General features: G+C 71.1%; 101 protein-coding genes and 4 tRNA genes (1 of these 105 cut by a window edge). 45 read left to right on the top strand and 60 right to left on the bottom strand.

Annotated features, from left to right (window positions below):
* Window positions 1-6 precede the first annotated feature (6 nt).
* From rplK to EAE32_RS04105, 4 genes are all read right to left on the bottom strand, one after another.
* Complete coding sequence (rplK, locus tag EAE32_RS04120; RefSeq protein WP_068468054.1) at window positions 7-438, bottom strand: 50S ribosomal protein L11; 432 nt, start codon at window positions 436-438, stop codon at window positions 7-9.
* A gap of 135 nt (window positions 439-573) precedes the next feature.
* The gene (gene nusG, locus EAE32_RS04115) at window positions 574-1,461 is read right to left on the bottom strand and encodes a transcription termination/antitermination protein NusG (protein ID WP_121845638.1); all 888 of its coding nucleotides are present in this window, start codon (window positions 1,459-1,461) and stop codon (window positions 574-576) included.
* A gap of 45 nt (window positions 1,462-1,506) precedes the next feature.
* The gene (gene secE, locus EAE32_RS04110; RefSeq protein WP_121845639.1) at window positions 1,507-1,773 is read right to left on the bottom strand and encodes a preprotein translocase subunit SecE; all 267 of its coding nucleotides are present in this window, start codon (window positions 1,771-1,773) and stop codon (window positions 1,507-1,509) included.
* Window positions 1,774-1,836: 63 nt separating this feature from the next.
* Window positions 1,837-1,909: transfer RNA gene (locus tag EAE32_RS04105), tRNA-Trp, on the bottom strand.
* 255 nt (window positions 1,910-2,164) lie between these two features.
* Between EAE32_RS04105 and EAE32_RS04100 the strand changes: the two genes are divergently transcribed.
* On the top strand, window positions 2,165-3,376 hold the full coding sequence (locus tag EAE32_RS04100; RefSeq protein WP_121864265.1) for a pyridoxal phosphate-dependent aminotransferase: 1,212 nt from the start codon (window positions 2,165-2,167) through the stop codon (window positions 3,374-3,376).
* 1 nt (window position 3,377) lies between these two features.
* A complete protein-coding gene (locus tag EAE32_RS04095) occupies window positions 3,378-3,740 on the top strand; it encodes a hypothetical protein (RefSeq protein ID WP_121864264.1) in 363 nt (120 codons plus the stop codon).
* A 299-nt stretch (window positions 3,741-4,039) separates the two neighbouring features.
* On the opposite strand, the gene EAE32_RS04090 is transcribed toward EAE32_RS04095, so the two are convergent.
* From EAE32_RS04090 to ppk2, 3 genes are all read right to left on the bottom strand, one after another.
* Window positions 4,040-5,533: a PepSY-associated TM helix domain-containing protein gene (locus EAE32_RS04090; protein ID WP_121864263.1), complete on the bottom strand. Its 1,494-nt coding sequence runs from the start codon at window positions 5,531-5,533 to the stop codon at window positions 4,040-4,042.
* A 72-nt stretch (window positions 5,534-5,605) separates the two neighbouring features.
* On the bottom strand, window positions 5,606-6,301 hold the full coding sequence (locus tag EAE32_RS04085) for a hypothetical protein (RefSeq protein WP_121864782.1): 696 nt from the start codon (window positions 6,299-6,301) through the stop codon (window positions 5,606-5,608).
* Window positions 6,302-6,380: 79 nt separating this feature from the next.
* The gene (gene ppk2, locus EAE32_RS04080; RefSeq protein ID WP_121845643.1) at window positions 6,381-7,292 is read right to left on the bottom strand and encodes a polyphosphate kinase 2; all 912 of its coding nucleotides are present in this window, start codon (window positions 7,290-7,292) and stop codon (window positions 6,381-6,383) included.
* A gap of 203 nt (window positions 7,293-7,495) precedes the next feature.
* Here ppk2 and EAE32_RS04075 point away from each other — a divergent pair, with 203 nt between their 5' ends.
* Window positions 7,496-8,527: a 6-phosphofructokinase gene (locus EAE32_RS04075; RefSeq protein WP_121864262.1), complete on the top strand. Its 1,032-nt coding sequence runs from the start codon at window positions 7,496-7,498 to the stop codon at window positions 8,525-8,527.
* 120 nt (window positions 8,528-8,647) lie between these two features.
* Here EAE32_RS04075 and ygfZ read toward each other — a convergent pair whose 3' ends face one another.
* From ygfZ to EAE32_RS04060, 3 genes are all read right to left on the bottom strand, one after another.
* Entirely contained in the window at window positions 8,648-9,850 is a 1,203-nt protein-coding gene (gene ygfZ, locus EAE32_RS04070) for a CAF17-like 4Fe-4S cluster assembly/insertion protein YgfZ (RefSeq protein WP_121864261.1), read from the bottom strand.
* Window positions 9,847-10,464: a nitrobindin family protein gene (locus EAE32_RS04065; protein ID WP_121845646.1), complete on the bottom strand. Its 618-nt coding sequence runs from the start codon at window positions 10,462-10,464 to the stop codon at window positions 9,847-9,849. The genes ygfZ and EAE32_RS04065 overlap by 4 nt, the downstream gene beginning before the upstream one ends.
* A 115-nt stretch (window positions 10,465-10,579) precedes the next feature.
* Window positions 10,580-11,188 (bottom strand): hypothetical protein, encoded by a 609-nt coding sequence (locus EAE32_RS04060; protein ID WP_121864260.1) that lies wholly within the window; start codon window positions 11,186-11,188, stop codon window positions 10,580-10,582.
* Window positions 11,189-11,364: 176 nt separating this feature from the next.
* Between EAE32_RS04060 and EAE32_RS04055 the strand changes: the two genes are divergently transcribed.
* The 7 genes from EAE32_RS04055 to asd all read left to right on the top strand — a co-directional run bounded on the left by EAE32_RS04055 (window position 11,365) and on the right by asd (window position 17,083).
* Window positions 11,365-12,054 carry a response regulator transcription factor gene (locus EAE32_RS04055; RefSeq protein ID WP_121864259.1) on the top strand — a complete coding sequence of 230 codons (690 nt, stop codon included), beginning with the start codon at window positions 11,365-11,367 and terminating at the stop codon, window positions 12,052-12,054.
* A gap of 34 nt (window positions 12,055-12,088) precedes the next feature.
* Window positions 12,089-13,000 carry a mycothiol synthase gene (gene mshD / locus EAE32_RS04050; RefSeq protein ID WP_121864258.1) on the top strand — a complete coding sequence of 304 codons (912 nt, stop codon included), beginning with the start codon at window positions 12,089-12,091 and terminating at the stop codon, window positions 12,998-13,000.
* Between the two features lie 78 nt (window positions 13,001-13,078).
* On the top strand, window positions 13,079-14,029 hold the full coding sequence (locus tag EAE32_RS04045) for an NUDIX hydrolase (RefSeq protein ID WP_121864257.1): 951 nt from the start codon (window positions 13,079-13,081) through the stop codon (window positions 14,027-14,029).
* Window positions 14,030-14,060: 31 nt separating this feature from the next.
* Window positions 14,061-14,882 carry a thymidylate synthase gene (locus EAE32_RS04040; RefSeq protein WP_121845651.1) on the top strand — a complete coding sequence of 274 codons (822 nt, stop codon included), beginning with the start codon at window positions 14,061-14,063 and terminating at the stop codon, window positions 14,880-14,882.
* Window positions 14,879-15,451: a dihydrofolate reductase gene (locus EAE32_RS04035; protein WP_240625050.1), complete on the top strand. Its 573-nt coding sequence runs from the start codon at window positions 14,879-14,881 to the stop codon at window positions 15,449-15,451. Before EAE32_RS04040 ends, EAE32_RS04035 begins: the two co-directional genes overlap by 4 nt.
* A 37-nt stretch (window positions 15,452-15,488) precedes the next feature.
* Window positions 15,489-15,833 carry a GNAT family N-acetyltransferase gene (locus tag EAE32_RS04030; protein WP_121845652.1) on the top strand — a complete coding sequence of 115 codons (345 nt, stop codon included), beginning with the start codon at window positions 15,489-15,491 and terminating at the stop codon, window positions 15,831-15,833.
* A gap of 113 nt (window positions 15,834-15,946) precedes the next feature.
* The gene (asd, locus tag EAE32_RS04025) at window positions 15,947-17,083 is read left to right on the top strand and encodes an aspartate-semialdehyde dehydrogenase (RefSeq protein ID WP_121864256.1); all 1,137 of its coding nucleotides are present in this window, start codon (window positions 15,947-15,949) and stop codon (window positions 17,081-17,083) included.
* 164 nt (window positions 17,084-17,247) lie between these two features.
* On the opposite strand, the gene EAE32_RS04020 is transcribed toward asd, so the two are convergent.
* The 8 genes from EAE32_RS04020 to EAE32_RS03985 form a co-directional block, all read right to left on the bottom strand.
* Entirely contained in the window at window positions 17,248-17,655 is a 408-nt protein-coding gene (locus EAE32_RS04020; protein WP_121845654.1) for a PGPGW domain-containing protein, read from the bottom strand.
* A 52-nt stretch (window positions 17,656-17,707) separates the two neighbouring features.
* A complete protein-coding gene (locus EAE32_RS04015; protein WP_121864255.1) occupies window positions 17,708-18,826 on the bottom strand; it encodes a UDP-N-acetylmuramate dehydrogenase in 1,119 nt (372 codons plus the stop codon).
* 11 nt (window positions 18,827-18,837) lie between these two features.
* On the bottom strand, window positions 18,838-19,320 hold the full coding sequence (locus EAE32_RS04010; protein ID WP_121864254.1) for a MaoC family dehydratase: 483 nt from the start codon (window positions 19,318-19,320) through the stop codon (window positions 18,838-18,840).
* Entirely contained in the window at window positions 19,317-19,766 is a 450-nt protein-coding gene (locus EAE32_RS04005; protein ID WP_121864253.1) for an FAS1-like dehydratase domain-containing protein, read from the bottom strand. Before EAE32_RS04005 ends, EAE32_RS04010 begins: the two co-directional genes overlap by 4 nt.
* Before the next feature lie 152 nt (window positions 19,767-19,918).
* Window positions 19,919-19,992 (bottom strand) — tRNA-Met (locus EAE32_RS04000).
* Between the two features lie 52 nt (window positions 19,993-20,044).
* Window positions 20,045-20,116: transfer RNA gene (locus EAE32_RS03995), tRNA-Thr, on the bottom strand.
* A gap of 370 nt (window positions 20,117-20,486) precedes the next feature.
* Window positions 20,487-22,559, bottom strand: a complete 2,073-nt coding sequence (locus tag EAE32_RS03990; RefSeq protein ID WP_121864252.1) for a DEAD/DEAH box helicase — start codon at window positions 22,557-22,559, stop codon at window positions 20,487-20,489.
* 134 nt (window positions 22,560-22,693) lie between these two features.
* A complete protein-coding gene (locus EAE32_RS03985; RefSeq protein WP_121864251.1) occupies window positions 22,694-24,319 on the bottom strand; it encodes a DUF2079 domain-containing protein in 1,626 nt (541 codons plus the stop codon).
* Window positions 24,320-24,493: 174 nt separating this feature from the next.
* On the opposite strand from EAE32_RS03985, the gene EAE32_RS03980 reads away from it, so the two are divergent.
* Both EAE32_RS03980 and EAE32_RS03975 read left to right on the top strand, forming a co-directional pair.
* Complete coding sequence (locus EAE32_RS03980; protein ID WP_243635567.1) at window positions 24,494-25,531, top strand: DNA-3-methyladenine glycosylase family protein; 1,038 nt, start codon at window positions 24,494-24,496, stop codon at window positions 25,529-25,531.
* 87 nt (window positions 25,532-25,618) lie between these two features.
* Entirely contained in the window at window positions 25,619-26,332 is a 714-nt protein-coding gene (locus EAE32_RS03975) for a VIT1/CCC1 transporter family protein (protein ID WP_121846482.1), read from the top strand.
* Between the two features lie 183 nt (window positions 26,333-26,515).
* On the opposite strand, the gene EAE32_RS03970 is transcribed toward EAE32_RS03975, so the two are convergent.
* Together EAE32_RS03970 and EAE32_RS03965 are read right to left on the bottom strand one after the other, a co-directional pair.
* The gene (locus EAE32_RS03970) at window positions 26,516-26,917 is read right to left on the bottom strand and encodes a thioredoxin family protein (protein WP_121846483.1); all 402 of its coding nucleotides are present in this window, start codon (window positions 26,915-26,917) and stop codon (window positions 26,516-26,518) included.
* Window positions 26,918-27,203: 286 nt separating this feature from the next.
* Window positions 27,204-27,285, bottom strand: a tRNA-Tyr gene (locus EAE32_RS03965).
* Between the two features lie 166 nt (window positions 27,286-27,451).
* On the opposite strand from EAE32_RS03965, the gene EAE32_RS03960 reads away from it, so the two are divergent.
* Together EAE32_RS03960 and EAE32_RS03955 are read left to right on the top strand one after the other, a co-directional pair.
* A complete protein-coding gene (locus EAE32_RS03960; protein WP_121864250.1) occupies window positions 27,452-28,411 on the top strand; it encodes a patatin-like phospholipase family protein in 960 nt (319 codons plus the stop codon).
* A 55-nt stretch (window positions 28,412-28,466) separates the two neighbouring features.
* Window positions 28,467-28,958, top strand: a complete 492-nt coding sequence (locus tag EAE32_RS03955; protein ID WP_121864249.1) for a YajQ family cyclic di-GMP-binding protein — start codon at window positions 28,467-28,469, stop codon at window positions 28,956-28,958.
* 121 nt (window positions 28,959-29,079) lie between these two features.
* Here EAE32_RS03955 and htpX read toward each other — a convergent pair whose 3' ends face one another.
* On the bottom strand, window positions 29,080-29,982 hold the full coding sequence (htpX, locus tag EAE32_RS03950; RefSeq protein WP_121846486.1) for a zinc metalloprotease HtpX: 903 nt from the start codon (window positions 29,980-29,982) through the stop codon (window positions 29,080-29,082).
* Between the two features lie 85 nt (window positions 29,983-30,067).
* Entirely contained in the window at window positions 30,068-31,732 is a 1,665-nt protein-coding gene (locus EAE32_RS03945) for a sigma-70 family RNA polymerase sigma factor (protein ID WP_165860442.1), read from the bottom strand.
* 624 nt (window positions 31,733-32,356) lie between these two features.
* On the opposite strand from EAE32_RS03945, the gene EAE32_RS03940 reads away from it, so the two are divergent.
* Complete coding sequence (locus EAE32_RS03940) at window positions 32,357-32,833, top strand: Fur family transcriptional regulator (RefSeq protein ID WP_121846639.1); 477 nt, start codon at window positions 32,357-32,359, stop codon at window positions 32,831-32,833.
* A gap of 43 nt (window positions 32,834-32,876) precedes the next feature.
* Window positions 32,877-34,400 (top strand): catalase, encoded by a 1,524-nt coding sequence (locus EAE32_RS03935; protein ID WP_121864247.1) that lies wholly within the window; start codon window positions 32,877-32,879, stop codon window positions 34,398-34,400.
* Between the two features lie 176 nt (window positions 34,401-34,576).
* Here the strand turns inward: EAE32_RS03935 and EAE32_RS03930 are convergent, their stop codons facing one another.
* Window positions 34,577-35,983, bottom strand: a complete 1,407-nt coding sequence (locus tag EAE32_RS03930) for an SseB family protein (RefSeq protein ID WP_121864246.1) — start codon at window positions 35,981-35,983, stop codon at window positions 34,577-34,579.
* A gap of 258 nt (window positions 35,984-36,241) precedes the next feature.
* On the opposite strand from EAE32_RS03930, the gene EAE32_RS03925 reads away from it, so the two are divergent.
* Window positions 36,242-37,675: a DUF6882 domain-containing protein gene (locus EAE32_RS03925; RefSeq protein WP_121864245.1), complete on the top strand. Its 1,434-nt coding sequence runs from the start codon at window positions 36,242-36,244 to the stop codon at window positions 37,673-37,675.
* A gap of 61 nt (window positions 37,676-37,736) precedes the next feature.
* Window positions 37,737-38,675 carry an EamA family transporter RarD gene (gene rarD / locus EAE32_RS03920; RefSeq protein WP_121864244.1) on the top strand — a complete coding sequence of 313 codons (939 nt, stop codon included), beginning with the start codon at window positions 37,737-37,739 and terminating at the stop codon, window positions 38,673-38,675.
* Between the two features lie 174 nt (window positions 38,676-38,849).
* Here the strand turns inward: rarD and EAE32_RS03915 are convergent, their stop codons facing one another.
* From EAE32_RS03915 to EAE32_RS03900, 4 genes are all read right to left on the bottom strand, one after another.
* A complete protein-coding gene (locus tag EAE32_RS03915; RefSeq protein WP_121846758.1) occupies window positions 38,850-39,050 on the bottom strand; it encodes a methionine/alanine import family NSS transporter small subunit in 201 nt (66 codons plus the stop codon).
* Entirely contained in the window at window positions 39,047-40,813 is a 1,767-nt protein-coding gene (locus EAE32_RS03910) for a sodium-dependent transporter (RefSeq protein ID WP_121846757.1), read from the bottom strand. The genes EAE32_RS03915 and EAE32_RS03910 overlap by 4 nt, the downstream gene beginning before the upstream one ends.
* Before the next feature lie 95 nt (window positions 40,814-40,908).
* Entirely contained in the window at window positions 40,909-41,871 is a 963-nt protein-coding gene (locus tag EAE32_RS03905) for a polyprenyl synthetase family protein (RefSeq protein ID WP_121846759.1), read from the bottom strand.
* A 109-nt stretch (window positions 41,872-41,980) separates the two neighbouring features.
* A complete protein-coding gene (locus tag EAE32_RS03900; protein ID WP_121846756.1) occupies window positions 41,981-43,252 on the bottom strand; it encodes a geranylgeranyl reductase family protein in 1,272 nt (423 codons plus the stop codon).
* A 173-nt stretch (window positions 43,253-43,425) separates the two neighbouring features.
* On the opposite strand from EAE32_RS03900, the gene EAE32_RS03895 reads away from it, so the two are divergent.
* Together EAE32_RS03895 and EAE32_RS03890 are read left to right on the top strand one after the other, a co-directional pair.
* Window positions 43,426-44,838, top strand: a complete 1,413-nt coding sequence (locus tag EAE32_RS03895) for an isochorismate synthase (protein WP_121864243.1) — start codon at window positions 43,426-43,428, stop codon at window positions 44,836-44,838.
* 87 nt (window positions 44,839-44,925) lie between these two features.
* Window positions 44,926-45,696 (top strand): ABC transporter substrate-binding protein, encoded by a 771-nt coding sequence (locus EAE32_RS03890; protein ID WP_121864242.1) that lies wholly within the window; start codon window positions 44,926-44,928, stop codon window positions 45,694-45,696.
* 127 nt (window positions 45,697-45,823) lie between these two features.
* On the opposite strand, the gene EAE32_RS03885 is transcribed toward EAE32_RS03890, so the two are convergent.
* From EAE32_RS03885 to EAE32_RS03850, 8 genes are all read right to left on the bottom strand, one after another.
* Window positions 45,824-46,561, bottom strand: coding sequence for an SDR family oxidoreductase (locus tag EAE32_RS03885; RefSeq protein WP_121864241.1), 738 nt, complete (start codon window positions 46,559-46,561; stop codon window positions 45,824-45,826).
* A gap of 80 nt (window positions 46,562-46,641) precedes the next feature.
* Complete coding sequence (gene menD, locus EAE32_RS03880; protein ID WP_121864240.1) at window positions 46,642-48,591, bottom strand: 2-succinyl-5-enolpyruvyl-6-hydroxy-3-cyclohexene-1-carboxylate synthase; 1,950 nt, start codon at window positions 48,589-48,591, stop codon at window positions 46,642-46,644.
* Window positions 48,592-48,691: 100 nt separating this feature from the next.
* Window positions 48,692-50,032, bottom strand: a complete 1,341-nt coding sequence (locus EAE32_RS03875; RefSeq protein ID WP_121864239.1) for a sulfate adenylyltransferase subunit 1 — start codon at window positions 50,030-50,032, stop codon at window positions 48,692-48,694.
* A 2-nt stretch (window positions 50,033-50,034) separates the two neighbouring features.
* A complete protein-coding gene (gene cysD, locus EAE32_RS03870; protein WP_121864238.1) occupies window positions 50,035-50,970 on the bottom strand; it encodes a sulfate adenylyltransferase subunit CysD in 936 nt (311 codons plus the stop codon).
* On the bottom strand, window positions 50,952-51,689 hold the full coding sequence (locus tag EAE32_RS03865; RefSeq protein ID WP_121846468.1) for a phosphoadenylyl-sulfate reductase: 738 nt from the start codon (window positions 51,687-51,689) through the stop codon (window positions 50,952-50,954). Before EAE32_RS03865 ends, cysD begins: the two co-directional genes overlap by 19 nt.
* Window positions 51,686-53,398: a nitrite/sulfite reductase gene (locus EAE32_RS03860; protein ID WP_121864237.1), complete on the bottom strand. Its 1,713-nt coding sequence runs from the start codon at window positions 53,396-53,398 to the stop codon at window positions 51,686-51,688. Before EAE32_RS03860 ends, EAE32_RS03865 begins: the two co-directional genes overlap by 4 nt.
* A gap of 419 nt (window positions 53,399-53,817) precedes the next feature.
* Window positions 53,818-56,043 (bottom strand): PhoX family protein, encoded by a 2,226-nt coding sequence (locus tag EAE32_RS03855; protein WP_121864236.1) that lies wholly within the window; start codon window positions 56,041-56,043, stop codon window positions 53,818-53,820.
* Window positions 56,044-56,223: 180 nt separating this feature from the next.
* Window positions 56,224-57,231 carry an o-succinylbenzoate synthase gene (locus EAE32_RS03850; RefSeq protein WP_121864235.1) on the bottom strand — a complete coding sequence of 336 codons (1,008 nt, stop codon included), beginning with the start codon at window positions 57,229-57,231 and terminating at the stop codon, window positions 56,224-56,226.
* 208 nt (window positions 57,232-57,439) lie between these two features.
* On the opposite strand from EAE32_RS03850, the gene EAE32_RS03845 reads away from it, so the two are divergent.
* Window positions 57,440-58,393 carry an Abi family protein gene (locus EAE32_RS03845; RefSeq protein WP_243635566.1) on the top strand — a complete coding sequence of 318 codons (954 nt, stop codon included), beginning with the start codon at window positions 57,440-57,442 and terminating at the stop codon, window positions 58,391-58,393.
* 59 nt (window positions 58,394-58,452) lie between these two features.
* Here the strand turns inward: EAE32_RS03845 and EAE32_RS03840 are convergent, their stop codons facing one another.
* The gene (locus tag EAE32_RS03840; RefSeq protein ID WP_124035156.1) at window positions 58,453-59,442 is read right to left on the bottom strand and encodes a phospholipase D-like domain-containing protein; all 990 of its coding nucleotides are present in this window, start codon (window positions 59,440-59,442) and stop codon (window positions 58,453-58,455) included.
* Window positions 59,443-59,665: 223 nt separating this feature from the next.
* On the opposite strand from EAE32_RS03840, the gene EAE32_RS11975 reads away from it, so the two are divergent.
* The 11 genes from EAE32_RS11975 to EAE32_RS03795 all read left to right on the top strand — a co-directional run bounded on the left by EAE32_RS11975 (window position 59,666) and on the right by EAE32_RS03795 (window position 73,069).
* Window positions 59,666-59,917 carry a type I restriction-modification system subunit M N-terminal domain-containing protein gene (locus EAE32_RS11975; RefSeq protein ID WP_243635565.1) on the top strand — a complete coding sequence of 84 codons (252 nt, stop codon included), beginning with the start codon at window positions 59,666-59,668 and terminating at the stop codon, window positions 59,915-59,917.
* Complete coding sequence (locus EAE32_RS03835) at window positions 59,857-61,638, top strand: HsdM family class I SAM-dependent methyltransferase (RefSeq protein WP_243635564.1); 1,782 nt, start codon at window positions 59,857-59,859, stop codon at window positions 61,636-61,638. The genes EAE32_RS11975 and EAE32_RS03835 overlap by 61 nt, the downstream gene beginning before the upstream one ends.
* Window positions 61,635-62,936: a restriction endonuclease subunit S gene (locus EAE32_RS11675; RefSeq protein WP_124035155.1), complete on the top strand. Its 1,302-nt coding sequence runs from the start codon at window positions 61,635-61,637 to the stop codon at window positions 62,934-62,936. Before EAE32_RS03835 ends, EAE32_RS11675 begins: the two co-directional genes overlap by 4 nt.
* A gap of 9 nt (window positions 62,937-62,945) precedes the next feature.
* The gene (locus EAE32_RS03830) at window positions 62,946-66,152 is read left to right on the top strand and encodes a type I restriction endonuclease subunit R (protein WP_121864232.1); all 3,207 of its coding nucleotides are present in this window, start codon (window positions 62,946-62,948) and stop codon (window positions 66,150-66,152) included.
* Window positions 66,153-66,274: 122 nt separating this feature from the next.
* Window positions 66,275-66,520, top strand: coding sequence for a hypothetical protein (locus EAE32_RS03825; protein ID WP_121864231.1), 246 nt, complete (start codon window positions 66,275-66,277; stop codon window positions 66,518-66,520).
* Between the two features lie 133 nt (window positions 66,521-66,653).
* Window positions 66,654-67,109: a prevent-host-death protein gene (locus EAE32_RS03820; RefSeq protein WP_121864230.1), complete on the top strand. Its 456-nt coding sequence runs from the start codon at window positions 66,654-66,656 to the stop codon at window positions 67,107-67,109.
* A gap of 3 nt (window positions 67,110-67,112) precedes the next feature.
* Complete coding sequence (locus tag EAE32_RS03815) at window positions 67,113-67,457, top strand: hypothetical protein (protein WP_121864229.1); 345 nt, start codon at window positions 67,113-67,115, stop codon at window positions 67,455-67,457.
* Window positions 67,458-67,826: 369 nt separating this feature from the next.
* Entirely contained in the window at window positions 67,827-69,035 is a 1,209-nt protein-coding gene (locus tag EAE32_RS03810; protein WP_121864228.1) for a TAXI family TRAP transporter solute-binding subunit, read from the top strand.
* Window positions 69,032-71,221 carry a TRAP transporter permease gene (locus EAE32_RS03805; RefSeq protein WP_121864227.1) on the top strand — a complete coding sequence of 730 codons (2,190 nt, stop codon included), beginning with the start codon at window positions 69,032-69,034 and terminating at the stop codon, window positions 71,219-71,221. Before EAE32_RS03810 ends, EAE32_RS03805 begins: the two co-directional genes overlap by 4 nt.
* A 169-nt stretch (window positions 71,222-71,390) precedes the next feature.
* Window positions 71,391-72,197: an enoyl-CoA hydratase/isomerase family protein gene (locus tag EAE32_RS03800; protein ID WP_121864226.1), complete on the top strand. Its 807-nt coding sequence runs from the start codon at window positions 71,391-71,393 to the stop codon at window positions 72,195-72,197.
* A complete protein-coding gene (locus EAE32_RS03795; protein WP_121864225.1) occupies window positions 72,194-73,069 on the top strand; it encodes a 3-hydroxyacyl-CoA dehydrogenase family protein in 876 nt (291 codons plus the stop codon). The genes EAE32_RS03800 and EAE32_RS03795 overlap by 4 nt, the downstream gene beginning before the upstream one ends.
* Window positions 73,070-73,081: 12 nt before the next feature.
* Here EAE32_RS03795 and EAE32_RS03790 read toward each other — a convergent pair whose 3' ends face one another.
* A complete protein-coding gene (locus tag EAE32_RS03790) occupies window positions 73,082-74,008 on the bottom strand; it encodes a LysR family transcriptional regulator (protein ID WP_121864224.1) in 927 nt (308 codons plus the stop codon).
* A gap of 117 nt (window positions 74,009-74,125) precedes the next feature.
* On the opposite strand from EAE32_RS03790, the gene EAE32_RS03785 reads away from it, so the two are divergent.
* From EAE32_RS03785 to EAE32_RS03775, 3 genes are all read left to right on the top strand, one after another.
* Complete coding sequence (locus EAE32_RS03785; RefSeq protein WP_121864223.1) at window positions 74,126-75,304, top strand: CaiB/BaiF CoA transferase family protein; 1,179 nt, start codon at window positions 74,126-74,128, stop codon at window positions 75,302-75,304.
* Window positions 75,301-76,503 carry an acyl-CoA dehydrogenase family protein gene (locus tag EAE32_RS03780; RefSeq protein WP_121864222.1) on the top strand — a complete coding sequence of 401 codons (1,203 nt, stop codon included), beginning with the start codon at window positions 75,301-75,303 and terminating at the stop codon, window positions 76,501-76,503. Before EAE32_RS03785 ends, EAE32_RS03780 begins: the two co-directional genes overlap by 4 nt.
* A 295-nt stretch (window positions 76,504-76,798) precedes the next feature.
* Window positions 76,799-78,049: a phosphatase PAP2 family protein gene (locus EAE32_RS03775; protein ID WP_243635563.1), complete on the top strand. Its 1,251-nt coding sequence runs from the start codon at window positions 76,799-76,801 to the stop codon at window positions 78,047-78,049.
* On the opposite strand, the gene EAE32_RS03770 is transcribed toward EAE32_RS03775, so the two are convergent.
* Entirely contained in the window at window positions 77,958-78,857 is a 900-nt protein-coding gene (locus tag EAE32_RS03770) for an MBL fold metallo-hydrolase (protein WP_121846144.1), read from the bottom strand. The genes EAE32_RS03775 and EAE32_RS03770 overlap by 92 nt on opposite strands.
* 165 nt (window positions 78,858-79,022) lie before the next feature.
* On the opposite strand from EAE32_RS03770, the gene gluQRS reads away from it, so the two are divergent.
* Both gluQRS and putP read left to right on the top strand, forming a co-directional pair.
* Complete coding sequence (gluQRS, locus tag EAE32_RS03765; protein WP_121864779.1) at window positions 79,023-79,952, top strand: tRNA glutamyl-Q(34) synthetase GluQRS; 930 nt, start codon at window positions 79,023-79,025, stop codon at window positions 79,950-79,952.
* Between the two features lie 120 nt (window positions 79,953-80,072).
* Window positions 80,073-81,611, top strand: a complete 1,539-nt coding sequence (gene putP, locus EAE32_RS03760) for a sodium/proline symporter PutP (protein ID WP_121864221.1) — start codon at window positions 80,073-80,075, stop codon at window positions 81,609-81,611.
* 88 nt (window positions 81,612-81,699) lie between these two features.
* Here putP and EAE32_RS03755 read toward each other — a convergent pair whose 3' ends face one another.
* Together EAE32_RS03755 and hrpB are read right to left on the bottom strand one after the other, a co-directional pair.
* Window positions 81,700-82,635, bottom strand: a complete 936-nt coding sequence (locus EAE32_RS03755) for an HpcH/HpaI aldolase/citrate lyase family protein (protein ID WP_207803851.1) — start codon at window positions 82,633-82,635, stop codon at window positions 81,700-81,702.
* 346 nt (window positions 82,636-82,981) lie between these two features.
* Window positions 82,982-85,606, bottom strand: a complete 2,625-nt coding sequence (hrpB, locus tag EAE32_RS03750) for an ATP-dependent helicase HrpB (RefSeq protein WP_121864219.1) — start codon at window positions 85,604-85,606, stop codon at window positions 82,982-82,984.
* A gap of 646 nt (window positions 85,607-86,252) precedes the next feature.
* Here hrpB and EAE32_RS03745 point away from each other — a divergent pair.
* Window positions 86,253-86,786, top strand: coding sequence for a P-loop nucleotide/nucleoside kinase family protein (locus EAE32_RS03745; protein ID WP_121846140.1), 534 nt, complete (start codon window positions 86,253-86,255; stop codon window positions 86,784-86,786).
* Window positions 86,787-86,901: 115 nt separating this feature from the next.
* Here the strand turns inward: EAE32_RS03745 and EAE32_RS03740 are convergent, their stop codons facing one another.
* Window positions 86,902-87,477, bottom strand: coding sequence for a maleylpyruvate isomerase N-terminal domain-containing protein (locus tag EAE32_RS03740; RefSeq protein ID WP_243635642.1), 576 nt, complete (start codon window positions 87,475-87,477; stop codon window positions 86,902-86,904).
* Window positions 87,478-87,509: 32 nt separating this feature from the next.
* The gene (locus tag EAE32_RS03735; protein ID WP_121846138.1) at window positions 87,510-88,277 is read right to left on the bottom strand and encodes a sulfite exporter TauE/SafE family protein; all 768 of its coding nucleotides are present in this window, start codon (window positions 88,275-88,277) and stop codon (window positions 87,510-87,512) included.
* A 225-nt stretch (window positions 88,278-88,502) separates the two neighbouring features.
* Between EAE32_RS03735 and EAE32_RS03730 the strand changes: the two genes are divergently transcribed.
* The 4 genes from EAE32_RS03730 (at window position 88,503) to EAE32_RS03715 (ending at window position 92,383) form a co-directional block, all read left to right on the top strand.
* On the top strand, window positions 88,503-89,459 hold the full coding sequence (locus EAE32_RS03730; RefSeq protein ID WP_121846137.1) for a 1,4-dihydroxy-2-naphthoyl-CoA synthase: 957 nt from the start codon (window positions 88,503-88,505) through the stop codon (window positions 89,457-89,459).
* A gap of 236 nt (window positions 89,460-89,695) precedes the next feature.
* Entirely contained in the window at window positions 89,696-90,856 is a 1,161-nt protein-coding gene (locus EAE32_RS03725) for an AMP-binding protein (RefSeq protein ID WP_240625130.1), read from the top strand.
* A gap of 43 nt (window positions 90,857-90,899) precedes the next feature.
* Entirely contained in the window at window positions 90,900-91,403 is a 504-nt protein-coding gene (locus EAE32_RS03720; RefSeq protein ID WP_121864217.1) for a 2'-5' RNA ligase family protein, read from the top strand.
* Between the two features lie 95 nt (window positions 91,404-91,498).
* Window positions 91,499-92,383, top strand: coding sequence for a 1,4-dihydroxy-2-naphthoate polyprenyltransferase (locus EAE32_RS03715; RefSeq protein ID WP_121864216.1), 885 nt, complete (start codon window positions 91,499-91,501; stop codon window positions 92,381-92,383).
* A gap of 21 nt (window positions 92,384-92,404) precedes the next feature.
* Here the strand turns inward: EAE32_RS03715 and EAE32_RS03710 are convergent, their stop codons facing one another.
* Window positions 92,405-92,683, bottom strand: coding sequence for a DUF4229 domain-containing protein (locus EAE32_RS03710; protein WP_121846133.1), 279 nt, complete (start codon window positions 92,681-92,683; stop codon window positions 92,405-92,407).
* A 139-nt stretch (window positions 92,684-92,822) separates the two neighbouring features.
* Between EAE32_RS03710 and EAE32_RS11970 the strand changes: the two genes are divergently transcribed.
* Window positions 92,823-93,350 carry a PLDc N-terminal domain-containing protein gene (locus tag EAE32_RS11970; RefSeq protein ID WP_243635562.1) on the top strand — a complete coding sequence of 176 codons (528 nt, stop codon included), beginning with the start codon at window positions 92,823-92,825 and terminating at the stop codon, window positions 93,348-93,350.
* A 163-nt stretch (window positions 93,351-93,513) separates the two neighbouring features.
* Here the strand turns inward: EAE32_RS11970 and ccsB are convergent, their stop codons facing one another.
* The 11 genes from ccsB to EAE32_RS03650 all read right to left on the bottom strand — a co-directional run bounded on the left by ccsB (window position 93,514) and on the right by EAE32_RS03650 (window position 103,993).
* Complete coding sequence (ccsB, locus tag EAE32_RS03700; RefSeq protein ID WP_240625194.1) at window positions 93,514-94,638, bottom strand: c-type cytochrome biogenesis protein CcsB; 1,125 nt, start codon at window positions 94,636-94,638, stop codon at window positions 93,514-93,516.
* 4 nt (window positions 94,639-94,642) lie between these two features.
* Window positions 94,643-96,322: a cytochrome c biogenesis protein ResB gene (gene resB, locus EAE32_RS03695; RefSeq protein WP_121864215.1), complete on the bottom strand. Its 1,680-nt coding sequence runs from the start codon at window positions 96,320-96,322 to the stop codon at window positions 94,643-94,645.
* Window positions 96,319-97,077 (bottom strand): cytochrome c biogenesis CcdA family protein, encoded by a 759-nt coding sequence (locus EAE32_RS03690; RefSeq protein ID WP_121846514.1) that lies wholly within the window; start codon window positions 97,075-97,077, stop codon window positions 96,319-96,321. The genes resB and EAE32_RS03690 overlap by 4 nt, the downstream gene beginning before the upstream one ends.
* A complete protein-coding gene (locus EAE32_RS03685) occupies window positions 97,074-97,703 on the bottom strand; it encodes a TlpA family protein disulfide reductase (protein WP_165860441.1) in 630 nt (209 codons plus the stop codon). Before EAE32_RS03685 ends, EAE32_RS03690 begins: the two co-directional genes overlap by 4 nt.
* Window positions 97,704-97,745: 42 nt before the next feature.
* Window positions 97,746-98,417, bottom strand: coding sequence for a histidine phosphatase family protein (locus EAE32_RS03680; RefSeq protein WP_121864213.1), 672 nt, complete (start codon window positions 98,415-98,417; stop codon window positions 97,746-97,748).
* Between the two features lie 178 nt (window positions 98,418-98,595).
* Entirely contained in the window at window positions 98,596-98,910 is a 315-nt protein-coding gene (locus EAE32_RS03675; RefSeq protein ID WP_121864778.1) for a glutaredoxin family protein, read from the bottom strand.
* A gap of 68 nt (window positions 98,911-98,978) precedes the next feature.
* Window positions 98,979-99,077, bottom strand: a complete 99-nt coding sequence (locus EAE32_RS03670) for a 30S ribosomal protein bS22 (protein WP_005504750.1) — start codon at window positions 99,075-99,077, stop codon at window positions 98,979-98,981.
* A 162-nt stretch (window positions 99,078-99,239) separates the two neighbouring features.
* The gene (locus EAE32_RS03665) at window positions 99,240-100,070 is read right to left on the bottom strand and encodes a FadR/GntR family transcriptional regulator (RefSeq protein WP_240625193.1); all 831 of its coding nucleotides are present in this window, start codon (window positions 100,068-100,070) and stop codon (window positions 99,240-99,242) included.
* 86 nt (window positions 100,071-100,156) lie between these two features.
* A complete protein-coding gene (gene gdhA, locus EAE32_RS03660; RefSeq protein WP_121864212.1) occupies window positions 100,157-101,497 on the bottom strand; it encodes an NADP-specific glutamate dehydrogenase in 1,341 nt (446 codons plus the stop codon).
* A 39-nt stretch (window positions 101,498-101,536) separates the two neighbouring features.
* Window positions 101,537-102,673: an ArsR/SmtB family transcription factor gene (locus tag EAE32_RS03655; protein WP_121864211.1), complete on the bottom strand. Its 1,137-nt coding sequence runs from the start codon at window positions 102,671-102,673 to the stop codon at window positions 101,537-101,539.
* Between the two features lie 108 nt (window positions 102,674-102,781).
* Window positions 102,782-103,993, bottom strand: a complete 1,212-nt coding sequence (locus EAE32_RS03650; protein ID WP_121846755.1) for an acetoin utilization protein AcuC — start codon at window positions 103,991-103,993, stop codon at window positions 102,782-102,784.
* A 143-nt stretch (window positions 103,994-104,136) separates the two neighbouring features.
* On the opposite strand from EAE32_RS03650, the gene EAE32_RS03645 reads away from it, so the two are divergent.
* A complete protein-coding gene (locus EAE32_RS03645; RefSeq protein WP_121846754.1) occupies window positions 104,137-105,582 on the top strand; it encodes a TrkH family potassium uptake protein in 1,446 nt (481 codons plus the stop codon).
* A complete protein-coding gene (locus tag EAE32_RS03640) occupies window positions 105,575-106,243 on the top strand; it encodes a potassium channel family protein (RefSeq protein ID WP_121846753.1) in 669 nt (222 codons plus the stop codon). Before EAE32_RS03645 ends, EAE32_RS03640 begins: the two co-directional genes overlap by 8 nt.
* A 120-nt stretch (window positions 106,244-106,363) precedes the next feature.
* On the opposite strand, the gene EAE32_RS03635 is transcribed toward EAE32_RS03640, so the two are convergent.
* The 6 genes from EAE32_RS03635 to EAE32_RS03610 form a co-directional block, all read right to left on the bottom strand.
* The gene (locus EAE32_RS03635) at window positions 106,364-107,455 is read right to left on the bottom strand and encodes a carboxylate-amine ligase (RefSeq protein WP_121864210.1); all 1,092 of its coding nucleotides are present in this window, start codon (window positions 107,453-107,455) and stop codon (window positions 106,364-106,366) included.
* Between the two features lie 49 nt (window positions 107,456-107,504).
* Window positions 107,505-108,344, bottom strand: a complete 840-nt coding sequence (gene proC, locus EAE32_RS03630) for a pyrroline-5-carboxylate reductase (RefSeq protein WP_121845463.1) — start codon at window positions 108,342-108,344, stop codon at window positions 107,505-107,507.
* A 179-nt stretch (window positions 108,345-108,523) separates the two neighbouring features.
* Window positions 108,524-109,324, bottom strand: a complete 801-nt coding sequence (locus EAE32_RS03625; protein WP_121864209.1) for a sugar phosphate isomerase/epimerase family protein — start codon at window positions 109,322-109,324, stop codon at window positions 108,524-108,526.
* The gene (locus tag EAE32_RS03620) at window positions 109,321-110,301 is read right to left on the bottom strand and encodes a Ppx/GppA family phosphatase (RefSeq protein ID WP_121864208.1); all 981 of its coding nucleotides are present in this window, start codon (window positions 110,299-110,301) and stop codon (window positions 109,321-109,323) included. The genes EAE32_RS03625 and EAE32_RS03620 overlap by 4 nt, the downstream gene beginning before the upstream one ends.
* Before the next feature lie 87 nt (window positions 110,302-110,388).
* Window positions 110,389-113,346 (bottom strand): type I DNA topoisomerase, encoded by a 2,958-nt coding sequence (topA, locus tag EAE32_RS03615; RefSeq protein WP_121864207.1) that lies wholly within the window; start codon window positions 113,344-113,346, stop codon window positions 110,389-110,391.
* A gap of 229 nt (window positions 113,347-113,575) precedes the next feature.
* Window positions 113,576-114,397, bottom strand: partial view of a DUF7059 domain-containing protein gene (locus tag EAE32_RS03610; protein ID WP_243635561.1) — the 3' end only. Its footprint extends 879 nt past the window's final position; the window shows 822 of its 1,701 coding nt (coding positions 880-1,701); the start codon falls outside the window, past its right edge — the gene reads right to left on this strand; it ends in the stop codon at window positions 113,576-113,578.

Raw genomic sequence — 114,397 nt, 5'->3', positions numbered from 1 at the left:
GAGGACTCAGTTGACCTCGATGCCCATGGAGCGGGCGGTGCCGGCGATGATCTTCGCGGCGGCGTCGATGTCGTTGGCGTTGAGGTCTTCCTTCTTGGTCTCGGCGATCTCACGGACCTGGTCCATGGTGATCTTCCCCACCTTGTTGGTGTGGGGGACGCCCGAGCCCTTGGGCACGCCCGCGGCCTTCTTGATCAGCTGCGCGGCGGGAGGGGTCTTGGTGACGAACGAGAACGAGCGGTCCTCGTACACGGTGATCTCCACCGGGACGATGTTGCCGCGCTGGGATTCCGTGGCCGCGTTGTAGGCCTTGCAGAACTCCATGATGTTGACGCCGTGCTGACCCAGCGCCGGACCCACGGGAGGAGCCGGGTTGGCGGCGCCTGCCTGGATCTGCAGCTTGATCAGGCCTGCGACCTTCTTCTTCTTGGGAGCCATGTGATGGTCCTCTTTCTGGCTGTGCGTACCGCCGCACAGGAGCGTACGACGGCGGGTGGTCGCCGTGGCGCGGCGACCGGACGGAAACGCCCCGGACCAAAGCGCATCCGGGGGCTTTCCGAAACTTGTGCGGGACTAGATCTTCGTGACCTGGTCGAACCCGAGGGTCACGGGGGTCTCGCGCTCGAAGATGGAGACCAGCACCACGAGCTGCTGGGATTCCACCTTGATCTCCGAGATGGTGGCGGGGAGCGTCTCGAACGGACCCTCCTTCACGATCACGGACTCGCCCACCTCGAAGTCCACGGTGACCTGCTGGGCCGCGCCGCCCTGCGCGGGGGCACCCGAACCGGCGGTCTCGCCCAGGCCCTTGGCCTTCTCGGGGGTCTCGAACGTGGGGGCCAGCATGTCGAAGACCTCGTCCAGCCGCAGCGGGGCGGGGTTGTAGGCGTCCTGGCCCACGAACCCGGTGACACCCGGCGTGTGGCGCACCGCACCCCAGGAGGCGTCCGTGAGGTTCATGCGCACCAGCACGTAGCCGGGAATGCGCACGCGGCGCACCGTCTTGCGCTGGGAGTTCTTGATCTCCACGACCTCTTCCATGGGCACCTCGATCTGGAAGATGTCCTCTTCCATGTTGAGGGACTGGATACGGGTCTCGAGGTTGGTCTTCACGCGGTTCTCGTAGCCCGCGTAGGTGTGGATGACGAACCAGTCGCCCTCCTGGCGCCGCAGCTTGGCCTTGAACTCGGCCACAGGGTCGACGTCCTCCTCGGCCGCGTCCTCGGAGACCTGGACCTCCACGAGCGGGACGGGGACGGCGTCGCCGTTGCCGGCCGCGGCCTCGATGTCCGCGTCCTGCACGGACTGCTCGTCCGTGACCTCCTGCGGCGCGTCCGAGACCTCGACGGCCCCGACAGTGTCAGCCACGCCCTCCGCCGACTCCTCGCGCGCGGCGTCACCCTGGGGGGCGTCGGCCGGCGCGGACTGGGTGTCGTCGTTCTCGAGCTCGTGATCGGTCACTGGGTTTCCTGCTTTCTGTGGGCGCCTGGACGGACGTGCGGGTGCTTACTGGGGCTGGTCGCCGTTGCCGAACAGCCAGATGGCCAGCTGCCCGAACCCCAGGTCCAGCAAGGAGATCAGGACCATCATGAACGCCACGAACACCACGACGACCAGGACGTAGTTCACGAGTTCCCGGCGGGACGGAGCAACGACTTTCTTGAGCTCTCCCACGACCTGACGGATGAACAGCCAGATGCGCCCGAAGATCCCGCGCCTGCGGTCCGAGTCAGCGGGTCGACCCGGGGTCTGTCCTGTGACGGTGTGCGACATCGGCTCTCCCCTGCGTGAAGCAACGTCTCGGCGGTGGTGTGCGTGCCGTGGTGGGTCGTGAAGCAGGGCAGACAGGACTCGAACCTGCAACCTGCGGTTTTGGAGACCGCTGCGCTACCAATTGCGCCACTGCCCTTCAGTCCCGTCTCGCGGGAGACCCGCGACGTGAACACGGTGCCCGAGCCTATCAGCGGCTCGATCCGGCGCATCGCCTCTCGCGGCATGGCGAGAGAGAAACCGGTGGCGGCACCAGCATGTCATGGTACGCGGCGGCATGGCTGCGCGCAAAGCCGGCCCCGTGCACGCCCCGCCCGTGCCACCTAAGCTGGAAGCTCCACGTCCGGCTGTCCCAGCACGGGCACCCGTCAGCCAGCCCAGGAGAGATGATCACATGTCACCAGCGCAGCAGCGCATCTCGCACCGGATCGGGGCCATCGCGGAGTCCGCGACCCTCGCGGTGGATGCCAAGGCCAAGGCCCTCAAGGCCGAGGGCCGCCCCGTGATCGGGTTCGGGGCGGGCGAGCCGGACTTCGCCACCCCGGAGCACATCGTGGCCGCGGCGGCCGAGGCTCTCCAGGACCCCGCGAACTTCCGCTACTCCCCCGCCGCCGGCCGCCCCGCACTGCGCGAGGCGATCGCGCGCGCCACCGGGCGTGACAGCGGCTGGGACGTGGACAGCTCCCAGGTGCTGGTGACCAACGGCGGCAAACAGGCCGTGTACCAGGCCTTCCAGACGGTCGTGGACGACGGCGACGACGTCCTGCTCCCCGCTCCCTACTGGACCACCTACCCCGAGGCCATCCGGCTCGCGGGGGGCAACCCCGTGGAGGTGTTCGCTGGGGCGGAGAACGAGTACAAGGTCACCCCGGAGCAGCTCGAGGCGGCGTTCACGCCCGCCACCAAGGCCCTGCTCTTCTGCTCGCCCTCCAACCCCACCGGTTCGGTCTACAGCGCCGAGGAGACCCGTGCGATCGGCGAGTGGGCCGCGGCCAAGGGCATCTTCGTGATCAGCGACGAGATCTACCAGCACCTCACCTACGACGACGTGGAGTTCGTGTCCATGGCCCAGGCGGTGCCGGCCCTGCACGAGAACCTGATCCTGCTCAACGGCGTGGCCAAGACCTACGCGATGACCGGCTGGCGCGTGGGCTGGATGGTCGGGCCGAAGGACGTGGTCAAGGCCGCCACCAACCTCCAGTCCCACCTGAGTTCCAACGTGAACAACGTGGCGCAGGCCGCGGCGCTGGCCGCCCTGGAGGGCCCCATGGACAGGGTGCGCGAGATGCGCGAGGCGTTCGACCGGCGTCGTCGGGCCATCGTGGCGGGGCTCAACGAGATCGACGGCGTGCACTGCCCCGTGCCCACGGGCGCGTTCTACGCGTACCCGGACGTCACCGGTCTGGTGGGCCGCGAGTTCGACGGCGTGACGCCGCAGACCTCCGCCGAGCTCGCGGAGCTGATCCTCGAGAAGGCCGAGGTGGCGGTGGTCCCCGGAGAGGCGTTCGGCCCGTCCGGGTACCTGCGGCTGTCCTACGCGCTCGGCGACGACGACCTCGCCGAGGGTCTCTCCCGCCTGCAGGCGTTCCTGGGACGGGGGAACTGAGATGAGCGAGCTCCTCGAGACCGCGCGCGCCCGCGTGCCCTCCCCCGTGGCCGTTCCCAGCGCCGCACTGGTGGGAGCGGGTCTGGTCGGCGGCTACGGCGTGGCCCGGGCCACCGGGGTCCGCTCCCTCGGCGGCGTGGTGCTCGCCGTGTGCGGTGCCGCGGCGGGCCGCACGTGGCTCGCCTCCGGCGGTCCCGCGACCGCCACGAACCTCGGCATCCTCTACGGGGCGAGCTTCGGGCTCTCCCACCCGCTCGCCAAGAAGCTCGGCGCGTGGCCCTCCGTGCTCACGGTGGCCGCGGTCAACGCCGCCGCCTCGTGGGCCGCGGTGGACCGCTTCAACTTCCGGCCCGACGACGCCTGAGCCCGTTCCCGGCACCCCGCGCCTCGCGCGCCACCCGGCACTGCGCTGACGTGCACCACGGCCGTGGGCCCCACCGGACGGTGGGGCCCACGGCCGTTCTCACTGCGTGCCGGGCTGCGGGGACGGGCCGGTGCAGGGCGGCAGGAACGGCCCCCGGGCCAGGCTCCGGCACCGGGCCCGCCGCCCACCCTGGGTGCGCGGTCCGCGGAGCACGGGGGACGGCCGTGTCTGCGCCTGCGACGCTGCCGTCTCAGCGCGTGTGCCGCTGCCGTGTCAGGGCCTGCGGCGCTCCCGCGCGGTCACTCCTGCGGGGTGACCCGGGACGCGGTGCCGTCCGAGCGGCCTCGTGCCCGGAGCCCCAGCAGCAGGTCCACCGCCAGGAAGCCCAGCAGCGGGACGAACAGCCCCACGGCAACCGTTCCCAGCCCCAGGACGAGCCACCCCCACACCGGGGTGGCGCGCAGGGCGCCACGCGGTGGCAGCGGTCCGAACTGCACGCCCTCGGCCCGGGTGGGGCGGCGGCGCCACCACATGGTGTACCCGCTCACCGCCAGCACCACGATGGCCGCGGCGAGCGCGAGCAGCACGAGCTGGTTGGGCAGCCCGAACAGCAGCCCCATGTGTGCGGCGATGGCCCACTGGGTGAGCTTCGCGGGAAGGCCCCATTCGGCGAAGCGCACGTGGTCGGTGACCTGCAGCCGGTGCGGGTCCACCGCCACGCTGTCCACCTGGGTGGGCCAGGAGCGCTCGTTCTCGGAGACCGTCCACGCCGTCCCGTCCGTGGCGGGCGGCTTGATCTCCACGATCCGCGAGTCCAGCCCCGCCTCCCGCGCGGTGGCCAGCACCGCGTCGAAGGAGCCCGGGGACCCGGCGGCGTCGTGGCCGTGGTGGCCCGAGTGGTCCTGGTGACCGTCGTGACCCTGATGGCCGGAGTGGCCGTGGTGCTCGGCGTGCTCGTCCCCGGCTGCGCCGCCGGAGCCCCCGCCGAGGCCCGTGGAGACCTTCGGCGTGGTCCAGTTCAGCGCGGTGCGAAGCTGGGACACGTTCTCCCCCGCGTACGCGGACCACGTGAGGCCCGAGGCGGCGAGGAACAGGAAGCCCACGGCGAGCCACACGCCGGTGGCCGTGTGCCACGAACGGGTGCGCCGGTAGGCGTTCGCCTCCCCCGGCCGGGGCACCAGGCTGACGCGGGCCCGCCGCCCCGCGGTCACGCGGCGCCGGTGGAGCACCACGAGCACCACGCCGCTCAGGGCGAGGACCCACAGCCAGGAGGCCGCGAGCTCGCTGTAGAGCCGCCCCGGTTCGCCGAGCAGCAGGTCCCGGTGCAGCCGGTCGATGGTGGTGCGCAGCGGCAGGGCGCCACTCGTGCCGTACACGGTCATCTCACCCGTGACGCGCCCCGTGCCGGGGTCCACGAAGACCGCGCGGGACTCGCCGCGCTCGAGGGCGGGGTCCGCGAACATGACGCGCGTGGTCCCGCCGTCGGACGCGGGGCGGACGTTCACGGGCGGCTCGGTGGTGCCGACCGCCCGGCGTGCCACGCGGACCTGCTCGTCCACGCTCAGCGGCTGGGCGGCCGTGGTGCCGGTGAGGGCGTCCGCGTAGACCACCCGCTCCAGCTGCGGAGTGAACACGTACAGGGCCCCGGTGACCGCGGCGACCACCAGGAAGGGGCCCACGAAGAGCCCCGCGTAGAAGTGCAGCCGGCGCAGCAGCGGCAGCAGCCACGCGGACGAGGAGTGCGAACCCGTGCGGGCCCGCTCGGACGACGATGCATCCAGTGCTGTGGACATGGTGAAGTACCTCTCGATGAAAGACAGGCCGAGGCCACCCCGGGCGTGCCGGGGTGTTCGGTGGTGGACTGCTCAGATCGAGAGGAGAGGCGGGCCGCGCCGTGAGATGACGCGCACGGGCGACCACGTGCGCGGCGGCAGGAGGTAGGCCAGCGGGACGGGCCGCAGCCCGTGGCACGGCACGAGGACCGGTCGTAGCAGCCGCAGCGCCGTGAAGAGCACGCGCACGGCGGCGTCGAGGAAGCGCCACCAGCAGTTCTCCACGTGGCGCAGCAGCACGAAGGTCGCGGCGGCCGCCACGAGGTGGGCCCAGACCATGGGGCCGTGGCCCGCCGTGAGGAGGTCGGCCAGGCCTCCCGCGTGGCCCGCCGCGGCGTCGTGGGACCGTGCTGCGGCACCGGCCAGGTCACCGCCGCCGTGGCCGGGCGGGAACGGGGGCACCGTTGCAGCATGGTGCGCGTGGCGCAGCGCCGAGACCTCCGGGGCAGACGCGGCGACGGGCGAGGAGGCCGGGGGCGGCGAGTGGCCGCCGCCCGAGAAGATCAGGTGGAACGGCACCTGGCTCAGCAGCACGGCGCACCCGGTGCGCAGGGGGCCCATGCGCCGCCCGGCCAGCAGCACGCACACCAGGGCGGCCAGTGCGAACGCCACCGCGAGCAGCAGCACGCTGGGCGGGCGGGGGTCGACCGCGTAGTGGGAGGTGGCCGCGCAGAGGATGGAGACACCGGCGGCCGCCCAGCCGCGGCAGAACCGGGCGGGGCGGCTCACGGGCTCGCTGTGATCCATCGGGTGGCCTCGACTGGGTGGGGCAGGTGGTGCGGGTGGTGCGGGTGGTGCGGAGCGCGGCTCAGTCGTCCACGGCGTCCCGGCCGCGGCGCACGATCAGCGGGTCCGGCGGGTACACCACGGAGGTGTCCTTGTCGTCGTAGTCGAACTGGTTGAGGAAGAAGCGCATGGCGTTCAGGCGCGCCCGCTTCTTGTCGTTGGACTTGATGGTGATCCACGGTGCGTGGTCCGTGTCCGTACGACGGAAGGTCTCCTCCTTGGCGACCGTGTAGTCCTCCCAGCGGTCCAGCGAGGCCAGGTCCATGGGCGAGAGCTTCCAGCGGCGCACCGGGTCGATCTGGCGGATCGCGAAGCGCGTGCGCTGCTCGTGCTGCGTCACGGAGAACCAGAACTTGGTCAGGTGGATCCCGGCGTCCACGAGCATCTTCTCGAACACGGGGGCCTGGAGCATGAAGGACTCGTACTGCTCGTCCGTGCAGAAGCCCATCACCCGCTCCACGTTGCCGCGGTTGTACCAGGAACGGTCGAAGAGCACGATCTCCCCGTTGGTGGGCAGGTGCTGGATGTAGCGCTGGAAGTACCACTGCCCCTGCTCGCGGTCCGAGGGCTTGTTCAGGGCGACGACGCGCGCGGCACGCGGGTTCAGGTGCTCGGTGAAGCGCTTGATGGTGCCGCCCTTGCCCGCGGCGTCGCGGCCCTCGAAGACGATCACGTGCTTGAGGTCGTTGTCCTGGCCCCAGTACTGGAACTTCAGCAGCTCGATCTGCAGCTGGTACTTCTCCAGCTCGTAGTCCTCGCGGGACATGCGCTCGTCGTACGGGTAGCCCTCGCGCCAGGTCTCCACCGCGCTTCCCCCCGGGTCGATCAGGTCCGGGTCCGGAGACTGCCCGTCCCGCACCGTGTAGCCCTGGTCCACGAGCTTGTCGATGAACTCGCGCAGATTCTCACGGGCCGGTTCTTGCTGGGCGGTCATGGTGTCCTCCTGGTGGCCTGGCGCTGCGAACGCACCTGTTCACACGTCCTCCCCGATCCTAGTTGCCGCACCCGGTCGGTGTGGCCGGAACCCGCCCGGCGCCGCCCGGGCAGTTCCGCGCGCTCCCGCCGACCCCTGGGACACACCCGTCACTAGGATGGAAGTGCCAGCTACCACGCGACCACAGAGGAGCACTGAAGCACATGCGAATCGGGCTTATGACCAGCGGCGGGGACTGCCCCGGACTCAACGCGGTGATCCGCGGCGCGGTGCTGCACGGCATCAAATCCTTCGGCCACGAGTTCGTGGGCTTCCGGGACGGCTGGCGCGGCGTCGTGGAGGGGGACGTCATGGAGCTGCCCCGCCAGAGCGTGCGCGGGCTCGCGCGCCAGGGCGGAACCATCCTGGGCACGTCCCGGACCAACCCGTTCGACGGCCCCCAGGGCGGGCCCGAGAACATCGCGAAGGTCCTGGAGCACCACGAGATCGACGCCGTGATCGCGATCGGCGGCGAGGGCACCCTGGCCGGGGCCAAGCGGCTCGCGGACGCCGGTCTCCCCGTGGTGGGCGTTCCCAAGACCATCGACAACGACCTGCAGGCCACGGACTACACGTTCGGCTTCGACACCGCGGTCTCGATCGCCACGGACGCCATGGACCGGCTGCGCACCACGGGCGAGTCCCACCACCGCTGCATGGTCGCGGAGGTCATGGGCCGGCACGTGGGCTGGATCGCGCTGCACTCCGGCATGGCGGCCGGTGCCCACGCCATCCTCATCCCCGAGTTCCGGGAGTCCATGGAACAGGTCTCCGAGTGGGTGCGCGAGGTCCACGACCGCGGCCGCTCTCCCCTGGTGGTCGTGGCCGAGGGCTTCATCCCGGACCATCGGGACGAGGCCATTGCGGGCAAGGGCGTGGAGGCCTCGGGCCGCCCGCGGCTGGGCGGCATCGGGGAGTACATCACCCAGGAGATCGAGCAGATCACGGGCATCGAGACCCGCAACACCATCCTGGGCCACATCCAGCGCGGTGGCGCCCCCACGGGTTTCGACCGGGTGCTCGCCACCCGGCTGGGCATCGCGGCCGTGGCCATGGCCCACGAGAAGCAGTGGGGCAAGATGTGCGCCCTGCGCGGCACCGACGTGGTGCGCGTGGACTTCTCCGCGGCGCTGGACGGCCTCAAGGCCGTTCCGCGCGAACGCTACGACGAGGCCAAGGAGCTCTTCGGCCGCTGAGTGCCGCGCCCCTCGGCACGACCGCGCGCGGACCGGTCCTCCTCGGAAGGACCGGTCCGCGCGTGCATTCCGGTGTCGACGCCGCCGCCCCGGCGGTGTGCCGCTGGCCGCGACGGGCGCTCAGCCCGAGCGGCCGCCCCGGGGGCCGCGCAAGAGGCCTTGCGCGCGCCCCACCACGGAACCTGCCTCCGGGGGGACCACAACGGACTGGGCCGCGGCCCACTGCTCCGGCACGGCCGGCTCCTCGATGCCGTCCCCGCCCTGCGGGGCGTCCCGCACGACGTCGCGCACGGTGAGGTCGGCGGCCGGGTCCACGGAGCGCTTGAGCACGGCCAGGGCCACGGGCCCGGCCTCGTGGTGCAGTTGAGCTGCGGTGATCCGACCCACGGTCCTGCCACCGAGCTCCACCGCCGCGCCCGCCTCGGGCAGGGTGTGCTGGGAGCCGTCCAGATCAAGGAACGTGAGTCGGCGCGGCGGGTGCCCGAGGTTGTGCACGCGTGCCACGGTCTCCTGGCCCTTGTAGCACCCCTTGGCCAGGTGCACCGCGGTGCGCATCCAGTCGAGTTCGTGCGGAATGGTCTTCTCGTCGGTCTCCACGCCCCAGCGGGGCCGCCAGGCCTCGATCCGCAGGGCTTCCGCGGCCCACGCGCCGGCCAGGACGAGGCCCTCGCTCTCCAGGGCTGCCACGGCGGTCTCCAGCTCGTGGAGCGGCACGAGGTGCTCGTACCACGGGCGGTCCGCGCCGGGATGTTCGTGTGTGGTGGCGTAGGCGTGTCCGCCGGCGGTCACCTCCGGCCAGGGATCGCGCCACACCAGGACCCGCCCGACACCGCCGTCCCCGGCGAGCGCGGCGTCCAGGGGCTCCGTGAGGTCTCGGGTGGCGGCGAGCGCGGCCCAGTGCGCGCTGACGTCCTCCACCTCGACCCGCAGGGCGAAGCGCATGGACTCGAGCCAGGCGGTGAGAGCAGGAGCTTCGGCGGCCTCGGTGAGCAGCCAGGTGGTGGTGCCGTCGTCCAGCACGTGCGGAGCGAACTCCACACGTCCCTGGACGCTCAGGAAGAGGGTCTCCGAGCTCTGACCGGGCTGCAACCCCGTCAGCACCTGGGAGGAGAGGGTGGTGAGCCAGCTCAGCCGGTCCGCACCGCTCACGGTCACGACGCCGCGCTGGGACTGGTCCACGACGGCACGGCCGCGCGCGAGGGCGCGCTGCTCGGGCACGGGGTCCCCGTAGTGGGCGGCCACGCCCGTGTCCTGCCCGCCCGCCGGGACGGCACCGTGACGCTGGAGCAGCACGGAGGAGTACGAGGGAGTGGGATCGGTCACGGCTGGGGGTCGGCCTTCTCCACCTTCGTGAGCTCGGCGGACGCGTGCGTGCTCAGCTCGCGGCCCTCCGCGGCCATGTCCCAGGCCCACATGAGGTGGTTGTTGACCAGGCCGTAGAGTCGGGTTCCGGACTGGTACTCCTTGGCCCCCCGGGCGCGGATCACGGCGTCCGTGCGCAGATCCACGCGCGGGCCCTTGATCTCCCCGAGGTACAGCTCAGCAACACCACCGGGCTGGGCAATGGTCACGGAGATGTCGAAGCCGCCGTTCGCGTTGCGCAGCTGCTCCACGTCCTCGGCGGACTTGAGCACGGGAAGGGGGTCCGGGGGCAGCATGCCGGGACCCGCGTCCCCGTCCTCACGCGGCCGGGCGAGCTCCCAGAAACCCTGCTCGTACGTGGCCTCGCGCTGCGGCTCGCCCTCTTCGTCGAGGAGCGTGGTCTGCGCGCGGTAGATCACGAACGGGAGGCCGGTCTGCTCGAACGTGACGCGCTGCCGGAAGGCACGCTGCTCGGCGTCGCCGTACCCCATGAAGCCGTTGCCCTCCCACGTGCCCAGGAGCCAGGCGAAGGGGACGAGTTCGGGGGTGAGGTCGGTGGGGATCTCGATGGGCACGAGCTACATCTGCCCCTTGAACAGGCTGAACACGACCTTCAGGGCGATCAGACCGATGGCGACGGTGGAGAGTCCCAGCAGGGTCAGGTAGAAGATTTCGAGTGCAAGCATGGTGTCACGCTACCACGGCGGCCAGCACCTGACTGGCGAAAACCGCGACCATTCCGAGCAGCGCCACGGGCGTCACACCGAGCGTGATCATGCCCCGGCGCGGCAGCCTCTCGGGAGCCGCGGAGATCACGCGTGCACCCGCGACGGCGAGGATCACGGCGAGGGGTGCGCCCACTCCGGCCACGGTCAGCCAGCCGCTCAGCCCCTGCTCGTGGGCCACGGTGGAGAACGCGATCCACCCCGAGGACGCCACGGCCGCGAGCACCCCGGTGACCGAGGCCAGCACGGACTCGAGCCGGTGCTCGGCGCCCTCCCCGCGCACGAGCTCCGCCACGCACGCGGCCATGAACGCCACCCCGATGATCGCGGGCAGCCACACGAGCCGCTGGGAGGGCACGAGCTGCACCAGCAGGCACGCGAGCGTGCCGGCCACGGCGATCAGTGCGTTGTGGCGGCGCCGGGCGTGGATGCCGGCGGCTGCGGGCCATCCCACCCCGATGGTCACGGCCATGGCGACGGAGACCACCAGCGGGGCCCAGGAGCCGACGACGCCCGCGGCGAGCGCGAGCACCAGCGCCACGACGGTGGCCAGGACGATGCGCGCGTACTTCATGGCGGGTTCCTTCGGGTGCAGCGGTGGAGGAGACGTGATCCGTCCCCGGTGCCAGGGTAGCCGCCCAACCCGCCGGGCCGGGCGAGGGCGGGCCACGGACCCGCCCCGCCTATACTGGCCCGGTCATCGGCCGTGCCCGTGCGGCACCGGCCCCTCGCGTCCGAGCGGATCCCACCGTGACCCACATCGCCCTGCTCAGCCCTGGTGCACGCTCCGCGGGGGCGGTGCTGCCTGCACTGGAGCTGCTGCACCACACCGTGGTGGGGCACGCGTGGGACCGGGTCCCGGCGCTGACCGGACCGGGGCGCCCGGACCTCGTGGTCCTGGACGGCACGGGAGACCTCGTGGGGGCGCGCAACACGGCCCAGTCCCTCTCCGCGGCGCAGCGGCCCCTCCCGGTCCTGCTCGTGGTGACCGAGGGCGGCATGGCGGCAGTGGCGGCGTCGTGGTGCGTGAGCGACGTCGTCCTGGAGACCGCCGGACCCGCCGAGGTGGAGGCGCGGGTGCGGCTCGCGAGCGCCCCCGCCGGCCCGGGCGCCCCCGAGCCGGAGGAGAACGTGCTGCGCGCGGGCTCCGTGAGCATCGACGAGGACTCCTACACCGTGAAGCTCGCGGGGCGGCCGCTCAACCTCACCTTCAAGGAGTTCGAGCTGCTGAAGTTCCTGGTGCAGCACGTGGGCCGCGTGTTCACGCGCCACCAGCTGCTGTCCGAGGTGTGGGGCTACGACTACTACGGCGGCACGCGCACTGTGGACGTGCACATCCGCCGGCTGCGGGCCAAACTCGGCTCGGACCACGAGCACCTCATCACGACTGTGCGTAACGTGGGGTACAGCTTCACCGCGGGCAGGGAGCCAGCAGCCTGACCGTCGGCCGTTCCAGCACCGAGGAGGCACCACCGTGTCCGTCACCGTGACCCCGTACGACAGCATCCCCTTCCCCGAGGACCTCGCCTCGCTCGGCGAGCGCTCCCGCGCCGCGGACGGCGAACCCCCGTTCTCGGACCAGACCCTCGTGGACCTCCGCTCCGGCCGCGAGGGCGTCACGTGCGTGGCGGCCACCGACGGCGACGACCTCGTGGGGGCGGCCGTCGTCGTGCCGCAGCAGGACGCGGCCTCCACGTTCACCGTGGAGCTGACCGTGGACCCCGCGCACCGCAACCGGGGGATTGCCACGGCCATCGCGGGGCAGCTGCGCGCCGCGGTGGACGGCACCGTGGAGGCGTGGGCGCACGGCAACCAGCCCGCGGCGCAGCGGCTCGCGGAGCTCTACAGCCTCACACCGGTGCGGGACCTGCTGCAGCTCAGGCGCACCGTGGCAGACGCCTCCGACGTCCCCCTGGAGGTCTCGCTGCCGGACGGCGTGGAGATCCGTCCGTTCGAGGTGGGCCGGGACGAGCAGGCGTGGCTGCGCGTCAACGCGGCGGCCTTCGCCGAGCACCCCGAGCAGGGGCGGATCACACTCGCGGACCTGCAGGAGCGCGAGGGCGAGCCCTGGTTCGACGCGCGCGGGTTCCTGCTGGCCGTGGAGTCGCAGGAACCGGACGGCGTCCTCGGCTTCCACTGGACCAAGGTGCACCCCGCCTCCGGTGACTCCCCGGCACTGGGTGAGGTCTATGCCGTCGGCGTGGACCCGTCCCGGCAGGGCGGCGGTCTGGGCCGGGCACTGACCGCGGCGGGGATCAACCACCTCGCGGAGCAGGGCCTGCGGGACGTGATGCTCTACGTGGACGCGGACAACTCCGCCGCGGTGGCCCTGTACGAGTCCCTGGGATTCGAGCACTGGCACGTGGACGTCATGTACCGCAGCTGAGCACCACTACCATCGTTACGTATCCCCCGCCCCCTCCACCCGGGTGGGGCATGAGCTTCTGAGCACGGAGAGCAGACCATGGCGAAGAACACCACCCTGGGCACGTACGACATCCTCGCCGGCGGGTGTCTCTGCTGGCGGGTGGTGGACGGCGAGCTCCAGGTGCTGGTCATCCACCGTCCCCGCTACGACGACTGGTCCTGGCCCAAGGGCAAGCAGGACGACGGCGAGACCCTCCCGGAGACCGCGGTGCGCGAGCTGCGCGAGGAGACCGGGCTGCGCGTGACCCTGGGGGTGCACCTGGGCGACTCCGAGTACAAGGTGCGCGGCCACGACAAGCTCGTGCGCTACTGGGCCGCGGAGGTGGCGCCGAACGTGCGGGCCGTGCCCGAGGACGACGAGGTGGACCGCATGGAGTGGGTGACCGTGGAGCGGGCCCGGGAGATGCTCACCAACACCGACGACCGGGCGCCCCTGGAAGAACTCGCGAGGCTGCACTCCCGCGCGTGCCTGGCCACCCGCCCCGTGATCGTGATCCGCCACGCCAAGGCCAAGCCCCGCTCCTCGTGGCAGCGCGCCGAGGGCGACCGCCCCCTCGCGGCCACGGGCAAGCGCCAGGCACTCGCCGTGACGCGCCTGCTCGCCGCGTGGGGACCCGAGCGCGTGGTCACCTCCCCGTGGCTGCGCTGCATGTCCACGGTGGTCCCCTACGCCCAGAAGCACGGCGTCAAGGTCAAGGAGCGCCCGCAGCTCACGGAGGCCACGCACAAGCGCCACCCCAAGCGGGCCGCCCAGGTCACCGAGCAGCTCTTCGACACCGAGCGGCCCGTGGTGCTGTGCACCCACCGTCCGGTGCTGCCCACGGTGCTCAAGGTGCTCGCCAAGCACATGCCCTCGGACCTGGCCGGACAGCTGCCGGATTCCGACCCCTACCTGAGCCCCGGGCAGATGATCGTGCTGCACATGCCCCGCGGGGCACAGCGTTCGCAGACCGTGGCCTTCGAGATCATCTCGCCCTTCGACGACTGACTCCGCCCAGCGGCGTCGAGAGAGGAAGCCCATGCCCGGCATCCCCACCCCCTACGAGGACCTCCTGCGGGACGTCCTGGAGCACGGCACCCGCAAGACGGACCGCACCGGCACCGGCACCCTGTCCGTGTTCGGGCGCCAGATCCGCTACGACCTGGGCGAGTCCTTCCCCCTGCTGACCACCAAGCGCGTGCACTTCCGCTCCGTGGCGCTCGAGCTGCTGTGGTTCCTCTCCGGCTCCTCGAACGTGCGGTGGCTGCAGGAGCGCGGTGTGAGCATCTGGGACGAGTGGGCGGACGAGAACGGGGACCTGGGGCCCGTGTACGGCGTCCAGTGGCGCAGCTGGCCCGCAGGCCACGGGGAGACGATCGACCAGATCGCGCGGGTGGTGGACTCCCTGCGCACCACCCCTGACTCCCGCCGGCACCTGGTGAGCGCGTGGAACCCCGCCGAGGTGGACCGGATGGCGCTGCCGCCGTGCCACGCCCTGTTCCAGTTCTACGTGCAGCCCCGTGAGGACGGCCCCGACGCCCTGAGCTGCCAGCTCTACCAGCGCTCCGCGGACCTCTTCCTGGGTGTCCCGTTCAACATCGCCTCCTACGCCCTGCTCACCGTGATGGTGGCCCAGCAGTGCGACATGGTCCCGGGCGAGTTCGTGTGGACCGGCGGCGACTGCCACATCTACGCCAACCACCTGGAGCAGGTGCGCACGCAGCTGGCCCGCGAACCCTACCCCTATCCCCGGCTGCGCCTGCTCCGGCGCCCGGACAGCATCTTCGACTACGCGTTCGAGGACTTCGCGGTGGAGGGCTACCGGCACCACCCCGGCATCAAGGCACCGGTGGCGGTGTGAGCACGGGCGACGTGGTGGTGGGCGCCATCTGGGCGCAGACGCCGGACGGTGTGATCGGGGTGGACGGCGGGCTGCCCTGGCACCTCTCCGAGGACCTGAAGTTCTTCGCGCGCATCACGATCGGGCACCCCGTGGTCATGGGCCGGCGCACGTGGGACTCGTTCCCGGAGCGGGTGCGGCCGCTGCCCGGGCGGCAGAACATCGTGATCACCTCCCGCCCGGAGTCCGTGCCCGCTGACGGGGAGCGCGTGTGGGCCGTGGGGTCCTACGCCGAGGCCGTGGACGTGGCACTCGGAGTGCTCGCCACGGAGCCCGCGGCCGGTCCGGAGACCGCGCCCCGGGAGATCTGGGTGCTCGGCGGGCCCAGCGTGTGGCGCGACGCCGCCGCGCACGCCGCGCTGCCGCTCACCCGGGTCCTGGTGACCACCGTGGACCTGGACGTCCCCGGGGACACCCACGCCCCGGGTCTCGACGCCGCGTGGTCCCGCACCGAGGTCCAGGACTGGACCGTGGCGGGCAACGGCACCCGGTTCCGGATCGACGAGTGGACGCGCACCCCCGTGCGATAGCGTGATCCTCCACACACCCCGAGCAGGAGGCCCCACCGTGACGAGCGCATCCACACCGAGCACCGACACCGATCCCGCGCTGCGGATCGTCCCCAACCACGACGAGTCCCGGTACGAGCTGTGGCGCGACGAGCAGTACATCGGGTTCCTGGGCGTGGAGGTGCTGCCGGACGGCACGGTGGACCTGCAGCACACCATCATCTCCGAGGCCTTCGGCGGCAGGGGCTACGCCCGCACCCTGGTGACCCGTGTGCTGGACGGGTACCGCGAGCGCGGTGTGCGGGTCCGCGCCACGTGCAGCTACGTGCAGGACTACATGGACCGCTTCCCCGCCTACCGCGACCTGCTCGCCGACACCCCTGGCCCGCGCGGTCAGGGCTGAGGCGGTCCACGGGCTCCCCACCCGGACCCGTGCGCGGGCTCGGCTCGGGGACCGCGGCGGCGGCGCGCCCCGGGCCCGCAGCCGTGGCCCAGTCCCTCGGTAGAGTGGAGGCCATGACTTCACACCCCGCAGCCGTAGGTTTCATCGGTTGGCGCGGCATGGTGGGTTCCGTACTCATGGACCGCATGCGCGCCGAGGACGACTTCACGGGACTGGACCCCGTGTTCTTCTCCACCTCCAACGCCGGGGGTGCGGCACCGGAGATTGCCGGACTCGGGGACACCGGAACGCTGCAGGACGCCCACGACCTCGATGCGCTGGCCACGCTGCCCGTGCTGGTGACCACGCAGGGCGGGGACTACACGAAGGCCGTCCACGGGGCCCTGCGGAGCCGGGGCTGGGACGGCATCTGGATCGACGCCGCCTCCACCCTGCGCATGCAGGACGACGCCGTGATCGTGCTGGACCCCGTGAACCGGGACGTGATCGACGCCGCCCTGGACCGCGGGGTCAAGGACTTCGTGGGGGGCAACTGCACGGTGTCCTGCATGCTCATGGGCCTGGGCGGACTGTTCCGCAACGACCTCGTGGAGTGGGCCACGTCCATGACCTACCAGGCGGCCTCCGGGGGCGGCGCCCGCCACATGCGCGAGGTGCTGCAGCAGTTCGGCGATCTGCACGCACACGTGGCGGACCAGCTCGCGGACCCGGCCTCGGCCATCCTCGAGATCGACCGCGCGGTGCTCGCCGCCCAGCGCGGCGGGGACCTGGACACCACGCAGTTCGGAGTGCCGCTGTCCGGCTCCCTGATTCCGTGGATCGACGCGGACCTGGGCAACGGCCAGTCCCGCGAGGAGTGGAAGGCCCAGGCGGAGACCAACAAGATCCTCGGCCGCTCCGGGGAGACCGCCGTTCCCGTGGACGGGCTGTGCGTGCGGATCGCGGCCATGCGCTCCCACTCCCAGGCCCTGACCCTCAAGCTGCGGGAGGAGATCCCGGTGACGGAGGTCGAGCGGATCCTGGACGCGGACAACGAGTGGGCCACCGTGGTGCCCAACACCAAGGAGGACTCGGTGCGGGACCTCACGCCCGTGGCCGCCTCCGGCTCCCTGCAGATCCCCGTGGGGCGCATCCGGCCCCTGAGCATGGGTCCGCGGTACATCTCCGCGTTCACCGTGGGGGACCAGCTGCTGTGGGGCGCCGCCGAACCCGTGCGCCGCATGCTGAAGATCGCCCTCGGGACGCTCTGAGCCGCGACCCCCGCGCCACCCGGACCTCGCGGCCCGGGTGGGGTGCCGCTCCTCGGCGGTCACCGTGGCTCCGTCCTCCGGCCCCGGTGCGGCGCGGCCCCCGCGCCGTCCGCGGAGCCGCGCGGCGGCGTCGCCGGGCCGGGGGTGGCTGCCCGCTCAGCGCCTCAGTGGGCGTCCTCGGGCGGCTCGGCGCGCAGGTGGCGCGGGCCCGGCGCCAGGCGTGGCGGCTTGGCCAGTGCGCGCCGGTGGCGACGCTCGGCCATCAGGTTGGACCACCACCGCCACACCCGCAGGGCCACGCGCTTGATGCGAAGGTTCAGCCGGTGCGCCCACTCGAACTCGGTGCTCCACACCCCGAGCCCCAGGAAGATGAACAACCAGCCGGGGCCGGGCGTCACGAGCATCACGAGGCCCGCCAGCCCGAGGATGCCGCCGAGCACGATCACGATGCCCTTGTGGAGGATCCGCAGCGCGGGGTGCCGCTCCGACCACGCGCGCAGCCGCAGGACGGCCCGGTGGACCCTGCCACCCTGCTCGCCGCGCTCGACCTCCTCGTGGAACTCGGAGCTCATGCCGGACGCGTCCTCGCCGCGGAGCGGGGCCCGGCCGCGGCGCGGGGCCCGTTCACAGGGTGAGCCCCAGCAGGACGGGCTCGGGTTCCAGGTGAACGCCGAAGACCTCGGCGACGCCGCGCTGCACCGTGCGTGCCACGGCTGCGACGTCCTCACCGGAGGCCTGCCCCCTGTTCGTCATGGCCAGGGTGTGCTTGGTGGACAGCGAGGCCCTGCCCCCCGCGACCAGTTCGCCGTCCAGCTCCAGCAGCACGTTGCGGGTGCCCGGCAGGCCGAAGCCCTTGCCGAAGCCCGAGTGGTCGATGAGCCACGCCGCGGAGAACTTCACGGCGCCCTCCACGGTGTGACCCCGGGCGTCGAGCACCGGGTAGCGCGGGGCGTCCGCGGGGATGCGGTCGGTGAGCTCGTGCTCGGGGACCACGGGGTTGGTGAAGAAGGAGCCGGTGCTGAAGGTGTCCCGGTCCTGGGGATCGACCACCATGCCCTTGCGTCCACGCAGGCGCAGGACGGTCTCCCGCACGCTCGCCAGGGGGGCGCGCTCGCCCACCTCCACCCCGAGGGCCGTGGCGAGCTGGGCGTAGCGGATGGGGATGGAGTCCTCGCGGGGCTCCAGCCGGAAGGCCACGGACAGCACAACGTAGCGCGGTGAGCCGTGGGAAATGCTGCGCTTGAACACCGAGTCCCGGTAGGAGAACTGCAGCTCCTCGAACGCGAAGCAGCGCCGGGTGCGCTCCACGCGGTCCCAGGTCTCCACGCCCACGATGCTCTGGGACACCTCCGCGCCGTAGGCCCCCACGTTCTGCACGGGTGTGGCACCGGTGGTGCCCGGGATGCCCGACAGCGTCTCCAACCCGGACAGCCCGCGCTCCACGGTCTCGCGCACGAGCTCGTCCCACGGGTGGCCGGCGGCGACCCGCACCAGGACGCCGACGCCGTCGGCGTCCTCGGAGACCGAGAACCCGCGAGTGGCCACGTGCACCACCGTGCCGTCGAACGGGTGCTCGGAGGCCAGGATGTTGGAGCCCCCGCCCACCACCAGCACGCGCTCCCCCGCGCGGTCCGCGGCGGCAACGGCGTCCACGACCTCGGTCTCGGTGGTGGCGGCCACGTACCGCGTGGCGGGGCCGCCCACGGCCGTGGTCGTGAGCTCGGAGAGGCGGGGTGCGTTCATGGTGCCCGAGTCTAGTGGGGGAATCTCACAACGGCCTGGGCCTTGACGAGGACCTTGAGGGGCGTCGCCGCGGCAGGATCCGCCTCGGGCCCGGAGAGGTCCGGAGCGGTGACCGTGAGGTCCACCCGCGCGGTGCGCGCCTCGGGGTCGACCGCGCCGACCGTTCCGGTCACCGTGAGCCGGGTGCTGGGCTCCACGGCTGTGCCGAAGGCGTTCGGGACCACCACCGGCTTGGTGAAGCGGGTCTGGTAGTCCACCACGGCACCCGGGTCCCCGGCCCACTCGGTCACCAGCGCCACTGCAGCGCCCATGGTGAACATGCCGTGGGCGATCACGTCCGGCAGCCCCACCGAACGCGCGAACTCCGGGTTCCAGTGGATGGGGTTGAAGTCCCCGGACGCCCCTGCGTACCGCACGAGGTCCGCGCGGGACACCTCCACCGTGCGCTCACCGATCTGCTGGCCCTTCTCCAGGGTCCCGAAGTCCACGCTCACTGGTCCTCCCCCCGCACGAGCAGCGACGACACGGTGGTCGCCACGGGCTCTCCGTCCGTGGTGGTGATCTCCACCCGCGAGGTCACCATGGCACCGGAGCCCAGGGGCCGCACGGCGTCCACGGTGACCGCTGCGGTCAGCTCGTCCCCGGCCACGATCGGCCGGTGGTGCGTGAAGCGCTGGTCCGCGTGGACCACCCGCGAGAAGTCGATGCCCGCCGCGGGATCGTTGACCAGGGCGGCGTCGGCCCGCTGGGAGACGACGATGGCGAAGGTGGGGGGCGCCACGATGTCCGTGTACCCGGCGGCCTGCGCCGCGGCGACGTCGTGGTGGGCGGGGTCCTGGGCCTTGACGGCGGTGGCGAACTCGCGGATCTTCTCGCGGCCCACCCGGTACGGGGCGATGGACGGGTAGGTGGTGCCCACCACGTCAGCGGAAACGGCCATGCTCTCCTCGTTTCGACGAACGGTCTGCGCCCAGCCTAGCGGCCCCTCCCCCGGGCGCGGGCGTGGCGGCGGCACCCAGGGACGACCTCCGTGACGCGGAGGGTGGGCACGAGAAAGGCGCCGCTCCCCGGTGGGGAACGGCGCCTGAACGGTAGCGGTGGACGGGCTCGATCCGTCGACCTCACGATTATGAGTCGTGCGCTCTAACCAGCTGAGCTACACCGCCACATCATGGATGAAACCTGCGCATCACAGGGACCGCAGGCTGTCATCATGAGAGCCCCGACCGGGAATCGATCCCGGGACCTCCATCTTACCAAGATGGCGCTCTACCACTGAGCTATCGGGGCAACGCGGAATACTCTAACAGGATGCCCGCGCGATGCACAAAACGGGCTGCGGCCACTGAATCCGGGGCCCGGCAGGCCCGCGACACCCGGTCAGGCCGCGCCCGGCCGCACCACCCCTGCCGCACCCCCACGGCCTCTCCCCCCGGGGCGTCCGGCGCTCCCCTTTCACGCTGCGAGGTGGAGCAGGTGCAGAAAACGGCCCGGGAAGCTGCACTGGCGGAGCAGATGCAGGGGGTAGGGCAGGAGAGGACCAGGAGAGGACCCGGGGGCCGGGGAAGGGAGGATCCGGGAAGCCGAGCTTCCCCTCCCCCGACGTGCGAGCGGCCCCTCGCTCCGCGGGGAGTGAGGGGCCGCTCGCACGGGGTCCGGGTCAGCGCCCGGAGTAGCCACCGTTGAACTTGTCGTAGCTCTTCTTGCGGGGGCGGTCCTGGTAGGACGTGCCGCCGCCGCGGGGCCGACCACCGCCGCGGTCACCGCGGTAGCCACCACGGTCGTTGCGGGGCCCGCGGTCGCCGCCCTTGAATCGAGCACCGCCACGGGCGCCGCCGCCACCGGGGCCGCGGTCCTCCTGGATCCGAATGGGGGCACCGTTGATTTGCGTGGTGGACAGCTTGTCGAGCGTGCCCGCGGGCAGGTTCTCGGGCAGGCCCACGAGGGTGAACGTGGGGCGGATGTCGATCGCCCCGATCTGTGAGCCGTTCAGCCCGCCCTCGTGCGTGAGGGCGCCCACCACTGCACCCGGAACCACGCGGTCCCGGTGGCCCACGGCGAGCTTGTAGGTCCGCATCCCGGCCTCCTCGCCCGGCGAGCGGCGGTTGCGGGGGCCGTCGCCCTCGCGGCGCTCGCGGTCCCGCTTGCGCTGGGGCACCTCGGGGAGGTCCTCCACGAGGAACGGGCGGCCGTTCTGGGCGATCACGGCCAGCGCCGCGGCGATCTCCACGGCGTCCACGTCGTGCTCGGACTCGTAGCGTTCCACCATCTCGCGGAACAGGCCGAGGTCCTCGGACTCGATGGTCTCCTCGATCTGCTGCGCGAAGTTGTCCTTGCGGGTCTGGTTGACCTCGTCCGTGGTGGGCACGCGCATCTGCTCCACGGGCTGGCGGGTGGCCTTCTCGATGGCGCGCAGCAGGTACTTCTCGCGCGGCGTCATGAAGAGGATGGCCTCGCCCTTGCGCCCGGCGCGGCCCGTGCGGCCGATGCGGTGCACGTAGGACTCGGTGTCGTGGGGGATGTCGTAGTTGACCACCAGGGAGATCCGCTCCACGTCCAGGCCGCGGGCGGCCACGTCCGTGGCCACGAGGATGTCGATCTTGCCCTCGCGCAGGGAGTCCACCGTGCGCTCGCGCAGGTTCTGGGGAATGTCGCCGTTGATCGCCGCGGCGGTGTAGCCCCGGGCCTTCAGCTTGTCCGCGATCTCCTCGGTGGCGGCCTTGGTGCGCACGAAGACGATGACGCCGTCGTAGTCCTCGACCTCCAGCACGCGGGTCATGGCGTCCAGCTTGTGGGGGCCCATGACCTGCATGTAGCGCTGACGGGTGTTGGTGCCCGTGGTGGTCTTGGCCTTGACCGTGATCTCCTGCGGGTCCCGCAGGTACTGCTGCGCGATCCGGCGGATGGCCTTGGGCATGGTGGCGGAGAACAGGGCCACCTGCTTCTCGGTGGGGGTCTGGGCCAGGATCTTCTCGACGTCCTCGGAGAAGCCCATGCGCAGCATCTCGTCCGCCTCGTCCAGCACCACGTAGGCGATGTCGTCGAGCGAGAGGGAGCCCTTCGAGAGGTGGTCGATCACACGCCCGGGCGTGCCCACGACCACCTGCGCGCCGCGCTTGAGCCCGGCCAGCTGGGGCCCGTAGGAGGAGCCGCCGTACACGGGCAGCACGGTGAAGTCGTCCAGGTGCGTGGCGTAGGAGCCGAACGCCTCGGCCACCTGCAGCGCGAGCTCACGGGTGGGGGCGAGCACCAGCACACGGGTGCTGCGCTGCGGGCCGTGCAGGTCCGAGAGCTCCGCGAGCTTGGACAGCGCCGGCACCGCGAACGCCGCGGTCTTGCCGGTGCCGGTCTGGGCCAGGCCGACGACGTCGCGGCCGCTGAGCAGCGCGGGGATCGTGGCCGCCTGGATGGGAGAGGGGTACTCGTAGCCCACCTCGTCCAGGGCGGCGAGCACCCGGCCGTCCACGCCCAGCTCGGCGAAGGTGGGCTGCTGCGGCTCGTCCGGGGCGTCCGAGGACTTCCCGGTGGTCTCGACGCCGTGGTTCACGGGAACGTCCGTGGCGGCGGGGGCCTGGGTGGTCTCGTCCGACATGGCGGCGGGCTCGGCGGCCGGTGCGTCCTGCGCAGCGGCGGAAGCGGCGTCGGCATCGACGACCGCCGTCTCGCCCGGGTCACTCGCGGGAGCCACGGTGTGGGCAGTGGTGCTGTCGTCGGGAATGTTTTCAGTGGGCACGGAAGAACCTCGCTTCGGTGGAATGGAGTGACTGACACCGGTGCGAGCGGAACGACCGCTGAAGTCCGGAACCGACGTGCCGAAGACGGCGAAACGGTTGCTGAGGACATGGAACCGGGATGATGACCCCCAGCCTACCGCACGGGACCCCCGCCCGACGGCTGGATCCGCACCACCGCGATGTTCTGCTCGTCACTCACCACCGCGTAGTCGGCGCCGTAGAGCTCCCGCGCGTACGCCGCCACGTCCGCCGGACCCTGCCCGCCCCACGCCGCGCTGGCGCGGTCCACCGCCACGTACTGGGGGGCGGGATCGCCGGCACTGCCGATCCAGTGCACGTCCGCGCGGCTCACCAGGGCATTCATGAGGGTGAGGTCCGTGGCCACGCTCGCACCCGGTGGGATCTCCTCGACCGCCGCGGCCTTGACCCCTCGCCGCGGATCCGGTTCCCACGCCTCGGCACCGGCCAGCCGGGCCAGCGGCAGCTGCGTGCCCACCGCGAGCGCCACGGCGAGGGCGAGCCACGGCGCTCCGGTCGCCATGACCCACAGCACCGAGGCCTCCGCGCGGGCGCCGCGTCCGGGGTCCCCGCAGTGTCCGCCCGCCACACGGCCGTCCCCCCGCTCGGCACGCCCGAACGCGGCCGCGGCATCTGCCCGCAGGCGGACGACCGCGTCCACCAGCGCCACGAACAGCACCGGCATCAGCACCGCGCTGTAGTGCCACCCCGGCCCCCAGTACCCCTCGTGGGGCGAGAGCATGCGCCACGTCAGGGTGGGCAGAGCGACCAGCGCAATGGGTGAGCGCACCGCGACCACCGCACCGGCGAGCAGCAGCAGGAGCCACGTCCCGAGCTTCTGCGCGGGCGCCACTTGGAGGATCACCGCGCTCGCGGGGTCCCGGAGCAGGCCTGCGACGTCCAGTCTGTCCGCGTAGGCGAACGCCCCGTCCGGGTTCAGTGCGGGCAGCGCCACCCCCACCGCGAACGCGGTCACCGCGAGGCCCCACACCACCAGCACGACGCCGCACAGCAGCGCGGTGTCGCGCGGCACCACGGGGGCGTCCCGCCTCCCGCCGGGCCTTCCCGCGACGGCGCCCACGGGGGCGGCGTCCGAGGACAGCGCGGCCCAGCGGCGTCGTACCGCGGGGAGGCCACGGCGCAGGGAGGGGCGCAGGGCGTGCCCGAGCATCAGGCCGCCGGCCGCCGCGACCGTGATCCCGAGATCTTCCTTCACGAGGGCCACGGGGGCGGTCCACAGTGTCGCCGCGAGCCAGCGCTGCTCGCGCAGGGCGGTCAGGCCGGCGGCCAGCAGCGGCACGGCGAGCGCAATCTCGTGGAATTGCACCGCTGCCGCGTTCTGGAGCCCGAAGCTCAGGGCGTAGGCGCAGCCGATCGCGGCCGCGGGCGCGGGGTGCAGCACCCGCAGTGCGCAGCGGGTGATGAGCGCGGCGGAGACCCCGAACAGGGCGTCCTGCAGGAGCATGGGTGTCAGGGCCGAGGGGAAGATCCGGTACACGGGCGCCAGGAGCGCCACGAGGGGGTGGAAGTGGTCCCCCAGGAGGTTGTACCCGTGGCCCTTGATGTCCACCACCGGACCGTGACCCGCCGCGTACGAGGACAGCAGCTGCGTGAAGATCGCGTTGTCCCACGAGGGCGTCTCCCCGCGGATCCACTGGCTCCAGGAGAACGCGCCGTACAGGGACGTGGCCACGGCGCCCACCAGCGCGGGGAGCAGACGGGGGACGGCGCTGCGGTGCATGTCCGGTGCTCCCCTTCCGTGGTCCGAGGATCGACGTGCGCGGACGGCGGCGGTCCGCCCGGGCGCACGGGGGGCGTGCGACGCCTCCGCGGCAGGATACCCCGGGGGCCACCTGACCCCGTGGCGGTGGGGTCGCAGCCCCGGGAGCGCCTGCGCACGTCAGGGTGCCTGTGCATGTCGGAGCGCCCTGGGAGCATCGCGGACATGACCACGGAGGTGACGACCACTCAGGCGGACGCGCAGCGCTGCCCGGGTGCAGACCCCGTGCGGCGGCGCTGGACACCGCCCGGGCCCCTGCACCTGGGGCAGACGCTGCGCGTGCTGGGACGCGGTGCCGAGGACCCCACGGTGCGCGTGCTGAGTGAGGACTGCGCGTGGCTCACCACCCGCTGCGCAGGCCTGCCCGTGGGCGCACGCTTCACCAGGCCCCCACGGACCAGCGGGGAGAACCCTCTGCACCGGGACGTGGTCGCGGAGGCGTGGGGCCCCGGGGCGTCGGTGTGGATCGAGCGCGCGCCGGCGTGGGTCGGTGCCCGTGACTCGTGGGAGGAGTTCGAGTCCTCGCCGGGGTTCGCACAGCTGCCCCACGTGCTCGTCCGGGCCCGGCACGAGCACCCCGGGCTGCGACTGCCCGCCACCGGTGCGGTCCTGGACCGGGCCGTGGTCGCCATCCTGGAGCAGCGGGTGACGGCGCTCGAGGCGGTGCGCGCCTACCGCGCCCTGCTGCGGTGGATCGCCGAGCCCGCACCCGGCCCCGCCCCGCAGGGCATGAGGGTGCCGCCCACCGCCGAGCAGTGGCGGCGGGTGCCGTCCTGGCAGTGGCACCGCGCGGGAGTGGACCCTGCGCGCTCGGCCACCGTGATGCGCACCGTGCAACGGGCCTCCGCCCTGGAGCGGCTCTCCCACCGGGAGGATCCCGCGAGTGTCCGGGCCGCCCTGCAGTCGATCAGTGGGATCGGACCGTGGACGGCCGCGGAGATCACGCAGTGCACCCACGGGGACCCGGACGGGGTGAGCGTCTACGACTACCACCTGGCGGACCACGTGTGCTGGTTCTTCGACGGTGCGCCGGGCTCCGACGAGCGGATGCTCGAGCTGCTCGAACCCTGGCGCGGACACCGGCAGCGAGTGGTGCGGCTCCTCAAGGCCAGCGGTCACCGCAAGCCGTCCTTCGGTCCGCGGCTGAGCCCGCAGGACCACCGACGCCACTGACCTGCCCGCGCCTGGGAACCGGACGGTCTCGTTAAGGTATGGCTTCCCTGGCTGGCAGCCCGTGGAGATCCGGCGCACACTACTCGCATGTCTGAGCACACCGTGGCAGAGCCCCATGCCGAGAAATCAGGGGACCGACTCAACAAGCTGCGCGCCGCAGTCCTGGGCGCCAACGACGGCATCGTCTCCGTGGCCGCCACCGTGGTGGGTGTGGCCGGGGCGACCGCCGCCAACGGGCCCATCCTCGTGGCGGGTTCCGCGGCCGTGATCGGCGGGGCGCTGTCCATGGCCCTCGGCGAGTACGTGTCCGTGTCCAGCCAGAAGGACTCCGAGGAAGCTCTCATCGAGAAGGAGAAGCGGGAGCTGCAGGAGATGCCCGAGGCGGAGCTGGAGGAGCTCGCGGAGCTCTACCGGGAGCGCGGGCTCAGCGAGGCCACGGCCAAGCAGGTGGCCCTGGAGCTCTCGGAGAAGGACGTGCTGCGCGCCCACCTGGACGCCGAGCTCGGGATCGACCCGGACGACATCGTCAATCCGTGGTCCGCCGCCATCTCCTCCGCCCTGGCGTTCTTCCTGGGCTCCCTCCTGCCCATGCTCGCCATCCTGCTGCCGCCCCCGGAGTGGCGGATCCCGGTCACGTTCGTGGCGGTCCTGGTGGCTCTCGCCCTCACGGGCACGCTCGGAGCGCGCCTCGGCAGGACGCCGCACGTGGCACGCGCGGCCGTCCGCGTGGTCGTGGGCGGTGCCATCGCCCTGGGCGCCACGTTCCTGATCGGCTCCCTGCTGGGGGTCTCCGCCGCGTAGCGGACGACGCCGCGCGGGTTCAGCACCTCGCCAGACACGCCACGAGGGCGGTTCCCCCACCGGGGAACCGCCCTCGTGCTGGATGCGGACCGGACGGGGCGCGCCGCTCCCCCGCCCGCACCGCTCACGTCATTGCGAGGCCCCGCACGCGCCGAAGCACGACGCCGGCGGTCGGCGCGCGCGTCAGTTCTGCGGGGCCTCGGGCTCCGCCGCGGACTCTGCCTCGGCGGCCTGCTTCTCGACCTCCGCACGAACCTCGTTCATGTCCAGGTTCTTGACGGCGTCGACCACCTGGTCGAGGGATGCGGCCGGCAGAGCGCCCGGCTGCGAGAAGACGAGGATGCCCTCGCGGAACGCCATGAGGGTGGGGATGGAGGAGATCTGGGCGGCTGCGGCAAGCCCCTGCTCAGCCTCGGTGTCCACCTTGCCGAACACGATCTCGGGGTGCTTCTCGGACGCGGCCTCGTAGGTGGGGGCGAACTGCTTGCACGGTCCGCACCACTCCGCCCACCAGTCCAGCAGGACGATGTCGTTGTCGGAAATGGTCTGGCCCAGGGTGTCCTGGGTGATGTCTACGGTAGCCATGCCCCACACCCTAGGACCGTGCCTCCGGCGGGTTCCAGACAGTTCACTGCGGGCTCAAGGAACGCCCCTCGACTGGACACGCGGTCCGCGGCCCCGGGCAACGGACACTGGGGAATGGGCAGTGCCACCGGCACCGGGGCGGGCCGAAGCGGCCTGGAGAGCAGGAGGCGCCACGCTCCGCAGGAGACGGCCGACGGGACCGGCCACGAGAAAAAGGGACGTCCCGGACCGTTCGGTCCGGGACGTCCCTTGGTGGAGCGGTTCGCGCCGCTCCCGTGGATCTCGGTGGCAGGTGAGGGATTCGAACCCCCGTAGGCATTGCCAGCTGATTTACAGTCAGCCCCCTTTGGCCGCTCGGGTAACCTGCCGAGACGCCCAGCGCACGCGGTGGTACCGCGCGGCGAAGCACCTCAACAGTACACGGACAGCCGCAGGGGCCCCAAATCGCCCCGCCGCCGGGCGGAAGCCGGGCCCTGCACCGGCACCCTCCTACCCTGGGAGGGCACCGGAACCCACACCACGGAGGCGGACACCATGCAGGACCCCACGCGCACCACCACCCGGAACCCCGGGCACCCCACCCCTGCCGACGCCGGGCCGGACACCGGCGCCGGTTCCTCACCCACCACTCGGGCCATCGTCCTCGGGGGCGGCGGCACGGCGGGCATCGCCTGGGAGAGCGGACTGCTCTCGGCGCTGCTGGCGGCCGGGGTGGACCTGGGGTCCGCGGACCTCGTGGTCGGCACGTCCGCGGGCTCGTCCGTGGCGGTGCGGCTGCGCGCCGGGTCCCTGGGCACCGACTCCCTGCGCGCCGAGTTCTCGCGGGGCGGTGAGGACGACGCCGCACGGCCCGCCTCCGCGTCGGCGGCACCGCCGTTCGACCCGGAGGCCTTCCTGCAGCTGATGGCCGAGGCGGCCCAGGGCGCGCAGGACGAGCGGGACGGCCGCGCGCGGATCGGGGCGCGGGCGGCGTCGTCGTCCGCGGCCATGAGCGAGGAGGACTGGCTCGCGCGGATCGGCCACGCCCTGCCGCAGGACTGGCCGGAGGGCCGGCTCGCAGTCACCGCCGTGGACATCGCTGACGGCGGGTTCACCGTGTTCGACGCGGACGGCGGTGTTCCCCTGGTGCGGGCCGTGGCCGCGAGCTGCACGGTGCCGCTGGTGTTCCCACTGGTGCATATCGGCGACAGGGCCTACATGGACGGCGGCATGCGCTCCGCCACGAACGCGGACCTCGCCGCGGGCCACGACCGGGTGCTCGTGCTCTCGTGCAATCCGGAGCCACCCACGAGCCCGTTCGGGCCCACCCTGGAGCAGTCGCTGCGGCTGATCGAGGAGACGGGCAGCGCGCTGCACGTGACCGCGGACGCGGCGAGCCACGCGGCCTTCGGGACCAATCCCCTGGACCCGGCGAGTCGGATACCCTCGTTCGAGGCCGGTCTCGCGCAGGGGCGCCTGCTCGCGGACCGGGTCAGGCAGTTTTGGGACGCCTGAGCGCACCGCTCTCCCGCGTCCCCCGGTTCGCACCCGAGCAGTCGAGGAGTAGACAGTGGCATCCGAATCATCGTTCGACGTGGTCAGCAAGGTGGACAAGCAAGAGGTCGCGAACGCCCTGAACCAGGCGCAGAAGGAAGTGGCGCAGCGCTACGACTTCCGCGGCGTGGGCGCGGACATCGACTTCTCCGGCGAGAAGATCATGGTCAAGGCCAACTCCCAGGAGCGGGCCGAGGCGGTGCTGGACGTGTTCCAGTCCAAGCTGGTCAAACGCGGGATCTCCCTGAAGTCCCTGGACTCCGGTGAGCCGTACGCCTCCGGCAAGGAGTACCGCATCGAGTCCTCCATCAAGGAGGGCATCGCCCAGGACCAGGCCAAGAAGATCACCAAGCTCATCCGGGACGAGGGCCCCAAGGGCGTGAAGGCCACCATCCAGGGCGACGAGCTGCGGGTGTCCTCCAAGTCCCGCGACGACCTCCAGGACGTGATCGCGCTGCTCAAGGGCGCGGATCTCGAGGTCGATCTGCAGTTCATGAACTACCGCTAGAGCACACGGGAAAGGGCCGGAACGGTGTCACCGTTCCGGCCCTTTCCCCTGGGCGCCGGTTCTGCCCGCACCCGGCAGAGCGCGGGGTTCCCCGGACGACGCCGCCCGGGCCGGCGGCGGCTCAGCGCCCGCCCGCGGACCCGCCGCCGCGCGCCATGGCCTCGAGCCGCGCCACGCGGTCGGCCGTGCTCGGGTGCGTGCGGAACAGCCCGGAGACGCTCCCGCCGCGGAACGGGTTGGCGATCATCAGGTGCGAGGTGTTGACCAGCTTCTGGTCCGCGGGGTCCATGGGCCGCTGCGAGGCCCCGCCCTCGATCTTGCGGAGGGCGGACGCGAGCGCCAGGGGGTCCCCGGTGAGCGCGGAGCCGTCCTCGTCGGCGTCGTACTCCCGGGTGCGGGAGATCGCCATCTGGATCACCGCGGCGGCCAGGGGCGCCAGGAAGGCCAGGAGGAGTCCCACCAGGGGATTGCCACCGCGGTTGTCCTCCCCGCGGCCCCCTCCGAAGAACGCCGCGAACTGCAGCATCTGCGCCGCGGAGGTGATGATCCCGGCCACGGCGGCGGCCACCGAGGAGGTCAGGATGTCCCGGTTGTAGACGTGCATGAGTTCGTGGCCCAGCACGCCGCGCAGCTCGCGCTCGTCCAGGATCTGCAGGATGCCCTCGGTGCAGCACACCGCCGCGTGCTCGGGGTTGCGCCCCGTGGCGAACGCATTGGGGCTCATGGTGGGCGCGATGAACAGCCGCGGCATGGGCTGTCCGGCCCGCTGGGACAGCTCGTGCACGATCCGGTACATGCTGGGCGCCTGCTGGGGCGTCACGGGAACCGCACGCATGGACCGGATGGCCAGCTTGTCCGAGTTCCAGTAGCTGTAGGCGGTTCCGAGCAGGCCCACGAGCGCAAAGACCACGATGAACACCGAGTTGCGCGTGGCGCCCGCAATGGCCCAGCCGATGGCCAGCAGCACCACCCACATCCCGCCCAGCAGCAGGACGGTCTTCAATCCGTTGTAGTGACGGTGCATCAGAGGGATCTCCTCGGGGATCGGACGGGCACCCACGGTGCCCGCGGCGGGGGGGTCGGGAAGACGCGGCGAGCGCCCCTCCGGGCTATGGAGCCCAGGGCGGGCACAACGGCAGGATCACGGAGCCGATGATCCAGTCGCAGGGGTCCTCGGAGGGTGCAGGGTGGGACGGCTGCGGCTCGGACGGGACCGGCGGCCCGGTGCCGCTGGGCGCCGGGGCGCTGCCGCCTCCCGGTTCGCCGGGGGACGTCTGCGGGGACGGCGTCACGACCTCCGGCGGCGGGGACGCAGGAGGCACGGTGGGCACGGTGGGCACGGACACGGGCACACTTGCCGCCGGTTCGGGCAGCTCTCGCGGCAGGGTCCACTCCGGCGCGGTGCCGGGGAGGAACGGTGCGGACGGCACGGCCTCCTCGGGCCCGGATGCATGGGTGTCCGCGCCGGAACCGGGCTCCGCGCCCTCCCCCGCCGCAGCTGCGCCGGGGTCTGCTGCCATCCCGCCGCCGGGGGCGGCACCTCCGGACGGTGCGGCGTCGTGCTGGGGGGAACCGGCATCCGCACCCTGCGCGCCGGGCGTCGCGGCCGCGGACGACGCCGCGCGGTCACTTCCCTGCCCGTCTGCCCCCACGCTCTGCGTGGCCACCGCTTCCGGTGCGGGGTCCTCGGAGGAACCGTGGAGTGCGGTGTAGCCCACCGCGGTGGCGGCGACCACCGCGAGCGCGACGACGGCCGCCGCGCTCGCCGTGCCCGAACCGGCGAGACCGACGGCCCATCCGGCCGCTCCGGACCCGCCGGAGGCTTTTGCCCCGTTGGACCCGCCGGGAGCAGGGCCGCTCGTGGCGTGACCCGCGGACCCGGCGACGTCGTGCACTCCTGCTGGACCCCCCGCACCCCCGCCGGTGAGCGGAAGGCCCCCCAGCACCTCGGTGAGGCGGCCGCCGGCGCCCTCCCACAGGGGCAGCCCGGCGAGGACCGGCAGGAGCCAGCCGCGCATGCCGAGGCCGAGATCCTGCAGCTGCAGGTACTCGGCGGTGCAGCGGCAGCAGGTGTCCAGGTGGTCCTGGACCACCTTGGTGCGCGAGGGGGTGAGGGAGCCACGGACGAACCCGCCCAGCTGGGACGAGAACTGGTGGCAGTCCTCGAGCGCCCGTGCGGAGACGTGCTCCTGCATGTAGGCGGTGCGCAGACCCTCGCGGGCGCGCTTGCCCAGCGCGGACACGGCATTGGGCTGCATGCCCACCACTGCCGCCACCTGGCGCGGGCGGCGGCCTTCCACCTCGAGGTACCACAGCACCTCCTGCCAGCGCTCGGGCAGGGACGCGAACGCGCGGGACACCACGGCGGAGTCCACCTGGCGCACCACGGTGTCGTCGAAGAGCTGCACCTGGTCCAGCGGCCCGTCCGGCCGGGGCTCCTCGGGGCGTGTGCGGCTGAGGTCGTTCGCGCGGTCCGCCGCGAGCCGGGAGACGGCCGTGACCAGGTAGGCACGCAGGAACTCGCGGGGGCCGCGGCCCTCCCGCAGCAGTGCGAGCACGCGCGTGAACGCCTCCGAGACGAGGTCCTGGGCATCCGCCTCGCCGCGCGAGTGCATCCGGGCCACTGCCAGGGCGGCCCCGCGGTGGCGCTCGAACAGCTCTCCGAACGCGGCGCTGTCTCCGGCGCGCACGGCCGCGAGCAGCAGTTCGTCACTGGCGGGGCCCTCCGCGGGGTCGGGGAGACCGGGGACTGCGGAGCCTGCACTGTCTCGCATGGCACTCTCTCGGCACGTGGTGTGGGGGCGGTCTGGTGACATTGTGTCAGCATCATCTGGGAGGCGACAGACTGTTGCCTCCGCTGCACCACGGCACGGGCTCCGCGCGCCGGCGTGCGCTCCGGGGCAGGTCTGCGGCTCTGCGTGGCCGGGCACACGGTCCGCGATCGGGGGCGGAACCGGCCCCCACCGGTCCCGCCCCCGTCTCCTAGTACCGCTCTCCTCTCCCCCGTGCCGGGCAGCCCGCCCGGCGAAGAGACGCTCTCGCCCACCGGTGGCCACGCAACGTGTCCCCGTACTGACCGTGGCACCGGCTCGTCGGTCCCAGAGCGATCGGACCGTCCGGGATCTCGTGCAGCCCGCACGCGATCCACTGTGTAGACGCGTGGGGTGACGGATCGTGACGCGGAAATCCGAAAACTTTTTTCGGCGGGTCCGGCGACGCCGCCCGCGGCCGTCCCGCGCGACGTCGCCGGGGCGGGTTCAGCGGGACCGCACCCCCTCCGAGGGTCGGGACGTGGCGCCGCCCGCGCACGCTCTCGAGGCGGCGGGAGGCACCGGGAGACGTGGGTGAGGTCACCCTAACTATTGTGAATGGCTCAGAATAAGACTAGGATCAGAGCCATGGAGACCACCGCCGAGATCGCACCGCACCCCTCGCGGGCTGCGTGGACCTCGCACCTGCGCTCGCACGGGCGCAGGGTCACCAAGCAACGTCTCGCGGTGCTCGACGCCGTGGAGTCCGTACCGCACGCCACGGCGGAGGACACCGTGCAGCAGGTCCGCTCGGTCCTGCCCAACATGTCCGTCCAGTCCGTCTACGTGGTCCTCGCGGACCTCACGGCCATCGGCATGGTCTCCAAGTTCGAACCGCCCGGCTCCCCGGCGCGGTACGAGATCCGCACCGGGGACAACCACCACCACGCGTACTGCATCCGTTGCGGAGTCATCCAGGACGTGCCGTGCGCGGTGGGACACGCGCCGTGTCTCACACCCTCCCAGGACCACGGCTTCCAGCTGCTGTCCGCGGAGGTGGTGTACCGGGGGATCTGCCCGCAGTGTCAGCAGGACGCTGCGGCGGGTGCCCCGGAGGCCCAGTAAGTCCACTTCTTCGTCGGATCCCATCCATCACCCAGGAGGAATCATGTCTGACACCACTCCCCACGAGCACGGCCTGCGCAAGACCGGCTCGTTCACCACCAACCAAGAGGGCCAGCCGGTTCCCACCAACGCGGACGCCCACTCCCTGAGCGTGGGCGCGGACGGCCCGATCGTCCTGCACGACTCCTACGTCGTGGAGAAGCTCGCAGCATTCGACCGCGAGCGCGTTCCCGAGCGCGTGGTGCACGCCAAGGGCGCGGGTGCCTTCGGTGAGCTCGAGATCACCGAGGACGTCTCCCAGTACACCAAGGCCGCCGTGTTCCAGCCCGGCACCAAGTCCCCCATGCTGGCGCGCTTCTCCACCGTGGCCGGCGAGCAGGGCTCCCCGGACACCTGGCGCGACCCCCGCGGCTTCGCCCTGAAGTTCTACACCACCGAGGGCAACCTGGACATCGTGGGCAACAACACCCCGATCTTCTTCGTGCGCGACGGCATCAAGTTCCCGGACTTCATCCACTCGCAGAAGCGTCTGCCCGGTTCCGGCATGCGTGACAACACCATGCAGTGGGACTTCTGGACCCAGTCCCCGGAGTCCGCCCACCAGGTCACCTACCTCATGGGCCCCCGCGGCATCCCGAAGACCTACCGCCACATGAACGGCTACGGCTCCCACACCTACCAGTGGAGCAACGAGGCCGGGGAGCGCTTCTGGGTGAAGTACCACTTCATCTCCGACCAGGGCACCGAGGGCCTCACGGGTGCCGAGGCCGAGGAGATCGCGGGCAAGGACGCCGATGCGCACCGCCGCGACCTCTTCGACTCCATCGAGAAGGGCGACTTCCCGTCCTGGACCATGTACGTGCAGGTCATGCCGTACGAGGACGCCAAGACGTACCGCTTCAACCCCTTCGACGTCACCAAGACGATCTCCAAGAAGGACTACCCGCGCATCAAGGTGGGCAAGTTCACGCTGAACCAGAACCCCCTGAACTACTTCGCACAGATCGAGCAGGCGGCGTTCTCCCCCAGCAACACCGTCCCCGGTGTGGAGATCTCCCCGGACAAGATGCTCATGACCCGTGTGTTCTCCTACCCGGACACGCACCGTCACCGCATCGGCGCGAACTTCGCGGACCTGCCCGTGAACTTCCCGTACCGCTCGGAGCAGAACTCCTACTCGCAGGACGGGCCCATGCGGTACTCGTTCAAGCACCCGAACCAGCCCGTCTACGCGCCCAACACCAAGGGCGGCCCCGTGGCCGGTGTGGGTCCGGCCGTGGCGGACAACATGCGCTGGGAGTCCGACGGTGAGCTGCTGCGCACCGCCGCCACCCTGCACTCCGAGGACGACGACTTCGGTCAGGCCGGCACCCTCTACCGCGAGGTCTTCAACGACGAGGAGAAGGCCGAGACCGTGGAGAACATCGCCGGTCACATCGGCGATGTCACGGACGCCACCATCAAGGAGGCGGCCTTCCAGTACTGGGAGAAGGTGGACGCCGATCTCGGCCGCCGCGTGCGCGAGGCCGAGGCCCGCAACGCCGGGACGGACGCCTACGGCATCTGATCCCCGCACGGTGAGCGGGCGCTGACGTCCCGCTCCACCACGCGCACCGGCCCCGTTCCCGCTTCGGCGGGGGCGGGGCCGGTCTCGTTCGGGAGCCCGGTTCGCCATTGGGTGCCCACGCGTGCGGCGCGCCGTCGGGGACGACGACGCCGCGCGGCGTCGTCGTTCCCGACGCGTCAGTTCTGCTCGGTGGCCTCCGCACCGGAGGCGCCCGCGCCGGAAGCCTCCTGGCCCGGGGCGCCGGCCTGCTCGCGCTGGGTGACGAGGTCGAGCATCTCCCGCAGCTGCTCGGCCGGCAGGGTGGCCACGGGGGCCATGGCGTTGAGGCAGATGGCGTCCACACCGGCGTCCAGCGCGAACTGCAGGATCTGGCGCGAGGGCGCCGAACGCACCGTGAGCTCGGGGTCCAGTGCGGCCACCTCGGCCGCGGAGGTGAAGACCAGCAGCGTGTCGGGCGCGGCACCCTCCTCCTCCGGGCGCACCATCACGGGGATCGTGTCCTCTCCCTCGCCCCGGGTGCCGAGCATCAGGTGGCCCTCCGGGTTGAACAGCGCGCCCAGGACGTTGGCCATGTTGTCGTCCAGCAGGGCCTGCTTGAGGGGCTCGTTGTGGGGGGAGCGGGCCACCCACTCGATCTGCTCGCGGGGGATCCGCAGCGCGTGCTCGGAGGCGGGGTCCACCACGATCTCGTGGTACTGCGCGTCCTGCACGACCATCCCGAGCATGGCGCTGGCGCGCTGGCGCAGCAGCACGGGCTCCGTGCGCTGGGGGTCCTGGTTGCTCGCGGAGAACATCGCGCGTGCCTCGTCCGCGGAGGTGTACACCGCGAGCGCCCTGCGGCCGTCCGGCTGGGAGAGGGTCTGCACCCGGATGCTGGACTCCGGCCCCACGGGCTGGTCGTCCTCCCCGGGCACGAGGTCCGAGCCGGTGACGTCCAGGAGCACCGTGCCGGCCAGGGCCTCCCGCAAGACCCCGGCGAGCGCGCGCTGGCCCGGTTCCTCACCGTGCGCGAGGACCGCCGCGCGCAGGCGCGGGTGCACGTCACCCCGGACCTCATCCTCGGCGCGCTCGGCGTACGGCAGCTCGAGGCCCGCGGTGTGCGCGAGCTCCACGGCCCACAGCGGCGTGCCCTCCTGGGTGCGGGGGAAGCGGGTGAGCTGGTCCAGGACGTCCTGACCCGTGTAGGGGCCCTCCTGCGCGTAGGTGTGGGGCATGTCCCGGAAGTGGTAGGACGCGCTCGTGCGCAGCGTGGGCTCGGGCCAGCCCTGCGCGGTCAGGGTCACGGAGGCGGAGAACCAGCTGCCGCGTCCGGGTACGAAGCACGCACGCTGCAGCTGCGCGAGGGTCTCCAGCACGGGGCTGTCCACCTTGACGGGGCCCGCGGCACCCGGGATCGCCGTGCCGTCGCGGTTCTCGATCACGCGCAGGTGCACGCGCCCGCCCTGGGGCTTGAACTCCACGAGCATGGAGTCCCACCCCGGCTCCGTGCGCAGGACGGACATCACCCACTCACCCACCCGGGTCACGAGCTCGCGCTCGGTGGGGGCGGGGGTCTCCGAGGCGTTCTGGGGTGCAGAGCTCATGTGCAGTCAGTGTCCCTTCGGCCCGGTCCCTCCGGGCCCGGTGGTCGCGGGCGGCGCGGTGGGTTCCCGGCAGGTCACCGGGCCGCGCGCACGCCCAGCCTAGCCAACGTGCGCGGGGTCACCACGGATCCCCGGTGCCGGCGCGGGCGGGCGGTGCCGGGGGTGCCGCCGTTCCCGGGCTGCGGGGCGACGCCGTGCCCTGCGCGGGCGGGCCGGGCGCTCCCTGTGGGAGTCCGCCCCAGTTGTTAGCCTGGGGCCATGACAAAAACTCTGCAGGAGCTGATCGACGCGTCGATCTTCCTCTCCACCGAATACCAGGCAGTGCTGGCGGAACTGTCCCAGGGTGCGGAATGGGACGTGGACTTCTCCGCGCCGTCGTTCACCCTGCGCACCACCCCGCCCGTCACGCTGACCCCCTACCTGCTGGGCACGGAGTCCGCGGCGCGCGGTTCGTTCGTGTGGTCCTGGCAGGAGCTCGGGCACTTCGACCCACAGGTGGTCTCAGCGGCCGTGCAGACCAGGCAGGCCGGTGAGCGCCACGGTGTGGCGGAGCTGACCACGGACGAGCTGCCCCTGCAGGACGGACTGGCCCGGCGCCTCACGCTGGCCGCCAAGGCCGCCACGGGTCTCTACGCGCACTACCCGGCCCGCGCGGGTGGCAACATCACCGCATGGCTACTGCTGGACGGCGCGGAGTTCGAGCTGCCCCGCCTCACGGAGCAACGCATGATGCAGGTGATCGGCGAGTCCCTCACCACGGACACCGCCGTGGACCACAACCTGGCCGTGGCCAGCTACGCCAAGCTGCGCGGCGCCCACGTGGAGTGGGACACGGACGCCACGTGCGTGGTCACCGTGCACGACGGCGCCCAGCGCTTCTGGTTCGACGAGCACCAGATCACCGGCGTGGAGCCCGCGGAGCCCTCCGTGGGCGAGGACGAGCTGCGTGAGCTGGAGCGTCAGGCCCGGACGCACCGCGAGGCGCTGCTCGAGGACCGCCGGTCCGCCGTCGCCCAGGCCGAGGTGCTCGGGGAGCAGCAGCGGGCCGAGGCCGCCGAGCGCAAGCGGCGCGAGCGCGAGGAGGCCGACGCCGCGGCGTCGGCCGCCGCTGCCGCACCGCAGGAGGAGCCGCTGCCCAGCGAGCTCACCCCCGAGGACATCGAGGCGCCCGAGCCCGAGCAGCCCGAGGGGGACGTGGCCGTCCCCGCGAGCCAGGTGCGGGACGCGGACCTGCCGTTCGACCAGGAGCCCACCCGAGCCCCGGCCGAGCCCGGCCGCGTGGAGACCACCGTGCTGCCCGGCCCGCAGGGCGAGACCCCCACTGCCGGCCCGCAGGCCTCGCCGCACCCCAACACCACCGCGATGTCCCGGATCCCCGATCCCGGGCTCGCCGCCTCCCAGCCCGGTGCTCCCGAGCGCGAGGAGCCCATGCCGGAGCCTGCGGACGCCGAGCGCGGGACCGCCGCGGAGACCGAGGAGCGCACCACCGCGCACCGGGACGCCGCCGCCCGCGAGGAGCGCGTGGCGCGCGAGGAGGTCGTGGAGCGCGAGACCGTGGCCGGTCCCGGCGCAGCGGACGACGACCTCTCGGCGCCCGCCGTGGTGGACGGCCAGGAGGTCGAGACCAACGAGCAGGCGGAGCGCAAGGGCAAGAAGAAGCGCGGCTTCCTGAGCCGGTTCTTCGACCTGTAGCCCCACCAAGGTCCCCCAGGAGTGGTCCTGGCGCCGGTGCCACCGACGTTAGGATGCTCCGGTGACTGACTCCACGACTTCCGGCCCGGATCCCGACCACCACCGTCGGGTCCGGGCCGGTGTCGGCTACGGGTTCGGCGCGTACGCCATCTGGGGGCTGCTGCCCCTGTACTTCGTGCTGCTCGCCCCGGCCGCCCCGTACGAGATCGTGGCCATGCGGATCCTCTTCTCGTTGCTGTTCTGCCTGCTGCTGCTCGCGGTCACCGGCGGGCTCCGGCAGTACGCCCGGCTCTTCCGGGACCGTCAGGCGCTGCTCGCGCTGGGCCTGGCCGGGGTGCTGATCGCGGGGAACTGGCTGCTGTACACCGTGGCCGCCACCACGGGCCACACGCTCGAGGCATCCCTGGGGTACTTCATCAACCCCATCGTGGCCATCCTGCTGGGCGTGATCGTGCTGCACGAGAAGCTGCGCCCCCTGCAGTGGGCGGCCATCGCGGTGGGGATCGTCGCGGTGCTCGTGATGGCCGTGTTCTACGGCTCCGTGCCGTGGCTCTCCCTGGGGCTCGCGTTCTCGTTCGGCTTCTACGGCCTCGTGAAGTCCCGTCTGGGCTCGCGCTACTCCGCGCTCGTCACCCTGACGGGAGAAACCACCATGATCACCCCGCTGGCCCTCGTGGCGGTGGCGGTGCTGGGAACCCACGGCGGGATCACCCTCGCCTCCGAGGGCGCGGGACACTTCCTGCTCATGCTCTCCGCCGGTGTGATCACCGCCGTGCCCCTGCTGCTGTTCGGCGCCGCCGCCTCGCGGCTGCCCCTGAGCACCGTGGGGATGATCCAGTACGTGGCGCCCATTGGGCAGTTCGTCCTGGCGGTGGCCGTCTTCCACGAGGCCATGCCCCCGGAGCGCTGGGTCGGCTTCGCCCTGGTGTGGTGCGCCGTGGTCCTCCTCGTGCTCGACGCCGTCCGCGCCCCGCGCGCACCCCGGCTCCCCCGCCGCTGAGGCGCACCCCCGCCCTGCACGGGTTGCCCACCGCCGACTGTTCCCCCTCGTCCCTCGTCCGGGTGGGAAGGCGTGACGTCCACCGGCGCTCGAGAGGCGGAACGCGGAAGGCCGCCCCGGACACGTGGTCCGGGGCGGCCTCTGCTGCGGGTGGAGCCGTGGGGCAGGCGCAGATCAGGCGCGGCGGCCGGGGGCCGCGGGCTCCCCGGTCCGAACGGCGTCCTCGTCCGGGACGCGGTCCTGCTCTCCGGGGGCCGGGGTGTCGAGCTCGTCCACCTCCTCCGGGGAGCGCTTGATGTTGATCAGGGCCAGGAGGAGTCCTCCCCAGACCATGACCATGGCGACGATCATCATGACGACGGCGCTGGTGCTCATGAGAGTTCTCCTTCGGAGTGGCTGACGGGGGACCCCGCTGTGGAGCGCCGGGACGCGACCTCACCGGGGGCTGCGTGTGCCCAGGGTGCGTCCTTCTGCACCACGGTGCCGCGGTCGATGGCCCGCAGGGAGAAGTCCTGGCCCAGGGCCGCGGTCCGCCCGGCGGTGCCCGCGTAGTGGGTCAGGGACTGCTTGTTCGCAATGGCCTTGCGGTCCAGGTAGGCGTCCTCGATGGGAGGCGCCGGACTGGTGAAGGCCTCCGCCGTGCGCCTGCTCCACGGCATCCGGGACAGCAGGTAGGCGATGACCACCAGGGACGCGGCCATGCCCCACCCGAAGGTGTTCACGAACCACTGCGGCATGTCGTTGTAGCCCTCGGACGCGGTCTTGGTGACCTGGTCGATGAGGATGTAACCCAGGATCAGCGGGGTGATGCCGCCGGTCATGATCATCCACGTGCGGCCCAGCTTGAACGAGGACACCGAGTTGATGTGGTCGCGCAGCGTGGGCAGCGCGGAGAACCCCGCGGTCAGCAGCATCACGGACATCAGAGCCGCGGTCACGATGCCGAAGTTGTTGACGAACGCGTCCACGACGTCCAGCAGGTTCAGTCCCGTGGTGGTGGGGAAGAACAGCAGGGAGACCGCGGCCAGCGGGAGCACCACGAGCGCCACGGCGGCGGGGCGGGAGAGCCCCAGCTTGTCGCGCACGCCGGCCACGATGACCTCCACGATGGAGATCAGGGAGGTGAACCCTGCGAACGCCAGGGCGCCGAAGAACAGCACACCGATCAGGGTCCCGAACGGCGCCTGGGAGATGATCGCCGGGAACGCGATGAACGCCAGGCCGATGCCGGAGGTCGCCACCTCGGAGACCTCAGTCCCCGAGGCCGTGGCCATGAAGCCCAGGGCGGCGAAGACGCCGATGCCGGCGAGGATCTCGAAGGAGGAGTTCGCGAAGCCCACCACGAGCGCCGAGCCGGAGAGGTCCGAGCGGGGTTTGAGGTAGGAGGCGTAGGTGACCATGATGCCGAAGCCCACGGAGAGGGAGAAGAAGATCTGCCCGTAGGCGGCCACCCACACGGAGGAGTCCGCCAGTGCGCTCCACGAGGGGGTGAACAGGGCGTCCAGACCGGCGCCGGCGCCGGGCAGCGTGAGGGCCATGCCCACCATGATGAGGAACATGACCACGAGCAGCGGGATCAGCACCACGTTGAGCTTGCCGATGCCGTTCTGCACGCCCAGCATGAGCACCACCAGCAGCACGAGCCACGCGATGGCCGTGGCGATGAGCACGGGCCCGATGAAGTCGAAGCCGATGGTGACCTGGTCCGAGACCTTCATGTAGTCCTTCATGAAGAAGGAGGCGGGATCGTCACCCCACGCCTTGCTGAAGGAGAAGACGGTGTACTGCATGGCCCAGCCGATGATCAGCGCGTAGTAGATCGCGATCACCACGCAGATCAGCAGCTGCCACCAGCCGATGGTCTCGAGTTTGGGGTGCAGCCGACGGAAGGACAGCGGGGCGGAGCCGCGGTAGCGGTGGCCGATGGCGTAGTCCAGCATGAGCAGGGGGATGCCCGCGGTGAGCAGTGCCACCAGGTAGGGGATGATGAAGGCGCCGCCGCCGTTTTCGTACGCGACGTACGGGAAGCGCCAGATGTTGCCGAGGCCGACGGCGGAGCCGATCGCGGCGAAGATGAACATGGTGCGCCCGGAAAATGCTTCCTTGGCGGCGGCACCACGTGGTTTCTCAGTGGACATGCGTGAACCTCACACGGAAAAGAGTGTCCCCCAGGAGCATCACGGGGTGTCGCCGATACTCCAGGGGTGATGAATGTCTCAAGCTTACTGAGTGCTCAACCCTTGCGGTGGACCACCGCGTGGGCGAATTCGATCAGTGCTGCCTTGGCCACGCAGTCCTGCAGGGGTTCCAGGGCTGCGATGGCCTCGTCCGCCCACCGGTTGGCGATCTGCCAAGCCTCGGCGGCCGCGGGATGCTCCGAGACGGCCGCCACGGCGGTGGCCAGGGCGGCGTCGTCGGTGAGGTCTCCGTCGATCAGACGGAGGACAGGTTCTGCGGCGGCCGCGACCCCGGGGTCGGTGCCGGCGGCGTCCCGGCGCAGCAGCAGGACGGGCAGCGTGTCCACGCCCTCGCGCAGGTCCGTGCCGCGGGTCTTGCCGGAGACGTCCGGGTGGCCGGTGAGGTCGATGATGTCGTCCGCGAGCTGGAAGGCCAGGCCCACCTTCTCGCCGTAGACCACCATGAGGTCCACCACGGAGCGGGGTGCGCCGCCCAGCAGCGCACCGTACTGGCCGCTCGCGGCGATGAGCGAGCCGGTCTTGCCGGAAAGCACCTGGATGTAGTGCTCCACGGGGTCCTGGCCCTCGGCGGGGCCCGCGGTCTCCTTGAGCTGGCCGATCACGAGCCGCTCGAACGTGGTGGCCTGGATCATGAGGGGTTCCTGGCCCAGCGCGGACACCATGGCGGAGGCGCGGGCGAAGATCAGGTCCCCGGTGAGGATGGCCACGGTGTTGCCCCACACGGTGTGGGCCGTCTCCACACCGCGGCGCAGGGGAGCGGAGTCCATGACGTCGTCGTGGTAGAGGGAGGCCAGGTGGGTGAGCTCCACGACCACGGCGGCCTCCACCACCTCGTCCGTGATGCTGCCGGCCGCCTCCGCCGCGAGCAGTGCGAGCAGGGGGCGCACCCGCTTGCCGCCGGCGCGCAGCAGGTGGCGTGCCGTGACGTCCGCGAGCTGGTCCGTGGCGCGCAGGGACTGGTCCAGCCGCTCCTCCACGCGTTCGAGCGAACGCAGCATGAGGGGTCCCAGGTGCGGGTCCTGGGCAATGAGCTCGAAGCCCGCGGGCAGGCGCAGGGAGCCCTCGGGGCGGCTGGGTTCAGTCACGGTCCACCACTCTATCGACAAATCAGGCCGCGGGCGTCAGCGCGTCCAGCACCGCGATGGCGCGATCCGTCACAGTCCGGGCGGGGCGGTCCGAGAGCTCCGTCATGACCTGGACGGCGAAGCGCATGAGCGCCGGGACGGACATGCCCGCGCGCACGGCCGCGGAGAGGACTGCCGGGTGGCCGATGAGCTCGGCGAGCGCCCGGCCCTGCGTGAAGTGCGCCCCCCACTCGGCGCGCACGAGCTGCGGGTAGCGGGCCAGGGCGTTCTCCCGCTGCTGGGGGCCGTTCGCGGCGGCGGCGTCCGCAATGCACTGCGCGGCGAACAGTGCCGACTCCATGGCGTTGGAGATCCCCTCGCCGTTGAACGGGGAGACGAGCCCGGCGGCGTCGCCCAGGAGCATGAGCCCGGGGACGTAGTGCGGTGTGCGGTTGCCGGCCATGGGCAGGGCCGCGGAGCCCACGGTGCCCACCTGGTGCTCGGGGTCGAAGGTCCACTCGGCGGGCATCGAGGCGGTCCAGCTGCGCAGCACCGCGCGGTAGTCCAGGGAACCGAAGGCGGGCGAGGTGTCCAGGATGCCCAGGCCCACGTTCGCGGTGCCGTCCCCCACGCCGAAGATCCAGCCGTAGCCGGGCAGCAGGGCGCGCTCGGTGCGGGTGCCGTCCTCGAGCTCGAGCCAGCCCTCCATCCAGTCCAGCTCCGAGCGCGGGGACCGGTAGTAGGTGCGCACGGCCACGCCCATGGGCCGGTCGGTGCGCCGGTGCAGCCCGGCGGCCACGGCGGTGCGGGTGGAGTTGCCGTCCGCGGCAAGCACGAGGTCCGCGCGGTGCTCCTCGGTCTCCGCCGTGCGCCGTCCGGTCTCCGGGTCCAGCACCGCGGCCCGCACGCCCACCACGCGACCGGTGCCGTCCCGCAGCACGTCCTTCACGGAACGGCGCTCCACCACGTTCGCCCCCGCGGCGCGGGCGTGGCGCACGAGGTCCTCGTCGAAGCCCGCGCGCGTGCGCACCAGGCCGTACGAGGGGAAGTCGGTGAGCTCGGGCCAGGGGAACTCCACGGTGCGCCCGGACGCCACGAGCCGCAGCCCGCGGTTGCGCCGGTAGCCCTCGGCCTCGCCGTGCGGCACGCCCATGAGGCGCAGCTGCTGCACGGCCCGCGGGGTGAGCCCGTCCCCGCACACCTTCTCCCGGGGGTACGCGGACTTCTCCAGGACCGTGACGTCCATGCCGTGGCTCGCGAGCCAGTACGCCGCCGTGGCGCCCGCGGGGCCGCCCCCGCTGATCAAGACCTTCACTGCGCCGCAGTCCTCCGCGTTCTCGGCTTGCGGGCACGCGCGTGCCCCTGGGTGGTGCAGCGCTCATTGTGCCACCGCCCTCCGACGCCGCGGCACAGCACGCCCCGCGCGCTCCCCGCCCGCACCCGGCGCGCGCGGCCGGTCCTCCCGCGCGCGTCCTATGCTGGTGGGCGATGACAACAGAGCTCCCCGCGCCCACCCTGAGCGCGCTCACCCTCCCCCTCTCGGACGTCCCCTCCGCCGCCGGATTCGCACGCGACCCGGACGTCCGCCGCCTGCTGGACGGCCCCGATCCCGCCACGTGGATCGTGCGCGGCCGGGGACTCGTGGGGCTCGGCCGCGCGGCCACGTTCCGGGTCCGCGGTGGCACCCGGTTCACCGCCGCGCGCGTGTGGTGGGACGCCGTGCGCCAGGACGCCGCGGTCGAGGACCGGGTCCGCCGCCCGGGAACGGGACTGCTCGCGTTCGGCGCCTTCGCCTTCGCCCCCTCCTCCACCGCGGCCTCCGGACTCGTGGTCCCCGAACTCGTGGTGGGCACCGACGACGACGCCGCGTGGCTGACCCTGATCGTGCCCGGAGCCACCGTGCCCACCCCCGCGGACGTCGACGCCGCCTGGTCCCGTCTGGCACGCGTGGCCCCCGGGCCCGTCGCGGGCGCCACCCCGGAGCGGCTGGACGGACCCGCGGCCGGCGGCGCGGCGTCGTCGTACCCCACGGCCGTGCCCGGCACGCTGGACGAAGGCGAGTGGATGGCCGCGGTGGCGGACGGCGTGGCCATGATCCGGGCGGGCGAGCTGGACAAGCTCGTGCTCGCGCGGGACGTGGTGGTGGACACCGGGCGGCCCATCGAGCTGGGCGCGGTGCTGGGGCGGCTCAGCGAGCGCTTTGCCACGTGCTGGACGTACTGCGTGCGGCTCGGGGACGAGGACTCCCCGGAGGAGGGGTCCGGGCGGCTGCTGGGCGCGACCCCGGAGATGCTCGTCCGCGTGCACCGCGGCACGGCGTCCGCGCGCGTGCTCGCCGGGACGCTGGACCGGCAGGACCTCCCGGACGGGGCGAACCCCGATGACTTCGCCATCACCGAGCTGGGCGGCTCCGAGAAGCAGCAGCGCGAGCACCGCTTCGCCGTGGAGTCGCTGGTCGCCGGTCTGTCCCCGTACGCGGACGAGGTCTCGGGCGGCGAGCGGCCGTTCATCCTGGACCTGCCGAACGTCTGGCACCTCGCCTCGGACGTCACCGCCCGGCTGCGCGCCGGCGTGGACGGCACCCTGCCCTCCGCGCTGGAGCTCGCGGAGGCGGTGCACCCCACCGCCGCAGTGTGCGGCACCCCCACCGAGACCGCGGGCGCCGTGATCGAGGACCTCGAGCGCATGGACCGCGGCCTCTACGCCGGGCCCGTGGGCTGGCTCGACGGCGCCGGCAACGGCGAGTGGGGCATCGCCCTGCGCGGGGCGGTCCAGCTGGACGCGCACCGTGCGCGGGTCAGTGCCGGGTGCGGGATCGTCGCGGAGTCCGACCCCCGCGCCGAGCTCGCGGAGACGTGGGCCAAGCTGCGGCCCATGCTGGAGTCGCTGCCCGCACGCTGAACAGCCCCGCGAGTGGGACCCCCTCCGGAAGGGTGAGGCGCATAGTACGATCGCCACACGTCCAGGACCACTCGACGAGGAGTTCCCATGGCCACTGCGCGCCGGTCCGCGCCCGTGCTCGCCGCCGTCTGGGCGGTGGGGCTGGCGCTCGCGGGGTGCGGCTCGTCCTCGGGGGAACAGGCCGGTGCGAGCGGCAGCGCCGGGACGTTCACGGTGTGCACCGACTCCCCCTACGCGCCGTTCGAGTTCGAGCGCGACGGCAAGACCGTGGGCTTTGACATGTCCCTGGGGCAGGAGATCGCCCACGACATGGGCAGGAGCCTGCAGGTGGCGCAGGCGGACTTCCACACGCTGGTCTCCGGTGACGCACTGGACACGGGCCGGTGCGACGCCGCGATCTCCGGCATGACCATCACCGCGCAACGGCGGCGGGACGTGGACTTCTCCCAGCCGTACTTCAACGACCAGATCGCGCTGCTCACCGCGAAGGACTCCGGCATCACGGGATTCGGCTCCGTGGGCCGGGCGACCGTGGGCGTCCAGCGCGCGAGCTCCGGGGAGCAGTACGCGAAGGACAGGAAGCTCGCCGTGAAGGAGTTCGAGGACGTGGGGCAGATGTTCCAGGCCCTGCGCTCCGGGGAGGTCGAGGCGGTGTCCGGGAACATCTCCACGCTGTCCTGGGAGGCCAAGAACCACCCGGACCTGCGGCTCGCCCAGACCGTGGACACCAACGAGAACCTCGGCGTGGCCGTGAAGAAGGGCAACACCGAGGTCCTCGGCGCCGTGAACCGCACCCTGGACCGGGTCACGCGCGACGGCACGGTGGACCGGCTCAAGGCGGAGTGGATGGGGCTGTAGACCCGCCCCTCACCCTCGGCCGGCCCGGGACGTCCCCGCCGGCGTACCCGCGCCCCGGGGGCAGTGCCCTGGTGTTCCTGCGCCTTGGTGTGCCCGCGCCGTGGTGCGCCGGAACCGGGTGCCCGCGTCAGTGCATCCCGGAGGGACGCACCGAGACGACCTCCACCTCCGAGGTCCGGTCCGCGTCCACCACCAGGCGCACCGCCGCGGCGATCTGCTCGGGGCGGATCCACTCCTCCGGGCGGTACTCCCGGCCCATGTACTCGTGCAGCTGCTCCTGCATGTCCGTGGCCACGCGGCCCGGGTGCACCGAGGACACGCGGACCCCGTTCTCCCGCTCCTCCTCGCGCAGCGCGTCCGTCAGCGCCCGCAGCGCGAACTTGGTGCCGGAGTACAGCGCCGCGGAGGGGTTGGAGGTGAAGCCGGAGCCGGAGTTGATGGCCACCACGTCACCGTGGGCGGCGCGCAGCTCCGGCAGGGTGAGCCGGGTCAGCTGGGCCACGGAGATCACGTTGACGTCGAAGATCTGCTCCCACATCTCCCGCGGGGCGTCCGCCACGCGGGACTGCGGGGCGATCCCCGCCGAGTGCACCAGGACGTTCAGCCCGTGGAACTCGTCCCGCAGGGGTGTCCACGCGGCGGCCACCTGCTCGTCGTCGCTCACGTCCGCGACGAACGCGCGGGTGCCCGGTCCCAGCCCGGCCAGTTCACCGCGCACGCGCTCCACGTCCTCGGCGGAGCGTCCGCCCACGAGGACGACGTGGTCCCGGGCGAGGTCCTGGGCGATGGCCCGTCCGATCCCGCGCGTGGCTCCCGTGACCAGTGCCGTGCGGGGTGTGCTCTGCTGTGCCGTCTGTTCGCTCATGCCGCCATGCTAGCGAGGGGCTCCGTCCCGCGCCGCGCAGATCGTCCGGCAGGAGAGGACCCCGCCCTCGCACCCGGGGGTCACCGCCCGGCGAGGAACTCCTCCACCGCACGGCTGCCCTCGCGCCGGGCGGCCGCGTTGAAGTCCCGCAGGGTCTCCCGTTCGAGCACCACCTCGACCACCCGGCGGCCCACCACCGGGACCGCGAGCGCCGCCGTGAGCTCGATGGCCGTCTCCGCGCGCACGTGCGCCACGCCGTAGGCGGCGCACAGCTCCGCGATCCCGGCCCGGTGCGAGGTTCCGAAGAACCGCTCGACCGCCGCGGTGTACCGTTCGTCCCGGCCCAGTGCGCCGTGCTCGAGCGTCTGGAAGATGCCCCCGCCGGAGTCGTTGACCACCACCGTGTCCACGTCCGGGACCTGTTCCCCCGACCCCAGGAGCAGCCCGCCCGCGTCGTGCAGGAACGTGAGGTCCCCCATGACCGCGCGCACGGGCCGTCCGGTGCCCAGCGCCACGCCGTGCGCGGTGGCCACCGTGCCGTCGATCCCCGCCAGACCACGGTTCGCCACCACCGGCACCGGGGACTGCGCGCGTGCCGCGAGGTCCACGTCCCGCACCACGGTGGAGGATCCCACCACGAGCACCGAGCCGTCCTGGCAGCCGGCATCCCACACCGCCCGCGCCACGTGCAGCCGGGTCAGCTCCTGCTGGGCGTTCGCGTACCGCAGCACGGCGGCATCCGCGGCGGCCCCGGCCTCCCGCCACGTCCGCAGCCACCCGTCCGCCACGGGTCCGACGGCGCTCGCGGCCTCCGCGAAGGAGGCCACCTCCTCCTCGGGCCGGCGCCCGGGGACGAACCACGGGGCGGGTTCGGGGCGCACGGCCACCACCCGCACGTCCTCACGTTTGAGCAGCGCCGCGACGGAGCGGCTCAGGGTGGGCCGCCCCACCAGGACCACGGCATCCACCCGTGCCCCGAGCGGGGAGGCCAGGAGGCTCTCGTAGGAGGCTATGGCCTCCCCCGTCCGGGCGTTGGAGGACGGCTCGGCCAGCAGCGGCATGCCGTGCTCACGTGCGAACCGTGCGGTGGTGAGCCCCGCGCCGTCGCCCGCGAACACCACGGGGTGGGACGGCGGTTCCACGACGATGTGCGGGCGCGGGCTGCGACGGGCACCGGGGGCTGCGGGGGCCGGCTCGTCGCTCGCGGCGTCTGCACGGTGGGTGTGCCGCGGGGGGCGGCCGGGATCGGCCCCGGTCACGTGGAAGGCGGAGGTGCCCTCGGCGAGCAAAGCGCCCTGGGCACCGGGGTCGTCCTCCCCGAGCACCCGGGAAGGCAGGAAGGGCTCGGGCAGCACCGACCACGGGTGCGCCACCGGTTCCGGGGCCCGGGCGGAGCGGACGCGGGCCAGCTCGGCGGCGAGGTCCCGGGCCCAGTCCTGCAGGTGGGCGTGGTCGGCCCCGGACCTCGGGAAGAGGGGGTCGCGCAGGGCGACGTTGAGGTGCACGGGGCCGGGGGCGTCCTCGCGGTGCCCTGCGAGTGCGGTCAGGGGGTCGCGCAGCAGGTACTCGAGGTCCTCGCGGTGCTCGTCGTCCGTGAGGTCCGAGCCTTCCGGGGGCAGCAGGTCCAGCGCGGCGCGCACGAAGTGGGAGAACATCCCCGGCTGCTGGGTGGTCTGGTTGGCGCCCGTGCCACGCAGCTCGGGCGGGCGGTCCGCGCTGAGCACCACCACGGGCGCCCCCGCGTGGGAGGCCTCCATGACGGCGGGCAGCAGCTCCCCCACGGCGGTACCGCTCGTGGTGACCACCGCGCACGGCCGTCCGGTGGAGCGTGCGATCCCGAGCGCGGTGAAACCGGCGTCCCGCTCGTCGATCCGCACGTGCACCGTGAACGCACCGCTCGCGTGGGCCGCCGCCGCGGCGTAGGCCAGGGGTGCCGAGCGCGAGCCCGGTGACACCACCAGGTGCTGCATGCCCCGCAGCGCGAGGACCCGCAGGACGGTGGTGGCGGAGAGCAGGCTGGGCGTGATCACACCGGTGACGCTACCCAGCTCCGCCGACACGCACAGCCGACGCCGCGGCGGCAAGCCATGCGCGGAGCCGGCCGGGCGGCATCGTGGGCCTACCGGGGGCTCAGATGGCCCACTCCCCCGCATCCGCGCGAAGATTGCCGAGCACGCCCGGGGTGTGGACGCTGTCGTCCTGGACCATTCCTGCGGCCTGGGTGCGCCCGGACTGCGGGTCGATCAGCAGGAACGAGCCCAGTGCGTGCGAGGCCGTGTAGGCCGTGGTGAACAGGGGCTCGGCCACGCGGATGCTCACACGCCCGATGTCGTTGAGCTCGAACGAGCCCACGGACTCCGCGGCGAGGCTCTCCAGGTTCAGGCGCCCGTCCAGGGAACCCACGATGCCGCGGACCACGCGCGTGGTGTGCTTGAGCAGCACGCGCTGGCCCTCGCGCAGGGGGTTCTCGTCGTCCAGCCAGCACACCACGGCGTCCACGGTCTTGGAGCCCTGCGGCGCGGCGGCGGGAGTGGCGATCAGGTCCCCGCGGGTGATGTCGATCTGGTCCGCGAGGCTCAGGGTGACGGACTGCCCGGCCACGGCGTGCTCGGCGGGAGCCCCGGCCACGTCGATGCGCGTGACCTCGGTGGTGCGCCCGGCGGGCTGCACGGTCACGGCGTCGCCCACGGACACCGAGCCCGCGGCCACCTGACCGGCGTAGCCGCGGTAGTCCGTGAACTCCGGGGAAACCGCTGCGGACTGCGGGCGGATCACGGTCTGCACCGGCAGGGCGAACGGCTCGGAGCGGATGAGCTGGGAGGAGTCGGGGAGGTCCTCGAGCCAGCCCAGCAGGGACGGACCCGGGTACCAGGGTGTGGCCGCGGACGGCTCCACCACGTTGTCCCCGCGCAGCGCGGAGACCGGGATGGTCTGCAGGTCCAGCACCCCGAGCTCCCCGGCGAGCGCGTGCAGGTCACGGTCCAGCGCCCCGAAGGCGTCCTGGGCGTCCGCCACCAGGTCGATCTTGTTGACCGCCACGATCAGGTGCGGCACGCCCAGCAGTGCGGCCACGGCCAGGTGGCGCCGGGTCTGCTCCACGATCCCGTGGGTCACGTCCACCAGCACGATCAGCGCGTCCGCGGTGGAGGCGCCGGTGACCGTGTTGCGGGTGTACTGCACGTGACCGGGGCAGTCGGCCAGGATGAAGCTGCGGGCGGGGGTGGCGAAGTAGCGGTAGGCCACGTCGATCGTGATGCCCTGCTCCCGCTCCGCCCGCAGCCCGTCGGTCAGCAGGGCCAGGTCCGCGGAGCTCAGCCCGCGGGACTGGCTGACCCGCTCGATGGCCTCCAGCTGGTCCACAAGGATGTTCTTGGTGTCGTGCAGCAGCCGGCCCACCAGGGTGGACTTGCCGTCGTCCACGCTCCCGGCCGTGGCGATCCGCAACAGGCGCGGCGTGTTCTCGGTGCTCATCTCTAGAAGTAGCCCTCTCGTTTGCGGTCCTCCATGGCGGCCTCGGACACGCGGTCGTCCGCGCGGGTGGCCCCGCGCTCGGTGAGCGTGCTGGTCCTGACCTCGGCCAGCACGTCTGCGGCGGTGGCGGCAGGGGACTCGACGGCGCCCGTGCAGCTCATGTCCCCCACGGTGCGGTAGCGCACGGTGCGGGTCTGCACGGTTTCGTCCTCGCGCGGGCTCACGTGCTCGCCCACCGCGAGCCACATGCCGTCCCGGCTCACCACGTCCCGCTCGTGGGCGTAGTAGAGGGAGGGCAGCTCGATGCCCTGCTCGGTGATGTAGGACCAGATGTCCAGCTCGGTCCAGTTGGACAGCGGGAACACCCGCACGTGCTCCCCGGGGCGGTGGCGCGTGTTGTACAGGCTCCACAGCTCGGGGCGCTGGTTGCGGGGGTCCCACTGGCCGAACTCGTCCCGCAGGCTGATGATCCGCTCCTTGGCGCGGGCCTTCTCCTCGTCCCGCCGGGCGCCCCCGTAGACCACGTCGTGGCGGCCCTCGGTGATCGCGTCCAGCAGGGGAACGGTCTGCAGCTGGTTGCGGGTGCCGTCCGGGCGCTCGGCCAGGCGGCCGTCGTCGATGTAGTCCTGGACCTTCGCGACCTCCAGGCGGATGTGCAGGCGCTCCACCGTGCGGTCCCGGAATTCCAGGACCTCCGGGAAGTTGTGCCCGGTGTCCACGTGCAGCACGGGGAACGGGATGGGTGCCGGCCAGAAGGCCTTCGCGGCCAGGTGCAGCATGACCACCGAGTCCTTGCCGCCGGAGAACAGCAGCACGGGGCGCTCGCCCTCCGCCGCGGTCTCGCGGAAAATGTGGAGGGACTCGGCCTCGAGCCGCTGCAGCTGGGTCAGCGCAGTCTCGGTGGGGGCAGTCGTGGTGCTCACAGGTGGATCCCGCATTCCGTCTTGCCCACGCCGGACCAGCGTCCGGCGCGGGGATCTTCCCCAGGGGCGACCTTCCGCGTGCACGGGGCGCACCCGATGGACGGGTAGCCCTGGCTCAGCAGCGGGTTGACCACCACCAGGTTCTCCTCGGCGTACGCGACCACGTGGTCGAAGGTCCAGTCCACGATGGCGTTGATCTTGACCATCTGGTGGTGCTCGTCCCACTCCACGGGCGCGGCGTTCGCGCGGTGCGGCGTCTCTTCACGACGCAGCCCGGTCACCCAGGCCTCGTACCCGGCCAGTGCCCTGTCCAGCGGGGCGACCTTGCGCATCCCGCAGCACAGCCCGGGGTCGCGGTCGTGGAGCTTGGCGCCGTACTTCTCGTCCTGCTCCGGGACGGTGAGCTCGGGCAGCAGGGTGCGCACGTTCACGGGCCAGTCCCGGGCGAACTCGTCGCGGGTCTGCAGGGTCTCGGGGAAGTGGTAACCCGTCTCCAGGAACAGCACGTCCACGCCCTTGAGGTGCGTGCTCACGAGCGCGGGCACCACGGTGTCCGAGGCCATCGAGCACGCCACGGCCAGCTTCTTCCCGAAGGTCTCCGCGGCCCACGCGAGCACCTCGTCCGGGTCCGCGTCCCGCTCGCCGAAGCGCCGCTGGGCGTCCTCGACGAGGGCCTTGAGCTCCTCCGCGGAGCGCTCGCGGCCCGGGGTGGTTGTCACGTCAGTGGTGGTCATCTCAGGTAATCCTCCTCGGCGGAAAGCGCCCACTCGGCGAAAGACTGGTCGGGGCCGCGCTCCCGCAGGAAGGTGCGGGTCACGCGCTCCACGTAGTCGGAGAGGTCGTCCGCGGTGACCTTGAGCCCGCGCACCGTGCGGCCCAGCCCACCCTCCTCGCGGTCCGGGGAGGCCAGACCGCCGCCCAGGTGCACCTGGAACACGTACTCCTCCCCGATGTACTGGCCCTTGAGCCCGATGTCCGCGGTCTGGATGCGGGCGCACGAGTTGGGGCAGCCGTTGATGTGCAGGGAGATGGGGGTGGGGATCTCCACGTCCGTGAGGCGCTGCTCCATGTCGTCGATCACCCGGGCGGCCAGGCCCTTGGTCTCCACGAACGCGAGCTTGCAGAACTCGATGCCGGTGCACGCAATGGTGGAGCGGCGGAACGGGCTGGGCTTGGCGTGCAGCCCGTGCGGGGCCAGCGCCTCGATCAACCCCTCCACGTTGTTCTCGGGCACGTCCAGCACCAGCACCTTCTGGTGCGGGGTGAGGCGGATGCGCCCGGAACCGGCGGCCTCGGCGGCGTCGGCCAGGGCCACCAGGGCATCCCCGGAGAGCCGGCCCGCGGTGAGCGCGAAGCCCACCCAGCGGTTGCCGTCCACCTGCTCGTGCACGCCCACGTGGTCCGCGTGGCCCACCGCGCGCTCGGGGGCGGGGCCGTCCGGCAGTGCGCGGCCCAGGTACTCGTCCTGCAGCACCTGGCGGAACCTCTCGGGGCCCCACTCGGCCAGCAGGAACTTCAGGCGGGCCTTGGTGCGCTGCTTGCGGTAGCCGTAGTCGCGGAAGATCCCGCACACCCCGGCCCACACCGGGACCACGTCCTCGGGCGCCACGAAGACGCCCAGGCGCTCCCCCAGGCGCGGGGCCACGGACAGCGCGCCGCCCACCCACAGGTCGTAGCCCGGGCCCAGCTCGGGGTGGTTCACGCCCACGAAGCTGACGTCGTTGATCTCGTGCACCACGTCCAGCGTGGGGCTGCCCGTGATGGCGGTCTTGAACTTGCGCGGCAGGTTCACGTACTCGGGGTTGCCGATGAACTCCTCGCGCAGCGCGGCCAGCTGCGGCGAGGGGTCGATGACGGCGTTCTTCTCCACACCGGCCACGGGGCTGCCCAGGAACACGCGCGGGGTGTCACCGCACGCCTCCAGCGTGGTGAGTCCCACGGCCTCCAGGCGGTCCCAGATCTCGGGGACGTCCTCGATGCGGATCCAGTGCAGCTGGATGTTCTGCCGGTCCGAGACGTCCGCGGTGCCGCGGGCGAACTCGCGGGAGATCTTCCCCAGCACGCGCGCCTGCTCGGTGCTCAGCTGCCCGCCGTCCAGGCGGATGCGCTGCATGAAGTACTCGTCCGAGAGGGACTCGGCGTCCAGCTTGGAGGTGTTCGCGCCCGCCACGCCCTGCTTGCGCTGCGTGTAGAGGCCAAGCCAGCGGAACCGGCCGTGGACGTCGTCCGAGGGGATCGAGGCGTAGCCCGTCTTCGAGTACTCCTCGATGATCCGCCGCTGGACGTTGAGCGAGTTCTCCTCCGCCTTGAACTCCTCGTTGTGGTTCAGGGGGGTGCGTCCGCTGACCTTCCACTGGCCCAGATCGGTGCCCTTGCGGGGTCCGCGCACGCGGCCGGACTGCGCCGTCTGCGAGCGCTCCGTGCTCTCTGCGGAGGTGGTCATGGGTGCTCCTCGGGTGGGGATGGGGCGAGCCGTTCCAACGTACAGACCGCCCGGTAACCCCCACGAGTCACCGTCACAAACACGTCACAAACCCCGCGTCCTCCCACGTCACGCCCAGTTTTCCCGCCGCCGACGACGCCGCTGCGCCCGGTTCCTGCGGTCCGTCGCCCGGGTGCCGGGCGAGGTGGGGCCGGTAGCCACTGCGCGTGCCTGCAACGGCGGCGACCTGCGTGGACGGAGGGCGGGCAGGACCGGGGCGTGACGGCTGTCCCGGCGCTGCCCGCACAGGCACGCCGGGGCAGGGAGGGCGCGGGCGGCGTCGTCGTCCGGCGGGGCCGTGCCCGGGCACGACGGAGCGGGCGGGACCGCCTGTGCGATCCCGCCCGCCCGTGGTGCCGGTGCCCTCCCGGGGCGCCGGCTCAGCTCTCGTAGCTCTTGGGAGCCTGCTGCGCGCGCTGCTGGAGCTCGCGGGTGGACTTGTCCTCGTAGCCGCGGTACTTGGGGCCGGTGTGGCCGTTCTTGCGCTTCTTGCCCTGGTTCTCGCCCTTGCCCGGCTGGTCGCTCACGTTGCCCGGGAACTGGGGCTTGTTGTTCCGGTTCTTGCGGAACACCTGGACCACGGAGGGGCGGGGCATGGAGAACTCGCCCGGCTCCAGGCGGGTGGGCAGCGCGTAGTCCGGGAAGTAGGAGCGGGGCTGCTCGAAGGAGCCGTCCTCGCCCGGGTGCTGCACCGAGATGTAGACCATGCCCTCGGTGTCGTGGACCACCGGGCCGCAGGTCTCCGCGTCCTGGGGGACGGAGAGGAACTGCTGCACGCGGCCGCGCTCGGAGCCGTTGAGGGTCACCTTGAACAGGCCGTCGTTGTAGCCGATCTTGGACGGCGCACCGTCCGTGGAGATCCACAGGTTCCCGGACTTGTCGAAGGCCACGTTGTCCGGGCAGGAGATGGGAGAGACCTTCTCCTTGGGGAAGCCGCCGAAGTACGTGCCGGAGTCCTTGGTGGGGTCTCCGCACACGAGCAGCAGGTTCCAGTCGAAGCGGGTGGCCTGCGGGAGGTTGTGGCGCTCGGTGAGCTCCAGGATGTAGCCGTCCCGGTTGCCGGTCTTCGGGTTGGCCTCGTCCACGCCGACCTTGCCCTCCTTGCCGCGGTCCGAGTTGTTGGTCAGCGCCGCGTACACCTTGCCGGTGTGGGGATTGGGTTCCACGTCCTCGGGGCGGTCCATCTTGGTGGCACCGGCCCTGTCCGCGGCCAGGCGGGTGTAGACCAGCACCTGCTCCACGGACATGCCCTTGATCATGGACTTGCCGCCCTTGACCAGGGGAAGCCACTCGCCGGAGCCGTCGAACTCGCCGTCCCTGGGCAGGGTGCCCGTGCCGGTGATCTGACGCTGCGGGGAGTTGCCCTTGAGCTTGGCCACGTAGAGGTCGCCCTCGGAGAGCAGGGTCATGTTGTGCTTCTTGTCGCCCTGCTTGTACTTCCTGGCGGAGACGAACTTGTAGATGTACTCGAACTTCTCGTCGTCACCGGAGTACGCCACCACGGTGCCGTCGTCCCCCACGCGCACGTTCGCGCCCTCGTGCTTGAAGCGGCCCATGGCGGTGTGCTTGAGCGGGGCGGAGTTGGGGTTCTGGGGGTCGATCTCCACCACCCAGCCGAAGCGGTTCGGTTCGTTCTTGTACCCGGGGATGCGGGCGTCGAAGCGCTTCTCCACCTCGGGCCAGCGGCGCGAGGGCATGGTGGTGGGAAAGCCGTAGCGCTTCTCCTCCGGGGTGCCGGAGGTGATGAAGTACTGGTGCACGTTCTCCTCGCCGGAGAGCACGGTGCCCCACGGGGTGACACCGCCCGAGCAGTTGTTCTGGGTGCCCAGCACGCGCTTGCCCGTGGGGTCGTCCTGCGTCTTGAGCAGGTCCGATCCCGCCGCGGGGCCGTCCAGCACGAACGGGGTGGTCAGGGTGATGCGCCGGTTGCGGGCGCCGCCGCGCACGTAGCTCCAGGGCTCCCCCACCTTCGCACGGGTGATCTCCACGACCGACATGCCGTGCGCCTGGATGGCGGTCTTGACCATGTTCGTGAGGTTGGTCTTGTTGTAGCCCGTGGGGAACATGGTGTTCTCGTTGGTGTACTCGTGGTTGTTCACCAGCACGCCCGTGAGCCCGTTCGGGTCCGGGATGATGTCCAGGTAGTCCGAGTTGAAGCCGAACTGCTTGGACTGGGACTCCGGGGTCTGGTTCTTGGGGTCGAACTCCGGGGAGTCGTAGAACAGGGGGTCGCCCCAGCGGATGATGGGCGACCAGTCGTAGCCCTTGGGGACGCTGAGATCGTCCACGGTCATGCCCACGGGCTTGATGGGGGTGAAGTCCAGACGCGCCTTGCCCTGACCCCAGTAGCCGTACGTGGCCTGCGCGGGCTCGGCGGTCGCGGCCACCAGACCCACCGTCACGGCACCGGCGGCCCCCAGGCCCAGCGCGGCGCGGCGGCTCACGGCGGCGGAGATGATGTCGTGCGCGTACTCGTTGGACGAGGTGTTGGCGTCCGGGGTCATGCACTGGCTGCCGCACTTGAGTTCGCACGTGAGCGGGCTGCGCTTGCCGTTCACGTGGCCCAGCATGGGCAGCAGACGGCGGCGTTCGGGTGCTTGGGTCATCGAGTGGCTCCCTGGGTGGGACACGCGTCAGTGCATGTCAGCGAGTGTTTCCGTGTGCCACCTCACCACCCCGGTGTGATCGCCGGGCATCCCCTGGGCGAACTGGAGGTTAACCGCGCCGGGCAGACGGTGACGACGACGCCGCGCGGCAGGCCGCGGGCGTCGTCGTCGCCTCCTGGTCTACTGTGCGGCGAGCAGCGCGTGGGTGCGGCGCAGCCGGTCCAGCCACCAGTTCCGGCGCTCGCCCGTGACGGCGTGCTCGGCGAGCAGGGCCTCGTCCACGGCGACGTCCCGCACCGGCAGGAACCCGTCCACGGGGCGCAGGGGCTCGGCGGTCACGTCCGCCGTCATGAGCGAGAGCGTGCCGAGCCCGCACGCGTACGGCAGCTCGGGCAGGGCCGCGGCCAGGGCGATGCCCGCGCGGATGCCCACGGAGGAGTCGATGGCGGAGCTCACGACGGCGGACAGCCCCGCCTGCGCCACGATGCCCAGGGCGCGGCGCACGCCCCCGAGCGGCGCCACCTTCACAACGATCAGGTCCGCGGCCCCCGCGCGCGCCACGGCCAGGGGGTCCTCCGCCTTGCGCACGGACTCGTCTGCGGCGATCAGCGTTCCCACGCCCGCATCCCGCAGCCGACGCCGCACGCTCGCCAGCCCCTCGACACTCGCCACGGGCTGCTCGGCGTAGGCCAGGCAGAACTCACTCAGGGCGCTCAGCGCGGTCACGGCGGCGTCCTCGTCCCAACCCGCGTTGGCGTCCACGCGCAGCTCGGCCTCGGGGAGGAGGTGGCGGACGGCGGCGACGCGGGCGACGTCGTCCGCGAGGGTCTGGCCCCGCTCCGCGACCTTGATCTTCACGGCGTGGACCTGCCCGTCGTAGCCGCGCAGGACGTCCGGGACACGCTCGGCGGGGACCGCGGGGACGGTGGCGTTCACGGGGACCCGGTCACGGATGGGTTCCGGGAAGCCCTGCCACGCGGCCTCGATCCCGGCGCGCAGCCAAGCGGCGGCCTCGGCGTCCCCGTACTCGGGGAACGGGCCGAACTCGCCCCAGCCGGCGGGACCGCAGAAGACCACGGTCTCGCGCTCGGTCACGCCGCGGAAGGTCACGCGCATGGGCAGGGAGACCACGTGGGCGGAGGCGAGGAGATCGGGGAGCGGGGGGAGGGTGAGGTGTGGGGTGGGCATGGGTCCAGGGTAGGTGCCGCCGTTCATGGACCCGTGCCCCTCTGCCTGGAGCCAACAGACCGGGGCGAACATGTCATACGTCCGGCAGCAGTTCCTCCCCCCTCGCTCCCGGTGCTATTCTCAATGCCAACAGTTCAGCCCGCCCCGGCTTCGCCCGGGAGTGGGCTGGATCTCTTTCGTGGCCTTTTGAGGCAGATGGGGCAGCAGCTTGACCAAGTCTCTGAAACCAGCCGCCACGATCACCGACCACATTGAGCGCCTGCGTGGACGAGGCATGGACGTGGACGAGAGTCTGGCCCGCCAGTGGCTGTCGAACGTCAGCTACTACCGGCTCTCTGCATACTGGTTCCCCGCCCGGAGCGTGGATGCCACGGGAGCAGTGGTTGACGAGTTCCGGGCAGGTACCACGTTCGCCGATGCCGTCGCACTGTACGAGGCAGACCGCAAACTTCGCATGCTCGTCCACGACGGCATGGAACGCATCGAGATTGCCATGCGCACCCGCCTCGGAGAACTGCTGTGCGAGGAGGGTCCTGTGTCTTACAAGGACCCCGCCAGGTTTCGCCCTCGATTCGACCATGCAGGCTGGCTCACGACTGCGCAGAAGCGCGTCGCCAGGTCCGAGCGGACCAGCGAGTCCATCAAGCACTATCAAGCCACCTATGGCGGCACCTACCCATTCTGGGTCCTCGCCGAGGTGCTCGACTTCTCCGACATTTCCCGCCTCTTCAGCGGTTTGTCCGCTGCAGAACAGAGAGCCGTTGCCGAGAGCTTGGACATCACCATCCGCCCGGAGACCCTCTCCCGCGAACAGCGTTCCAAAGCCACCCGGCAGTCACCGCTGGCACCCTGGATGCACCAGATGACGGTGATCCGCAACATAACCGCGCACCACGGGCGCCTGTGGAACCGGTCTTTTGTGCCCGCCCCCACCACGGGACTGCGCACCCAGGCGTGTTTCCACGCGCTTCCCGCCGGTCAGAGCGAACGCATCTTCGGCGCCCTCACTCTGATGGCCCACATTCTCCGCACCACCTCCCCTGGAACAAGCTGGCCAGCAAAGGTGGCGAACCACCTCGAGAGCCAGTTCCTCCCCAATAATCTGGTTCAGCCCCAGGCAATGGGCCTACCGGGGAACGGACAGGGCACTGTGCAGCTCTGACTGACAGTCATGAGACACCAGCCCGGGCCTCCCGGGAACTATGCCGCAGCGAGAGAACGTCACGGTCGTGGTGAAACTCCGTCTTCGCCCAGCGCGCGGACCGCCGCCGTGAACTGGTCCAGGCGTAACCGCACGTGACCTCGCCGCACCGGGGCACGAAGACCGAGGTCTGTTTTCTTGTAGTCGATAGCGTGCGACGGAACCAGGCGGGGGCGAGTCCTGTTGACCCAGGGCCAGCGCTCGATGGCGTCTTCATCCCGGACCTGACCGCGGAACAAGGGGATGTCCGTTTTCCACTCGGCTTCGCTCGTGACCTCCACGATGGCGTAGCAGTCGTTCGTGGAACTCGCGCAGATCAGCACCAGGTCGCCGGCTTTGAACCCGGGGCGGCCGCTTTTGGGGCTCGCGAAGAAGTACGGATCCAGCCATGCCTCCGGCTTCGGCTCCCCGTATTCGACCTTGATCCACAGCTCCCGCTCGCCGCTCTGGGCATCCAGGAGCACCTGTGCGGCCGCGCGGCGCACGTCGACAGGGTCGGCCGGATCTGGTCGGCCCATCACGGGGGACACGGTGTGCGCCTTCTTCTCCACGTCGTCCAGGTCCACGCTGGAAACCACCGCGGCAGGCCAGCCTTCGATGGTCGCTCGCAGACCCGCTGCTTGCTCGGGACACAGCTCCACCCCGATTTCGCGGTTCGGCTGAGCGGCATACCCCAGGCCAGCGCCCGTGAGATTGCCGGAACCCACGAGTCCGCGCTCACCCACGATGAAGCACTTGGCGTGCAGCCGGTCCACATGGCGCAGGGCCACTCCGGCGGCGTCAAGTTTCCTCAGACCCCCCACCGACAGGTACCCCTGGGCCGCGGCGAAGGGGTCCAAGACGGTGCAGAGGACGATCTCCCGCGTGGATTCCTGCGCGGCGCGCGCAATCCGTGCGCACTCCGTATAGGACAGGTACGGGCTGGTCAGCAGCACGTCCCCGGCGTCGGCGTGGAGGGCGTTCTCCAGCCAGAGGCCCGCGTGCTCGACAACTGATCCATTCATTTGCATGGAACCATGCTAGCGATGAAGATCCATCAGCAGACTTCCAAAAAATTATGAGCAACTGAGTTACTCATAAAAATTCGTCAGTTCCTTATGACTTCGGCGTGCACGACAGCACCCCAACACCTCCCGCACACGCCCACGCGACGCCGCTCCCCTGCCTCCATCCCCACAGCACCCCCGCGCCCTACACTCGCAGTAACCTCCCGATCCCCACCTAAGGCCCCCAGTGTTCAACCACGCGTCCTTCATCTGGGGTGCGGCGGACATCCTCCGCGGCACCTACAAGCAGCACGAGTACGGTGATGTGATCCTGCCGTTCACGGTCCTCTACCGCCTGGATGCGGTGCTGGCTCCCACCAAGGAGGCGGTGCTGGCCGCGATTGGTCCTGGGCTCGGGGGGGGGAGCCGCAACTCGGCATGCTCCGCGCCCGCGCGGGCCACTCCTACTCCTTCTACAACCGTTCACGCCATGACCTGAAGTCCCTCCAGGGGGATCCGGACAACCTGGAGGAGAACCTCCGGGACTACGTGAACGCGTTCTCCCCAAACGTTCGAGAGATCTTCCAGAAGTACCGCTTCGAGGACACCGTGGTGGACCTCGCGAACCACGACCTGCTGCTGCAGATCCTCCAGCATTTCTCCAAGGCGAACCTCCACCCGGATGCGGTGGACAACGAGAAGATGGGTCACATCTTCGAGGAGCTGATCCGCAAATTCGCGGAGGCCTCGAACGAGACGGCGGGTGAGCACTTCACCCCGCGTGAGGTCATTGACCTCATGGTCACGCTGCTGCTCACGGACGACGAGGACCTCACCGTCCCCGGCCTGATCCGCGAGGTGTACGACCCCACGGCCGGCACCGGCGGCATGCTCTCCGTGGCGGACGACAAGATCAAGTCCCTCAATCCCTCGGCCCAGGTTAATCTGCTGGGCCAGGAGATCAACCCCGCGTCCTACGCCATCTGCAAGGCGGACATGGTGGTCAAGGGGCAGCCGATCGACAACATCGTGCTGGGCAACACCCTCACGGAACCCGCGTTCCGCAACCGCACGTTCCACTACTGCCTCTCCAATCCCCCGTTCGGTGTGGACTGGAAGCAGAACCGCCGCGAGGTGGAGCGCGAGCACACGGTCGCGGGCTTCACGGGCCGCTTCGGCCCGGGCCTCCCCCGCGTCTCGGACGGCTCGCTGCTGTTCCTCATGCACATGATCTCCAAGATGCGCGAGCCCGGTTCCGCGGACGAAACCCAGGCGGCGGGCCGCGCGGCCATCGTCCTCAACGGCTCCCCGCTCTTCACGGGCGGCGCGGGCTCCGGCGAGTCGAACATCCGCAAATGGGTCCTGGAGAACGACTATCTGGAGGCGATCATCGGCCTCCCCACGGACATGTTCTACAACACGGGCATCTCCACCTACGTGTGGATCCTCTCCAAGGACAAGCCCGAGGAACGCCGCGGCAAGGTCCAGCTGATCGACGCCACGGACATGTTCGTGAAGATGCGCAAGTCCGTGGGCTCCAAGCGCAAGCAGCTCTCCGCGGAGAACATCGCGGAGATCGCACGGCTCTACCGCGACTTCGCGGAAACCAAGCACTCCAAGATCTTCCGCACCGAGGACTTCTTCTACCGCACCATCACGGTGGAACGCCCGCTCCGGCTCAACTTCGCGTGCACGGAGGACCGCATCGAGCGCGTCATGGCCGCCAAGCAGGTCTCCAAGCTCTCCGCCGACGACGCCGCTGCGCTGCGTTCCGCACTCCAGGGCCTGTCCCAGCGTGGAGACGACACGGTCAGCACCAACCGCACGCGGTTCACCAACGAGTTCATGGAAGCCGCCACGGAAGCGGGCCTCCGCTTGAAGCCAGCCCTGGTCAAGGTAATCGTCAACGAACTCAGCGAACGGGACGAGGACGGCGAACTCCAGACCGGCCGCCTCAACACCCCCGAGCCGGATGCCACGCTGCGCGACACCGAAAACGTCCCGTGGGACGAGGACATTCACGAGTACCTGGAACGCGAGGTGAAGCCCTTCGTCCCCGACGCCTGGATCGACGAGTCCAAGACCAAGGAAGGTGCGGAGATCCCCTTCACCCGCCACTTCTACGAGTACGTCCCACCCCGCCCGCTGGAGGAGATCGACCGAGACCTGGACGAGGTCCTGGGGCGCATCCGTGCACGGTTGGAGGAGGTGAAGAAGTGACAGCCACAGAATTCAATGCCACCATTGAAAATCTTGCTTCATATCGTGGTTGGTCCACCAGCCCCTTGAAATTTGTGTTTCAACGGAGCAAGCAACTTGGCACCGGGTCCGAACAACTACTGTCAATTTATCGCGACCACGGAGTCATCCCCAAAGACAGTCGGTCAGATAACTTCAACAAGGCCTCAGACGACCTCAGCAAGTACCAAAGGGTTGATGCAGGCGATCTGGTCGTCAACAAAATGAAGGCATGGCAAGGATCCGTAGCAGTGTCGGGTCATGCTGGCATCATCAGCCCGGCGTACTTTATCTATAAAAGCATACCAACCGTGGATGCGAACAGCAGGTATTTACACTACCTCCTTCGTTCAGAGTTGTATTTTCAACACTACGGAAGCATTTCTACTGGGGTTAGGCCCAACCAATGGGATCTAAACCCAATCGCTTTCGAGCGCACAGTTCTTCTCTATCCGCCCAGCACGGATCAGGAGAGAATCGCCGACTACCTCGACCACGAGACCGTCGAAATTGATGCGCTTATAGAGGAGCTTTCTCAGCTCGGCTTGATACTGCAGGAGCGACTAAATTCGAACCGAGACCGCCTTGTTTGGGAAGCCTCCAGGGGGAGAACCACGCAGCTACGTCACGCACTTTTAGGACTTCGAGATGGCACTCATGGGACGCACGCTCGGATCACGGTTGGCGGCGTACCACTATTGAGTGCAAAAAACATTAGCCCCGGAAAACTAGTTATAACCGATGAGGAATCTTGCATCAGTGAAACTGAAGCGTCCGAGTTGACTAAATCCGGCTTTCCCTCATGTGGCGATATACTCCTTATTGTCGTAGGGGCGACTATTGGTAGGGCCGCTCATTACTCCTTGCCTCAGAGATTACCTTTTCAGCGTAGCGTTGCATTTTTGCGGCCAAATACCAAGCTTCTAACCTCCGAGTTTTTGCTGCATTCTATACGTTCAAGATTCTTCCAGGACCAGCTGCACATGAGGAGTAAGACTGCGGCGCAACCTGGTGTCTACCTGGGTGATGTCGGTAGTTGTGAAATTCACCTCCCCGATATGGACTATCAGGTCGAAGTATCCCACGAATTAGAGAACCTACAAAGACGCACTGATGAAGTATCTAAAGGCATCACAAAAGCTATTTCATTGGCAAAGGAGCGCCGGGCCGCCATCATCACGGCCGCGGTCACGGGCCAGATCGACGTCACCGCCAGGAACAAGCCCGCCGCGGAGCAGCTGGAAGACGACATCGCGCAGGGTCTGCACAGGGAGAACTAGGGAGAGCCCATGAGTCAGCAGCACCAGGAGAAGAAGCTCCAGCAGGAGATCGCCGAGTACCTCGGAGACCACGGGTGGCTCCACTCGGAGACCTCGGCCGGTTACGACAAGGAGCGCGCCCTCTTCCCCGAGGACGTCCTGGGCTGGCTGGAGGACACGGACCCGGACAACTTCGCCAAGATCGTCCCGCCCCACGGTGACGCTGCCGCCAGAGCCAAGGGCGAGCGTCGGATCCTGGACCGACTCGCCAGCCAGTTGGCCCAGCCGGAGCGGGACGGCGGTGGCGTACTGAACGTCCTCCGCAAGGGATTTATGGTTCCCGGGGCGCGCCGGTTCAAGATGCTGCAGATGCCCCCGGCGGACGACCGCAACCCGCAGATCGCCGAGCGCTACGCGAAGAACCGCCTCCGGGTGGTGGAGGAGGTCGTGTACTCCACGCGCAAGGGGGACCGGATCGACCTAGTGCTCTTCCTCAACGGCCTGCCGGTGGCCACGGTGGAGATCAAGACCACCTTCACGCAGTCGCTCCAGGAAGCCATCAAGCAGTACGAGAACGACCGCACGCCCGCCGGTGAGCCCCTGCTGACCCCGTTCCGGGGCGCGCTCGTGCACTTCGCGCTCACGGACAACGACGTCTACATGACCACCGAGCTCAAGGGCCGTGGGACGTCGTTCCTGCCGTTCAATCGGGGCCATAACAACGGCGCGGGCAACCCGCCCAACCCGAACGGCGCGCGCTCCTCCTACTTCTGGGAGGAGACCCTGGAGCGGGACACCTGGCTCAGCATCCTCACCAAGTTCGTCTACGTGAACCACCAGAAGAAGGTTGACCCCCGCACGGGCGCGGAGACGGACACCGCTCAGATCCGCTTCCCGCGCTACCACCAGTGGCGCGCCGTCAGCCGACTCACCGCCGCCGCGCGGGAGGAGGGGCCGGGGCACAAGTACCTGATCCAGCACTCGGCCGGTTCCGGCAAGACGGACTCCATTGCGTGGACCGCCCACCGCATGGCGACGCTCCACACGCCCGCCGGGGAGAAGGTGTTCGACACCGTCTTCGTGATCGCGGACCGCCAGGTGCTGGACCGCCAGCTCCAGGACGCCGTGGACCAGCTGGTGAACGCCACCGGCCAGTTCCAGCCCATCACCTCCGGCTCGGAGGGCTCCAAGACCGCCCAGCTCATCGAGGCGCTGGCGGGAGGGGTGCCCATCATCGGCGTGACCCTGCAGACCTTCCCCTACGCCCTCTCGAAGATCCGTGAGCAGGGCGGCACGTTCGAGGGCAAGCGCTTTGCGGTGCTCGCGGACGAGGCCCACTCCTCGCAGTCCGGCAATGCCGCCAGCGCGGTCAAGGAGCTGCTGTACCTCAACGACCCCGCCGCAGCACTTGGCGAGGACGGCGCACCGCTCGTGGACCAGGACGGCGTCCTGGAACCTGGAGCGGACCAGGACGCCCTGACCCGCATGGCGGCCCAGGCGGACGACGGCCACCGGATCAGCTACTTCGCGTTCACGGCCACGCCCAAGGAAAAAACCATCCAGCTCTTCGGAACCCCCAACGCGGCGGGCACAAAGGAGCCGTTCGACGTCTACTCCATGAAGCAGGCCATCCAGGAGGGCTTCATCCTGGACGTCCTGAAGAACTACACCACCTACGAGCGCGTGGCCAAGATCGCCCTGCGCGGTTCGGACCCGGACACCCTGCCCGGCGCGAACGGGACGGGCGGCGGGGAGGGCGCGGCAGCGGCGTCGTCGTCCGGGGGTGGTGCGGGCGAGGAGGTGGACGTGCGCCGGGGAACGCGCGCGTACATCGGGTTCGTGGAGCTGCACCCCACCAACGTGGACTCCAAGGTGGACGTGATCATCAAGCACTACCTGCACACGGTCCAGCCCGCGCTGAACGGGCGTGGCAAGGCCATGGTGGTCACGAGTTCGCGCGCGTCCGCGGTGCAGTACCAGCGGTCGTTCCAGCGCCACATCGAGCGGGAGGGCCTGCCGCTGAAGACCCTGGTGGCGTTCTCCGGCTCGCTGCCGGACCCGGACGTGGCGGTGATCGGGGACGGCGAGCGCCCCGAGGTCACGGAAGCGTCCATGAACCCGGACGTGAAGGGCCGGGATCTGGCCTCGGTGTTCAACCAGGACGACCAGCACATCCTGATCGTCGCGAACAAGTACCAGACCGGCTTCGATCAACCGAAACTGGTGGGCATGTACGTGGACAAGAAGCTCTCCGGGATCGCCGCGGTGCAGACGCTGTCCCGCCTGAACCGGCGCATGGACGGCAAGACGGACACGTACGTGCTGGACTTCGTGAACGACGCCGAGAAGATCCTTGAGGCGTTCCAGGAGTACTACGAGGAGGCGGTCATCAAGACGCCCTCGGACCTGGACCTGGTCTCCAAGCAGCTGGAGAAGCTCAAGGCCGCCGGGATCTTCAACACCTCCGAGGTGGACCAAGTGTGGGAGGCGTGGAACAACGTGCGCGGCAAGCACAGCTCCCTCTCCCCTGGCCTGGACCCCGCCGTGGAGCGCTTCATGGACCGCTGGAACCGCGCCCTCGCGGACGACGACGCCGCCGCGCAGGACCTGCTCGAAGAGTTCCGTTCCCTGCTGGGCCAGTACATGACGTCCTACGCGTTCTTCTCGCAGATCCTGAACTTCGGGGACCCGGAGTACCTCAAGCTCTCCGTGTTCGCGGACCTGCTGGAACGGCGGCTCAACGCGGTGCTGGAGACCGAGACCCCCGAGACGGTCACCGCCGAGGACGTGGTGCTCACGCACTACCACCTGGAGAAGCAGCGCGAGCAGAACCTGGAATTACAGGACGGCGAGGCCGAGGGTCTGCGGGGTCTCACCGAGGTGGGCATGAGCAAGCAGGCGGAACGCGAACGCGCCGCCAAGACCGAGCTGGTGGAGAAGGTGAACAAGTACCTCGGCGGCCTGGACGCCAGCGACGACTACAAGGTGGACGCCGTGAACCTCTGGCTCACCACCGCCCAGGACAACGAGAACCTCAAGCAGCAGGCCCGCAACAACACGCCCATGGACTTCGCCCGCTCCCCCGAGCTGCGCGTGGTCCTGGAGGACAGCGTGTGGAGCCACAACGACCTCTCGGAGAAGTTCGCCAAGGTGCTGCAGGACATGCCCACCAGCGAACTGGTGTCCCTGGCCATGGCGGCGGGCTTCTACGACCGACTGCGGGGAGCGGCGGGGTAGAGCGGGCCGCTGTCTGCAAAGAATGGCCGATGGGCGGATGACATGCCCGCCCTAACTTGTCAGCGTGCTGGAAGGCCAACCCGCGCCCCGCCATTCGCGGGGCCAGCCCCCGAGGAGAGACCGTGAACCAGTTCGTGAAGTTCCTGCCAGCCATCGCCTCCCTGCTGTGCCTGGTGATCGCACTGCTGGCACTCCTGCTCAGCCGGGTTCCCGCGCCGGGCACGGCGGCCCGCAAGCGTGCGGCCCAGGAGGCCGCGCGCACCCGGGAGGCCCGCAAGGTCCGGGCCCAGCGGCGTCGTCTGCTGGCGGACGTGCAGGCGCACCAGCGCAACGTGGCGCAGGGAGAGGGCCCAGTGGCGCTGCGCTGACCAGGAGAGCGAATGTGCGAGCGGGATCTGATCGGCGACTCGCACTGCACGGGAGCTTTTCGACTCCCTGACGTCATCGCTGCGGTGACTCCCTCGCTTGTCTTCAGAACAAGTTCAGAACTACTGTGACTTCATGAGCACCACCCAGGCCCTCCCACGCGAGTTCAAGTCATCGGACCTCAGCCGATCATCCGCTGAGGTCTTCGCCGCTGCGACCGAGCACCCCGTGACCGTCACCCGGCGAGACGGCGAAACCCTCGTGATGATGACCGACAGCGAGGACCGCGCGCGCCGTGAGCTGCTCGATCTGGCTGCTCAGCTGATCGCCATTGCCACCGACACCAAGGGCACGCTCACGGAACGCATGAGCGAGGTCTTCCCCTGGATGTTCGCGCTCTCCCCGCAGGGCAGGGACGACTGCGCCCAGGCAGTTCTGCAGGCCGCCCGCGCTTCGTTCTCCACCAAGCAGCCGCACCTGGCCGTGGCCGAACTCACCTCGTGGAAGGAGACGGCCACCGCTCTGGCCGCAGGTCTCCGCAGTGACCCCGTGGAGTGGCTGGACGACGACGAACCCGTCGAGCGGCCCTGACGCGTGGCTGCGGAAGAGCGGGTGGAGCGCCCCATCAAGAAGTCCGAGTACCAGATCATCTTCGGGAGCCGGGAAGCCAAACGGGGGTGGCGAGACCTGGTGGCCACCCGCCGCGCCAACATGGCGGACGCGTGGGACTTCCTCGTGAGAACACCGCTCGCGCAGACACCGCAGAACTACCCCCTCAAAGACGAGCTGGGCGTCGTCACACGAAACGGCCAGACATTCACCCGTTGGCAGCACAAGCCCTCGCTGGGCGGAGACGCACGCATCTGGTTCTACGTCGTGGCTCAGACGGTCTACCTGGAACGTGTCCACACCCACCACCCGAATGAGACCAAACGCTGACCGCGGGCCGCGCGCACCCGGGAGGCCCGCACAATCCAGGCCCAGCGGCGTCGTCTGCTGGCGGACGTGCAGGCGCGCCAGCGCAACGTGGCCCGCGGGAAGGGCCCGGCGGCGTCGCCCTGAGACCTGGGCGCACGGCGGACGGCAGCACGTGCGAAACCCGTCATTGCCCACCCCGACCACCACTGATACCCATAGAGCATAAAACTCGCCAGTAAGTGTCGTTCATCACGCCCTCCCCGGTATGAATGTATCCACCGGTCGTCCTGTTGACCCGCCGAGCCCCGGCGCCGCCCCACGCTGTGGCCGGAGGGCGCGGCCGGGGCGGGAAACCGGCTCGATCTTTCGGACCAGCTCAGTGGAGGCACCATGCCACGTACTCTCAGCCGACGCGCGCTCCTGGCCGCCGCGGCGTCGTTACCCGTGCTGGCCGGAGCGGCCGGGTGCTCGGGCGGTTCCAAGGCCGCCGGGGGCACCCAGCAGCTCGTGTGGTCCACGTACGGCGTGGGCACGGGCACGTACAACGACCTCGCGGCCGTGGCGAACACGCTCACGCAGGAAACGGGGCGGCAGATCCGGCTGATGACCTCGGACACCGGGATCGGGCGCCTCGCCCCGCTGATCAACGGCACGGCGCAGTACGCGCGCACCGGGGACGAGTACTACTACGCGTTCGAGGGCAATGACGAGTACTGCTCCGAGCAGTGGGGCCCGCAGGCCGTGCGCCTGGTGTGGACACCTCCGGGCAACTACGGCGTGCTGGTGCGCAAGGACAGCGGCATCGAGACCGTGGCGGACCTCAAGGGGAAGAAGTTCCCCAAGCTGATCGCCAGCACCTCCATCAACCGCAAGCTGGAGGCCATCCTGAACTTCGGGGGCCTCACCGGCAAGGACGTCCAGCAGGTGGCGGTCACGTACAGCGGGCAGATCGAGGCGCTGAAGACCGGGCAGATCGAGGCGCTCTACCAGAACGTGGTGGGCGCGAACGTGTCCGAGCTGGCCTCCCAGTACCCCATCCGCTGGCTGAACCTGGGCGGGGGAAAGCCCTCCCAGTACGCCACGTGGAAGGAGCTCGCGCCCATGGTCAAACCCGGCGAGTTCAGCAAGGGCGCAGGCCTGGCCAAGGGCGAGACGGCCGTGAACATGCAGTACACCATCCCCATTGCGGCCCGCGCGGACCGGCCAAAGGACGAGGTCGCCGCACTGGTCGCGGACCTGGACCGGTACTACCCCGACTACAAGGGCACCACCCCGGACGCCCACCGCTTCGGCACGGACCAGATCCAGCTCACGCCCCTGGTGGTCCCGTTCCACGAGGCCATGGTGGAGTTCCTCACCCGCAAGGGCCGCTGGTCCGCGGACCTGCAGACCCGCCAGGACGCCCTCCTGGAGCGCGAGCGGCTCATGCGCGAGGCCTGGCCCGAGTTCTGGAAGGGCCAGAAGGACCGTGAGGACCCCGAGGCCGCACGCAAGGAGTGGGTGGACTGGAAGAAGGCCCACCTCCCGCAGCTGCCCGACACCCCCGGCACCCTGCCCGGCACCTCGTCCACCCCCGCACCCTCCGGAGGCCACGCATGAGCACCCCGTACCAGCCGGCCGACGCCGCCGGGCCCGCCGACACCGCGGCACCCGCTGGCACCGTGGGGCCCGCCACCGCCCCCGGACCGGCCATCGACCCCCGCACCGGCGCCCTGATCACCGCCACGCACCCCCACGGCGCGGGCGCCGGCAGCTCCGCGGCCGCAGCCCTCTCCGGGGACGACGACGCCGCCCGGCCCACCATGCCCTCGGACGTCTCGCTCCACGACGCGAGCCCCCGCCTCACCCCGTTCTGGCGCACCACGCTGATCGTGCTCACGGTGGTGGGGATCCTGCTGACCATGAACCAGGTGTTCTTCTGGAACGTGGGCGGGGTGACGGTTCCCACCAACTCGTTCCTGTACCTGCTGATCGCGGTGTTCGTGCCGATCGTGTTCATCGTGACCCCCGTGCGCAAGCACCTCCCCGCCGAGGAGGCGGCCCCGGTCCGCAGGGGCGTGCCGTGGTACGACGTGGTGCTGATCCTGGCCGTCATCGGCACGAGCGTGTATTTCGCCGTGCACGGCATCGAGATCCAGGAGTACGGCTGGCAGTTCATGGCCCCTACCCTGGCCACCGTGCTCAGCTTCGTGTTCTGGGCCCTGATCCTGGAGACCCTGCGCCGGGCCGCCGGGCCGGTGGTGCTCGTGATCGCGTTCATCTTCTCGGTGTACCCGCTGTTCGCCGGTGTCATCCCGCTGTCCTTCCTGCAGGGCATCTCCTACGACCTCCCCACCCTCGCCACCGTGCACACCATGGGCGTGGACAGCGTCCTGGGCCTGCCCCTGCAGACGGCCGGGACCATCCTGGTGGGCTTCCTGCTCTTCGGCGTGGTGCTGCAGCACACCGGCGGCGCGGACTTCTTCCACGAGCTGTCCATGGCCGTGTTCGGCCGCTACCGTGGCGGCTCCGCCAAGGTGGCCGTGGCCAGCTCCGCGGCCATGGGCATGATGAGCGGCTCGGCGGTGTCCAACGTGCTGACCACCGGACCCATGACCATCCCCGCGATGAAGCGCTCCGGGTTCAGCGCCCGGGTGGCCGGCGCCGTGGAGGCCACGGCGTCCTCCGGCGGCTCCATCACCCCACCCATCATGGGCACCGCGGCGTTCCTCATGGTGTCCTTCGTGGGTGTCCCGTACACCACCATCCTGGTGGCCGCCACGATCCCCGCGATCCTCTACTACCTGGGCATCTTCCTGCAGATCGACGGCTACGCCGCCCAGCGCGGCCTGCGGGGCACGCCCCGGAATCTGCTCCCCCGCGCACGGCACGCCCTGGTGCAGGGCTGGCCCTACCTCGGGGCGCTGGCCGTGCTCACGGTGCTGCTGTTCACCACGGACTCCGAGGCCCAGGTGCCGTACTGGGTGGTGGCCATCCTGCTGCTCATCGCCCTGGTCAAGCCCAGCGTGGCGTTCGGCCCCCGGCAGTGGGTGGACATGGGCGTGGACGTGGGCAAGACCCTCGCGCAGATCGTGGGCATCATCGCGGGAGTGGGCCTGATCCTGGGCGGTCTCACCGCCACGGGCGTGGCGCTGTCCCTGTCCCGGGACCTCGTGGCCCTGGTGGGCGACAACGTGGTGCTCATCCTGATTGCCGGGGCCGTGGTGTGCTTCGTGCTCGGCATGGGCCTGACCATCTCCGCCGCGTACGTGTTCCTGGCCATCGTGATGGTCCCGGCCGTCACGGCCCTGGGGGTGGACCCGATCGCGGCCCACCTGTTCGTCATCTACTGGGCCTCGGTCTCCTACATCACCCCGCCCGTGGGGCTCGCGGCGTTCGCCGCCGCGGGCATCTCCAAGGCCACGCCGATGGCCACGTGTTTCTCCGCCATGAAGCTGGGCGCCGTGAAGTACGTGGTCCCGTTCGGCTTCGCCCTCAACCCGGCCCTCGTGGCGCAGGGCGAGCCCCTGCACATCGTGCTGGCCTTCCTCTCCAGCCTGGTGGCGGTCTACGCGATCGCCGCCGCCATGGGCGGGTGGCTCACGTTCGTGGAGCGCCAGCTGCCCGTGTACCTGCGGGTGGTCCTCGCGGTGGGCGGGTTCATGATGTTCCTGCCGGGGGCGGTCGTCACGCTCGTGGGCCTGGCCCTGGTGGTCGCGGCCGCCGTGGTGGCCCGCGCCGGGAAGCCCCGCGACGTCGTCGACCCCGAGACCGGGGAGATCACCCGCGTGGCCCGGCAGGCCTGACGCCCCGCCTGCAGCGAGCCCCAGCATTGCCCGCGCCGCGGGGGATTCATGCCGGATGTGCATGAATCCCCCGCGGATGCGGTCCGCGTCACCTCCACCCGGTATGAAAGAGGATGAGGACACAGGCGGGCCGCGAGGCACCGCACCACACCGCGAAGGAGAACGCACCATGAACACGGAGCACAGCGACGTCCTGACCGTGGAGGTCACGGACGGGATCGCCCTGGTCACCGTCAACCGCCCGGAGGTCCGCAACGCGATCAACGCCACGGTCCTGCAGGCCCTCACCGGCACGCTCGCGGAGCTGGCCGAGGACGACGACGTCCAGGTGCTGGTCTTCACGGGCGCCGGGGACAAGGCGTTCGTGGCGGGTGCGGACATCAACGAGCTCGCCGTGCGCACCCCCAAGGACGGGCTGAAGGCCACCATGCAGGGCGTGTACGAGAAGGTGGAGCAGTTCCCCAAGCCCACGATCGCCGCGGTGAACGGCTACGCGTTCGGCGGCGGGCACGAGCTGGCCCTGGCGTGCGACATCCGCATTGCCGCCACCAACGCGCAGTTCGCGCTGCCGGAGACCGGGCTCGGCATCATGCCCGCGGCCGGCGGCACCCAGCGCCTCGCCAAGCTCGTGGGCCTGGGCCGGGCCACCGAGATCGTGCTCACCGGGCGGCGTGTGACGGCCCAGGACGCCCTGGCCATGGGGCTCGTGACCCAGGTGGTGGAGCAGGACCAGCTCCTGGACACCGCCCGCGAGACGGCGCAGGCCATCATGGCCAAGGGCCCGCTGGCCATCCAGCTGGCCAAGACCGTGATCCGCCACGGATTCGACGTGGACCACCAGACCGGGATCCTGCTGGAGCGCCTGGCCCAGTCCGTGCTGTACAGCAGCGCGGAGAAGGCCGAGGGAACCACCGCGTTCCTGGAGAAGCGGACCCCGGACTTCCGCACCGCAGCACAGAAGGACGTGAGCAAGTGAGCGAGAACCCCCTGGAGAGCATCAAGCACATCACCGTGATCGGCGCGGGGGCCATGGGCTCCCAGATCGCCATGGTGTGCGCCCTGGCCGGCTACGCCACGGACGTGGTGGACATCAAGCAGGAGGCCGTGGACCGCGCCTGCGAGCAGCTGCACTCCCGCATGGACCGGGACGTGAGCAAGGGCCGGCGCACGCAGGAGGACGTGGACGCCGCCTTCGAGCGCCTCACGTTCTCCACGGACCGGGACGCGTGCGCCGCGCAGGCGGACTTCGTGATCGAGGCCGCGGTGGAGGATTTGACGATCAAGCGCCAGGTCTTCGCGGAGCTGGACAAGGTCTGCCCCGAGCACACCATCCTGGCCACGAACTCCTCCAACATCGTCTCCTCGCGGGTGGCGGACGCCACCAACCGCCCGGACAAGGTGTGCAACGTGCACTTCTTCAACCCCGCCCTGGTGATGAAGTGCGTGGAGGTGGTCCCGCACGAGGGCACCTCCCGCGAGACCATGGAGACCGCCATGGAGCTCGCCCGCTCCATCGGCAAGGCACCCGTGCAGCTCAAGAAGGAGGTTCCCGGCTTCGTGGCCAACCGCCTGCTGGGCGCCCTGCGCACCGAGGCGCTGAAGCTCTACGAGGACGGCGTGGCGGACTACGAGGACATCGACGTGGCGGCCAAGACCGCCCTGAACCACCCCATGGGCCCGTTCGAGCTCATGGACATGGTGGGCATCGACGTGGTCTACCTGATCCGCCTCGCCGAGTACGAGCAGACCGGTGACCCCGCCTCCCTGCCCGCGGAGTCCATCAAGGAGAAGTACGAGGCCGGGGACTACGGCCGCAAGTCCGGCAAGGGCTGGTACGACTACGAGTAGTAGACCGCGGTCTCACGCCCCGGGGACCCCCGCCGCACCCGTGCGGCGGGGGTCCCCGTACAGGTTGCGGGCGAGGTTCACCACGCCGCGCAGCGCGGGATTGGGGTCCGCGGCGCGCCACACGAGCTGCACCTCCAGGGGCCGCTGGGCGCCCGCGAGGGGCCGGAACACCACGCCGTCGGAGGAGACGTTGTCCCGCACGCTGTCCAGGCTCAGGGCACAGCCGATCTGAGCGGCCACGAGCACCACGAGCGTCCACGAGTCCGGCGCCACCTGGGCCACGCGCGGCACGAAGCCCGCGGCGGTGGCCAGGGACGTGAGCCGGTTCTGCAGGGCGGCACCGGGCCCGGTGGGCAGCACCACCCAGGACTCGTCCGCGAGCTCGGCCATGTCCACGCGCGGGGCGTCGGCCAGGCGGTGGTTGCTGGGCAGCACCACCATGACCTTCTCGTGCCCCAGCACGCACGAGCGCAGCTCCGCGGGGATGAAGTCCCAGCGCCCGATTGCCACGTCCAGGGCACCGTCCAGCACCTTCTCCAGGGCCGTGTGGGAGAACTGTGAGCCGTGCAGCTCCAGGTGCACGCCCGGGCGGTGCGTGCGGATGTGGCGGGCCAGCTCTCCCACCTTGCGGTTGATGGACGCGCCCGCGAACCCCAGGCGCACCCTGCCGGTCTCCCCCGTCACGGACTTCGCCACCGCCGCCCGCGCGTTCTCCGACGCCGCCACGAGGGCCTTCGCGGGATCCACCAGTGCCGCACCGGCCGGGGTGAGGGACACCTGACGGGTGCTGCGCTCGAACAGCTCGGTGCCCAGGGACTTCTCAATGCTCTTGATGAGCCGGCTCAGGGGCGGCTGCGCGATCCGCAGGCTGGCCGCCGCGCGCCCGAAGTGCAGCTCCTCCGCCACGGCCAGGAACGCCCTTGCCTCGTGAACTTCCATGGCGGGAGACTACGTGATTGTTGCCGCACACGCATCACTGGGCCACCCTTTTTGTATTGGACACGGCCCAATGGCGGTGGTTGTGTGGGGTGAAACACACCTACCAGTGGAGCGTTCATGACTCTCAGCACCACGTCCGCGGGCGAGGGGCCCCTCAGCGGCATCGTCGTCGCGGACTTCTCCCGCATCCTGGCCGGCCCGTACTGCACCATGCTCCTGGCGGACATGGGCGCCACCGTGATCAAGGTGGAGGGGCCCGGAGGGGACGACACGCGGCTGTACAAGCCGCCGAGCGTCAACGGCATCGGCACGTACTACCTCTCCGTGAACCGGAACAAGCACTCGGTGGTCCTGGACCTGAAGGACCCCGAGGACCTCGCGACCGCGTACGAGATCATCGACGCCGCGGACGTGTTCATCGAGAACTTCAAGCCCGGCGGGCTGAAGCAGTTCGGTCTGGACGCCGAGTCCGTGGCCGAGCGGTGGCCGGGGATCGTGCACGCGAGCATCACCGGTTTCGGCACGGACGGCGGTGCCCACCTGCCCGGCTACGACCTCCTGGTGCAGGGGGTCTCCGGGTTCATGTCCGTGACCGGTTTCCCGGACGGGCCGCCCCAGCGCGGCGGGGTGGCGCTGTTCGACGTGATCACGGGACTCCACGCGGCCATCGCGGTCCTGGGTGCCCTGCACGAGCGCACCACCTCCGGGCGCGGTCAGCACGTGGAGCTGGACCTGTTCTCCGCGGCGCTGTCCGGTCTGGTCAACCAGACCACGGGCTACGCCGCGTGCGGCAACGACCCCCAGCGCCTGGGCAACGAGCACCCGAGCCTGTTCCCGTACGGTCCGTTCCCCACCGCGGACAAGGACCTCATCATCACGGTGGCGAACAACTCCCAGTTCACGCGCTTCACCACCGTGCTGGGCATGCCCGACCTCATCCAGGACCCCCGCTTCGACAGCGTGGAGCACCGGAACGACCACCGCGAGGAGCTGCGCCCGCTGCTGAACGAGGCGCTGCGGGGCGACACCGCCGAGACCTGGGCCGAGAAGCTGCAGGCCGCCGGTGTGCCGTGCGCCCCGATCCTCACCATCCCCGAGGGGGTGCAGTACGCCGAGTCCCTCGGTCTGCACCCGGTGGTCCAGGTGGGCAGCGGCGAGGACACCGTCCCGCTCATCAAGAACCCCGTCACGTACAGCCGCACCCCGGTGCGCTACGACAAGGCCCCGCCCGCGCTGGACGCGGACCGCGAGGCCGTCATGGACTGGCTGCACTCCCACCGAAAGGACCCGTCATGAGCGAGCTGCTCGAGAACCCCGACTTCTTCCTGCTGGACCAGGACCTCTCGCCGGAGGACGTGGCCCTGCGGGACCGCGTGCGCGCCTACGGGCAGGAGCACATCCTCCCCGCGGTCAACGAGGCCTGGGAGGCGGGCCAGCACCCCCTGCCCGTGTTCCAGGGACTCGCGGAGCTGGGCATCGTGGGCACGTTCATCGAGGGCTACGGCTGCCCCGGGCTCTCCCGGCAGGCCGCGGGCCTGGTGGCCCGTGAGATGGGCCGGATCGACGGCTCCGTGAACACGTTCTTCGGAGTGCACTCCAACCTGTGCATGGGCAGCATCTACATGCTCGGCAACGAGGAGCAGCGGGAGCGCTTCCTGCCCGAGATGGCGAAGGTCCGCAAGACCGGCGCGTTCGCGCTCACGGAGCCGGACCACGGCTCGGACTCCGTGTCCCTGGAGACCTCCGCCCGCCGGGACGGGGACCACTGGGTGCTCAACGGCCACAAGCGGTGGATCGGCAACGGTCACGCCGCGGACGTGATCGTGCTCTACGCCCGTGACGAGGCGGACGGTCAGGTCAAGTGCTTCGTGGTGGAGAAGCAGGAGGACGGCGAGTACCCGCAGGGCTACCGTCCCGAGGTCATCACGGGCAAGATCGGCAAGCGCGCCATCAACCAGGCGGACATCGTGATCGATGACCTGCGGATCCCCGCGGAGAACCGGCTGGAGAACTGCAACAGCTTCAAGGACGTCAACAAGGTGCTCAAGGCCACCCGCGGCGGTGCGTCCTGGGAGGCCGTGGGCCACGGCATGGCCGCGTTCGAGATCGCCGCGAAGTACGCCCTGGAGCGCGAGCAGTTCGGCATGCCGATCGCCAACTACCAGCTCGTGCAGGAACGCCTGGCCACCATGCTCTCGGACCTGACCTCCATGCAGCTGATGTGCACCCGCATGGCGCACCTGCAGGAGACGGACCAGCTCACGGACGCCATGGCCTCCCTGGTGAAGATGACCACGTCCCGCAAGGCCCTGGACATGTGCCGCACCGCCCGGGACATGCTGGGCGGCAACGGGCTGCTGCTGGAGAACCACATCGGCCGCCACCTCACGGACATGGAGGTGGTCTCCACGTACGAGGGCACCGACTCCGTGCAGGCACTGATCGTGGGCCGCGCCATCACCGGCGTCTCCGCGTTCACGCGCACCCGCCGCTGAGCCGGCCGGGTCCGCGGGCCCGCCGCCGGGGTGCCCAGGTCCGCGAGTCCGCAGGCCACGGCGCCGCATTGGGTGCTCGACGCCGCGGACCCCCTCCGGCGCCCGGCTCACGGTGCCCTGCTCCCGGCACCCCGAGCGCAGGGGTGCGTCCCGGGAGCTCCCACGGCGCACGTCCCCGGCCTTCCCGTGACGCACGGCTCACAGCGGCGTCATAGCGGGGCGTGACACCATGGTGGGCGGGTCCGTCGTGTCCGAGACGGGCCCGCCCAACGTCTTCCGGTGAGGTCCTCCGTCCGTGTCGTACGCCCCCTACCCCCCTGGTTCCGATCCCCGCGGTGCTGAACCGCGCCACCCCGGCGCGTACCGCGGCACCCCCCACGCGCCGGTGCAGGCCACCCCGGCCGGGTACGCCCCTGCACCCGGGCCCGCGCGTACGGTCACCCCCCGCTCCGTGGTGGGAGCCCTCGTGGCCCTGCTCGTGCTGTGGGGACTGGTCCCGCTCATCGCGCACGCCGGACTGGGTACCGTGACCGGGCAGGCTCTGGACGAGGCCGCCCTCACGCAGGCCAAGGCGGACCGCACCACTCTCGTCCCCACCCCCGTGCTCGTGGCCGCGCAGTACCTCCCGGAAGTGGTCGCGGTCCTCGCGGGTGTGCTCGCCCTGGTCTGGGCCGTGCGGCACCGCCGGTGGAGCGCCGCGCTCTTCGCGGCGGGTTCGGTGCTCGCCGCGAACCTCACCACGCAGTTCCTCAAGCACGGCGTCCTGGACAAGCCGGACCTGGGCGTGCAGCAGATCGCGTCCAACTCGTTCCCCTCCGGGCACACCACCGCCGCGGCCTCCCTGCTCATGGCGGCGTTCCTGGTTGCCCCTGCTCACCGCCGCGCGCGCACCGGGCGCTGGGGCGCGTTCCTGGCCGCGCTGGTGGGCATGAGCACCGTGCTCAACGGCTGGCACCGCCCCACGGACGCCGTGGCCGCGCTGTTGATCGTCGCCGGCTGGGGCGTGCTCGCCACCCTGCTCACCCGGCTGCTCGACGCCGCTCTGGGCCGTTCCGGGCTCCGCTCGGGCGGCGCTCCAGGCCAGGCCTGCCGCCGGTTCCGGGAGGACCGCTCCCGCAGGCGGCAGGAGCTCGCGTGGAGCGAGGACCGCGGGGAGAGCGCCTACATGCCCCCCGCCCACGAGAGGGCGGAGCGGCAACGGGCGCGGGCGGCGTCGTCGTCCGCGGACAGCGCGCAGGGTGCCCCGGCGTGGAACGGAAACCAGCCGGGCAACGGCGGTGCGGCGGGCAGCGGGAACCCGGCGTGGAACCCCCAGCCGCACGGACACGCGCCCCGCATCCCGGCGCGGCCGCGGATCGCGACCGCCGTGCTGCTGACCGTGCTCACCACCGCGCTGGTGCTGCTGGCGGTGTGGTGGCCCTACCCGACCGTGGCGGGAACGTTCGCCGGGCGGGTCACTCTGACGGCGGGGTACCTGGGGATTGCGTCGGCGGCTGCTCTGGGGTGGGCCGTGGTGGCGCGGCGGCTGCGTCCCGCGACTCGATGAGCGCGCAGCGGTCCAGGAACACCCGGGCGACGCCCGCCTGGTAGGGCAGCCGGTACATGGCCGCCGTGGAGGGCCCCCCGCCCGCGAGGTCCACGTCCCGCGCGCGGTGGATGGCCAGCTCCATGGTGTCCGCCTGCTGCGTCACGAAGTTGGCGGAGACGGGCGTGCCGTGGCCCGGGACGAACGCGGTGTAGCGCTCCAGGGTGGCCAGCGCGCGCAGGGACTCCACCCAGCGCTGGGGGTAGGCGTCCTCGAAGTTGGGGTCCGCGCCCTCCTCCACGAGGTCGCCGCAGAACACGACGTCGTCCACGCCCACGCACACGTCGTTGTCCGTGTGGCCGGGGCCCAGGAAGAACAGGGTGACGGGGCGCTCGCCCAGGTCGATGCGCGTGAGCGAGGGGCGCAGACCCGTGCCGGGGAGCGTGTTCGTGGGCAGCACCAGTCGGGTGTCGATGCCCTCGCCGGCACCCATCTCGGGCTCCTGTGTGCTGACGAAGCTGCGCTGGTACTCCCCCACCTCGGCCATGGCGCTCGCGCAGGCCTTGTGCGCCCAGAACTCCGTGGCACCCGCGCGCGCGAACACGGCGTTGCCCATGTAGTGGTCGTAGTGGGCGTGGGTGTTCACCACGGTCAGCGGCAGGTCCGTGATGTCCCGGACGGCCGCGAGGATCTCGCGCCCCTGGCGGGGGCCGGCACCGGTGTCCACCACCAGGGCGCGCTGAGTGCCCAGCACCAGACCGGAGTTCAGTCTCCAGTTCTCGGTGCCGATCACGTAGACGCCGGGGCGCAGCTCCTGGGTGCGTGCCATGCGGCTCACTCTATCCGCAACGCACCACCCGCCCCGCATCCGGGCGGGGTCCACGGGGCCCGCGGAAGGGCGCGGTGCGGGGCCTGTGGCGGGGTGCTGTGCCTGCGCCACAGGGCGGGCGACGGAGCCTTCGGCCCGCCCGGCGCCGGTGCTACTGTGTGCCGCGTGTCCCCCACCCACTCCCGTCCCGCGCACGACGCCGCGGGGCGCTTTGCGCCCTCGCCCTCCGGTGATCTGCACCTGGGCAACCTGCGCACCGCGCTGGCCGCGTGGGGGTTCGCGCGCACCACGGGACGCCGGTTCCTGCTGCGCGTGGAGGACCTGGACCGCGTGAAGCCCGGCGCGGCCGAACGCAACGTGGCGGATCTGCGGGCCATTGGCCTGGACTGGGACGGACCCGTGGACCACCAGTCCCGGCGCATCCCCCACTTCCTGGAGCGCGTGCAGGAGCTCACCGCAGCCGGGCTCACCTACGAGTGCTTCTGCACCCGCAGGGAGATCCACGCCGCCGCGTCCGCACCGCATGGCATCCCGGGCGCCTACCCGGGCACGTGCCGCCACCTCACCGAGGAGCAGCGGGCACGACGCCGCACGGAGCGCCCTCCCGCCGTGCGCCTGCGCGCCGGGGTGCGGGAGTTCACCGTGCGGGACCACTTCGCGGGCGAGTTCACGGGTGCCGTGGACGACATGGTGCTCGTGCGCAACGACGGCACCCCCGCCTACAACCTGGCCGTGGTGGTGGACGACGCCGAGCAGGGCGTGGACCAGGTGGTGCGCGGGGACGACCTCCTGCCCTCCGCGCCCCGTCAGGCGTACCTCGCGCAGCTGCTGGGCCACCCCGCGCCGTCGTACCTGCACGTGCCGCTCGTGCTGGGGCCGGGCGGGGACCGGCTCGCCAAGCGCGACGGCGCCGTGACCCTGCGCGAGCTCCAGGACCTGGGGCACTCCCCCGAGGACGTGGTGACCTGGCTGGCCTCGTCCCTGGGCGTGGCCCACCCCGTGCGCACGGCCGCCGAGGTGCTGGAGCGCTGGGACCCGGGCACGTGGTCCCGGGAGCCCGCGGTGTTCGAGCCGTGGGATGCTGCGGGCGACTGAACGGCCGCGACCGCCGGGCGGCGTACCATTGTGTTCTGCCTCACTTCATGCAACCGGGAAGCACTTCGTCCCCCTATACAGTGGGCGCAGTCCAACGATCCCGTACCGGAAGGCACGCGCATGTCCGATCAGGCGTACCAACTCATGGCGATCCTGGCGTACTTCATCGCCATGATCTGCATCGGCCTGTGGGCCAACAGCAAGACCAAGAACCTCGACGACTACATGCTGGGCGGGCGCAACCTCAAGCCCGGTGTGGCGGCGCTGTCCGCCGGTGCGTCGGACATGTCCGGGTGGCTTCTCATGGGCCTGCCCGGAGCGGTCTACCTCTCCGGCCTGGTGGAGGCCTGGCTCGCCATCGGCCTGACCGTGGGCGCGTGGGTGAACTGGAAGATCGTGGCGCCGCGGCTGCGCGCGTACACCGAGGTCTCCCACAACTCCATCACCATTCCCTCCTTCCTGGACAACCGGCTCAAGGGCAACACCCGGATCCTGCGCGTGATCTCCGGCGTGATCATCCTGGTGTTCTTCACGTTCTACGTGTCCTCCGGCATGGTGGCCGGCGGCGTGTTCTTCCAGTCCTCGTTCGGCACGAGCTACCTGACCGGCATGCTGCTGGTGGCCGGCGTGACCGTGCTCTACACGTTCTTCGGCGGCTTCCTGGGCGCGTCCTACACGGACCTCTTCCAGGGCCTGCTGATGCTCGTGGCACTGGTCATGGTGCCGATCGTGGGCGTGTTCCTGGTGGGTGGTCCCGCCGAGATGGTCACCCGCATCGAGAACGTCAACCCCCACGCCCTGTCCCTGTTCGCGGGCGGCACCGCGGTGGGCATCATCTCCTCGCTCGCGTGGGGACTCGGCTACTTCGGCCAGCCGCACATCATCGTGCGCTTCATGGCCATGCGCACCCCCGCGGACGCCAAGGCCGGACGCCGCATCGGCATCGGCTGGATGGTCCTCACCGTGCTGGGCGCCATCGGCACCGCCCTGGTGGGCCTCGCGTACTACGGCAACCGCCCGGGTGAGGAGCCCACCGACCCCGAGGCCATCTTCCTGGACATGTCGCAGGTGCTGTTCCACCCGCTGATCGCCGGTCTCGTCCTGGCGGCGGTGCTCGCGGCCGTGATGTCCACGATCTCCTCGCAGCTGATCGTGTCCTCCTCCGCGCTGGTGGAGGACCTCTACAACCTGGCCGCCAAGCGCACCCCCTCCCCCAAGGCCCAGGTGTGGCTGGGCCGCGGCGGCGTGCTGCTCGTGGCCGTGGTGGCCGCGGCCCTCGCCTGGGAGCAGAACTCCACCATCCTGGACCTCGTGGGCTTCGCGTGGGCCGGCTTCGGCGCGGCCTTCGGACCGGTGGTGCTCATGAGCCTGTTCTGGCGCAAGCTCACGAACGCGGGCGCCATCAGCGCCATGCTCGTGGGTGCCGCCACCGTGTTCCTGTGGCAGTACACCCCGTGGAGCGACCTCTACGAGATCATCCCCGGATTCATCCTGGGCGGTCTGGTGGGCATCGTGGTGTCCCTGCTGACCCACCGGGACAGCCCGGAGATCGACCGCGAGTTCGACGAGACGCTCCGGCTCGTCCGCCACCCCGAGGAGGCGGACCCCGCAGCCGCGGCGCACACCGCCGCCGGTGAGGCTCCTGCCGGGACGGTCTGACCGACCCGCTCGCTGTTCCATGACGAACGCCCCGCACCTCACGGTGCGGGGCGTTCTGTCCGCGGCGGGCGGGACGCGGTGCGGTCCCTCAGCAGTGGTAGGTGTCCGTGGGTGCCTCGAAGTGCATGTCGTAGCCCTCCGGCAGGCGCATGCCGAACGCCGTCGCCAGTCCCAGGACCTTGCGGGCGCGGGCCAGACGGGGCAGGTCGGAGCCGTTGCGGATCTGGCCGCCGTCCTCCTCGAACTCCTGCAGGAACTCGGTGGCCCAGGACAGCTCGCTCAGGGACGGGGACAGGCCCTCGTTGACCGTGGCGGTCTGCTCGGGCATGAGGCACAGCTTGCCGGTCATGCCGAACTCGTCCGTGACACCCGTGGCCTCGGCGAGCTTGGCGCCGAGGGCACCCACGGCGGGACCGTCGATGGGGCCGGGCAGGTTCGCTGCGCGGGACGCGATGGTGAACTGCGAGCGCGTGTACGCGAGCGCCATGGGGTTCTCCCCGAAGCCGGTGTCACGGCGGTAGTCGCCGATGCCGAAGGCCAGGCGGTAGGTGGAGCGGGCCGTGGCGATGTCCTGCAGGTTCTGCACCCCGCGGGCGGTCTCCACGAGCGCGACGATCCGGGTGCCGCGCAGCATCTCCGCGGTGCGGGTCACGTGCTCCGGGGACTCGGTCATGGCCAGCATCACGCCGTCCAGGCCGGGGACGTCCCGCAGCGCCAGGAGGTCGTCCTCCCACCACGCGGTGCCGAAGCCGTTGACGCGGACCCACGCGCGGTGCGGGGTGCCGTCCTCGTCCCGCTCGTTGAGCCAGGTGATCACGTTCTCCCGGGCCTGGGCCTTGTCCGCGGGTGCCACGGAGTCCTCGACGTCCAGCACCACGGCGTCCGCGGCGCTCTGCGCGGCCTGGTCGAAGCGGGAGACGTGGGAGCCGTTGACGAGCAGCCAGGAACGGGCCAGCTCCGGGCCCACGGCGGGGATCTCGGTGGGGTCGATGGTCATGGCGGTGTCCGCAAGGGTGGAGGTCATGGAGTTCACTTCGCGATCTGTGTCTGAGAACGGACACGCCCCTCGCGCCTCGGTCCGTGGGCCTGCAGCGGGGGCCGGGTCTCACGGTGGAGCGTGCGTGCTCCGGCCGTGGACCGCAGCCCGTGCGCGGGACACGGAACCCGGGGCGGGGTGGCGCGGGTCAGCCGACGGTTGTGGACCAACCTGGACGATGAGGTGGTTGGTGCTGGTCGTCTGCCAGTCGTGCAGTCCGCTGCTCCCGCGCCGCGAGGTGCTCGGCCGGGCCCGGTGCGCGCGTGGTGGTGCACTGCCGGGGCGAACAGTCTTTCACCGTAATGCAGCTCACACCCGATCTCAAACGCGCTGCTCAGACCCGCCGACGCAGCGCCCGGGAGGTCTTGGCCGTGGCCACCGCGTTCCACGGGTCCTCGGGCCACGGGTGCTTGGGGTAGCGTCCTCGCATCTCCGCGCGCACCTGGGCGTACGGCCCGGACCAGAACGACGCCAGGTCCTCGGTGATGGCCAGCGTGGCCCTGCCCGGTGAGAGCAGGTGGAACTGCACGGGCACGCGCCCGTCCGCCACGCGCGGGGTCTCCGCCCAGCCGAAGCACTCCTGCAGCTTGACCGCCACCACGGGCGAGCTCGCGGGCTCCTCCTCGTCGAAGACCTCGGGGTAGTCGATGCGCGCGGTGTTCCCGCTGGGCACCGCGAGGCGCCGCGGCGCCAGTTCCTCCAGGCGGGCGGCCTCGGGCCACGGCAGCAGCCGCCGCAGGGCATCTGCCACCTTCACGGCGCGCAGCGATCCGCCCCGGGCCACGTCCCGCAGCTCGGTGGCGAGCCACTCGTCGGCGCGGGCGAGCAGGGCGGCGTCGTCCACCGCGGGCCACGGCCCACCCAGGTGACGACGCAGCAGGGCCAGGCGCGCACGCAGGCCCACCGCGGCGTCGTCCCACGGCAGCAGGTCCAGCCCCTGGGCGGCGAGGGCGGCACGGATGGCGGGCACGGCCGTCTCGGGGTCCGCGGTGACCGGGGTGGCGGAGAGCTCGATGGCGCCCACGGCACGCACCGCGCGGGTGACCACGCGCCCGTTCGCGAAGTGCGCCCGTGTCTCCTCGCGGGCGAGCGGTCCCGCGACCAGCTGCGCCGTCTCCCGGTCCAGCGGGGCCGCCGCGCGGATCACCGCGCCCGTGCCCGCCGCTGCCCTCCCGGTGGCGCGGCTCAGCTCGGCCACCGCCAGCCACTCGTGGTGGCGCAACGGGCTCCCGGCCTCCAGTCCCGCGCGCGTTCCGGATGCCAGCAGCCACTGGTCCCCGCGCTCGTCCACGCGCCGGGCCACCCACTCGGGCTGCGCCAGGCCCACGACGACGCCCTCCCGCAGCTCCGCGGGCACACCCACCGCCACGGCGCCCTCACGGGGACTGTCGGCCGCATCCTCTGCCGCGAGCGCGGTGCGCGCCGCCATGCGTTCCAGCCGCTGCACGTCCCGGCGCCAGCGGTAGGAACCCTGCGCACCACCGGAGCGCAGCCCACGCACGAGGGCGGGGATGTCCGCGGCGGGTGCGCGGGCGCCGTCGGAGACCGCGGCAACCACCTCGGCCGCGGTTCGACGCCCCACGAGGTCCGCGCCGTCCAGCAGCGCGCGGCCCCAACGGGGTTCCACGGGCAGGGTGACCAGCAGGCGACCGAGGTCCGTGGCACGGCCGTCGTCGGCAATGGCGCCGATGCGTCGCAGCTCGGCCTCCGCATCCGCGCGGGCACGTGCGGGCAGCGGGTCCGGCAGGGCCATGCCCTCGCCGCCGGGTGCGCCCCACACGGCGAGCGCGAGCGAGGCGGCGGTGAGGTCCGCGGTGCGCACCTCGGGGACGGTGTGGGCGGGCATGGCGCCCCAAGCGGCGTCGTCGTAGCAGCGCACCACCGTTCCCGGCCCCTGGCGTGCGGCGCGCCCCGCCCGCTGCTCGGCGGAGGCCTTGGACGCGGAGACCGTGACGAGCCCCGAGATGCCGCGCCCGGCGTCCCGGCGGGGCTGACGGGCGAGGCCCGAGTCCACCACGAGCCGCACGCCCGACACCGTCAAGGAGGACTCCGCGAGCGAGGTGCTGACCACGATCCGCGGCCGCTCCCCCGGTGCACGGCCCGCCACGGCGCGGTCCTGCTCCCGGGGCGCGAGCTGGCCGTGCAGCTCCAGCACCTCGGCGCCGGTGAGCGAGCGCAGCTCGGAGGCCACCCGCGTGACCTCGCGGGCCCCGGGGAGGAAGACGAGGGCATCCACGGAGGGGTCCGCGGCCACGGTGCGCTCGTGGGCGGCCGCGGCCGTGCGCGCCACGTGGGAGAGGAACGCCGGGGTGACGCCGCGCTCGTCCAGACGCCGCGGGCCGGGCGCCCACTCCACGGCCAGCGGGTGCAGCGCGGACGGGCAGTCCACCACGGGCACCGGCTCCCCGCCGCCGAGCAGCTCCGCGAAGCGCTGCGCGTCCACCGTGGCGGACATGGCCACCACCGAGAGGTTCTCCCGCAGCTGGCGCAGGTCCGCGAGCATCCCCACGAGCAGGTCCGACTCCACCCCGCGCTCGTGCACCTCGTCCAGGACCACGGCGGCGGTTCCCGCCAGCTCCGGGTCCCCCAGCAGACGGCGCAGCATGATCCCGGGGGTCACGAACTCCACCCGGGTGGCCTTCGAGGTCTTCTGCTCGCCCCGCACGCTCCAGCCGACGACGCCGCCCGGCTCCGCTCCTGTGAGCGCGGCCAGCCGCCGGGCGGCCGCCCGGGCCGCAACCCGGCGGGGCTGGACGACGACGACGCGTCCGGCCCCTTGTGTGTCGCCGTCGTGCACCAGGTTGGCCACGAGCGGCGGGACCACCGTGGTCTTGCCCGTGCCGGGAGGGGCCTGCACCACGGCGGCCCCGCCGACGAGCGCCTGCTCCAGCCGCGGGAGGGACTGCGCGAACGGCAGGCCCCGGCCGATGCGGTCCAGGTCGAAGAGGTGGGAAGACATGACCTCACCCTAGGTGCGCCCAGCCCAGATGGGCTGCTCCTGCTTTGCGTTGACCGGTTGAATCCGCCACCGTTTCTGCACACACGAAGCGTGCAATGGGAGCATCGAGTGAGGGGTTCGACTGTTGGTGAGCGTCGAGTAGACGACCGACGCAGTGATGGCATCCAAGCGTGAGTGGTTTACTTCTCTCATGAATGGACCAGCGTGGGCCTTGCTCGCTTTTCACCTAGCGGTACTCGCGGTCTTTCTCTGCATCGCCCTCCGTCCCCGGGCACGAAACCAACGATCCTCTGTTGTGCAACGCCTGACGGCAGGAGTCATCGGTCTCATGGCCCTCGCCCCTTGCATCATCATTCCGGTTTCCGCCCGTCCAGGCAGCCAGCCCGGGCTTGCCCGTCTCCTCCTGTTCCTCTCGCTGCCCGCTATTACCTTTGTGGCCTCGTCGTATTCTCGGAGAAACCGACGTTCTAATCACAGCTAAGCCTCGACCACGCACCCGGTAGCTCACACGCAAGCGAGTTCAACCGGTCAACGCACCACCACCATTTCGGCACTGCTTAGACTCGTCAAGAGAGGGCATCCGCACCGGTGACGGTGCGGTGACGACGAAACGCAAATCGTCGCGAAACCTGACAGCATCGAGACCATGCAGAAAGAACGCGAGAGAACCCATAGACCGTGGCTTTGCGTGCTGGCAGGACGCTCAGGCATGGGCAAGACGACGCTCGCCAAGCAGCTGGCGCAGGCGACGGGTGCTTGCTACCTACGCGTCGATGCCGTCGAAACAGCTCTCTACAGGGTCCAGGAACACGTCGGCACAGCCGGCTACGTGGTCGTCCACGAGGTTGCCGCTTCCAACCTGCTGCTCGGAATGAACGTCATCGCGGACGCTGTCAACGCCGTTCCCGAGGCTCGCGCCGCCTGGCGTGAAACCGCGCACCGGTGCGGCGCCCAATTGACGGTCCTCGAGACCGTTCTGCTAGATGGGGATGAGCATCGCCGCCGTGTCGAGTCCCGCCAGGCCGATATCCCCGGGCACCATGTTCCGAGGTGGAGCGAGGTCCAGGTCGACGGCTGGGTGCCCTGGAACGAGGATCGCGATGGCGCACGCGTCGTGGTCGACACCACTGTCGCCGAGAGTGCCCTGCGAGACGCCCGGGGAGCATTGCCAGCACCCTGACGCCTACTCGTGCCGTGTTCCAAGGATTGTGACGGTGAGTGTAGATCAGACGGTCGTTTTTCTCGACCGCCGGTGGAGCAGGCCAGGAACCGCGCAACTTCATGAGTGCAATAGGTCAGCGCGCCGCAGGAACGCTGGAGTCCCATGCCCACTCCTCCAGTCGGGGACGTTCGCCCAGGGGCACTCGGCCACAGCAGTAGAGAAACACAGCGGTGGGATTTCCCTCGGGCGCGTGAGGGAAAAGCCGACCCAGGAGCGGCGCGCACAGGGTTCCAGGTGGCCTCCACTCCAGACCCAGGCCACGGGCAATGTCGTAGGTGTGTACCAGGACCTCGACCGCGCCCATCGCAGCAAACCCGGGGCCGTCTGAGACACCATAAGGGTGCCAGCCCTGGACCTCGGGGAGGGCGTTCTCAACGGCCTGTTCAAGCATTCGGCCACACATGCCGATTGCCTCAAGAACCTGGCAGTTGGTTGCGTTTTGATCCACCACCACGTCGATGGGCAGATAGTTGTCCTGGGGCTGAGCAATCACCTGAGACGCATAGGAGAACAGGTCGTCCGCAACATGCACCGCCGTGTCACGGCAGGACCACTCCACATCTCCGGCGGGGGCCGCCCACGAGAGGTCTGCAACGGCCCCCAGCAATGACCGCATCTGCACAACCGAGTCGCTAAGCACCTGCGTCATCGAGTCCACGACTGAATCCTAGTGCCGCCACATCAGACCAGCAGGTAGAGCGCTCCCAGCACCGTCACCACGATCACGGCGGTGTCGAACACCCGCTGCCGGATCCGGGAGATGGCCCAGCGGCCCGCGAACGCGCCGAGCACCACACCCGGGACCAGGAGGGCGTCCAGCACCAGGGTCTGGGTGCTGATCAGTCCCAGGCCCACGGACACCGGGACCTTGAGGAGGTTCATCACGGCGAAGAACCACGCCGCGGTTCCCAGGAAGGCCTGCTTGGGGAACCGGGCGGCCAGGAAGTACATGGACATCACCGGCCCGCCGGCATTGGCCACCATGGTGGTGAACCCACCCAGGGAGCCGTACCCCACGGCCGCGGTGCGTGAGGCAGGGGCCGGCGCGGCGCCGTCGTCCTCCCGGGAGGCGGCGTCACGGTGGCGCTGCCAGAGCGTGAGCGCCATGAGGAGCAGCAACATGACGCCGATGACGCGCCGGACCAGGGAGTCACCCGCGAAGGCCAGGAAGACACCGCCCAGGGCGAGCCCCACGAGGACCGCCGGGAGCATGCGGACCAGCGTGGGCCAGTGGGCGTGCTTGCGGTAGGTCCACAGCGCGAACATGTCCCCCACGATCAGCAGGAGCAGCAGCGCGCCCGTGGAGGGTTTCGCGGGCAGCACGGCGGCGCAGATCGCGACGGCCAGCGTGTTGATCCCCGGCAGCGCGGTCTTGGAGAAGCCCACCAGGACCGCGGCGAGGGCGAGCGCCGCCCATGCCACGGTGCTCAGATCGGGAAGCATGGCCATGGGGGTCCTTCCTGCCGGTACCGGAACAACCCGCCGCTGCTCCCAGAGCAATCTAGTCCCCGATCAAGGGAGCGCCGCGCAGTCCAGCTCACGCGCCGTCGGGTGGAGCAACTGCACCTGAGCAGCGCTAGATCTGCAACAACGGAGTAAACGCAACGGGGGGGGCAGGGCGCACGCGGACCGGGCAGCGGCGTCGCGACCCCGCCCCGTCCTACAGTGGTACCCATGACCAACGCGCAGCTTCCCGAACGAGTGTCCGAGATCTTCGACCCCCAGCAGTGGCGGCCCGTGGAGGGCTTCACGGACCTGCAGGACATCACCTACCACCGCGGGGTGGAGCGGGACGCGGACGGGGCCGTGGTCAAGGACCTGCCGTGGGTGCGCATCGCGTTCGACCGCCCGGAGGTCCGCAACGCCTTCCGCCCGGGCACGGTGGACGAGCTGTACCGCACCCTGGACCACGCCCGCATGTCCTCGGACGTGGGCGCCGTGATCCTCACCGGCAACGGGCCCTCCGCCAAGGACGGCGGCTGGGCGTTCTGCTCCGGCGGGGACCAGCGCATCCGTGGCCGGGACGGCTACCACTACGCGGAGGGCGAGACCGCCGACTCCATCGACCCCGCCCGCGCCGGGCGTCTGCACATCCTGGAGGTGCAGCGTCTGATCCGCACCATGCCCAAGGTGGTCATCGCCGCGGTGTCCGGGTGGGCCGCGGGCGGTGGGCACTCGCTGCACGTGGTGTGCGACCTCACCCTCGCCTCCGCCGAGCACGGCAAGTTCAAGCAGACGGACGCCACCGTGGGCTCGTTCGACGCCGGTTACGGCTCCGCCCTGCTGGCTCGCCAGGTGGGTCAGAAGTTCGCCCGGGAGATCTTCTTCCTCGCGGACGAGTATTCCGCCGAGGACATGCACCGCATGGGCGCCGTGAACCGCGTGGTCCCCCACACCGAGCTCGAGTCCACCGCCCTGGACTGGGCGCGCAAGATCACCTCCCAGTCCCCGCAGGCCGTGCGCATGCTCAAGTACGCCTTCAACCTCCCGGACGACGGCATGGTGGGCCAGCAGGTCTTCGCCGGAGAGGCCACCCGCATGGGCTACATGACGGACGAGGCCGTGGAGGGCCGGGACGCCTTCCTGCAGAAGCGGGACCCGGACTGGTCCGCGTTCCCCTACTACTTCTGAGCCGCCGCGTGAGCCCCCACGGTTCAGGCCCCCTCGACGACGCCGCCGCACCCGTCCGCTCTGCCCCGGTCACCTCCGCGCCGGGACCGGGTCCCTCAACGTCCGGGGCAGGTGCACCACCCGTCGCCGCCACGTCCTGGCCCGGTGCGTCGGGCGCTGACTCCGCGCCGGGAGAAGCACCCCTGCCCGGTCACGCGCCCACGGCGCCCCGGTCGGAGGAGCTGCCGAGCGACGTCGTGGTGCTGGACGGCCCGCTCGAGGGCCATCCCGCTGCCCTGCTTCCCCGGCTCCGCAGGGCGCTGTCCCGGCCCGGGCCCGCGGTGGTCGTGGCCACCTCCGGCTCCACGGGGCGGCCCAAGAAGACCGTCCTGAGCACCGAGGCGCTCACCGCGTCCGGGCGGGCCACCGAACGGGCCACCTCGGGCACGGGGCAGTGGCTGCTGTGCCTGCCGGCACACTACGTCGCGGGCGTGCAGGTGCTCGTGCGCTCGGTGCTCGCCGGGACCGAACCCGTGGTGATGGCCGCCGAGCACTTCACCCCGGGCGCCTTCGCGGACGCCGCCGAGCGGCTGAGCCACCCGGTGCGCTGCGTCTCCGTGGTCCCCACGCAGCTGCAGCGCATCCTGGACCCGCACGACGGCGCCCCGGACCCCCGCGCGGTGGCCGCCCTCGCGCGCTTCGACGCCGTGCTCGTGGGCGGCTCCCCGCTCGCCCCGGACCTCGCCGCCCGCGCCGAGGACGCGGGGGTGCGTGTGGTGCGCACGTACGGGATGTCCGAGACGTGCGGCGGCTGCGTGTACGACGGCACCGCCCTGGACGCAGTCACCGTCCGCGTGGTTCCCGATCCCGACGCCGCCGGGCCGCCCTCCTCGGCCGGGTCACCACGCGGCTCGGAGGGCCGCATCTGGCTCGGTGGGGACGTGGTGGCCGCGGGATACCTGGACGATCCCGCCCAGACCGCCGCGCACTTCCGGGTGCTGGACGGGCAGCGCTGGTACCGCACCGACGACCTCGGGGCCGTGGACGAGCGCGGCGAGCTCACGGTCCTGGGCCGCACGGACGACGTGGTCAACACCGGGGGCGTGAAGGTCTCCGCGGGGCGGGTGGCCGCCGTGCTGCTGGAGGACGAACGGGTCCGGCAGGCCCTCGCGGTCGCGCTCCCCCATCCCGAGTGGGGTCAGGCCGTCGCCGCCGTGATCGCGCCACGCCCCGGAGCCGCAGAGAACGCCGAGCAGAGAGGGACGCTGGAGCGCGAACTGGCCGAGACCGTGCGCGCCCGGCTCGGTGCACCCGCAGCGCCCAAGCTGTGGCGCCACGTGGCCGCCCTGCCCCTGCTGAGCACGGGCAAACCGGACCGGCGAGCCGCGGTGGAGCTGTTCGCAGGGCATGCCACCTGAGCGGCGCACCAGTCGATCGCCACCCCGTCCCGGAGGAGAACTCATGCCCGCCCACTCCCTGGACCTCGTGCTCGCACCGGAGCACGACCGGGCCGTCCGCGCCCGCTGGGACGCCCTGCGCGAGGCCGGGTTGCCCAGCCTGGCCACCCACCGCAGCTCTTCCAACGCGCCGCACCTCACCGTGCTGGCCGCCCCGGACTTCGAGGAGGCCGTCCTCGAGCGGGCGCGGTCCCTGGTCCGCCCCCTGCTCCCGTGCCCGCTGCCCGTCACGGGGCTCACCGTCCTGGGCTCGGGGCCTTTCGTGCTCGCGGAGGCGCTGGCCGTGCCACCCGATCTCCACACGGCTGCGGCGGAGCTGCGCCGCATGTGCGGAGGGGACGACCGCCCGTGGGTTCCCCACGTGACCCTCGCCAAGCGTCTCGACGCCGCCGGGGTGGGCCGCGCGCTGGAGGTGTTCAGCGACGTCGCCCCACCACAAGCCCTGGAAGCGGTCGCCCTGCGGCGCTGGGACCCGGACCGGCGGGAGACCACGGTGGAGGTGCCCTGAGCCCGGGGACCCCGCCGCACCCGGTGGCATGTGCACGTGCACAGCGCGTGAAACAATGAGGACGAATCCGCCGTCAGTACGTGAAAGGTTGCACCGTGGCCACACCAGCTCAGTGGGTCGAGGGAGCGCGTCTGCGGACGCTGCCCATGGCCGCGGCCCCCGTGATCGCCGGGACCGCAGCGGCGCACGCCATGCACGCGGCGCGGCCGCTGCACGCCGTGCTCGCGCTGCTCGTGGCGCTGTTCCTGCAGGTCGGCGTGAACTACGCGAACGACTACTCGGACGGCGTGCGGGGCACGGACGACGACCGTGTGGGCCCGCTGCGCCTGACCGGCTCGGGTGCCGCGGCCCCGCGCGAGGTCAAGACCGCCGCGTTCGCGTGCTTCGGGCTGGCCGCCGTGACCGGTGTGGCGCTCGTGGTGCTCTCCCAGCAGTGGTGGCTCGCCGTGGTGGGGGTGCTCGCCATCCTGGCCGCCTGGGGATACACGGGCGGGAAGAAGCCCTACGGCTACCTGGGTCTGGGGGACGTGTTCGTCTTCGTGTTCTTCGGGCTCGTGGCCACCCTGGGCACCACGATCACGCAGGCCGACCGGCTGAACGCGGACGCGTGGATCATGGCCGTCTCCACCGGACTCTTCGCCTGCGCGCTGCTCATGGCCAACAACGTGCGCGACATCCCCGGTGACCGCGAGGTGGGCAAGAGGACCCTGGCCGTCCGCCTGGGTGATCCCAAAGCGCGGCTCACGTTCACGGCCGAGCTGTTCGTGGGGATGGTCCTGCCGCTGCTGCTGGTCCCCCACAACCCGTGGGTGCTGCTCGTCTACGCCGTGAGCCCGCTGGCGTTCAACGCCGCCTCCACGGTGCTGAAGGCTGCGGACCGGCGGGAGCTGATCCCCGTGCTCAAGCAGTGCGGGTTCATCAACCTGGGCGTCACCGTGCTCTACGCGGCGGCCGTGGTCGTCCACCGGTACCTGGGCTAGGGCCGCCGCCGAGCCCGGGACTCAGATGTCCTTGCGGGCCTCGGAGTCCGTGTAGGAGTCCTCGATCTCCTGGTCCTCCAGCGCCACGCGGTTGGCGGGCTTGGGGCTGCGGGAGATCATCCGGTGGAAGTCCTGCCCCGCCGCGTAGTGCAGCCTGGGGAAGAAGATGTAGCAGATGGCGAACGCGGCCAGCACGGCGGCGATCCCGGAGAAGACCATCCCCAGCCCCACGAGCATGAACAGCAGGAACAGCACCACCAGGATGCCCAGGCGCAGCAGGGAATACTTCACGAAGTTCACACGGTCAGTCTAGGGGCTCGGCCTGGACGTCCCCCGGGCATCCGCCACCGGGCACGCCGCGACGAACCACCCGGTTCCCACGGGAAACGGGCGTGCCACGGTCGGGAGGGCCCCGGGCTCCCCGCCTAGGATGATGCGCATGGGCAGAGCGATCATGATCATCGGCGCGGGTGCACTGGCAGTGGGCGTCATCATCTACGCGCTCATCGAGTGCGCGCAGTCGGAGAAGTACACGGTGCGCGCGATTCCCAAGGGCGCGTGGCTGCTGGTGATCCTGCTCCTGCCCGTCGTCGGCGCCCTGCTGTGGCTCTTCTTCGGCCGCCCCCGCAACGACGCCGCCCGCGAGCCGGCGCGCGGCCGCGGCCCCGACGACGACCCCCAGTTCCTCCGCAACCTCGAGGAGCGCCGCCGGCAGCAGGAGCGGGCCCGCAGGCTCCAGGAGTGGGAGAACGAGCTCAAGCGCACCGGCCGCTCCCCCCACCGGCACGACGCCGCCGGGGGCGATGACGCCGGGAACGGCACCGCCCGGAACGAGCCGCTCGACCCCGCCGATCCCCGGTTCGAGAGCCGCGGCCCGGGGCGTCCGGAGAGCCCCGGGGACCCGGCGGAGGACACCGGCAACGACCCCGAGCCCCCGCACGGCAGCTCCCCCTCCGCGGAGCGGTAGCCGGTCCGGAACCACCGCTCCCGGGACACCCGCGAGTCCCTACGGCAACGAGCCCGCCCCCGCACCGAAGTGCGGGGGCGGGCTCGTCGTCCGAGGGGTGGGGCGGCGTCGTCCTCCGGGGAGCGCGGCACCCGCGCCACCGGAGGGACTCAGCGCGCGGGGCTCACAGGCCGGAGTAGGAGTGCAGGCCCGGGAAGAGCGTGTTGACGATGGTGAAGTTGAAGACCACGCACATGTACCCGGCGATCGAGAGCCACGCGGAACGGTTGCCGTTCCAGCCGCGGGTCACGCGGGCGTGCATGTAGGCGGCGTAGACGGTCCACACCACGAAGGTCCAGACCTCCTTGGTGTCCCAGCCCCAGAAGCGGCCCCAGGCCTGGTCCGCCCAGATGGCGCCAGCGGCCAGGGTGAAGGTCCAGAACACGAAGCCCACGGAGTTCAGGCGGAACGCGAAGTTCTCCAGCGTCACGGAGTCCGGGACGGCGCGCAGGAAGCCCATGCGGGACTCCTCCCCCGCCGCCAGGCGCTTCTCGCGGCGGGACTGCAGCAGCTGCAGCACGGCCATGGCGAACGTGATGGTGAAGATCCCGGAGGCCGCCACGGCAATGGAGACGTGGATGATCAGCCAGTAGGACTGCAGCGCAGGCTGCAGCGGGGACACCGGGGTGGGGAACGCGATGGTGGCCAGGCACAGCATGATGAGCACGAGCCCGGAGACCATGGGGCCCACGAAGCGCAGGTCCTTGAAGACCAGGGTGACCAGGTAGACGCCCGAGACCACGAGCGCGCCCGTGCTGCAGAACTCGTACATGTTGGCCCAGGGCACACGGTCCGCGGCGATGCCGCGGGAGACCACGGCGAACGCGTGCAGCAGGAACGCGATGACCATGAGGGTCACCGCCACCCGGGCCGCGGGGCGGCGGGCGTTGCGCCGGTAGTTCAAAGACTCGAACTCCCCGGCGCCCCGGGTGGAGTTGTCCGCGGTCGTGCGGAACTCGCCCGGAGCGGCGTCGGCCGCCGCCGTGGCGCGGACGGACCGCCCGGAACCCGGGTGCTCGGCACCCGCCGCCGAGGAGCCGACGGCGCCCGCTCCCACGAGCTCCCTGGCGTCCTCCTGCTGCGCGGCCGCCCGCTTCTGCGCGCGGCGCTGCTCCTGCAGGCCCAGGGTCTTGGAGTGGGAGGCCATGTCCCACACGAACGCCACGAACACCACCATGTAGGTCATGGCGGCCAGGAGCATGAACCACTCGCTCCAGTTGCCCAGAGTCACATTGATGTCGCTACCCATTGCCTCACGCCTTATCCGACGAATTCAGGTGGTACTCCCGCACGCCGCGGTCCTCCCACAGTGACGTCCACAGACCGGTCAGTTTCTCCGCCTCCGCGCCCAGGCGGTGGTCCTCGCCACGCGCCAGGAGTCCGTACTCCAGCACAGTACACCGCGCCCCGTTGGCGTCCTCCGTCTCGGTGGCGCGCACCCAGGCCCGGCGGCGGGCGATGAACAGGCTCATGATGAGCCCAGCGAACGCCACCAGGAAGGAGATGAACGCGGGGATGCGCCCGGGGTCGCTGTGGATGTCCAGACCCACGTAGCGCTTCACGTCCAGGAACTCCACGCTGCCCTTGCCACCGGGCAGCTGCGCGGTGCGGTGCTGGCCGTCCAGCAGGAGCGGCCCGTTGCCGGAGGACAAGGAGTTGAGCTCGGTGAGGTGCTGGGTGTCCAGCACGTACACGTTCTGCGGCTGGCCGCTGTCCAGGCCCAGGTCCCCGGAGAACGAGGACAGGAGCAGGGCGGGGTTGTTCAGCGCCGGGTCCACGGACTTGGGAATCTGCCCCTCCTGGGACACCGCCGTGGGCAGCAGGAGCCCCGCGAAGCCCAGCTGGTCCGGCTGCGCGTCCGGGACCTTGAGGGTGAGCGAGGACGTGTACACGGAGTCCGAGGGGACGGTGACCACGGGGCCCTCGTAGGCCACCTTGCCCTCGCCGTCCTTGACCCGAACCACCGGGGCGTAGCCGTTGCCCACCAGGTACACCTTGGTGCCGTCCACGTTCAGGGGCTTGTTCACCGCGAGGTGCACGTCCTGCGGCTGCTCCCCCGGGCCCTCCCGGACGGTGAGGTCCGCGTTGAAGTCCGTGGGCTGGCCGTAGTGCTCGGGGTCGGAGGTGTCCCGGTTGAAGGTGGCCTCGAACGATGTCAGCTGCACCGAGAACGGGTTGAGGGAGTCGGGGTTGAAGTTCGTGCCGGGGTTGAAGGAGTCGTAGTCCACCAGGGTGTTCACGAAGGACTCCCCCTCCACCACGATCTTCTGGCCCTTGTACCCGAACAGGGAGCCGATGGCCACGGAGATCAGCACCGCGAGCAGCGCCACGTGGAAGAGGATGTTCCCCACTTCCTTGATCATCCCGCGCTCCGCCGCGACCGACGGCGCGGCAGAACCCAGGTCCTGCGGCTGCACCCGGTAGCCGCGCTTCTTCAGGGCCGCCGCCGCCTGCTCCACGGCCTCCGTGGGAGTGGGCCCCGCGGCGCCGTCGCGCCCGCCGAGCATGACCTTGCGGTACTGGGGCAGCCGCGAGATCCGCTGCGGGGTGCGCGGGGGCTTGGAGCGCCACGCCTTGAAGTGCTGCACCGCGCGCGGGATCACGCAGCCCACGAGGGAGATGAACAGCAGGAGGTAGATCGCGGAGAACCAGTAGGACGAGTAGACGTCGAAGAGCTGCAGCCGGTCCAGCCAGGGCCCCAGGGTGGGGTTGGCCCGGATGTAGCCGGCCACCTCGTCCGGGTCCTGCACACGCTGGGGGAACAGGGAACCCGGGACCGCGGCGATCGCGAGCAGGAGCAGCAGCACCAGCGCCGTGGACATCTTGGTCAGCTGCCGCCAGGCCCACCGCAGCATGCCCACGGGTCCCAGTGCCGGCAGCTCCACGTCCGGGCGCTGCGCCTTCCGCTCGCGCGGGGTACGCGCCTTGGTCATATCGGCATCACCCAATCGGTTACGAATTCGGACTGGATCCAGGAGACCAGTGCGGACCACACGCCCGTGGCCATGGCCAGGCCGATGAGCACGAGCACCGCTCCGCCCACGCGCTGCAGCGTGAGGCGGTGGCGGCGGAAGAAGGACATGGCTCCCACGCCCCGGCGCAGCGCCAGGGCGATGAGGACGAAGGGGATCCCCAGACCCAGGCAGTACGCGAGCGTCAGCACCACGGCCTTGCCCGTGGAGACACCGTCCACGTACGCGAGGGCCTGCACGGCGGCGAACGTGGGCCCGATGCACGGCGCCCAGCCCAGCCCGAACGTCATGCCCAGCACGGGCGCGCCCCACAGGCCCGGGGGCGGGCGGCGCTCGATCTTGCGGTCCCGCTGGAACCACGAGAGACCGCCCAGGAACACCACGCCCATGAGCACCACCAGGATCCCCAGCACCACCATGATCCACTGCTGGCCCAGGAACCAGGCGAACGCACCCAGCTGGGCGAGCACCACGGACATCAGCACGAACACCAGCGAGAACCCCAGCACGAACAGCAGCACGCCCCAGAAGATCCGGCCGCGCCTCTGCTCCCGCAGGTCCACGCCGGTGAGACCGGTGATGTAGCCCAGGTAGCCGGGAACCAGGGGCAGCACGCACGGTGAGGCGAAGGAGACGAAGCCCGCGAGCAGGGCCACGGGCAGCGCGGCAATCAGGGAGCCGTCGAGGATGACCTCGGCGAAGGGATTGCCGTTCATGCGGACTCGGCCACCGTGTCCTTGATGAGCGCGCCCAGCGTGGACTTGTCCGCCTTGCCCAGCACACGCGCGGCCACCCGGCCCTGGGAGTCGAGCACCAGGGTGGTGGGCACCGCCTGCGGGGGGACGTAGTCGCTCAGGGCGAGCAGCACCGCGCCGTTGAGGTCGGTCGCGGAGGGGTAGGTGATCGTGAAGTTGCGCTCGAAGGCCTCGGCGGTGGCCTGCTGGTCCCGCAGGTTCACGCCCATGAACTGCGCCTCGTCCCCGTGCTCCGCGTGCAGCGCCGCCAGGTCGGGGGCCTCCGCGCGGCACGGGGCGCACCCGGCGTACCAGAAGTTCAGCACCACGGGCTTGCCGCGCATGCTCTCGGCGGTGACCGTGCTGCCGTCGTACATCGCGGCGTCGAAGGTCACGGGCTCCTTGCGCTGGTCCGGTGCGTACTCGCTCACGGAGCCGTCACCGGCCACGTACCCCTTGTCGCCCCCGGCGTTGGCCTGCTCGGCGAGGTCGTCGTTGCCGGACGAGCACCCGGTGAGCGCCAGGCCCAGGGCCGCCACGACGGCGACGACGCCCGTGCGCACCCGCGTGCGGGCGGCGGGCCGGGAGGAGGAACGCGGAGAATTCACGAGGGCAGCACCTGAAGACGTCGTGGGTGGGGTGGACACCGATTATGAGCCGGGAAGCTGGTTGACACCTGGATAGAGGTGGGTCGCCGGTTCCCGGTAGGACACCGTGGGGACCTCGGCGGCGTCGACGTCCCGGAACGTGAGGGAGGTCAGGGACGCGAGGTTGCACTCGCGCCTGCGGGGGTCGTGCGGGAGGGGGCGGCCCTCAGCGGAGAGCCGGGTGAGCCAGATGGGCAGCTGGTGGGACACGGCCACGGCCTGGGCGCCGTCGCCACCGGCCCGCACGGCCTCGCGCGCGATCTCGCGCACGGCCTCCGCCATGCGTGCCACCTGCTGCCGGTAGGGCTCACCCCAGGACGGGCGCAGCGGGTTGAGCATGTGCGGCCAGTGCTGCGGTTTGGCCAGCTCCCGCCCGGTGACGTGCAGGCCCTCGAAGTGGTTCGCGGGCTCGATCAGCCGCTCGTCCGTGTGGACGCCCAGACCCAGCTCACGGGCCACGGGCCCCGCGGTCTCCCGGGTGCGGGTCAGCGGGGAGCACGCGAGGAACGCGATGCGCTCCCCCTCCTGCACGCGCTGCGCGAGGTCCGCCGCGGCGGCCTCCGCCATGCGGGCGCCCTTCTCGGAGAGGTGGTAGTCCGGCAGACGGCCGTAGACCACGTGCTCTGGGTTGTGGACCTCGCCGTGGCGCAGGAGGTGGACGGTTGCTGAAGGCATGGCTCCAGTGTCTCAAACCCGGCCGGGCGGCCCCAATCCGGTGGAGCGCGCCACGGTCCAGGCGCGCGCCGCGGTCCGGGCGCGTGCCCCGCTCCGGGCGCGTGCCCCGCTCCGGGGGTGCACCTCGGGACGGACGCGTGCCCCGGTCCGGGGGTGCACCGCGGTCGCTGTGTGCGCCTCAGTCCAGGACGGCCCGCAGCCGGTCCGGGTCGATCCGCCACCGGTCCCACGGGGCGCCGTCCACGAAGACCACGGGCACGAACTCGGCGTAGTCGCGCAGCAGGGCGGGGTCCCCTGTGATGTCCTGCTCGCGCACGGCGCTTCCGGTCTCCCGACAGACCGCGGCCACCACGGCGCGGGCGTCCTCGCACAGGTGGCAGCCCGGCTTGGTCAGCAGCACGACCTCGTGGCGGGGGCGGGTCCAGTCCACCCCGGCCAACAGGCCGCTGGCGCGGGGGGCGGCGGGTGTGCGGGGCGCGGGGTGGGCTGTCATGGCGCCCATGCTACGCACATGGCGAAGGCCCCGTTCCCAGCGGGGAACGGGGCCTGTCTCACGCGCGCCTACTTCTTGTTGCGGCGCTGGTGACGCGTCTTGCGAAGCAGCTTGCGGTGCTTCTTCTTGGACATGCGCTTGCGGCGCTTCTTGATGACCGAACCCATAGGATCCCTCACAGTTCTCTGGACAGTGTGTTTGCTGGTGCGGCGAGTCAACGCCACCCCGCCCCACGGAAGACAGGGGCAACATCCGATTAACGGCAAACTACCGTTTACCATACCGCGTGACCCCGCTCCGCCCGAAAACGGGCGCGGCCCGCCGCCGGCTCAGGCGCTCGCGCGGTCTGTCGCCTCGAACTCGTCCGGCCCGGGATCCCTCGCGTCCGTCGAGGACGCCCCGGGGGACTCCCCGGTGGACGACGACGCCGCGGTGCCCGCTCCCCGCGGATCGTGCGTGGTGGTGCCGGAGCGCTCCGGGTCCACCCCCGCCTCCTCGTACTGGTACTCGATGTGCTCGCGCACGAGCCGGGCCGCGAGCGTGCGGTCCCCCGCCTCCAGGGCGCCCACGATGGCGCGGTGCTCGGCCCGGATGCGGCTGGACGTGGTGCTCCACAGCGGCACGTGGCCCACGAGCGCCATCGTGTACTCGTAGATGGAGTCCCGCAGCGCGGTGAACAGGGCCACGTTCACCGCATTGCCGCTGGCCTTCACCAGGGCGATGTGGAAGCTGACGTAGAGGTCGTGGAACTGCTTGAGCCCCAGGTCCTCGCGGTCCATCTCCGCCATCACGGCCTGCAGCTCCGCCCGCGGGATGCTGCGCCGCTCCGCCTGCTGCAATGAGGCCGTCTCCAGCAGCACCCGGGACTCCACGATGTCCCGCAGCGGGTGCTCGGACGTGGCCATGTGCAGCTGCAGCGCGGGGCCGGCCGAGGCCGCGGGCTCACGCACCAGGATGGGGAGGATGCTGCGGTGCTGGCCCTCGAAGAGCTTCACGATGCCCTGCGCCTCGAGGATCTTCAGCGTCTCGCGCATGGAGTTGCGGGACACGCGGAAGATCGCGGCCAGGTCCTTGTCGGTCGGGAGCCGCTGCCCCAGCACCAGGTGTCCGTCGAACAGCTCGTTCTCGAGCCACTGCAGAACCTCTCGATGCGTTGCCATACACCCCACCCTAGACTCGACGGGTGAGCAACCGCCGCATGCCGCGGCCGGTGCACCCCCCGGGTTGTGTCACGATCCGGTATCCCTCAGATGATGCCCTGCGCCACCATGGCCCGGGCCACCTTGATGAACCCGGAGATGTTCGCACCGGCCACGTAGTTGCCCGGCATGCCGAACTCGTCCGCGGTGGCCGCGCAGCTCTCGTGGATCCCGCGCATGATCTCCTGCAGCCGGTCCTGGGTGTAGTCGAAGCCCCACGAGTCCCGGGAGGCGTTCTGCTGCATCTCCAGTGCGGAGGTGGCCACGCCGCCGGCGTTCGCGGCCTTGCCCGGCGCGAAGAGCACGTCCGACTCCTGGAACATGTGCACGGCGTCCGTGGTGCAGGGCATGTTCGCGCCCTCGGCCACCGCCACCACGCCGTTCTCCAGCAGCGTCTTGGCCTGGCGGCCGTTGAGCTCGTTCTGGGTGGCGCACGGCAGGGCCACGGAGGCGGGGACGTCCCACACAGAGCCGTCGCTCACGTAGGTGGCGCTCGCGCCGCGGCGCTCGGCGTAGTCGCTCATGCGCCCGCGCTCCACCTCCTTGATCTGCTTCAGCAGCTCCAGGTCGATGCCCTCGGTGTCCACCACGTAGCCGCTCGAGTCCGAGGCGGTCAGCGCCCGGGCGCCCAGGGACTGCGCACGCTCGATCGCGTAGATCGCCACGTTGCCGGAACCGGAGACGACCACGTCCCGGCCCTCGAAGTCCAGGCCCTTGGTCTTGAGCATCTCCTCCGCGAACATCACCGCGCCGTAGCCCGTGGCCTCGGTGCGCACCAGGGAGCCGCCCCAGGACAGACCCTTGCCGGTGAGCACACCGGACTCGTAGCGGTTGGTGATCCGCTTGTACTGGCCGAACAGGTAGCCGATCTCGCGCCCGCCCACACCGATGTCACCGGCGGGGACGTCCGTGTACTCGCCGATGTGGCGGTACAACTCGGTCATGAAGGACTGGCAGAAGCGCATGATCTCGGCGTCGCTGCGCCCGGAGGGGTCGAAGTCCGAGCCGCCCTTGCCGCCGCCGATCGGCATGCCGGTCAGGGCATTCTTGAAGATCTGCTCGAAGCCCAGGAACTTCACGATCCCCAGGTACACGGACGGGTGGAAGCGCAGCCCACCCTTGTAGGGGCCCAGGGCGGAGTTGAACTCCACACGGAAACCGCGGTTGATGTGCACGGTGCCCTGGTCGTCGGTCCACGGCACGCGGAAGATGATCTGGCGCTCCGGCTCGCAGATCCGCTCCACGATCGCGGAGTCCAGCAGCTCCGGGTAGCGGGCCACCACGGGGCCCAGCGACTCGAAGACCTCGTCCACGGCCTGGTGGAACTCGGACTCCCCCGGGTTGCGCGCCGTGACGATCTGTCGGATGGGGATCAGTTTCTCGTGCATGGCTCTCCTGCCGTCTTGGACTGTTCAGTGGATGGCGTCTCAGTCGCGGCGCGAACCGCGGCCCCGGCGCCGGAAACCCGTCAGAGTGGACAGCAGACCGCTCTGACGGCGGTGCGCCCCACCACGGGGACGCATCGGCTCCCCGTTCTCGGACACGGCCACCTGCTCGAACGCGTCCCGGGGTGCGACGCCGCCGGGCCCGCTCTCGGACGAGAGCCCCGGCTGCACCGTGGCGTCGGCGCGGGCATCGTCCTCCACACTAGCGGCTGCGCCCTCGGGCTCCCCCTCGGCCTCCGTCACGGTCCCGTCCTCGGGGGCCTCCGGAGATGCCTCCCCGGAGTCCTCCGCGGCGACAACGGCACCCTGACCCTGCTGCACGACGGCACCGTCCTGCTCCTCCGACTCCGTGGAGGCCGGCGACTCGTCTGCCATGGGCTCCGAGCCCTCACCCGTCGTCCACGATCCGGTGACGGCGGCCGTCTGCCCGTGGGACGGCCCGGTCGTCTCGGTCTCCGCGGTGGTGGCCTCCGGGTCGGCGGTCTGCGTGACCGCGGCCTCGGCCTCGGGCGCAGCCCGCTCCGTCACGTCGGTGACCTCGGCGGCGAACCACGGGACGGGCTTCTCGCTGGTCAGCGGCTCCGGAGATCCGGGGGCCTCCTCCTCGGGCGTCACCGAGTCCTCACGCTCGGCCGGTTCCAACACGTCGGCCTCGTGCTCGACGGGGGGCGCCGTGGCCGCGGGGCGCTCCGCAACGGGCTCGGCGGCAGCCGCAGGCTCCGTACCGGCGGGGACTGTGGCAGCGGCGTCGGCGGGAGCCGACTCGGAGGCGCCGGGCCGCGAGGCGGCGGACGGGGTGGCGTGCTGCGGTGCGGCGGGCTGCGGGGCCGGGGTGGCGGCGTCGTCAGGGGCGGACGGCGCCGCGGCGACCAGCTCGGTGAGCCAGTCCACCACCGGGACGAGCGGGTCTCCCACGATGCTGTAGAAGCGCTTCTGTCCCTGCGCGCGGGTGGTGACCATGCCGGCGTCGCGCAGCACCTTCAGGTGCTTGGACACCGTGGGCTGGGAGACCCCGAGCTCCGTCACCAGGTCCCCCACCGGCCGTGCGCCGTCCTGCAGGACCGCGAGGATGCGGCGTCGGGTGGGGTCTGACAGGGCGGAATATGCATCGTGGGACATGGGAAACACCCTAGTCGGAGTGCCCTCACCCGCCCCAATCCGCCGCCAGCCGCTGCGCCCGCCCGGGCCACGACCACGGCTCGGGGACGCGCCGGCCGCAGGGGTGGCTCAGTCGTACCAGGGGTCCAGCCCCCAGTGGGGGAAGACCTCCTTGCGTGTGGCCATGATGCTGCGGTCGGTCTCGTCGTTGGGGTCGTAGCCGATCTCCCACGAGCGCCACCACAGGTCGACGTCGTCACCCATGACCTCCGGGGGACGTCCGCCGTACTTCTCGCTCATGTAGGTGCGCCAGTCCTGCGGCACCGGCGTGGTCACGGCCACGGGATGCCCCGAGGCCACGCCCACCAGGTGGGCCCACGAGCGGGGCACGGCATCGTGGCAGTCGTAGCCGCCGCCACCGGTGGCCAGCCAGCGGCCCTCGCACAGCTCCCCCGCCAGCTCGGACATGGCGATCGCGATCTGGCGCTGGCCGTCCACGCTCACCCGCAGGTGCGTGAGCTCGTCCTGGAAGTGCGAGTCGCAGCCGTGCTGGGAGACGATCACCTCGGGGCGGAACTCCCGCGCGATCGGCGGGACCACGGCGTCGAACGCGCGCAGCCACTGGGCGTCGTCCGCGCGCGTGGGCACGGCCACGTTGACCACCGTGCCCGCGGCCTCGCCCTCCCCGATCTCGTTGGCGAATCCCGTGCCCGGGAACAGGGACAGGCCGGTCTCGTGGAGGGAAATGGTCATGACGCGGGGCTCGTCGTAGAAGATGGCCTGCGTGCCGTCCCCGTGGTGGCCGTCCACGTCCACGTACAGGACGCGCTGCACCCCGTTGTCCAGCAGGTGCTGGATGGCCACGGCGCAGTCGTTGTAGACGCAGAACCCGGAGGCCTTCCCCGCCGCGGCGTGGTGCATGCCTCCGCCGAAGTTCACGGCGTGGACCACCTTGCCGCTGAGCAGGTCGGCAGCACCCTGGTAGCTGCCGCCCACCAGCCGCGCGCTGGACTCGTGGATGCCCGCGTACCCGGGGGTGTCCTCCGTGCCCAGCCCGCACTCCGGGATCTCCCGGGTGGGGTCCTCGGACACCGCGTGCACCGAGCGCACGTACTCGGGCGTGTGCACCAGCTCCAGGACGCTGTCGTCCGGGACCTCCGGCACCGTGACCCGCACGTTCTCCGCAGTGTCCAGGCCCAGGCTCTGCACCAGGCGCATGGTGGCGTCCAGGCGCGTGGGGCTCATGGGGTGGTAGTCCCCGAAGTTGTAGCTGAGCAACTGGGGGTCCCAGTAGACACTGGTGGGGTGCAGGGCGTCCTTGCCCTCTGTTGCTGAGGTCACACCCCCATTAGACCACTCGTGGCACGGGCTGTCGCCGCAGCGCACCGGGACGGGGGATACTGGTGGCCGTCGTGTGCGCACGCCCCGTGCCGTGCGCGTCCCGCCGCACCCGCGCACACCGTCGACACCCGTGAGGAGGTGCCGTGAGCGAGCTCGAGCAGCCTGCCGCCGTGGAGGAGACCGCCCCGGAGTCCTCCTCCGGCGAGCCCCTGACCACACGCACCGCTCGCGGCATCCGCGACTTCGTGGACCGGATCGCGGACTCCTCCCCCGCCCGGCTCGCGGTGATCGTCTTCGTGATCGTGGACCTCGGCTTCGCCCTGCTGCTGTGGCTGCCGGTCTCCGCGCAGCACGGCCGGGTCACGCACTTCGTGGACGCGGTGTTCACCGCCACCTCGGCCGTGACCGTGACCGGACTGACCACGGTCTCCACCGCGGACCAGTGGTCCCTGTTCGGGCAGGTGGTCATCCTCGTGGCCATCCAGGTGGGCGGTCTGGGCACACTGACCCTGACCTCCATCCTCGCGCTGGCGATCGGGCGCAAGCTCGGGCTGAAGTCCAAGCTCATCACGCAGGAGGCCCTGAACATCGGGCGCCTGGGCGAGGTGGGCTCGCTGCTGCAGATCATCGTGATCACGTCCATCTCCATCGAGGCGGCCCTCGCCGTGGTGCTCTCGGTGGGTTTCCTGGCGGAAGGGGAACCGCTCGGCACCGCCCTGTGGCACGGGGTCTTCTACGCCATCTCCAGCTTCAACAACGCGGGCTTCACCCCGCACACGGACGGCCTGGTGCCGTACGACCACGCGGGGGCCACGGCGTGGCTCATCCTGCTGCCCGTGTGCCTCGGCGTGATCGTGGGCTCCCTGGGCTTCCCCGTGGTGCTGGTGCTGCGGCAGGTGGGGTTCCGCTTCAACCGCTGGAACCTCAACGCCAAGCTCACCGTGGTCACCACCGGCATCCTCCTGGTGCTCGCGTGGGTGCTGTTCCTGGCCGTGGAGTGGAGCAACCCGGCCACCCTGGGCGGCAAGTCCGTGGCCGAGCGGATCTTCCAGGGCTTCTTCGCGTCCGTGATGATGCGCTCGGGCGGGTTCAACCTGGTGGACATGCCGGACACCTCCCAGGTCACCCTGCTGCTCACGGACGCCATGATGTTCGCGGGCGGCGGCTCCGCGTCCACGGCCGGCGGCATCAAGGTGACGACGCTCGCCGTCGTCTTCCTGGCCATCCTCGCCGAGGCGCGCGGCGACCAGTCCGTGATCGCGTTCTTCCGCACCATCCCGGACTCGGTGCTGCGCATTGCCATCTCCGTGATCATGATGGGTGCCTCCGTGGTGCTGCTGGGCTCCGCGGTGATGGTGGCCGTCACCCACCTGCCCCTGGACCACGTGCTGTTCGAGGTCATCTCCGCCTACGCCACGTGCGGACTGAGCACGGGCGTCTCCGCGGCGTCCCCGGACATCGGCAAGTACGCGCTGTCCGTGATCATGCTCGTGGGCCGCATCGGCACCAACACGGTGGCCACCGCCCTGGCGCTGCGCTCCCGGCGGCGCCTGTACTCCTACCCGGAAGAGAGGCCGATCATTGGCTAAGAACTCCTCCCACTCCGCCCCCGTCCTGGTGGTGGGTCTCGGCCGCTTCGGCGCCGCCACGGCACTGCAGCTCATCCAGCAGGGCCGCGAGGTGCTGGGCGTGGAACGGGACGCGGGTCTCGTGCAGAAGATGTCCGGGCAGCTCACCCACGTGGTGGAGGCCGAGGCCACGGACATGGACGCCCTGCGCCAGATCGGCGCCGCCGAGTTCTCCTCCGCCGTGGTGGGGGTGGGCACGTCCATCGAGTCCTCGGTGCTGATCGCCGCCAACCTGGTGGACCTGGGCATCGACCGGATCTGGGCCAAGGCCATCTCCCCCGCGCACGGCAAGATCCTCTCGCGCATCGGCGCGCACCACGTGATCTTCCCCGAGGCGGACGCCGGGCGCCGCACCGCGCACCTGGTCTCCGGGCGTCTGCTGGACTACATCGAGTTCGACGACGACTTCGCGATCGTCAAGATGTACCCGCCGCGCGAGACCCAGGGCTTCACGCTCGGGGAGTCCGACATCCGCTCCAAGTACGGCGTGACCGTGGTGGGCGTGAAGTCCCCCGGCGAGGACTTCACCTACGCCCGCCCGGACACCACCGTGAGCTCCCGGGACCTGCTGATCGTCTCCGGCCACGTGGACCTCATCGAGCGCTTCGCGGCGCGTCCCTGACGGTTCTCCACCCCTCCCGCCCGCCAGGACGACGGCGCTCGGTTCCGCCCTGCCCCGGCGCACCCGCACGCCGGGCGGCGTCGTCCGCTCCTGGGGGGGGGGCGGAGGGCGGAGCGGCACTCAGCTGCGGGGGTCCGCCGTCATGGCCTGCGTGGCCATGCCCACGACCCCGGGGATGCCCGCGCGGGCGAACGCGCGGCGTTGCCGCAGGGCGCCGTTGCCGTGCTCCACGATCCGGCGCACCCCGGCCTCCGCGAACTGGCGGTCGGCTTCCGAGGGGAAGTGCCCGCGCACCCGGTCGAGGATCGTGTCCACGAGCCGCTCGCCGGGCACCAGCTGACCGGCCACGGGGTCCAGGACGCGCCCGCTGAGGCCCCAGCGCGCGGCCTGCCAGAGGGCGATGTCCAGGTACTCCTGCGTGAACTCCACGGTAGGGGCGGTCTCCACCGCATAGGACGCGAGCGCCCGGACGAGCAGCGCGATGGCCACCGAGTCCTGCGCCTCCAGCTGCACGTCGCACGCCCGGATCTCCAGCGTGCCGTGCTTGTGGGACAGCCGGGCCAGCCAGCTGAGGGTGGAGGCGCTCTCCATCACGTCGAACGAACTGAGCACCGCGACGCGCTCGTCGTGGTCCGCGAGGTCCTGGAAGTGCGGCGGGATGTCGTTGGCGATCCAGCGGCGGTAGTGGATGGAGCGCCAGCTCTCGTACCCGGACTCCGCGCCCCGCCACAGGGGGGAGTTGGCGCCGAGGGCCACGAGCGCGGGCAGCCAGCCGCGCAACCCGTTCAGCGCGCGCACGGCGTCCTCCATGTCCGGGTAGCCCAGGTGCACGTGCATCCCGCTGATGTACTGGTCCGCGGCCACGGCCGGGGTGTAGCCCGCGAGCCGCTGGTAGCGCTCGTTCACCGTGATGTCCGCGGGCTCGGGGCGGATGTCCGGGGCGGCCGCGAGACCCGCCGCGTCCATGCCCATGGCGTCCGTGGCGTCGTGCAGCGCGGTGCGGAAGGTGACGAGCGAGTCCACGGCCCCGGCGGCGTCGTGGAAGACCGGGGAGGTCTCCTCCACCTGGCACGCGAGCCACTCCGGTGTGGCCGCCCCGCCGCCGGCCTCCAGGGAGACCAGCTGCGCCGACTGCTCCGGGGTGGGACGGGCGGGCAGCCTGTCCCCGCGGTCGATCAGGAGGAACTCCTCCTCGATGCCGAACGTGGTCATGGTGCTACCGCCTTGCGTGGTCTCGTGTGGTGGGCGTGGGCGGACGGCGTCACTCGCCGCCGTACTCCTTCTCCATCTCGTCCCCCTTGGCCGCGGAGGCCTCGGCGCCGGCGGCGACGATCTCCCGCAGGCCCTTCTCGTCGAACGTGGTGATGGCCTGCTCCGTGGTGCCGCCCGGGCTGGTGACGGCCTTGCGCAGCGCCGCGGGATCGGCGTCCTCCGGGCTGAGCAGCACGCCCGCCCCGGAGACGGTCTCCTTGGCGAGCACGCGCGCGGTCTCCGGGTCCAGGCCCAGCTGCTCACCCGCGTGCTGCATGGCCTCGGCGAGGTAGAACACGTACGCCGGCCCGGAGCCGGAGACGCCGGTCACCGCGCGGATCAGGTGCTCCGGGACCTCCACCACGGTGCCCACAGCGGAGAGAACGGCCTTCACGGCCTCCAGCTGCTCCCCCGTAGTGTGCTCCCCCGGGGTCACGGACAGCACGCCGCGCCCCACGCTGGACGGTGTGTTGGGCATGCACCGCACCACGGGCTGGCCCTGCGGCAACGCCTTCTGCAGGGCATCCAGGGTCACGCCGGCGGCCACGGAGACGACCACCGTGGCCGGGTCCAGCGCGGGGGCGATCTCCCGGGCCAGGTCCAGGATCGCGTACGGCTTCACGCCCAGCAGCACGATGTCCGCACCCTGCACGGCCTCGGTGTTCGCACCGTCCTGCTCCTCGGCGCAGTACACGCTCACACCCGTCTCCCGGCGCAGCTGCTCCGCGGACGACGCCGAACGGGTGGTCGCGCGCACCGAGCCCGCCTCCCTGCCGCCCTCCAGGACACCGCGCAGGATGGAGCCGTTCATGGAACCGGCTCCCAGGAAGGTGAGGGTCGCCTCGCTCATCGGATCAGTCCTTTCGTTCCCGCGGGCGCGGAACCGACGTGCCGGTGCGGCTCACGGGGAGGTGGGGAAAGCGGGGAATGCTGCTCACGACGGTACAGCGCGCGGGGGGATCCCCGCGAGCGGGTTCCACCGCCCGCGCGCCCGCCGGGAGCGGGCGACGTCGTCCGCGGCCGTGGTGCTCAGAGCGTCATGTGCCGCCGCGCGAAGGCCAGGGACTCCGCGAGCCACTCGTCGCGCTGCTCGGGGGACTCGGCCTTGCGCGTGGAGACCTCCACGCCCACCACACCCTGCCAGCGCTGGTCGCGCAGGTACTGGAGGGTGGCCGCGACGGGCTGCACGCCGTGACCCGGGAGCAGGTGCTCGTCCGCGAGCGTCTCCCCGGAGCCGTCCGTGAGGTGCACGTGACCCAGCCGGGACCCGAGCTCCTTGACGGCCGCGAGGGAGTCCATCTTGGCGGTGGCGGCGTGGGAGAAGTCCCACGTGACCCAGTCGTAGTCCTGACCCAGCGGGCTGTAGTGCGGCGAGTAGACGACCGCCTCCCGCCCGGCCACGCGCCACGGGTACATGTTCTCCACGGAGATCTTGGTGTCCGTCATCCGGGAGACCTCCCGCACCCCGGCCACGAAGTTCCTGGCGTACTTGCGCTGCCACCGGAACGGCGGGTGCGCCACCACCACCTCCGCACCCACCTGGTGCGTGAGCTTGGCGGCCATCTGGATCTTGGTCCAGGACTTGCCCCACACCTGCTGGGTGAACAGCAGCGTGGGCGCGTGGATGGTGGAGATGGGGAGCTGGTACTTCTGGATGCTGTCCAGCAGCTGGTGGGTCAGCTGGCTCATCCGCTCGTGCGTGACGAGCACCTCCACACTGTCGTAGCCCAGGCGCTGCGCGGCCTCGAAGGTCTCGGGCACGCCCTGCGGGTACAGCGAGCTCGTGGACAGCGCCACATGCGGGCGGTAGGCGGCGGGCGTGTCAGTCATCGACGGTTCACCAGGTCCTTCGGGTTGACGGTCTCGCTCGTGGCGTCCCGGGCCAGCCGGTCCATGCGGCGCAGGATCAGGCCCTCGCGCAGCGCCCACGGCGAGATCTGCAGGGTGTCCACGGCCAGCATGTCCATGGCGGTCTCCGCGACGATCGCCCCGGCCACCACCTGCGCCGCACGGTGCTCGGAGACCCCGGGCAGGTCCGCGCGCTCGGCCACGGACATGGCCTCCATGCGCCGCGTCCACAGCCGCAGGTCCTCCAGGTGCATGAGCCGCTGGACGTACGGGCCCTGCGCGGACGGCGCCGCGCCGCAGATCCGGGCGAGCGAGCGGAAGGTCTTGGACGTGCCCACCACGAGGTTCGGGTGACCACCCCCGGCGATCCGGTCCACGGCCGGGCGCAGCGTGGCCCGCACGTGCTTGCGCAGCGCCTTGAACTGGGCGGGGGACGCGACGTCGGCCCCGGCCAGGTAGCCGCGGTACAGCCGCCCCGCGCCCAGGGGCACGGACGTGGCCACGCCGGGCAGGGCGTTCGTGCCGATGGCCATCTCGAACGAGCCGCCGCCGATGTCGAAGTCCAGGATCCGCCCCGCGCTCCAGCCGAACCAGCGGCGCACCGCCGAGAACGTGATGGCGGCCTCCTGGTCCCCGGACAGCTCCGTGAGCGTGACCCCGGAGACGGACTGCACGTGCTCCAGCACCTCGGCGCCGTTGGCCGCCTCGCGGATGGCCGAGGTGGCGAACGCCAGCAGGTCCTCCGCACGGTGCTCCACGGCGAAGTCCCGGGCCTCCACCACGAACGCCGTCAGCCGGTCCCGGCCCTCGTCCGTGATCCGCCCGGAGGAGTCCTGGTGGTCCACGAGCCGCAGCGCCACCTTGTGGGACGCGTACGGCTCCGGGCGGGAACCGGGGTAGACGTCCAGCAGGAGCAGGTGCACCGTGTTGGAGCCGACGTCCAGGACGGAGAGCCGCATGTGTCTTCCTTCGCTCGCGGGCGGGGCGGGCGCGTGTCCCACCCCACGGGTTCACCGGCCGACGACGCCGCTCGCGGCGCCCCCGGCTCAGCTCGTCTTCTTCGCGGGGGCCTTCCGGGTGGTGGTGCCCGCTGAGCCCGTGGCGGTCTTGCCCTTGGCCGCGGTGGCGCGCTTCGTCGTCGTCCCCGTGGCCTTCGCGGCCCCCGTCTTCTTGGCGGGCGTCTTCTTGGCCGTGCTCGACTTCGTGGCGGTGGTGCTCTTGGGGGCCGTGCGGGCCTTGCCGCGCGCCGGGGACTTGGCCGGGGCCGGACCCTTGGCGCGCTTCTCCGCGAGCAGCTGGGACGCACGGGCGGCGGTGATCTGCTCGATCGCCTCCGCGCGCGGCACGGTCACGTTGGTCTCACCGTCCGTGATGTACGCGCCGAAGCGGCCCTCCTTGATGACCATCCGCTTCTCCGTGAGAGGATCCGCGCCGAGGTCCGCGAGCGGGGGCTTCGCCGCCGCACGGCCCCGCTGCTTGGGCTGGGCGTAGATGGTCTTCGCCTCGTCCAGGGTGATGGTGAAGATCTGGTCCTCGGAGGAGATGGAGCGGGAGTCCGAGCCCTTCTTCAGGTACGGCCCGTAGCGCCCGTTCTGCACGGTGATGGTCTCCCCGTCCGTGTCCTCGCCCAGCTCACGGGGCAGGGACAGCAGCTTCAGGGCGTCCTCCAGCGTGATGTCCTGCAGGTTCATGGAGGAGAACAGGGACGCCGTGTTCGGCTTGGGCTTCTCGATCTTCTTCGGCTTGGGCTTGCCGTTCTTGTAGTACTCCGTGGGGATGGCGTCCAGCTCCTCCTGGGTGGGCTCCGGGACGATCTCGGTGACGTAGGGGCCGTAGCGGCCGTCCTTGGCCACGACCATCCGCCCGGTCGCCGGGTTCACGCCCAGCTCCCGGCCGTCCGCCTTGCCGATCTCCATCAGCTCCCGCGCCTTCTCCGGGGTGAGCTCGTCCGGGGCGAGGTCCAGGGGGACGTTCGCGCGCACCGGGTCCGTGATCTCCCCGGTCTCCGGGTCCACGGTTCCGCCCGACTCCAGGTAGGGGCCGAACTTGCCCACGCGCAGCGTGATCTCGTCCGTGACGGGAATGGAGTTCACCGCGCGGGCGTCGATCTCCCCGAGGTCGTCCACGAGCGGCTTGAGGCCCGGGTCGCTGGGGTTCTCCCCGAAGTAGAAGCCCGTGAGCCACTTGACGCGCTCGGCCTCGCCACGGGCGATCCGGTCCAGGTCGTCCTCGAGCTCCGCCGTGAAGTCGTAGTCCACGTAGTCGGAGAAGTGGTCCTCCAGCAGACGCACCACGGAGAACGCGAGCCACGAGGGGATCAGGGCCGAGCCGCGCACCTGCACGTAGCCGCGGTCCATGATCGTGGAGATCGTGGCGGCGTACGTGGAGGGGCGTCCGATGCCCAGCTCGTCCAGGGTCTTCACCAGCGAGGCCTCGGTGTAGCGGGCCGGGGGCGTGGTGGTGTGCCCGTCCGCGGTGACCTCGGAGGCGTCCAGGGCGTCGCCCTCGGACATCACGGGCAGCCGCTTGTTCTCGTCCTTGGCCCCCTTCTTCCCGCTGTCCTGGGAGAGCTCGGGGTTCACGTCCCGGCCCTCCTCGTACGCGGCCAGGAACCCCCGGAAGGTGATGACGGTTCCGGAGGCCGAGAACTCGGCATCGGCCCCGGCGTGCTCGCCGGCCGCGGATGTGGCCGTGGCCCCCAGTCGGACCGTGGCGGTGTCTCCCTTGGCGTCCTGCATCTGGGAGGCCACGGTGCGCTTCCAGATCAGCTCGTAGAGCTTGAACTCGTCCACCGACAGCTGCGAGCGCACCTGGGACGGCGTGCGGAAGGTGTCCCCGGCGGGGCGCACGGCCTCGTGGGCCTCCTGGGCGTTCTTGGACTTGGAGGCGTACACGCGCTTGGATGCGGGCACGAACTCCGCGCCGTAGAGCTCCTTGGCCTGCGCCCGGGCGGCGTTGACGGCCTGGTCCGACAGCGCCACGGAGTCCGTGCGCATGTAGGTGATGTAGCCGTTCTCGTACAGCCGCTGGGCCACGCGCATGGTGGTCCGGGAGGTGAAGCGCAGCTTGCGCGCGGCCTCCTGCTGCAGCGTGGACGTGGTGAACGGGGCCGCGGGGCGGCGCGTGTACGGCTTGGTCTCCAGGGAGCGGACCGAGAAGGTGGCGTCCTGCAGGCCGGCGGCGAGCGCCGCGGCCACGGCCTCGTCCAGCGTGACCGGGGCGTTGCCGGAGGAGGACTTGAGCTGGCCGCGGTCGTCGAAGTCCTTGCCCGTGGCCACGCGGCGGCCGTCCACGGAGCTCAGGCGGGCGGTGAAGGGACGCCCGGCGTCCTGGCCCTCCGGGCGGGAGAACGTGCCCGTGAGGTCCCAGTAGTCCGCGGAGACGAACGCCATGCGCTCGCGTTCGCGCTGCACCACCAGGCGGGTGGCCACGGACTGCACTCGGCCCGCGGAGAGACCCGAGGAGACCTTGCGCCACAGCACCGGGGAGATCTCGTAGCCGTACAGGCGGTCCAGGATCCGGCGGGTCTCCTGGGCGTCCACGAGGTCCTGGTCGATGTCCCGCAGCTGGCCGAAGCCGCGCTCGATCGCCTCCTTGGTGATCTCGGGGAACGTGAGTCGGTACACCGGGACCTTGGGCTTGAGCACCTGCAGCAGGTGCCACGCGATGGCCTCGCCCTCGCGGTCCCCATCAGTGGCCAGGTAGAGCGCGTCCGCGTCCTTGAGCTTGCGCTTGAGCTCCGTGACCTTCTTCTTCTTGTCCGGGTTCACCACGTAGTACGGGTCGAACTCGTGCTCCACGTCCACCGCGAACTTGCCGTACGGGCCCTTCTTCATGTCCGTGGGCAGCTCGGAGGGCTGCGGCAGGTCGCGGATGTGGCCCATGGAGGACTCCACCTCGTAGGCGTCCCCCAGGTAGCCCGCGATCGTCTTCACCTTGGACGGTGACTCTACGATCAGCAGGCTCTTGCCCGTGCCGGCGTTCTTGGTGGCCTTCGGTGCCAAAGGTGCTCCTCGTCGTGACCCGTGGTTGCGGGGCGGGTCTGTCTCTGGTGGTCGCCGTTCAGCGTAGAGCACGGCGCCCGGTGTGGTGCTGGCGGGTGCGGGCGTCCCGCGTCCGAGTGGTCAGCGTACGGCACACGGCGTCCCGCTCCCCGTGAGCGCGGGGCCGGTGCAGTGTCCTCACCCGGCACGGCCCGCGCTGCGGATCAGGGGCGCGGTCCTGCTCCCGGGCTCAGTCTTGCACCTCCAGCAGGAACCCGTGCACGACGAGCCCCTCGATCTCGTCCAGCAGCTGCGCCGACGGTCCCTCCGTCCAGTCCAGCAGGGCGCCCAGGGCCGTGAGGATCTGGCGGGCGGTGAGCTCGCCGTCGCACACCCCCGCGAAGCCCGCGGCCTCGCTGGAGAGGATCACCGTGCGCCGCAGTCCCGCGCCCTGCCGCAGCAGGATCAGCGAGGGGTCCTCCGCACCCGGTGCGCCGTGGCGCTCCTCGGTCACGTCCTGGGCCACGGTGTATCGCCGGTCCAGCCAAGCCCGGTCCGTTCCGGCCGGGTACCCGTCCGGTGCTCCCGCCGTCGCACGTGGCGCTGCAGCGCCGTCGTGATCGTTCGTGGCTGCGGCCTCGCGCGCCAGGCGCACGGTCCGCTCCCACTCGGCGGCGAGCGCCGGGGCGATCGGCTGCTGGATGGGGTGGGGCACCGTCTCGAAGATCCGCGGCACGGACGACGACGCCGCGGCGTCCTTCGCCGCGGCGCTGACGGGGCGCTGGAGCCACACCATGCCGAAGCCCACCGCGGCCACGTCCCGGGACGCGAAGTCGTCCAGGTAGGCGGCGTAGGCACGGTCGAAAGCCTCCGGATCGCGCTGCTGCGAGGCGTCCTGCAACCAGGTCTCGGCGTACTCGCACGGGTCCTGCAGCTCGCGCTGGACGATCCACGCGCCGGTGTCACGGGGGATCCAGGAGTCCGGGCCGCGGGACCACGTGGCCTCGGGAGCCTCCTGGTCATCGCGCGGGATCTCCCAGTTCGCGAGCAGGTGCGCGGTCCCTCCGGGGTT

Origin of the sequence: Kocuria tytonicola, from assembly GCF_003687175.1 — a bacterium.
Classification (GTDB): domain Bacteria; phylum Actinomycetota; class Actinomycetes; order Actinomycetales; family Micrococcaceae; genus Kocuria; species Kocuria tytonicola.
The sequence above is the reverse complement of the archived record's forward strand: the minus strand, read 5'-3'. Positions and strand labels throughout refer to the sequence as shown.

Bases quoted from the DNA above. Each gene is read 5' to 3' on its own strand.
- EAE32_RS03985 (WP_121864251.1), bottom strand. From the start codon at position 24,319: ATGCACCGCAGCGCCGTCCCCCGTCTGCTCCCCGCGCTGGTGGGCGCC.
- EAE32_RS03910 (WP_121846757.1), bottom strand. From the start codon at position 40,813: ATGTCCACTGAGAAACCACGTGGTGCCGCCGCCAAGGAAGCATTTTCC.
- EAE32_RS03755 (WP_207803851.1), bottom strand. From the start codon at position 82,635: ATGACCTCCACCCTTGCGGACACCGCCATGACCATCGACCCCACCGAG.
- EAE32_RS03675 (WP_121864778.1), bottom strand. From the start codon at position 98,910: ATGACAGCCCACCCCGCGCCCCGCACACCCGCCGCCCCCCGCGCCAGC.
- EAE32_RS03635 (WP_121864210.1), bottom strand. From the start codon at position 107,455: ATGACCACGTTCGGCATCGAGGAGGAGTTCCTCCTGATCGACCGCGGG.
- EAE32_RS04015 (WP_121864255.1), bottom strand. From the start codon at position 18,826: ATGAACGCACCCCGCCTCTCCGAGCTCACGACCACGGCCGTGGGCGGC.
- EAE32_RS03905 (WP_121846759.1), bottom strand. From the start codon at position 41,871: ATGCTGCGTTCGCTCGAACGCGTGGAGGAGCGGCTGGACCAGTCCCTG.
- EAE32_RS04075 (WP_121864262.1), top strand. From the start codon at position 7,496: ATGCGAATCGGGCTTATGACCAGCGGCGGGGACTGCCCCGGACTCAAC.
- EAE32_RS03665 (WP_240625193.1), bottom strand. From the start codon at position 100,070: ATGGCAACGCATCGAGAGGTTCTGCAGTGGCTCGAGAACGAGCTGTTC.
- EAE32_RS03915 (WP_121846758.1), bottom strand. From the start codon at position 39,050: ATGAGCACCAGCGCCGTCGTCATGATGATCGTCGCCATGGTCATGGTC.
- EAE32_RS03800 (WP_121864226.1), top strand. From the start codon at position 71,391: ATGAACACGGAGCACAGCGACGTCCTGACCGTGGAGGTCACGGACGGG.
- EAE32_RS03690 (WP_121846514.1), bottom strand. From the start codon at position 97,077: ATGAACGGCAATCCCTTCGCCGAGGTCATCCTCGACGGCTCCCTGATT.
- EAE32_RS03810 (WP_121864228.1), top strand. From the start codon at position 67,827: ATGCCACGTACTCTCAGCCGACGCGCGCTCCTGGCCGCCGCGGCGTCG.
- EAE32_RS04020 (WP_121845654.1), bottom strand. From the start codon at position 17,655: ATGAGCTCCGAGTTCCACGAGGAGGTCGAGCGCGGCGAGCAGGGTGGC.
- resB (WP_121864215.1), bottom strand. From the start codon at position 96,322: ATGACCAAGGCGCGTACCCCGCGCGAGCGGAAGGCGCAGCGCCCGGAC.
- EAE32_RS03940 (WP_121846639.1), top strand. From the start codon at position 32,357: ATGGAGACCACCGCCGAGATCGCACCGCACCCCTCGCGGGCTGCGTGG.
- EAE32_RS03730 (WP_121846137.1), top strand. From the start codon at position 88,503: ATGACCAACGCGCAGCTTCCCGAACGAGTGTCCGAGATCTTCGACCCC.
- asd (WP_121864256.1), top strand. From the start codon at position 15,947: ATGACTTCACACCCCGCAGCCGTAGGTTTCATCGGTTGGCGCGGCATG.
- EAE32_RS03935 (WP_121864247.1), top strand. From the start codon at position 32,877: ATGTCTGACACCACTCCCCACGAGCACGGCCTGCGCAAGACCGGCTCG.
- EAE32_RS03835 (WP_243635564.1), top strand. From the start codon at position 59,857: ATGCTCCGCGCCCGCGCGGGCCACTCCTACTCCTTCTACAACCGTTCA.
- EAE32_RS03890 (WP_121864242.1), top strand. From the start codon at position 44,926: ATGGCCACTGCGCGCCGGTCCGCGCCCGTGCTCGCCGCCGTCTGGGCG.
- ppk2 (WP_121845643.1), bottom strand. From the start codon at position 7,292: ATGACCGCCCAGCAAGAACCGGCCCGTGAGAATCTGCGCGAGTTCATC.
- rplK (WP_068468054.1), bottom strand. From the start codon at position 438: ATGGCTCCCAAGAAGAAGAAGGTCGCAGGCCTGATCAAGCTGCAGATC.
- putP (WP_121864221.1), top strand. From the start codon at position 80,073: ATGTCCGATCAGGCGTACCAACTCATGGCGATCCTGGCGTACTTCATC.
- EAE32_RS04095 (WP_121864264.1), top strand. From the start codon at position 3,378: ATGAGCGAGCTCCTCGAGACCGCGCGCGCCCGCGTGCCCTCCCCCGTG.
- EAE32_RS03855 (WP_121864236.1), bottom strand. From the start codon at position 56,043: ATGACCCAAGCACCCGAACGCCGCCGTCTGCTGCCCATGCTGGGCCAC.
- EAE32_RS04100 (WP_121864265.1), top strand. From the start codon at position 2,165: ATGTCACCAGCGCAGCAGCGCATCTCGCACCGGATCGGGGCCATCGCG.
- EAE32_RS03785 (WP_121864223.1), top strand. From the start codon at position 74,126: ATGACTCTCAGCACCACGTCCGCGGGCGAGGGGCCCCTCAGCGGCATC.
- EAE32_RS04090 (WP_121864263.1), bottom strand. From the start codon at position 5,533: ATGTCCACAGCACTGGATGCATCGTCGTCCGAGCGGGCCCGCACGGGT.
- EAE32_RS03780 (WP_121864222.1), top strand. From the start codon at position 75,301: ATGAGCGAGCTGCTCGAGAACCCCGACTTCTTCCTGCTGGACCAGGAC.
- EAE32_RS03770 (WP_121846144.1), bottom strand. From the start codon at position 78,857: ATGGCACGCACCCAGGAGCTGCGCCCCGGCGTCTACGTGATCGGCACC.
- EAE32_RS03960 (WP_121864250.1), top strand. From the start codon at position 27,452: ATGCAGGACCCCACGCGCACCACCACCCGGAACCCCGGGCACCCCACC.
- EAE32_RS04060 (WP_121864260.1), bottom strand. From the start codon at position 11,188: ATGAAGTACGCGCGCATCGTCCTGGCCACCGTCGTGGCGCTGGTGCTC.
- EAE32_RS03860 (WP_121864237.1), bottom strand. From the start codon at position 53,398: ATGACCACCTCCGCAGAGAGCACGGAGCGCTCGCAGACGGCGCAGTCC.
- EAE32_RS11970 (WP_243635562.1), top strand. From the start codon at position 92,823: ATGGGCAGAGCGATCATGATCATCGGCGCGGGTGCACTGGCAGTGGGC.
- cysD (WP_121864238.1), bottom strand. From the start codon at position 50,970: ATGCGGGATCCACCTGTGAGCACCACGACTGCCCCCACCGAGACTGCG.
- proC (WP_121845463.1), bottom strand. From the start codon at position 108,344: ATGAGCGAGGCGACCCTCACCTTCCTGGGAGCCGGTTCCATGAACGGC.
- EAE32_RS03875 (WP_121864239.1), bottom strand. From the start codon at position 50,032: ATGAGCACCGAGAACACGCCGCGCCTGTTGCGGATCGCCACGGCCGGG.
- EAE32_RS03720 (WP_121864217.1), top strand. From the start codon at position 90,900: ATGCCCGCCCACTCCCTGGACCTCGTGCTCGCACCGGAGCACGACCGG.
- htpX (WP_121846486.1), bottom strand. From the start codon at position 29,982: ATGCACCGTCACTACAACGGATTGAAGACCGTCCTGCTGCTGGGCGGG.
- EAE32_RS03945 (WP_165860442.1), bottom strand. From the start codon at position 31,732: ATGCGAGACAGTGCAGGCTCCGCAGTCCCCGGTCTCCCCGACCCCGCG.
- EAE32_RS03865 (WP_121846468.1), bottom strand. From the start codon at position 51,689: ATGACCACCACTGACGTGACAACCACCCCGGGCCGCGAGCGCTCCGCG.
- EAE32_RS03840 (WP_124035156.1), bottom strand. From the start codon at position 59,442: ATGCAAATGAATGGATCAGTTGTCGAGCACGCGGGCCTCTGGCTGGAG.
- EAE32_RS03790 (WP_121864224.1), bottom strand. From the start codon at position 74,008: ATGGAAGTTCACGAGGCAAGGGCGTTCCTGGCCGTGGCGGAGGAGCTG.
- EAE32_RS04005 (WP_121864253.1), bottom strand. From the start codon at position 19,766: ATGGCCGTTTCCGCTGACGTGGTGGGCACCACCTACCCGTCCATCGCC.
- EAE32_RS04045 (WP_121864257.1), top strand. From the start codon at position 13,079: ATGGCGAAGAACACCACCCTGGGCACGTACGACATCCTCGCCGGCGGG.
- EAE32_RS03885 (WP_121864241.1), bottom strand. From the start codon at position 46,561: ATGAGCGAACAGACGGCACAGCAGAGCACACCCCGCACGGCACTGGTC.
- EAE32_RS03740 (WP_243635642.1), bottom strand. From the start codon at position 87,477: ATGACGCAGGTGCTTAGCGACTCGGTTGTGCAGATGCGGTCATTGCTG.
- EAE32_RS03970 (WP_121846483.1), bottom strand. From the start codon at position 26,917: ATGGCTACCGTAGACATCACCCAGGACACCCTGGGCCAGACCATTTCC.
- EAE32_RS03670 (WP_005504750.1), bottom strand. From the start codon at position 99,077: ATGGGTTCGGTCATCAAGAAGCGCCGCAAGCGCATGTCCAAGAAGAAG.
- EAE32_RS03735 (WP_121846138.1), bottom strand. From the start codon at position 88,277: ATGGCCATGCTTCCCGATCTGAGCACCGTGGCATGGGCGGCGCTCGCC.
- EAE32_RS03625 (WP_121864209.1), bottom strand. From the start codon at position 109,324: ATGACTGACACGCCCGCCGCCTACCGCCCGCATGTGGCGCTGTCCACG.
- EAE32_RS03820 (WP_121864230.1), top strand. From the start codon at position 66,654: ATGAGCACCACCCAGGCCCTCCCACGCGAGTTCAAGTCATCGGACCTC.
- EAE32_RS03850 (WP_121864235.1), bottom strand. From the start codon at position 57,231: ATGCCCACCCCACACCTCACCCTCCCCCCGCTCCCCGATCTCCTCGCC.
- EAE32_RS03655 (WP_121864211.1), bottom strand. From the start codon at position 102,673: ATGTCCCACGATGCATATTCCGCCCTGTCAGACCCCACCCGACGCCGC.
- hrpB (WP_121864219.1), bottom strand. From the start codon at position 85,606: ATGTCTTCCCACCTCTTCGACCTGGACCGCATCGGCCGGGGCCTGCCG.
- EAE32_RS03975 (WP_121846482.1), top strand. From the start codon at position 25,619: ATGTCTGAGCACACCGTGGCAGAGCCCCATGCCGAGAAATCAGGGGAC.
- EAE32_RS03930 (WP_121864246.1), bottom strand. From the start codon at position 35,983: ATGAGCTCTGCACCCCAGAACGCCTCGGAGACCCCCGCCCCCACCGAG.
- EAE32_RS04040 (WP_121845651.1), top strand. From the start codon at position 14,061: ATGCCCGGCATCCCCACCCCCTACGAGGACCTCCTGCGGGACGTCCTG.
- ccsB (WP_240625194.1), bottom strand. From the start codon at position 94,638: ATGGGTAGCGACATCAATGTGACTCTGGGCAACTGGAGCGAGTGGTTC.
- EAE32_RS03895 (WP_121864243.1), top strand. From the start codon at position 43,426: ATGACAACAGAGCTCCCCGCGCCCACCCTGAGCGCGCTCACCCTCCCC.
- EAE32_RS03830 (WP_121864232.1), top strand. From the start codon at position 62,946: ATGAGTCAGCAGCACCAGGAGAAGAAGCTCCAGCAGGAGATCGCCGAG.
- EAE32_RS03980 (WP_243635567.1), top strand. From the start codon at position 24,494: ATGTCGGAGCGCCCTGGGAGCATCGCGGACATGACCACGGAGGTGACG.
- secE (WP_121845639.1), bottom strand. From the start codon at position 1,773: ATGTCGCACACCGTCACAGGACAGACCCCGGGTCGACCCGCTGACTCG.
- EAE32_RS03620 (WP_121864208.1), bottom strand. From the start codon at position 110,301: ATGCGGCTCTCCGTCCTGGACGTCGGCTCCAACACGGTGCACCTGCTC.
- EAE32_RS03805 (WP_121864227.1), top strand. From the start codon at position 69,032: ATGAGCACCCCGTACCAGCCGGCCGACGCCGCCGGGCCCGCCGACACC.
- gdhA (WP_121864212.1), bottom strand. From the start codon at position 101,497: ATGCACGAGAAACTGATCCCCATCCGACAGATCGTCACGGCGCGCAAC.
- EAE32_RS03680 (WP_121864213.1), bottom strand. From the start codon at position 98,417: ATGCCTTCAGCAACCGTCCACCTCCTGCGCCACGGCGAGGTCCACAAC.
- EAE32_RS03745 (WP_121846140.1), top strand. From the start codon at position 86,253: ATGCAGAAAGAACGCGAGAGAACCCATAGACCGTGGCTTTGCGTGCTG.
- EAE32_RS03925 (WP_121864245.1), top strand. From the start codon at position 36,242: ATGACAAAAACTCTGCAGGAGCTGATCGACGCGTCGATCTTCCTCTCC.